The organism is Streptomyces sp. 7R007 (assembly GCF_054850255.1).
Genome location: NZ_JBTWMV010000013.1, coordinates 57,672 through 173,014, shown reverse-complemented (window position 1 = coordinate 173,014; position 115,343 = coordinate 57,672). Strand labels below are relative to the sequence as shown.

The window sequence follows — 115,343 nt, the reverse complement described above, 5'->3', positions numbered from 1 at the left end:
CCCGGGCGCCAGCTCCCGCCGAGGTCGGCGGTGAGCCGTACGGCGTGTCCGGGGCGGCCCCCGCCGCCCGGCACCGGCCGGTTTGTGCGGCCGAGCGCGGTCACCGACAGGGCGGCCGGGACGCCGAGCTGGGTGTGCCCGCCGAGCACCGGGACGTCGTACGCCTGTGCCGCCCGGGCCAGTCCGGCCAGGATCCGGGCGGCGTGCGCGGCGTCGCGGGCGCCCACCGCGTCCAGCAGCCCGAGCGGTGCGGCGCCCATCGCCGCGAGGTCGTTGACGTTCACCAGGACCGCGCACCAGCCCGCCCACTCGGGGTCCCGTTCGACCATGGACGGCACGATCGCGTCGCACGCCGCGATCACGTCGGTGCCGGGGACGGGCGCGCCGTCGTCACCGACGAAGCCGGTTCCTCCGAGCGCGGTCCGCGCCGCCGTGCGCAGGGCCCCGCCGACCGGGTCCTGGGCGGCGGCGCGAACCGCGGTCTCACGCAGCGGCGCCAGTAGCGGCCCCAAGGCGGCCTTGGCGTCCGCCGTCCGTATCGCGATGCGGCCGATCGGCCAGCGCATCAGGACGTGCGGTGCGCCCGCGACCGTCGTGTCCCGCACCCGCTGCCAGCCGAGCCGCCGGAACAGCACCTCGTTGCGGGCCTGGACGGTCGCGTCGAACCGCAGCGCGCCCTCCGCCTCCGCCCGGGCGCAGGCGGCCCGCACGAGCGCCGCACCGATGCCGTGCGGGCCACGGGCCCGGCGGGCGACGACCAGGCGGCCGCCCTGCCACCAGCCGAGGTCGGGGCCGTGGTCGACCGGGCAGAGGCGCACCCCGCCGACCACGGTGCCCTGCGGGTCCTTCGCGACCAGGACGACGGTCCGGGGGTCGGTGTCGCGGTCGTCCAGGTCGTGACGGGCGAAGAGCCCCTGCTCCTGGACGAAGGCGGCGCGGCGCAGCTCCCGGTAGGCGGCCGCGTCCGCCGTGCCGTCCGCCTCCTCGATGCGGAAGGCGGGCCGGCGCGCGAGCGTGCTGCGGTCGCCCAGCAGGGCCAGGATGTCCTGCGGAGGGTCCACGGCCGGCACGATGACGGAACCGTCGAGGTACACGGCGCTCACCCGCCCGCTGCCTGGAGCACACTGCATGCGCCGCAGGCCGCACAGCCGGCCTTCTGGTCCGCGCCGCTCATACCGGCGGCGCGCAGCTTCGCGGCGACGCCTTCGGTGACGTACCTGAGGAGTTCCGCGGTGGGTGACCCGACGCCGTCGCGGGCGGCGAGGGTGCCGCTCATCGGGCGGAAGGGGACGACGAACGGGTACACCCCCCGGTCGATCAGCCTGCCCGCCCCGGCGACGAGTTCGTCGGGATCCTCGCCCAGCCCGACGAGGAGGTAGGTGGAGACGCGGTTCGGTCCGAAGACGCGCACCGCCTCGTCCCACGCCGCCTCGTACTCGGCCAGCGGGACCGTCGACTTGCCGGGCATCCAGCGTCGGCGCACCTCGTCGTCGAGGGACTCGACGTGGATGCCGATGGCGGTGGCACCGGCGTCGTGCAGGGCGCGGATCCAGGCCAGGTCGCCGGGCGGTTCGCACTGCACCTGGATCGGCAGACCGGGCACGGCCGCCAGCACAGCCCGCACCGACCGCACGAGGTTGCGGGCGCCGCGGTCCGGCCCGGTGGTGGTGCCGGTGGTCATCACCATCTGCTTCACGCCGTCGAGCCGTACGGCGGCCTCGGCGACCTCGGCGAGCTGCGCCGGGGTCTTGGCGGCCACGGTGGCGCCCGAGCGCAGGGACTCCTCGATGGTGCAGAAGCGGCAGCGGTCGGATTCGGCGTAGCGGATGCAGGTCTGCACGACGGTGGTGGCCAGGACATCGGAGCCGTGCAGGCGGGCGATCTGCTCGTAGCGGATGCCGTCGGCGGTGGTCAGGTCGTAGAACTGCGGTCGCCGGACGGGTGTGAAGGTGATTCCGGTGTCCTCGTCACCGAGCCACACCTTGCCGTCGCGCACGGAGTAGGGACTGTGGGGGTTGCGGGGAAGGGCGGCGTTGGCACCGTCGACGAGGACGTGTCCGTCGTCGCTGGGGCCCGCGCCGTCCGGCCGCCGCACGGGCGCGTCCGCCGCGACGCCGCGCAGGGCGAGTTCGGCACGGGTCATGATCCGCACATCCACCGCCGTACCGCTGTCACCGGTGCCAACGCTCACGTCGTCCTCCCTACAGCTGGTAGGTGGAGTTGATGATGGCGCCCTTGCGCGCGTAGTGGATCAGCGCGTCCTGGACGTCCAGGGGGTGGGTGGGGATGACGCCCTCGATGAGGTCCTCCTCGCGGGCGCCGTGCAGGGAGAGGCCGAAGCGGCAGCAGTAGACCTTGCCGCCCTCGGCGATGAACGTCTTGAGCTGGTTGTTGATGTTGTGCTCGCCGGGGAAGGCGGAGTTGCCGGTGGTCGGGAAGCCGCGGGTGGCGAGGCAGTTGAGGGAGCCGGGCCCGTAGAAGTAGATCGCGGTCTCGAAGCCCTTGCGCAGGGCGCGGGTGGCCTGGAGGACGGCGACGAAGGAGACCGAGGACTCGTGGGCGATGCCGTGGACGAGGGTGAAGTACGTCTCTCCGTTCTCGGCCTGATAGTCGGGGAAGACCTTGGTGGAGCCGTAGATGCTGGTGCCCTCGGGCAGCGAGGGGTGCGGGATCTCGTCGAGGGACTTCTGCTCGACGTCGGAGAGTTCGGCGGTGACGACGGATTCGGACATGGCTGTCTCCTTGTGCGGACGGGAAGGGAGTGAGGGGGCGGTCAGTCGTAAAGCGCGGCGAACGTGTCCCGGAAGACCAGGTCGCCCAGTTCGCCGCCGCCGGTGGCTTCGGTGAGGCGGGCGTACTCGCCGGTGAAGTCGCCCCACGGCTGGTCGCTGGCGAAGAGCACCCGGTCGTGGCCGATGCCGCGGCGTTCGATCTCCTGGGCCAGCCAGCGGGGAGTGAAGCCGATGGCCCAGGAGAGATCGGTGTAGACGCGCTTGCCGGCGCTGATCCAGTCGAAGAACCGGGAGCCGACGAGCTTGATGTGGCCGCTCATCCCGCCGCCGAAGTGCACCAGATGGACGGGCACTTGACCGGCGTACCAGTCGACGAGATGGCCGACCTCGTCGATGTCGGAGGCGGCGCCGGGAGAGGTGTGCACATGGACGACGAGGCCGTGCCGGGCGGCCTCGGCGAAGATGCGGTCCAGCTGGGGGCGGCAGGCGGGATCCGTGGGGCGGCCGCCCAGCAGGAAGCTCAGCTTGAGGGCCTTGACCCCGGGCTCGCCCGCCAACTTCAGCGCCGCTGTGGTGCGTTGGGCGTCCTCCGGGCGCGGGGACACCCACAGCCCGGCACGGATCCGGTCGTCGCTCTGCGCGGCCTCCAGTGCCAGTTCGTTGAAGGAGAAGGCGATCGCGGGGTCCGGGACGCCGTAGTTGGGGATGACCAGAGCCCGTTCGGTGCCCTCCGCGTCCAGGTCGGCGATGAGCTGCTTGACGGTGGCGCGGGCGGTGGTGTCCGGGTTGACCGGTGGGCCGCCGTAGAAGGGATAGGCCGGCAGGACACCGATGTGGCGGTGTGCGTCGTGGACCATGGTGTGGTTCCTCAGCCGATCGGGAGGGCGGAGGCGAGTTCGCTGGGGGCTCCGGTGAGCGTGCCGCACACGTCGGCCAGGCGGCGCGAGGCGTCGATGTGGTCCGCGAGGAACTCGGCGTCCCGGCCCACCGCCTCGAAGCGGCCCGAGCCCCACGAGTACTGCCAGGGCAGACCGAGGAAGTGCAGGCCGGGCGTGCTGGTGGCGCCGCGCCAGTGCATCGGGTAGCCGCGGCCGTCGAAGACGGGTGCCTCGATCCACCGGTGGTCGCGCCTGAAGCCCGTCGACCAGATCACCGAGGTGATGCCGGCGGCCTCCAGGTCCAGTTCGCGCGGCTGCTCGTTCGGCTCCCACACCGGGACGTACCGGGGCTCGGTCGGGGCGTCGATGCCGTGCGCGGCGATGTGGGCGTCGATGGCGTCCTTGATGCCCTCGGCGACGGCGTCGGCGTGGTCGAGGTTCACCTTCAGGTCGTCGGCGAACTCCAGACCGGTACCCGTGATTGCGGTCAGCCGCCCGTACAGCCGCATGCCGTCGCGGGCGAAGGCGCGCAGGTCGATGTCGCGGCCGCCGTCGCGTCCGGTGACATAGTGGTTGACCCGCATACGCACGGCGTCGGCGTCGTCGAACGCGTCGATGGACTTGGTGTAGTGGCCCATGTCGTCGAGCCAGGCCACGCAGTCGCGGCCGCGGTAGAAGCGGGCCACACGAGGGGCGCTGCCGACGGCCAGGTGCACCTGGCGCCCGGCGAGATGGAGGTCCTCGGCGATCTGGCAGCCGGACTGGCCGGTGCCGACCACGAGGACGGCGCCCTCGGGGAGCTGCTCGGGCCTGCGGTAGCGGGAGGAGTGCACCTGGGTGACGCGGTCGGGCAGTCGCTGGGCCATCGGCGGGACGGACGGCGTGTGGTAGGGGCCGGTGGCGACCACCACCTGCTCTGCGGTCAAATCCCCAGCACTGGTGGAGAGTTCGAACACCCCGCTCGGCGAGCGCCGCAGCCGGGTGACCGTCACCCCCTCCACCAGCGGCGACCGGAAGAAGGCCACATAGTCCTCCAGGTACCGGACGATCTCGTCACGGACCATGAACCCGTCCGGATCGTCGCCCTGATACGGATAACCAGGCAGCCTGCACTGCCAGTTGGGGGTCACCAGGCAGAAGGAGTCCCAGCGGCGCTCGCGCCACTCGTGCCCGACCTGGTTCGCCTCGATGACAAGGTGCTCGACACCACGCCGGCCGAGGCAGTAACTCATCGACAGACCCGCCTGACCGCCGCCGACCACGACTACCGGGACGGGGGCACCTCCCCTGCTCTTCAGGCTGGAGGGCAGGGCGCCGGCCGGCCGTATCGCTGGAGCCGCGCTCACCGCGTGCTCCGGTCGGCGCCGGTGAGGGATTCGACCGTGACCCTGGCATCGCTGACGGCGGCGTACGCTGCGGCGGTCCGCTCGATCTGCGCGAGCTGCTCGGCGGCGCCGGTGCAGAAGAACCCGAACTTCTCCTTCACGCGCTCCCCGGCGATACCGAGTGCCGTACGGCTGCGCTGGACGAAATCCGCAAGTGCGTACTGGCCGCCGGGAACGAAATAGTCCTCGACTACCGTGGAGGGGGAATAGCAGCGCTGCGTCACGCCGTCGGGCCAGCGCACATGGAAATACATTTCGGGCATGACATCCTCCATGCCGGGCGCCGAGGTGTTGACACCTCGCCGCTGTCTGTGGAGACCAACTCCACCCCGCGGGGATTTCCGAACGAAGTCATCCGGAATAAAGGGGAGTTGCCAACACCTCACCCGGTTCGGAGCACGATCTGACGCATTCTTGTGCCGGGTAATTGCAGGTGTGGCCTGGCCGTGCCGGCGAGATCCACCGCAGCTTGCCCGTGGGATCGGCCAGGACCTTTCCCGTTCACGCCGTGGCGGCCGTCCTTCTTGGAGAAGTCGGTCCGGCTGTCGCCGACCCCGGTCACCGGGCGCCCGGTGGGACGGGTCCGGCCCCGGGGCTGCGTGCAAGGCGGCCGGCTAATGGCCGTCTCGGCGGGCGTACGCCGCCGCGAGGAGCAGGTAGCTGCTGGCGGTCCAGGTGTAGGCACGGTCGCGCAGGCCCGTGCCGGTGAGCGCGTCGAAGTTCTCGGCGAAGCCGTGGGCCTCGCACAGGGCGCGGAAGCGGGCGCTGATGTCGTCCGCGAGCCGCTGGTGGCCGGCGCGGCGCAGGCCGTCCTCGACGAGGACGGTGGCGGGGGCCCAGACCGGGCCGCGCCAGTAGCCGTCGGCGAGGTAGTGGGGTGAGGTGGTCAGCTCGGTGGCCAGGCCGTACGGGGTCAGGTGTGCCTTGATGCGATCGGCCAGCGCGCTGCCGATCTCGCCGGGCAGGTGCTCACCCAGCACGATGGGCATCAGGTCCAGGAGGCTGGCGCTGCTCCAGGTGTCCTCGGTGGCGGCCGACCGCGTGACGAACCGGTCACCGGCCCAGAGCTGGTCGAACAGCGCGGTCTGTGTCACCTCGGCTGCGGCGGCCCAACGGCGTGCGTCGTCGGGCCTGCCCAGTTCCCCGGCCAGTCCGGCGAGTTCCCTCATCTGGAGCACGAGGAAGGCGGACAGGTCGGCAGTGACGACCACCCGCTCGGGATCGAAGGCGGTGGCGTTGTCCCATCCGCTGTCGTTGCCGTGCTGATAGTGGGCCAGTTCGGCGCCGGGGGCCCGTCGCGCGGTGAGCCAGAAGAGGGTCCAGCGCTCCAACCTGGCGTACACCTCGGCCAGTTGGTCATGATCGGGGGGCGTGGGCAGCCGGCGGCGCAGGTGAGCGAAGGCCCAGCCGTGGATGGGCGGCTTGACGAAGTTGTACAGCACCTCGGAGTGCGTGACCGAGTCGGGCAGGGCGCCGCCGGCGTCCTGGTGGTCGAAGGGCAGGGCGAACTGGTCCAGCGCCAGCTCGGGGCAACCGGGCGCCAGGGCCAGGGCGTTGAAGCAGTGGTCCCAGCTCCAGACCTTGTCCATCCAGTGCTTGGACATCAGCACGGCGGGCCGGGTGACCAGGCCGGCCGGCCGCACGGTCGCCGACCAGACCACGTAGGCGGCCAGTTCGGCGGCCGGAGTGGCGGTCGAACGCCAGGGGGCCACAGCGTCGACGAAGGCGGCGAACGAACGCCGCGCGGACTGCACGATCTCGCCGAAGGCCGCCGAGGAGGCGTAGGGCGGGCGGGAGGTGTCAAGTTCCTCGATCGCGATCTCCCAGGTTCCGTCGGCCTCCCCGGTCACGGTGAGTCCGCGGTCGCCGTCGCCCAGGGCCTGGGATCCGGTGGTGTCCGCGAGAGTGCCGGACACCACGGTGACGCGGTATCGGCGTCCGGTCTCGTACGAGGTGAACACGTGCGCGTCGGCCGCCGGGTCGTGGAAGAAGTACGTTCCGCTGAACGGGGTCAGGGTCGGCGCGGCGGCGAAGACACCGAAACCCAGGCCGCTCCCCCGCAGGCGCACGGTGTCCGGCGACTCGAAGGCGAGCTCGACGCGGCCACTGTCGCCGGTCCAGCTGAGCAGGCCCGGTGTCGCCTCGACGCGGGTCTCCGCGCGGTTGCCCTTCGCCGTGCTCAAGGGGATCAGGCGCAGGACGGCGTGCATGCCGTTCTGGTGCGAGACGAGGTGGAGGTCCTCGGCGTACGTCATCTCCGCCACCACGGGCGAGATGTCGAACCAAGATCCGTACGTGCTGAACGGGATGTCGTGGACGGAGAAGGCCGGGCCGGACGGGGCGGCGGTCATGGTGGCGTGACTCGTTTCTGGAGCAGGGGGGCAGCAGCCGACTGGCCAACCGGCCAGTCGCGGAGAGGAGTTGGGGGCTCAGTCCTTGACGGCGCCGGCGGTCACACCGGCGGCGACGTAGCGCTGGGCCAGGACGAGGATCACTGCGGCGGGCAGCGAGGCGACGACGGCGGTGGCCATGATGGCGTTCCACTGCTGGTTGTTGTTGCCGATGTAGTGGTAGATGCCGAGGGTGATCGGCTCGTGGGCGCCGCCGTTGACGAGGGTGCTGGCGAGGACGAAGTCGGACCAGGACCACAGGAAGGCGAACAGGGACACGGTGACGACGGCGTTGCGGCTCATGGGCAGCACGACCGACCAGAAGGTGCGCAGTGCCTGCGCTCCGTCCACCTGTGCGGCCTGGAGCAGTTCGCCCGGGATCCCCGACATGAAGGCGGTGAAGATCAGCACCGCGAAGGGGACGGCCAGGGTGGAGTCGGCGACGATCAGGCCGGGAACGGACTGCAGCAGGCCGAGCTGGAGGTAGATGGCGTAGAAGCCCATCGCCATGATGATGCCGGGGATCATCTGGGCGGCCAGCAGGACGAAGCTCAGGATGCCGCCGCCGCGCGGGCGCAGTTTGGCCAGCGCGTAGCCGGCGGGGGCGGAGAGGGCGACGGTCAGTACGACGGTGCCCAGGCCGATGACGAGGCTGGTGCCGAGGTAGGGCAGTTGCTCGTCGAGGACGGAGCGGTAGCCGGCCAGCGTGCCGTGCAGGGGCAGCAGGTCCGGCGGGCTCTTGCGCATGTCCTGGTCGCGGGTGAAGGAGACGTTGACCATCCAGTAGACCGGGAACAGCATGATCGCGGTCAGCACGAGGCCGATCGTGGTCTTCGCCCATGCGCGCCTGCGTCCGCGGCTCATGACAGGGCCTGCTTCCGCTGCACCCGGACGTAGACCAGGCCGAAGACCAGCGCGGCGACCACGAGCAGGTTGCCGACGGCCGCGCCCGGCCCGAAGGCGGGCAACAGGTTGCCGAAGCCGAGCTGGTAGGACCAGGTGGCGAAGGTCGTGGAGGAGTCCGCAGGGCCGCCCTTGGTCATGATCCAGATGATGTCGAAGACCTTGAGCGTGTAGACGAGGCCGAGGAGCAGGGTGATGGCGGACACCGGCCGCAGCAGGGGGAAGGTGATGCTCCAGAAGCGCCGCCAGGCTCCGGCCCCGTCCAGGGCGGCGGCCTCGTACAGGCCCGCCGGGATGGACTGCAGTCCGCTGTAGAGCACGACCAGGTTGAACGGGACCCCGATCCAGATGTTCGCGATGATCACCGAGGTGAGCGACCAGGACGGCGAGGTCAGCCAGTTCACCGGGCCGATACCGAGCGGGTGCAGGGCGGCGTTGACGATGCCGGAGTCGCTGTTGAGCATCCACGACCAGGTGGAGGCCGACACGATCAGCGGCAGCAGCCAGGGAACGAGGAACAGGGCGCGCAGGGTGGCCGAGAGCCGGAAGTGCTGGTTGAAGAAGACGGCGAGGGCGAGCCCGATGGCGTACTGGAAGAGCAGACACACGGCGGTGAAGACGGCGGTGTGCAGCAGGGCGGGGGCGAAGGTCGGGTTGTCGAAGACGGTGCGGTAGTTGCGCAGGCCGGTGAACGGGGCGTCGCCCTGGACGAAGGAGCGGACGGTGTAGTTGCGCAGGCTGAGGTCGAGGTTGCGGTAGAGCGGATAGGCGTAGAAGAGGGCGAGATAGGCGGTCACCGGGGCGAGGAATCCCCAGGCGGCCCACTGGGTGGGGGCGGGCCGGCGGCGCTTCCTGCTGCCGGTCCGCAGCGGGGCGGCGGCATCCACCACCCCGCCCCGCACGCGCGCGGACCGGTGGTCCGGCAGCTGTGTCGTGTGATTCATCAACGGCTCTTGTGGTCCGGTTACTTGGCGGCGGACTGCGCCTCGGACAGCGCGTCCTTGGGTGACGTGGAGCCGCTGAGGGCGGACTGGACGGCCTTCCACATCTGCTCGGAGATCTTGGGGTACCTGGTGCCCAGGTCGTCGCTGGTGCGCCCCTTTGCCGACTTCACCGCCTCGACCCACGGCTTGAGTTCGGGGTTCGCGGCGACCTGCTTGTCCTGGATCGCGCCGACCGGGGCCACATAGGACAGGGTGGTGTCGGTGGTGTAGAGGTTGTCGCCGCTGGTCAGGCAGGCCACCAGCTTCTGCGAGGTGGCGTAGCGGCCGGTGTCCTGCTGGACCGGGATGGTGACGAACTCGCCGCCGGTGGGGGCCGCGGCGTTGCCGCCGGTCTTGCCGGGGATGGGCAGCACGCCGTAGTCGAGGCCGGCCTTCTTGGCGTTGGCGAGCTGCCAGGTGCCGTTCTCGCTGAACGCGTAGTCGCCGCTGGCGAACTCCTGCCAGCTGGTGGTCTGGGTGTTGTTGAGCACCGAGTTGGGGGCGTAGCCGTTCTTCAGCCAGTCCTTCCACAGGGAGAGGGCGGACACGGCCTGGGTGGAGTCGAGTTCGGTCAGCTTGGCGCCCGATCCCCAGAACCAGGGCAGGAACTGGAAGCTGCCTTCTTCCGTGCCGATCGCGGAGAAGGTGATGCCCTTCTTGCCGGCCTTCTCGACCTTCGCCAGGGCCGCCGTCAGGGAAGCCCAGTCCTTGACCGAGGCGATGTCCACGCCGGCTGCCTTGAGAACCTTCTTGTTGTAGTAGAGGGCGAGGGTGTTGGCGCCGATGGGTGTGCCGTAGGTCTTGCCGCCCGACTGCCCGGCCGCCAGCAGGTTGGGGTCGGCCTTTGAGGTGTCCAGCTTGTTGTCGGCGGTGGTGGTGAGCACGCCCGCCTCTGCGAGGGTGGACACCACGGGATTGTCGACGATAAGGACGTCGGGCGAGTTGCCCTGCTGGGCGGCGAGGAGCGTCTTGTTGCCCAGGTCGCTGGTGTCGAAGCCGGTGCGCTTGACCTTGACGCCGGCCTTGGTGCCGCACTGGTCGAGCAGCTTGGCCCAGGCCGAGGCCTTGTCGAACTGCGGGTACGGGTCCCAGATGGTGTACGTGCCGCTGCCGGCGCCCTTGGTGTCGGTGCTGCCGGAACCGGAGGAGCAGGCGGTGGCAGAGACGGCCACCGCGAGCGCGGTGACGGCCACGGCGGTCAGACGGCGCTGTCTGGAGGAGCTGTTCATCGCGAGGTTCCTTTGGTCTGGGCATGAGGGTGCCGAGGCACGGGGTGACGGGCGAGACGGGCGCGGCGAACGGCGCTGTCGAGCGGGTCGTGCGTCCGGTGACGTGAAGTGAGATGAGGAGAACGACGCCGATGCGGTCAGGGCGCGGAGACGGGCCCGGTGCTGGCGCGCAGGGAGATCGGGGGTACGAGGAGGTGGTGGCGGGGCGGCGCGTCGGGGTGGTCGATCCGTTCCACGAGCAGGTCGACGGCGCGTCGGCCCATCTCCTCGGCCGGTACGTCGGCGGCGGTGAGCTGCGGAGTCACCGTCTCCGCCCAGCGGCCGGCCACGACCCCGGTGACGGAGAAGTCGCGCGGCACGTGGCGGCCGGCCTGGGCCAGGCCCCGGTAAAGACCGCCCAGGGCGGCCTCGTTGAGGGTGACCAGGCCGGTGGTGGCGGGATCGTCGTGCAGGATCTGCTCCAGGCAGGCCTGCCCGGATGCCGCGTCGTCCCCGCAGCAGTACGTCCGCACGGTCAGCCCGCGCTCGGCCGCGGCCTTGGTGAAGCCGTCGAGACCGCGGTGGGCCGACTCGTACCCGGCCCGCACCAGTTGCCTGGGACGGTTGACGAAGGCGATCCGGCGGTGGCCGAGATCCGCCAGATGATGCACGCAGGCCGCGGCGAGCGCGGTGTGGTCCAGGCCCACCCACCAGCCGCCCTCCGGATGGGCGGTCCGTCCGATGGCGACGGAGGGAAAGCCCAGGTCGGCCAGGTGGTCGACCCGGTCGTCCTCCAGCCTGATCTCCATCAGGATCGCACCGTCGACCCGCCGCTCCCCCAGCAGCCGCTGGAAGGAGCGGTCGCTGTCCACGCCGCTCGGGGAGAGCAGGACGTCGTAGTCATGGGCCGCGGCGGCCTCCACCACACTGCCGATGAAGTCCAGCTGCATCCCGGTGTAGTGGTTGCCGGCCGGCGGGAAGACCAGGCCGATGGTGCTGGTGCGGCCGTTGGCGAGGGCGCGGGCGCTGGCGTTGGGGCGGTAGCCCAGCTCGTCGATGACCTCCTGGATCTTGCGGCGGGTGTCGTCCGAGACCGGGCGCTTGCCGCTCAGCGCGTAGGACACGGTGCTCCGCGAGACACCGGCCCGCCGGGCGATCTCACCGATGTTCACGGGTGACTCCTTGCTCGAACCGGTCCGCAGTTCAGTGAAGAGAGTACTCAGCGGCGCGTGAGGCGCAGGGACGGAACTGCGACCCGGATCCGACCGTCGAACCGGTTCGCGTGAAGTGAAGGTAGAAACAGACACGACGGCTGTCAACACCCCGCGCGAACAACGCGCACCCGGAGCAGAAGGTCCTGATTTCTTATAGTCCAGGGGATTGCTGGCCGACACTGACGGTGCTAACTTCCCCGAACCGGTTCGATGAAGTGATCCACCCGACGACCGCGGGCCCCCGTGGGAGTCGCGATCCGGCTCTCGACGACTCCCACGACGTGGTGGATACCGCAACGAATCCTGATTCCGCGCCCGCGGTTACGGGTCAAGGTTCAGGCGAACACCGACAGCAGCAGTGCCATGGCCAGTCCGAGAACGCTGACGAGTGTCTGCACTGCGGTCTGGGTCTTTGCGGCCTGGGCGAGGTCCATGCCGAACGACTCCTTCACCAGCCAGAACCCGGCGTGGTTGACGTAGTTGAGGCCGAGGGACCCGGCGCCGATCGCGATGACGAGAAGGGAGGCTTCCAGGCCGCCTTGGTTGCCGATCAGCGGGGCGACGATGCCGGTGGCGGAGACGATGCCCACCGTGGCTGAACCCGTGGTCAGGGACAGCAGCAGGGCGATCAGCCAGCCCAGCACGATCACGTTGATGTGTGCGCCTTTGGCGGCCGAGGCGATGGCGTCGCCGATGCCCGAGTCTTGGAGGACCTGTTTGAAGGCGCCTGCTCAGCGTAGTCGTCCGCGGCCAGGCCGACGTCGACCGCGTGCTGGCCGGCGCCGGCTTCCCCGCCCCGGGCGGCACCCTGCCCAAGGGCCTGAGCGTGGAGACTGCCGAGCTGATCGAGCACGCCCTGCGCGCCACGGACGGCACCTTGTCCGCGGCCGAGTGCGCGGCGGCCACCGGCATCTCCCGCGTCAGCGCCCGCCGCTATCTGGAGCACTTCCACGCCACTGGCCATGCCGACGTCAGCCTGCGCTACGGCACCGCCGGCCGCCCGGAACGCCGCTACAGCTGGCGCGGCTAGGAACTGTCCGGTCCGGCGGATGATGTGGCCGTGATGACACCAAGTTAGTTCTCGCGAGCCGGACTGCGCCGGGTTGCGGAGCGTTTCCGTTTCCGTCCCTCGGGCCTGGGCAGGACCGCCAGTGCGGTGTCCGCGATGTTCCGCACCGTCTCCGGGTCCAGGCCGGCCTTGCCTACCGCCTCGATACCGCGGACCACCGTCAGCAGCAGTGCCGCCAGCCGCTCCGGATCCGCAGCGCTGTCGATGTCGCCGTGGCGCTGGGCGGCGCTGATCTCCGTCCGCAGCAGGGTCAGCAGTGCCGTCATGGTCTCGGCCGACCGTGCGGCGACCGTCGGATCATGCTGTGCCAGTTCCGCCACGCCCTTGGCCAGCAGGCACCCGCGGCGCTCGGTGTCGGAGGCGGTGTTCTCCGCCATGAGGCGCACGTATTCCGACAGCCGGTCCATGGCCTCTGCGTCCGGGCCGCCTGCCAGCTGCTCTGCGGCCACCTCGAGGACTGCGGTGCACCAGTCGCCGAATACACGGTGGAACAGCTTGCCCTTGTCGCCGAATGCGCCGTACAGGCTGCCCTTGCCCAGGCCGGTCGCCTGGGCGATGTCGTCCATCCGGGTTCCCGCATAGCCGGTCGCCCAGAACTGTTCCCGGGCCCGCTCAAGGACTTGGCGTTCGTCGAAGGCGCGTGGTCTCGGCATGGTCGCACTCTATCCATTCTTGACTCGATCGTCCATTACTGCCTAGCTTATGGACGATCCATTCCAGAACCGAAGGGGTTCGTCATGCCAGGCGTACTGCAGGAGAAGGTGGCCGTGGTCACCGGAGGCACCAGCGGGATCGGGCTGGCCATCGGCCACCGCTTCGTCCGGGAGGGCGCTCGGGTCTTCGTGACCGGCCGGGACACCGACCGTCTTGAAGCGGCAGTCAAGGAGATGGGCCCCGCGGCCACCGGCGTACGATCCGACGTCTCGGACCTGGCCGACCTGGACGCGCTCTACGCGCGAGTCCGCGAGGAGGCCGGACGCATCGACGTGCTGGTGGCCAACGCGGGAATCGTCGCGGACGCCGCGCTCGGAGCGCACACCGAGGCGAACGTCGACCTGACGCTCGCCGTCAACGTCAAGGGCACGCTCTTCACCGTTCAGAAGGCGCTCCCGCTGCTGGCGGAGAACGCCTCCATCGTGGTCGTCGGCTCGAGCAACAGCGTGCGGCCCAATGAGCAGCTCGAGATCTACAGCGCCTCGAAGGCGGCGGTGAGCAACCTCGTGCACAACTGGGCCCGGCAGTCACGGGAGCGCCGATTCCGGGTCAACGTGCTCAGCCCGGGTCCCACGCGGACCCCTGGCCTGCTGGGCGTCGCGGGGCCGGCCGCCGATCGGTTCGCCGAGGCCACCGTGCCACTGGGGCGGCTGGCCGACGCCGAGGAAATCGCCGAGGCCGCCCTCTTCCTGGCTTCGGACGCCTCGTCGTTCGTCACCGGCGCCGAACTCTTCGCCGACGGCGGCTACACCCGGGCCTGAACGACCGCCGCTAGCGCGCGTCCGGCCCCTCGAACCGAGGGGACGCGCTCCCGGCCGTCCGTGTGCGCCGTACGAGATCACAGTGCGTCCGAGGGACGAGCTCGTGGCCGCGGCCTCTTCGACGGCAACCGGGGCACGGAGGTCTCTCCGGTGGGTCGCGACGGGAGCCAGAGTCGGATCGAGGCAACGGTGACGGTGCCGTAGAAGACGTAGGCACAGTCGAATCTCCTCTGGTTCTTCGGTTCGGCGATCGTGTGATTCCTGACGGGGATGAGCTGCGAAGCGCGCTACCGATCCACGGGGCGGCGGTGAGGGACGCTCATGATGCCCGGCGTCGGGGCGTGGTGCCGGGTGGCAGTACGGCCCGCCGAAGGAATGTGCGCGGGGATGTCGATCCCGGCGGGCTCTGTACGACGCAAGGGTGAGACAACGGCATCAGCACGAGAGGCGAAGGCCATGCCCAAGGTCCGCGTACACAACGTGACGATCTCCCTCGACGGCTTCGCGGCCGGCCCGAACCAGCGACTGGACGCCCCGTTCGGCGACGGTGTCGGCTGGGGCGATGACCTGCACAGCTGGTTCGTCTCCGCGGCGGAGGACTACGCCGCGGGAAAGACCGGAATCGATGCCGACTACTTCGCCCGCGGCGAGCAGAACATCGGCGCCACGATCATGGGGCGGAACATGTTCGGCCCGCAGCGCGGGCCCTGGGAGGACGAGTCCTGGAAGGGCTGGTGGGGCGACAACCCGCCCTACCACCACGACGTTTTCGTGCACACCCACCATCTGCGCCCGACGCTGGAGATGGCCGGCGGAACGACCTTCCACTTCACCGACGAGCCGCCAGAGACGGTGCTCCAGCGCGCGTTCGACGCCGCGGGCGGCAAGGACGTCCGGATCGGCGGCGGCGCGACGGTCATCCAGCAGTATCTGCGCGCCGGGCTGATCGACGAGCTCCACCTCGCGATCGCGCCGCTGCTCATCGGGCGCGGGGAGCGGCTGCTCGACAATCTGGGTGACGGGATCGACGGCTACCGGGTGTCCGAGCTGGTCGGCTCGCCGACCGTCACGCACGCGGTGCTGGTCCGCCGCTGACGCGCGGGGCCAGGGTTCACCGGGGTGGGTACGCTGCCGCCCCGCCTCGGTGGTTCGTCGTCGTGGTGTGCTGACCATGCTCGCCCGATGCGGCGCGCAGGCGACTCGCGGCGCCCGAGACACCACGCCCCCCGCCGCACTGCGCTCGGTCACGTCTCCGTGGCAGGACGCGCACGCGTTCGCGCGCTTCCCTCTCCCGCCGCAGACGCGCCTCCTTCTCCCATCGGGCGCGGGCCTCCTGGCCCGGTGACCTGAGCCGCCGGTCAGCCGAACAGGCGCCGCTGGATCTCCCGCCGGTAGTCCTCCAGCGTGCGGTCGAGGTGTACGGCGGTGGCCTCGGCGGCCTCTTCGGGTCGGCCGTCTCGAATGGCGCGGTAGATCGCCTCGTGTTCCTCGACCGCGGCCGCGGTGCCGTCACCGAAGGAGTCGTGGATGCCGATCGCGCTGGACTGGCGCTGGAGCCGGCGGGCGTCACGCACCGCGCTACCCAGGAAGGTGTTGTGCGATGCGGCGGCCACCGCCGCATGGAAGTCGTCGTCGGCCTGGTTGAAGACGTCGACCTCGCCATGGGTGTACCCGTGCCGGCACTGCTGCATGGCCACCTCGATCGTGCGCAGTTCGGCGGGCGTGGCACGGGTGGCCGCGAGCCGGACGGCGGCCATCTCCTGGACCCTGCGGAACTCGAACAGCATCAGCACGTGGTCGAGGTCCACGGGCCGGAAGAAGCCGCCCCAGCGGCTGGTGACCAGCATGCCCTCGTCGTCCGCGACGAACAGCCCGCGCCCCTTGTGCGCCCGGACCCGGCCGAGTGCCGAGAGGATCTTCACGGCTTCCCGGACCACCGCCCGGCTGGTGTCCAACTGCTGGGCCAGGTCGTTCTCCGTGGGCATCCGGTCCCCGGGGACCAGGCGCGACTCGGCGATGAACTCGAGGATCCGCTCCGCCACGACCTCGTATCCCGGGCGGTAGTCCCGCCGCTCATCCGATCCGTTCATCACTGCGGCCACGGCGGGCGTGTCCTTCATGCGTGCTGCCTCCGGGTGACTGCGACGACGGTGACTGATCGACATTGGAGCCGAGCTCATCGTACCCCGGACGTAAATAAGTAGTACTCATTTCCCCTCACGCCTGATGACATCGCGACCGAGAATTGACTCTTAAGCGCCCATTTATGCCATTTAAGAGCCCATAGGTGCCGACATCATGCGCACTTCGCCTCCCGAAAAGCCATACATACCTCTTGACTCAGTCTTCGATAGGGCGGCTAATTTCTTCCGCAGCGCTACCGACAGAGCCGTCAGCAGCCTCACGCACACCGACTGGAGTCGCTCATGTCCGTCTACAAGCCTTCGGCCGACCGGGAGACAGGGACCAGCCGGAGAGGTGCCGCGTTGCTGGCCGGCTGTGCCGCCACCGTGCTGTTCACGGTGACCGCCTGTGGCAGCGGCGGCAGCGCCGGCACGACGAACAAGAACGGTTTCGCGCAGGCGCCACAGAAGGACGGCACGCTAACCGTCTGGGTGGACGCGACCCGCCTGGACGCGGCGAAGCAGTACCAGGCGCTGCACCCGGACGTGAAGATGGACATCGTCAGCTACGACGGTGACGCCAACGGGTCCAACTACCTCCAGACGAAGGTCCAGCTCTTCAACCGCACCCACAAGGGCTGGCCGGACGTCGTCTTCAGCTCCCAGAACAACGAGGCGAGCTGGGCCGTCGACGCGGGCTTCGCGGCGCCGCTGAACAAGGGTCTGATCCCGGACGCCACCCTCGGCGGGTTCGCCAAGGGCGCCAACGACGTCTGCACGGTCGACGGAACCCTCTACTGCCTGCGCAACGACCTCTCCCAAGCGGTGCTCTGGTACAACGCGCCGCTGCTGAAGAAGTTCGGCTACACGGTCCCGACGACCTGGGAGGAGTACCAGGCGCTCGGTGAGAAGGTCGCCAAGGAGCACCCCGGCTACCTCGTGGGCGACGCGGGCGACACCTTCACCCCCGAGATCTACCTGTGGGCGAGCAAGTGCGGCGCCAACCACATCACCGGCCCCAAGGCCGTCTCGGTCAACACCACCAGCGAGGCCTGCACCAAGATGGCCAGGCTGCTGGACGCACTGATCAAGAACAGGTCCATGTCGATCAGCGGCGTCTTCAGCACCGACTTCGCCAAGAACGAGGCCGACAAGGTCCTGCTCATGCCCGGCCCCGCGTGGTACGGCGGCGCGGTGTTCAAGGACGGTCTCAAGACCCCGGCCAAGCAGATAGCGGTGGCGCCCATGCCGCAGTGGCAGGGGGACGCCTCCCCCTCCACCGGCAACGTCGGTGGCGGCACCTGGCTGCTGTCGAAGCACTCCACCCACATCAAGGCGGCCACCGACTTCCTGACATGGGTCACCACCGACAACGCCTACCAGGGCGAGAAGGCCCCCGGCTTCCCGGCGTACGCCCCCGCCGCCGAGAACTGGCTGAAGGCGCAGGCCGCCTCGGGGTACTTCGCCGGTGACCTCACCGCCCTCAAGGACGCCTCCTCGCAGGTGTGGTCCGACTGGGGCTCGGGCCAATTCAGTCAGGAGGCGATCTGGGCCGCCACCGTCAAGCCCGGCCTGACCCAGGGCAAGACCATCGAATCGATGCTGCCCGCCTGGCAGGACGCGATCGTCAAGTACGCCAAGGCCGACGGCTACAAGGTCTCCCAGTGACGATCACACACTCATCGGCCGGCTCCGTCCGGGGACGCCCTCGCGGCACCTCCCGGCAGAGCCGGGCCGGCGTGGCATTCGCCGCCGGCTACGTACTGCTGCTGGCCGCCTTCGGCGTCCTCCCGACCTGTTACGCCATCTACTTCGCGTTCACGGACGCCGGAGGCGCGTTCACCGGCTTCTCCAACTTCGTCACCACGGCAGGGGACTTCCGCTTCGTGGACTCCCTGGGCCACGTGGCCCTGTACCTGGTCTTCTGGCTGATGTCGCTCGTGGTGTTCGTGGTAGTCCTGGCGCTGCTCCTTCACCGGCTGGCCTCGGGGCCGGTCAGCCAGGCGCTGCGCTTCCTCTACTACATCCCCGGGGCCCTCGCCGGCGCCGCGAGCGTCCTGGTGTGGCTGTTCATGCTGGACCCGACGGTCAGCCCCGTCAGCTCGCTCCTGGAGGCCCTGGGCTTCCACACCTTCGGCGAGGTCATCGCGCCGGGGAACCTGGCGCTGCTGTTCACGGTCATCGCGTTCTGGACCGGCGCGGGCGGCTGGATCGTCGTCATGTACGGCGCCCTCAACAACATCCCCAAGGACCTCATGGAGGCCGCGCGCATCGACGGCGCGAACGGCTGGCAGACCGCCTGGCGGGTGCAGATCCCCCTGCTCCGCAAATGGATCGTCTACATGGTGATCCTCGCCTTCGCGGGCGGTGCGCAGCTCTTCGTCGAGCCTGAGCTGCTCTCCCTCGCCAGCACCGGCGTGGCCGGGCGCGACTACTCGCTCAACCAGCTGACGTACGACTTCGCCTTCCAGATGAACAACATCAACGGCGCCGCCGCGGTCTCGGTGGAGCTCCTGGTCGTCAGCGTGTCGGTCGCCGGTGCCTTCGTCGCACGATCGGGGTTCTTCGATGCCGACTGACACACAGTCCACCGCTCCTGCCGCCGCTCTTCGCGCGAAACGGGACCGGAGCGTCAAGAGCCGGCACGGGGAACCACGGCCGCGCCACCGTCCACCGCAGCACATGGCGTCACGGCTGCTGGCAGGCTCGGTGCTCACCGTGTTCGTGGTGTTCTTCGTGTTGCCCGTGCTGTGGCTGCTGCTCGCGGCGACCAAGACGGACCAGCAGCTGGTCCACGACAACCCGCTGTCCTTCGGGTCCTGGCACGCGCTGTCGGCCAACTGGCACGCGCTCACCGCCTTCCAGGACGACGCCATCCTGATGTGGCTGCGAAACTCCGCGCTCTACGCCGCGATCTCGCTGGTCATCACGCTCTGCCTGGCCATACCGGCGGGGTACGCGCTGGCGATGACCGAGTTCCGCGGCCGGCACGCGCTGCTGATCGCGACCCTGGTCGTGATGCTGATGCCGAACGCCACGCTGGTGGTGCCGCTGTTCCTGGAGATCAACGCAGTGCACCTGATCGGCACGATGTGGTCGATCATCCTGCCGTACTCGTTCTACCCGTTCGGGGTGTACCTGACGTACATCTACTTCACCACCGCCGTGCCCAGGGACCTCCTGGCCGCCGCGCGGATGGACGGCTGCTCCGAGTTCGGCGTCTTCCGTCATGTCGCCCTGCCGCTGGCCACCCCCGTCATCGCGCTGGTCGGGTTCTTCAGCTTCGTCGCCAACTGGACGAACTACTTCCTGCCGTACGTGATGCTCCCCGAGAGCGACCAGATGCCGATCCAGGTGGGCGTCGGCAGCCTCCTCAGCAATGTGCCGTCGTTCAACCCCACCGTCGGCGACCTCGCGATCCAACGCCCGCAATTGGCACTGGCGACGCTGGTGGCCATCACACCGGTCCTCGTCGTGTTCCTGTTCGCCCAGCGCTTCCTGGTCAGCGGGATGCTCGCCGGCGCCACCAAGGAGTGACAGCTTGATGCCCTTCCCTCGCCCCCACGTCCGCGGGGACGACACCCCGGCCGCCGACCAGTCCTGCCCCGCACCCGACGTCCAGGCCTCGGTCCCGCTGCTCGAACCCCCCGGCTGGGCCGTCGCCCAGCGTGCGCTGTTCGACCTGCTCGACCACGCCTGGCGCCGCTTCGAAGACGCCTTCACCGGTCCTGACGGACGCCTGAACTACAACGGCCTGCTGACCACCCGCGACGGCGTGGACGACTTCTACGAAGTGTTCTTCAACTGGCCCCAGCTCTACCTCCTCGGCGGCGCCGACGACATCCTGCCCGCCAGCGAGAAGCACTGGGAGGGCGTGACCCGGCAGCTGACCGAACTGAACATGCTGCACGACGAGTTCGAGCGCGGCTACGACTGGTTCCACCAGGGCGAGAGCCTTCTCCTGCTCTACTTCCTGTGCATGGCCGCACCCGACCGCTGGGCCGAACGCGCAATCCGCTTCGCCGAGTTGTACGTCGACCCCGCCCAGGGCAACTACGACCCCGAGCAGCGCATCATCACCCGCCCGCACAACGGCAGCGACCCCGAACGCACCGGCCTGTTCGACGGCGACGTGTACCCCTGGCTGCCGAAGGAGGCGGAGACCTACGGCTTCCCACTCGACTGGCTGCCCGAGGCCGCGAACGGCCCCTTCCCGCTCTCGGCGGACCCGCGGCTGGGCGACCAGATGCGCGACCGGATGGGCGTCGGTGACACCGCGGTCAACCTTGCCGCGGCGGGCCTGGTCCTCAACGCCTGGATTCTGTCCGGCGAGGAGCGCTACCGCGACTGGATCGTCGAGTACGTGGGGGCCTGGCGCGAGCGCACCCGGGAACAGGGCGGCCTGATCCCGGACAACGTCGGCACGGACGGGGTCGTCGGCAGCCGGCTGGAAGGGCGCTGGTACGGCGGCCACTACGGCTGGTCCTGGCCGCACGGCTGGCACAGCGTCGGTCACGCGGCCTGCGTGGCGGCGCTGGCGGCGGCGACGGTCACCGGGGACGACGACCACCTCTCCATGGTCGCCACCTCGCTCGACGCCCTCATCGACCGCGGCAAGGTCATGCCCCACACCGAGGCCGACTCCAGCCTGCCCTCCAAGTGGGCGGTGGAACTCGGTCCGGACCGTCACACGCCCACACTGCACCTGCCGTTCCGCCACAACGACGCCGGCTGGTTCGACTACAACCCGGCCACACTCCCCGTGCCGGTGGCCCTGTGGCACCACACCTCCTCGAAGGCCGACCGGGCCCGGCTGGACCGGCTGCGCGAGGCGGACGGAATCGACTGGCGCACCGTGCGGCCGTTCCGGTCCAAGGAGGACTCCGGGCACGAGAAGGCGTGGTTCGCCTTCCTCGCCGGCGACGACCCGAGCTATCCCGAGCGCATCCTCGCCACCGCCCAGGCCCAGGTCCGCCACCGGCTGCGCCGCATCGACCGCTACGGCGACCTGGACGTGCCCGAGGCCGACATCCACGTCTGGCAGCTGTGCAACCCCGTGGTCACCGAGGCCCTGGTACAGCTGACCTGGGGCGGCCCGCAGGTGCTCTACCAGGGCGGTCTGCAGCAGGCGAGGCTGCGCTACCACGACGCCGACGCCCGCCGGGCGGGGCTGCCGGCGGACGTCGCCGCCCTGGTCACCTCCATCGCCCCCGAGGCGACCACCGTCGAACTCGTCAACCTCTCCCCCGGCACCGACCGCACGGTGATCGTCCAGGCGGGCGCCTTCGCCGAGCACACCATCACCGCCGTCCGCTACACCACCTGCGAGGACGACGGCTGGATCGGGGACATGTACGACTACGGCCACACCGAGCCGGTCGTCACCGAGTCGGGGCAGGCCTGCGACAGCACCTACCTGACGGTCCGGCTGCCCGCATCCACCCGCATCCGGCTCACCCTGCGCCTCCGGCTGCGCGCCCGTACTCCCACTTACCGCACGCCCTTCGACACCACGGCCGACGACTCCGACTCCACCGACACGACAGGGGAACCGGCGTGAAACGCATCGCCCGGACCATCCGGCTCCGCCCCGAACACCGCGAGGAGTACCTGCGGCTCCACTCCGCCGTGTGGCCCGGCGTCGAAGCCGCCCTGCACCGGGCGAACGTCCGCACCTACGGCATCTTCCTCCACGGTGACGTGCTGTTCGCCTACATGGAGTACCACGGCGAGAACTTCGAGGCCGACCCCGAGACCCAGCGCTGGTGGCGGCTCACCGACCCGTGCCAGGAACCCTGGCCCGACCGGGGCGAGGGACGTCAGTGGACCGAACTCCCCGAGATCTGGCACCTGCCGCCGTCTCCCGGGGCCCCGTCATGACCGCCACCCCCGTCCCCGGCATCGTCGACGCCCACCACCATCTGTGGGACCTCTCGCAACGTCCGCAACCCTGGCTCGACGACCCCCACCTGGCATCGATCCGCCGCACCTTCACCCCCGAGGACCTGCGCGCCACCGCCACGCACCCCATCGCGGGCCGACGGCTGCACAGCACAGTGGTCGTCCAGTGCATCGCGGAGGCAGCCGAGACCGAGGACCTGCTCGCGCTCGCCGGACAAGAGCCGCTGATCCAGGCCGTGGTCGGCTGGGCCGACCTGACCTCCCCGGCCATCGGAGACGTGCTCGACCAGCTGATCGCCGGTCCGGGCGGCCGGTACCTGCGCTCCCTGCGGCACCTCGTCCAGAGCGAGGCGGACCCCGACTGGCTGCAACGCCCCGACGTCGAACGCGGGCTGGCGGCCGCCCGGGACCGCGGGCTGCGCTACGACATCCTCGTCCGCAGCCACCAGCTCGACCAGGCGATCCGGCTGGCGGAACGCTTCCCCGACCTGCCCCAGGTGCTCGACCACGCCGGCAAGCCGTCGATCGCCGACGGCGACCTGGCCGACTGGACACGACGGATGGCTCTGCTGGCCGCACACCCGCAGGTGGTGTGCAAGGTCTCGGGGCTGGTCACCGAGGCCGACCACGCCCACTGGACCACCGCCGACATCCGTCCCGTCTGGGACGTGCTGCTCTCCTCCTTCGGCCCCGACCGGCTGATGTTCGGCTCCGACTGGCCGGTCGCCAATCTGGCGGGCGGCTGGAACCGGTGGGCCGCCACCGTGGACGAACTGCTCACCGGCTGGAGCGACAGCGATGTCCACGCCCTCCTGGCCGGCACCGCCGGAGCGTTCTACGGCCTCGCCCCCGTCGTCGGCGCGGGTCACACCTCCGCCCCGACGCCCTGACCTGCTCCCCTCCCGCGGCGAGAGCCACAGCCGCAGGCCACACCCGCCGCACGAACCAGCGCCGGGCTCACCACCACGCACGCCGAGCCAGTCACCATCTGAGGCACCGGCTCGCACCGAAGGGACCCCGCCTGCCATACGCCGCCGATACCCAGCGAGGTGGAACCAGCTCCCGCCTACGCCGGCATCTGCGGCACCGACCTGCCCGTCTTCCACGACGACACGGACGCCCAGGTCACCGCACCGGCCGTCCGGGGGCATGAGATGGCCGCCCGGGTCGTGCGCCGCGGGCCGGACGTGAAGGACTGGCGGCCCGACGACGCGGTCACCGCGATGCCGCTGCGCTGGGACGACACCCGCCCGGCGTGCCGCAACGGCCACCAGCGCATGTGCCGGCACCTGGAGTTCCCCGCCGTCACGGTGCACGACGTCGGCCGGTCCAGAGTGCGCGACCCAGTAGTGCCTGCCAGGGCTGGTTTCCAGCGGCTGTTTTCCGGCCTAGGGGCACTCTTGCCCCATGGCGTTGCGACCGGCCCGTCCGGGCTGCGCAAGCCGGTCTCGGGCCTCGGCCGGACAACGCTCGCCAGGGGCTTTCGCCGTATGACCGTCAGGCCCCTGGGCGGCCATGCCGAGGAAACCCAAGTCGACCTTGGTGTGGGCGATCCCTCGACCTTCCGCGCCGGTTCCGTTCGAACGATTGATGTGGTGAACGCCTTGACCGCGGCCGCACCCGTCTCCACTATTGGGAGCGCTCCCACTGGTTCGAGCCTTGACCTCCATCGAGTCGCACCCCGCAAGGAGGAACCAGAACCATGGCACGCACTGCGATCCCTCCCCTGGGGCGGGCGCGCACCGCACGGCTTCAGCGGTGGTATGTCGACGCGCCTGGAGCCGGCCGGACGCGACGCCCCAGGGTCATTGCTCGCCGAAGGTGATGTCAACGCGGGCCAGCGGACGGCGGACCAGGACGGGACTCCTCGATCGGCACCCGGAGATCGACGGTGTCCTCGCCGCGTCGGACACCGCGGTGGCCGAGGCGCCGCAGGCCCTGCGGGCCGCCGGACGGCGAGTGCCCGAGGACGTCGCCGTGGTCGGCTTCGACGACTTCCCGCCGGCCGAGCGCACGCCGCCGCGCCTCACGACCGCGCGTCAACCGGTGCAGGAGATCGGCCGGGCCACGATCCGACCGTTGCTGGAGGGGATGGAGGAGCCGTTCGCGGCGCGGCGGCACGTCATCCTCCCTACGGAACTGGTCGTCCGCGACTCGGCCTGACGCCGCTTCGGGTCCTGGAGGTCCGTGGCACCGTCCCTCCCGGTGGCTGCTCGGTTCCGGGGAAGGGGCCGCCAGCAGTCGCGAGTCCTGGTCTGATCGTGTACGGCAGGATGTCGGCGAATCGGTTCGACGCAAGCGCTTCGACGGCAGCCGGGCCGCAGTTCGGGCGGGCCAGTGGCGTGCAGCGCGGTGCGCGCGGCGCCGACGCGCGGACCCGGCGCCGGACCGCTTCGCCCCCGGTCGCCCGAACCGGTGTCACGGGATCCGACCTGTCGGGCTTCCTCCCTGCTCAACGGCATGATCACGATCACCCGGTGGGCCTGCTCCTCCTGCCCGGCGCACCCCTCCTCGCCTCATCGCCAACGAGACGAACGGCAGGGCGGAAGGTGAGGCGCCGTCGACACCGCAACTTTTCGAGGCTTCCAAGAGCTTGCGAACCGCCGGAATCAGCAGTCGAATCGATTCGCTACACGGTTCGCGGCAGGCACTCCCCACCCTTGACCGGCCCGCGCGACCGGGTGCACCGCTCCTCCTGGAAAACCTCTCTGCAATCCCACTGCAACACAAGCACGCCAAGCGCTTCTGCATTCGTCTGTGCCACCCCTCACAACCCGACCGGGTTGCGCCGGCACGGTAGGGAGATCAGATGAGATCCACTCGTACGAGACTCCACCGGCTGTTCACGCACCGCCGTCTTCAGCGGTTGTTCACGTCGGTGCGCCGCCGTTCCGGTTCGGACGGCCCGCCGCATCGGGCGCGCGCCTCCGCGCCCGTACCCACGGCGCGGACTCGGTGGAACACCGTCGCCCGGGCTGGTGCCGCGACCGTGCTCGTCGCGGGCGTTCTGGCCGGAGCCACGGCCACGACCGGCACGGCCCGGGCCGCCACGTCCGGACCGTGCGACATCTACGCCTCGGGCGGTACGCCCTGCGTGGCCGCGCACAGCACGACACGAGCGCTGTACGCCTCGTACAGCGGGCCGCTGTACCAGGTGCGGCGCGCCTCGGACAACGCCACCCGCGACATCGGTGTGCTGAGCGCGGGCGGATACGCCGACGCCTCGGCACAGGACTCGTTCTGCTCGGGGACGACCTGCCTGATCACGATCATCTACGACCAGTCGGGCCGCGGGAACAACCTCACCCAGGCACCCGGCGGGGGTGCCGCCGGCGGTCCGGACAACCTCGCCAACGCCACCGCCGCGCCCACCACGGTGGGCGGCCACAAGGCTTACGGCGTCTTCGTGGCGCCCGGAACGGGCTATCGGAACAACCACACCAACGGCATCGCCACCGGAGACAACCCCGAGGGCATGTACGCGATCTTCGACGGCACGCACTACAACGGAGGCTGCTGCTTCGACTACGGCAACGCCGAGACGGACAGCAACGACGACGGCAACGGCACCATGGAGGCCATCTACTTCGGCAACATCAAGGTGTGGGGCTACGGCAGCGGCAACGGTCCCTGGATCATGGCCGACCTGGAGAACGGCCTGTTCTCCGGCGTCAACCAGCACTACAACGCGAACGACCCGACCATCAACTACCGGTACACGACCGCCATCATCAAGGGCGGCCCGAACCACTGGGCGATCCGGGGCGGCAACGCGCAGTCCGGCGGTCTGTCCACCTTCTATGACGGAGTGCGCCCCAACGTCGCGGGCTACAACCCGATGCGCAAGCAGGGGGCCATCATCCTGGGGATCGGCGGCGACAACAGCAAGGGCGCCCAAGGCACCTTCTACGAAGGCGTGATGACCTCGGGCTACCCCTCGGACGCCACGGAGAACGCCGTGCAGGCCAACATCACCGCGGTCGGGTACGGCAATTCCTCCGGAGGCGGTTCGAGCACCGGCGCGCTGCACGCGGTGGGCGCGGGCAAGTGCCTGGACGTGCCGAACTCCTCCACCACGGCCGGCACACAGTTGCAGATCTGGGACTGCAGCGGCGGCGCCAACCAGACCTGGACCCGCACGTCCTCGGGTCAGCTGACCGTCTACAGCGGCAGCAGCCAGATGTGCCTCGACGCCTACAACAACCAGACGTCCGCCGGCACCAAGGTGGTCACCTGGCCGTGCAACGGCGGCGCCAACCAGCAATGGCAGATGAACGCCGACGGCACCATCACCGGCACCCAGTCCGGGCTCTGCCTCGATGTCACCGGCGCCTCCACGGCCAACGGCGCCCTGGCGGAACTCTGGCCGTGCAACGGCGGGTCCAATCAGCGATGGAGCCTCAGCTGACCTGACCGGCTCCGGCCCGTGGCCAGGCACTCCGCCGGCCACGGGCCACCGCCACCAACCCGCCGCCACCGGAGGATGACCATGCTCAGAGCCGGAGCGCTCCGCGGCCTGTGGGCCGCCCCCACAGCTCTGCTCGCCCTACTGGCCGGCAGTCCGGCCACCGCCGGGGTCGCGTTCGCCGAACCTGCGGAACGCCTGGCTGCGGCCGCCGACCTGTACGTGGCGCCGGATGCGGCTCCCGGCGGAAACGGCACGGCCGAGCAGCCGTTCGCCACCATCGATCAGGCAAGGCAGCCCGCGCACCGGCTCTCGGCCGACTCGGACGTCGTCGTCCACCTGGCCGGTGGCACCTACCGGCTGACCAAGCCGCTTGCCTTCGGCTCCGACGACGGCGGCCAGAACGGACACACCATCACCTACCAGGCCGTGTCCGGGCAGCAGCCGGTCGTGACCGGCGCCCAGCAGATCACCGGTTGGCAGGTACATGATCAGTCGAAGAACATCTGGTCGGTCCACGTCGGCACCGGCGTGAAGACGCGCCAGCTGTATGTGAACGGCAGGGAAGCACCACGAGCGGCGATCCAGGTACCCCGCTCCGCCTTCACCTTCACCCCGACCGGCCTGAACGTCACCGACTCCTCCCTCGACTACCTGGCCGGCCTCTCGGACCAGAACCACATGGAGATCGAGAGCCTCAACTCCTTCACCGACCGCTATGCGCCGGTCCAGTCGATCAGCGGCAGGACCATCACCATGCAGCAGCCCGCGTGGAACAACAACTCCTGGGGATACGACACCGTCAACGCGCCGTTCGCCGGCGGGACGATGTACCTGGAGAACACCTACGCGTTCCTGCAGCAGGCCGGACAGTGGTACCTCGACTCGTCCACCGGCGATCTGTACTACCGGGCCCAGCCGGGGCAGAACCCCGGCAGCCTCGACGTCGAACTGCCCCGGTTGCAGAGCCTGCTCGGCATCAGCGGCAGCTACGGCTCACCGGCCACCGGTCTGGGCTTCAGCGGCATCCACTTCACGGGAACCTCCTGGCTCGGACCCAGCGGACCCGACGGCTACGCGGACCAGCAGAGCGGCGCGCACATCACCGGCGCCTACGCGATGCCCGCCAACTGGCTGAGCACCTGCACGTCGGGATGCAGGCAGTTCGAGGCCACCCGCAACCACTGGGCGCAGATGCCCGCCGCCGTCCAGGTCTCGGCCGCCGGCGGCATCACCTTCTCCGGCAACACGTTCTCCGAGCTCGGACAGGCCGGGCTCGGCGTGGGCAACGACGGCGTCGCCAACGCCTCCGGCACCGGACTCGGCGCGAACGGCGTCACCGTCACCGGCAACACGTTCACCGACACCGCCGGCAGCGGCATCCAGGTCGGCGGGATCCAGCCGGACGCGCACCACCCCGGCAACCCGCAGATGACCAATCAGAACATCACCATCAGCAACAACAAGGTGAGCGGGATCGGCACCGACTACAAGGAAACCGCCGCGATCCTGTCCACCTACGTCACCCATGCCACCATCACCCACAACCAGTGCGACCACCTGCCCTACGACGGCATCGACATCGGCTGGGGCTGGGGCGCCAACGACCCCGGCGGCAGCCAGGACTACGCCAACCGGGGCACGTACGACTACCAGCCCGTCTACAGCACCCCCACGACGCTGAAGAACAACACCGTCTCCCACAACCTGATCTTCGACACCAAGAACGCGATGTTCGACGGCGGCAGCATCTACAACCTGTCCGCGAACCCCGGCTCGGTGATCTCCGACAACTACATGTACGACAACCACCGCACCACCGCGCTGTACCTCGACGAGGGCTCCCGCTACCTGACGGTGTCGAACAACGTGGTGCAGGACGCCGGCAACTGGGCGCTGACCAACGCCAACGCCGACAACCACACCGACGACAGCACGTTCTCCGGCAACTGGTACAACGGCGGCAACACATACGTGGCCACAGGTCCTCCGCACAACAACGTCCTCACCGGCAACGTCCAGGTCAGCGGCACCAACTGGCCGCAGGGCGCGCGGCAGGTCATCCAGCAGGCGGGCGTCCAGTCCCCGGGCGGCGGTGACGGCTTTCCCACCGGCTACCACCAGTTGGTGATCGGCAGCGGCAGTCTGTGTCTGGACGTGTACGGCAACTCCGGCAGCGCGGGCGCCGTGATCGACCAGTGGACCTGCAACGGACAGGCCAACCAGCAGTTCCAGTTCGTGCCCGGCGCCGGCGGCTACGGACAGTTGCAGGCGCAGAACTCCGGGCTGGTCGTGGCGGTGTCGGGCGGTTCCACGACCGCCGGTACGCCCGACATCGTGCAGCAGGCCCCGAGCGGAGCGGCCGGCGCTCAGTGGCTGCCGGTGCAGCAGTCCGACGGCTCGTACGCCTTCCAGAACCAGAACAGCGGCCTGTGCCTGGACGTCTACGGCGGCGGCAGCAACCCCGGCCAGCAGCTCGGCCAATGGCCCTGCAAGAACACGGCCGGCAGCAACCAGGACTTCACCCCCCGCTGACCGACTCACCCGCTCGTCCCCTCTCACCCACTGTCCCGCACCCAGTGAGGAACACACATGAAGAAGTACGGGTTACTCCTGGCCGTCGCGCTGACGGCAGCGATCGGCACCGGCACCGCGCTGCCCGCGGCGGCCGCCACCGGCACCGGCTCGCCGGCCTCCGCCGCACGGGCCGCCGCCGCGCCCACCGCCCTGCGGCTGATGCCGCTGGGCGACTCCATCACCTGGGGTGTCGGCAGCCCGTCCGGGAACGGCTACCGGGGCTTCCTGTGGAACCGGTTGGCGAACGAGGGGCATGCCCGGGACTTCGTGGGCTCGGGCCGCAACGGCACGATGTCCGACCCGGACAACGAGGGCCACTCCGGCTGGCGCATCAGCGACTTGGCCGGTATCGCGGACTCCGTGCTGGCAAGGTACCGGCCCAACGTGATCACTCTGGAGATCGGCACCAATGATCTGAACGGCGGCTCTCAGGCCGAGCCCGCCGCCGAACGGCTCCATGCGCTCATCGACCAGATCACGGCCGACGCCCCTGACGCGACGGTCCTCGTCGGCACCGTGATCGTCTCCACCAGCGGCACCGAGGAGGCCACCCGCCCCGCGTTCAACGCCAAACTGCCGGGCATCGTCCAAGCCGAGCAGGCTGCCGGCAAGCATGTGCGCCTGGTGGACATGAGCGCTGTGACCACCGCGGACCTGTCCGACTCCTTGCACCCCAACGACAACGGCTACAGCAAGATGGCTGACGCCTTCAACGCCGGGGTCCAGGCCGCGGACGCGGCAGGCTGGATCAAGCCGCCCGTCGCCGTGGGCGGGCCGGTGCGCTCCGGGGTCGCGGGGAAGTGCCTGGACGTCCGCGGCGGCAACAGCGCCAACGGGACCGCCGCACAGATCTGGTCCTGCAACGGCGCCGACGCGCAGTGGTGGACCGCGCGCTCGGACGGCACCCTGCGGGCGCTCGGGAAGTGCCTCGACGCCACGAGCGGCGGCACCGCCAACGGCACCAAGATCGAGATCTGGGACTGCAACGGCGGCACCAACCAACAGTGGCAGGCGTACAACGGCGGTTACCGCAACCCGGTTTCCGGCCGCTGTCTCGACGATCCCGGTGCGTCTGTCACCGACGGTACGCAACTGGTCCTGTGGGACTGCAACGGCGGATCCAACCAGCAGTGGACCGCACTGCCGGTCAGCTCGGCTTTGTGACCGGCCCGGCTCGCCCCCGGCACCGGCTTGTGGCCGGTGTCCCGCCCCCCACACACACAAGGAGAACGATCCCTCATGCCCTGGCTCCACGCAGCGCCCCGTCCGCGCAAGGCCCTGGCCCTGGCCGCCGTACTGGCGGCCGGCACGGCTGTGGCCCTGGCCGGCCCGGCGAGTACCGCCGCCCACGCGGCCTCCGGCACCCTGGGTGCGGCAGCGGCCGACAGCGGCCGCTACTTCGGCACGGCCGTGCCCGCCGGCAAGCTCGGCGACTCGACGTACACCACCCTTCTCGACCGGGAGTTCAACATGATCACCCCGGAGAACGAGATGAAGTGGGACACCACCGAACCGTCCCGCGGCACCTTCAACTTCGGGCCCGCCGACCAGATCGTCAACCATGCCGCCGCGCACGGACAGAGGATGCGCGGGCACACGCTCGTCTGGCACTCCCAACTCCCGTCCTGGGTCGGCTCGATCAGGGACGCGAACACCCTGCGCGGTGTGATGGACAACCACATCACCACCGAGATGAACCACTTCAAGGGCAAGATCTACGCGTGGGACGTGGTCAACGAGGCGTTCGCCGACAACGGCAGCGGCCAGCACCGCAGTTCGGTGTTCCAGGACGTGCTGGGCAACGGTTTCATCGAGGAGGCGTTCCGCACCGCGCGGACGGCCGATCCGGCGGCCAAGCTCTGCTACAACGACTACAACATCGAGAACTGGAGCGACGCCAAGACGCAGGGCGTCTACAGCATGGTGCGCGACTTCAAGGCGCGTGGGGTGCCCATCGACTGCGTCGGCTTCCAGTCCCACTTCGGCACCGGCGGCCCGCCGTCGAGCTTCCAGACGACGCTGTCGAACTTCGCCGCCCTCGGCGTGGACGTGCAGATCACCGAACTGGACATCGCCCAGGCATCACCGACGGCGTACGCCAACACCGTCAAGGCGTGCATGAACGTCTCGCGTTGCACCGGCATCACCGTATGGGGCATCAGGGACAGCGACTCCTGGCGCAGCGGGGAGAACCCACTGCTGTTCGACAGCAACGGCAACAAGAAGGCCGCCTACGACGCGACCCTGACCGCGCTGGGCGGCGGCACCGGGAACCCCGGCGGCGGCATCGTCTCGGGCCAGGTGTACCAGGTGAGCGTGGCCTCCGCAGGGCGGGTGCTGGACGTGCCGAGCGGGCAGACCGGGAACGGCACGCCGGTGCAGGTCTGGGACGCCAACGGGAGCGCCGCGAACCAGCAGTGGCGGGCGAACCAGAACAGCGACGGTTCCTACACCCTGACCAACATCGCCAGTGGGCGGGTGCTGGACGAACCCGGTGGCCAGACCGGCAACGGCACCCGTTTGACGATCTGGGACGACAACGGCGGTGCCAACCAGCACTGGCGGGCGAGCCGGAACAGCGACGGCTCCTACACCCTGACCAATGCCGCGTCCGGCCGGGCGCTGGAGGTCCCCGCGGGACAGAGCGCCAACGGGAGCCCCGTGCAGATCTGGGACTCCAACGGCGGTGCCAACCAGCACTGGAACTTCAGGTGAGGCGATCGGCACCCAGCGCTCACACCTGATCCCCCGACGAACACCTGCGTCCGGCATTCCGGTCGTCGCCGGACGCGGGTTTCGGCTGCCCTCAGACCGCCCTGACCAGGACAGACATGGGATGGATGACGCCCTGAAAGACTCGGAAACTTCTATTGACAGGGCCATGACCCTGTGGGATCACTATGCGACATGGGATGTCTGAGGGCTCCCTGTGTGTGCACGGCACTCTCCGTCCCCTCCCTTCCCCGCATATCCCGAGGACACAGCATGCAGCCTCCATCCGCTCCGCACCGCAGCCCCGCGGCTCGTGCATCGCGCTTACCGACTGCGGCCGCCGTATCCGTGATGGCGCTGCTGGCCATGTTGCTGGCGACCGCGCCGACCTGGTCGGCGCCGGCGTCCCCGGCAGCCCTGGTGAGTTCGGCGTCGGGGCGGTGCCTGGACGTCAAGGGCAACGTCGACACGCCGGGCACGGGGCTGGAGATCTGGGACTGCAACGACCAGGCCAACCAGGCGTTCGAGTTCACGGCAGCCGGTGAGCTGAGGACGATGAACGGCACCCGGTGCGTGGACGCCTACGACACCCGGACGGCTCCCGGAGCCCCGGTGGTCATCCGGGGGTGCGACGGACGGGCGACCCAGGTCTGGCGGCAGAACTCCGACGGGTCCGTCACCGGCGTCGCCTCCGGATTCTGCCTGGACGTGAGCGGGGCGGCAACGGCCGACGGCACGGCGGTCATCCTGTGGACCTGCAACGGCCAGAGCAACCAGAAGTGGACCACGTCGACACCTCCGACGCCGCCCCCGGCCAACGGGTCGGGCCCGTGCGACATCTACGCCTCGGGCGGTACGCCGTGCGTGGCCGCGCACAGCACCGTGCGCGCTCTCTACGGTTCGTACAACGGCTCCCTCTACCAGGTCAGGCGCGCCTCGGACAACGCCACCAGGGACATCGGCGTCCTGGCGGCGGGCGGCTTCGCCGACGCAGCGGCGCAGGACGCGTTCTGCGCGGGCACCTCGTGCGTGATCACGGTCGTCCGCGACCAGTCCGGACACGGCAACGACCTGTGGTACCAGGGATCGGCCCAGGTCCCGGGGTCGAGTCAGAGCAGCCCGGCCAAGGCGACGTCCGAGTCGCTGACGGCCGGCGGCACCAAGGCGTACTCCCTGTACATCAACCCCGGCAACAGCTACTGGCGGGACGGCCATCTGACGGGCGTGCCGACCGGTGCCGCACCCGAAGGGGCGTACATGGTGACCAGCGGCACCCACGTCAACAGCGGCTGCTGCTTCGACTACGGCAACAGCGAGACGACCAGGAAGGCCGACGCCGCCGGGGCGATGGACGCGATCAACTTCGGCACCGAGTGCTGGTTCGGCGGCTGTTCGGGCAGCGGCCCCTGGGTGCAGGCCGATCTCGAATGGGGCCTGTACCCCGGCGGCAGCCAGTCCTGGAACCCCAACCAGCGGGCGTTTCCGAGCAAGTTCGTCACCGCGATGCTGAAGAACAACGGCACGACGAGGTTCGCCCTCAAGGGCGGCAACGCCCAGTCCGGCGGCCTGACCACCCTGTGGGACGGCGGGCTGCCCGGCGGATACAGCCCCATGAAGAAACAAGGGGCCATCGTGCTGGGCAGCGGCGGCGACTGCTGCAAGCCCGGCGGCGGCGCCAACCTGAGCGCCGGCACCTTCTACGAGGGAGCCGTGGTCGCCGGCTACCCCTCCGACGCGACCGACAACGCGGTGCAGGCCAACATCATCGCCGCCGGCTACCGCTGACCCGCACCCCGCACCCCAACTCGCCCCAGGAGTCGATGACTTATGCCCACGACCACCGCGAGAGCCAGGCGTCCCCGGTCGCTGCCCCCGCTGCGTTCCCTGCGCAGAACCCTCGCGCTCGCCTTCTCGGCCGTGCTGCTCACCGCGACCGCCCCCCTCCTCTCCCTCGGCACGGCGCACCCCGCCGCAGCGCTCGGCAACGGGCTCGCGCCGACCCCGCAGATGGGCTTCAACGACTGGAACGCGTACGGCTGCAACGTCTCCGAATCGCTGATCAAGTCCACCGCCCAGGCGATGCACACCAACGGCATGCAGGCGGCCGGCTACTCGTACGTCAACATCGACGACTGCTGGATGACCCACAGCCGGGACTCCAGCGGCCGCCTGGTGCCGGACCCGGCGAAGTTCCCCGACGGCATCAAGGGCACCGCGGACTACGTGCACTCCCTGGGGCTGAAGCTGGGGATCTACGAGGACGCGGGCACCGCGACCTGTGCGGGCTACCCGGGCAGCCTCGGGCACGAGACCACGGACGCGCAGTCGTTCGCGTCGTGGGGCGTGGACTACCTGAAGTACGACAACTGCAACAACACCGGCGTGCCGGCGCGGACCCGGTACATCGCCATGCGGGACGCGCTGGCGGCCACCGGACGGCCGATCCTGTACAGCCTGTGCAACTGGGGCCAGGAGAACGTGTGGACCTGGGGCGCGGATGTGGGCAACAGCTGGCGCACCACCGGTGACATCAGCCCGACCTTCTCCAGCATGCTGTCGATCTTCCACAGCAACGTGGGACTGGCCTCCTACGCGGGTCCCGGTCACTGGAACGACCCGGACATGCTGGAGGTGGGCAACGGCTCGATGACGGCCACCGAGAACCGCAGCGAGTTCAGCCTGTGGGCGGAGATGGCCGCACCGCTCATCGCGGGCACCAACATCCCCTCGGCCAGCTCCTCCACCCTGTCCGTGCTGACCAACTCCCGGGTGATCGCGGTCGACCAGGACCCACTCGGCAAGCAGGGGACCATGGTGTCCTCCTCGGGCGGCCTGGACGTGCTGGCCAAGCCGCTGGCCAACGGGGACGTGTCGGTGGCGCTGTTCAACGAGACGGGCTCCACGGCGACCATCACCACCACCGCTTCAGCGATCGGGAAGACCGGGGCGTCCTCCTACACCCTCACCGACCTGTGGTCGGGCGCGTCCTCGACCACCTCCGGCACCATCAGCGCCTCGGTGCCCGCACACGGCACGGTCATGTACCGGGTGGCGGGCGGCACCAGCGGTGGCGGCACCGGCGTGACCGGTCCGCTGCACGCGGTCGGCGCCGGCAAGTGCCTGGATGTGCCGAACTCCACCACGACCGCGGGCACCCAGGTGGAGATCTGGAGCTGCAACGGCGGCGCCAACCAGACCTGGACGCACACCACCTCCCACCAGCTCACCGTCTACTCCGGTAGCAGTCAGATGTGCCTGGACGCCTACAACAACCAGACCACACCGGGGACGAAGGTGGAGATCTGGCCGTGCAACGGCCAGAGCAACCAGCAGTGGTCGCTGAACTCCGACGGCACGATCACCGGCGTCCAGTCCGGCCTGTGCCTCGACGTCACCGGCGGAGCCACGGCTGACGGAACCCTCGCCCAGCTGTGGACCTGCAACGGCGGCAGCAGCCAGCGGTGGGCGCTGGGATGACCCCGTTCTGCCCGCGGCCACCGGCAGCTTCGGTGCCGTCGTACGGCGGCACCACCACACAGGAGGTCTCCTTGCCCGGATCAGCAACCGATCGCAGACGAAGGCGTTTCCCGGCCGTGCTCCTGATCGCCCTGGCGATGGCCCTGGCCGCGCTCGGGACACCCTCGTTCGCCGCCTCCGCGCGGACCGGCACACCTGCCGCCGTCCACGCGCCCGTGTCCGCGGCGGACGCGTCGCACCCGTGCGACCTCTACGCGGCGGGCGGTACGCCGTGCGTGACGGCGCACGCCACCACCAGGGCACTCTTCGCGGCGTACAACGGGCCGCTGTACCAGATCCAGCGGTCCTCCGACCACAGCTACCGCGACATCGGGGTGCTCGCTCCGGGCGGGTACGCCGACGGCGCCTCCCAGGTGTCGTTCTGCGCGGGCACGTCCTGCACGATCACGAAGATCTACGACCAGACCGCCCAGCACAACGACATGCCGATCTCCTGGGGCGGTTACTGGAAGGGCCCGGGTCCGAACGGATCCGACGTCGGGGCGGACGCCATGGCCCTGCCGGTGACCGCGGCCGGTCACCAGGTGTTCGGCGTCAAGGTCACCCCGGGTGTCGGTTACCGGCTCGACCACGCGAGCGGCGTGCCCACCGGCGCCCAGCCCGAGGGCATCTACATGGTGACCTCGTCGAACTACACCAACCAGTGGTGCTGCTTCGACTACGGCAGCGGCGAGAACTCCCACACGGACACCGGCAACGCCACCATGAACGCCATCTACTGGGGCACGGCCTGCTGGTTCGGCGGCTGCACGGGCAGCGGCCCCTGGGTCGAGGCCGACCTGGAGAACGGCATGTTCCACACCAACACCGGCTCCAACAAGGACCCGAACAACCCCGGCGTGCACTATCCGTTCGTCAGCGCGTGGCTGAAGAACAATGGCACCAGCAACTTCACCCTCAAATACGGCAACGGTACGAGCGGCGGCCTGACCACCACTTTCTCCGGTCCCCTGCCGAACGGCTACTCGCCGATGAAGGTCGACAGTTCGGTCCTGCTCGGCACCGGGGGCGACAACAGTCCCAATGGCGTGGGCGAGTTCTTCGAAGGCGCGATCACGGCCGGCTATCCGTCCGACGCCACCGAGAACGCGGTCCAGGCCGCCATCACCTCCGCCGGCTACGGAACGGGAAGCGGCAGCGGCACGACCGGTGCCCTGCACGCGGTGGGCGCGGCCAAGTGTCTCGACGTGCCGGGCGCATCCACGACGGCGGGTACGCAGACGCAGATCTGGGACTGCAACGGTGCGGTGAACCAGACGTGGACCGCGACCGCGTCCCACCAGCTCACCGTGTACTCCGGCAGCAGCCAACTGTGCCTGGACGCCTACGACAAGGGCACCAGTCCGGGCACGAAGGTCATCACCTGGCCCTGCAACGGCCAGACCAACCAGCAGTGGAACCTCAACGCCGACGGCACGGTCACCAGTGCCCAGTCCGGCCTGTGTCTGGACGTGACCGGCGCCGCCACCGCCAACGGCAGCCTCGTACAGCTGTGGACCTGCAACGGCGGATCCAACCAGAAGTGGTCGCTGAGCTGACCCGATGTATCGCTGTCTCGCTGTATCGCTGGCCCATAGGAGGTCCGTATGAGGACGCGAGCGAGGGACCGCCGCGTGCTGCTCGCCGTCGGCGTCGTGTTGGCGTTCGTGCTGCAGCTGCTGTCGGCGGCCGGGAGCCGCGCCGCCGCGGGCGAGGCGCTGAACGTGAACCTGGCGTTGACGCGAGGCCCGTCGACCGGTGTGGGTGAGGGGTTTCTCTACGGCTTCACCCAGGACGGCAGCCAACCTGTGGACCAGTTCATCCAGCCGCTGGGGATCAACGCGTTCCGCGGCGGGGGCTGGTTCTCCGGCGGCTGGATCAAGGACAACTACCAGTACGGCGCGGCCAGTCGGGCCGACGTCGACTCGATCATCGCGCAGGCCAAACGGCTGACCCGGCCGCCGTACCACGCGCAGTACCAGGTGCTCGTCAGTGACATCTACGGCGCGAACGGCGGCCAGCCGTCGAATACGACGTACCCGTGCGACAACGGCAACTGCGCGAACTGGATCAGCTTCATCGACTCCACCGTGGGAGCGCTCCAGGCGTCAGGACTGACATTCTCCTACGACATCTGGAACGAGCCCGACATCTCCTACTTCTGGACCCGGGGCGTCAACAGCGCCCAGTACTTCCAGATGTGGGACACCGCCTACCGGGAGATCCGCCGCATCGCCCCCGACGCGCAGATCGTCGGGCCGTCCCTCGCGTTCACCCCGCAGCGCAACCCGGGTGAATGGCAGACCTGGCTCGCACACGTGAAGGCGGCCGGAACGGTGCCGGACATGATCAGCAACCACGACGAGGGCGATGTCGACGACCCCGTCACCGTGGCGCAGGCACTCAACGGTTCTCTCAGCGCGGCGGGTATCGGTCCGCGGCCGCTGTCCGCCAACGAGTACCAGCCGGCCGACCGGCAGACCGCCGGGGTGACGGCCTGGTACCTGGCGCGGTTCGCGCAGTCCGGGTACGCCAACGCGATGCGCGGCAACTGGGTGTGCTGCGTCACCCCCAACCTGACGGGAGTCCTCACCCAGAGCGGGGGCAGCTGGCAGCCGACCGGCAACTGGTGGGCGCTTCGGGACTACGCCGACATGACCGGCACCCTCGTCGACACCTCCGGTCAGGTCGGCTCGACCGCCATCGCCGCCTCCGAGGACTCCGCCGCCGGGCGCGCGGTGGCCGTCATCGGCGACTCCAACGGCTACACCGGCGCCGCGTCCGTGGCCTTCAACGGGCTGTCATCCCTCCCGTGGCTGACGAACGCCGGCAGCGTCCACGTCACCGTGCACCGCATTCCGGACCAGGCGCCGCTGGGTGCGCCGCAGACCGTGTACGACCAGAACGTGAGCGCCTCGGGCGGCTCGGTCACCGTGCCGCTCACGTTCCAGAGCGCGCACGATGCGTTCGCCGTCTATCTGACCCCGGCGTCGTCCGGCGGGGGCTTCCCGGACGGCTACCACCAACTCGTGGTCGCAAGCGATCAGTTGTGCCTTGACGTGTACGGCAACTCCGGCACCGCGGGCGCCGCGATCGACCAGTGGACCTGCAACGGGCAGAGCAACCAGCAGTTCCGGTTCGTGCCGGCCTCGGACGGCTACGGCGAACTGCGCGTCCAGAGCTCCGGCCAGGACGTGGCGGTCGCCGGCGGCTCCACGGCGGCAGGCACCCCGGACATCGTGCAGCAGGCCCCCGGCACGGCGGCGAACGCCCTCTGGCTGCCTATGCGCCAGTCCGACGGGACCTACGCCTTCCAGAACCGCAACAGCGGCCTGTGCCTGGACGTCTACGGCGCCGGCGGCAACGCGGGACAGCAGCTGGACCAGTGGCCGTGCAAGAACGCGCCCGGCACCAACCAGGACTTCGCCGTCCGCTGACACCGCACCCGACGCGGACCGCGAACCCCACCGACCTGCGAAAGGAACCCCCCACCGTGTCAGCATTCAGACGGCTGTTACGGAGCCTGCGCGCCTCGGCGGCCGTACTCACGGGCCTCGTCCTGGCCGCCGGCGGCCTCGTCGGCACGGCCGCCCTTCCGGCCCACGCCGCCACCTCCATCACCATCAACGGCGCCTCCGGCGGACGGACCTTCGACGGCGTCGGCGCGATCAGCGGCGGAGGCGGCAACAGCAGACTCCTGATCGACTACCCCGAGCCCGAACGCGGCCAGATCCTCGACTACCTCTTCAAGCCCGGCTACGGCGCCTCCCTGCAGATCCTCAAGGCCGAGATCGGCGGCGACACCAACTCCACCTCGGGAGCCGAGCCCAGTCACCAGCACACCCGCTCCGACCTGAACTGCGACCGGGGCTACGAATGGTGGCTCATGGAGCAGGCCAAGGCCCGCAACCCGGACATCAAGCTCTACGGCCTGGCCTGGGGCGCCCCGGGCTGGATCGGCGGTGGCAACTTCTGGTCCACCGACATGGTCAACTACCTGATTTCGTGGCTGGGTTGCGCCAAACAGCACGGCCTCACCATCGACTACCTCGGCGGCTGGAACGAGCGCGGCTACAACGTCTCCTGGTACGAGCAACTGCGCAGCGCGCTCAACTCCAGCGGCTACGCCGGCGTCAAGATCGTGGCGGCCGACTCGGACTGGAACGTGGCCAACGACGTCAACTCCAACCCCGCCTTCGCCGCAGCGGTGAGCGTCATCGGCACGCACTACCCGTGCGGCTACCGCTCCTCCCAGTCCGACTGCTCGGTGCCGTCGGCCGCCACCTCGTCCGGCAAGCAGCTGTGGGCCAGCGAGAACGGCTCGGACGACTACAACGCCGGTGCGCCGGCCATGGCCCGCGGCATCAACCGCGGATACATCGACGGCCGGATGACCGCGTACCTCAACTGGCCGGTCGTCGCCGCCATCACCCCGAACCTGCCCTACCCCACCATGGGCCTCGCCCTCGCCTCCCAGCCCTGGTCCGGTCACTACGCGATCGGCAAGAACACCTGGGTGATGGCACACACCACCCAGTTCACCGCCCCGGGCTGGAAGTACCTCGACTCCTCCAGCGGCTACCTCGGCGGCAGCCGGAACAACGGCAGCTACGTGTCAATGAAGTCCACGAACAACTCCGACTACTCCACGGTCATCGAGACGATGGACGCCGCCAGCGCCCAGACCTTGAACTTCAACCTCGCCGGAGGGCTGTCCACGGGAACCGTCCACGTCTGGTCGACCGACGTCAACTCCGCCAACCAGGCGGACTACTTCGCGCACACCACGGACATCACCCCGTCGGGCGGCGCCTTCAGCGTGACCGTGCAACCCCACCACGTCTACACCCTGACCACCACGACCGGCCAGGGCAAGGGCACCGCCACCGGGCCCGCGCAGAGCGCCATGAGCCTGCCGTACCACGACTCGTTCGACGGATACACCACCGGCACCGAGGCGAAGTACCTCATGGACTGGCAGGGCGCCTTCGAGGTGACGGCCTGCGGCGGCGGCCGCAGCGGCACGTGCGTGCGCCAGATGAGCCCCCAGAAACCGATCACCTGGGACGCACTGTCCGATCCGCACGCACTCCTCGGTGACGTGGGGTGGAGCAACTACACCGTGACGTCCGACGTGCTGCTCGAACAGCCCGGATACGCCGAACTGATCGGCCGCGCGAACGCACAGGACTACAGCAGCACCGGAGGCCTGAACGCCTACCACCTGCGAGTGAGCGACACCGGGGCCTGGTCGATCCTCAACTCCGGCACCAGCGGCAACGTCACCACCCTCGCCCACGGCACGACCACGGCGCTGGGCACCAACCGCTGGCACACCCTCGCCCTGGCCTTCTCCGGCACCACCCTCACCGCCGCCATCGACGGCTCGACCGTCGGCACTGTGAGCGACCGCACCTGGGCCGGCGGCCAGGCCGGCTACGCAACCAGCCAGGGCGAGACGGCACAGTTCGACAACCTGTCCCTCACGCCCGGCAGCGGCGGCACCGGCGGCGGTACGAGCGGCCCGATCGTCGGAGTCGGCTCCGGCCGGTGCGTGGACGTACCGAACCAGTCGCAGACCCCCGGAACCCAGGTGGAGCTGTGGGACTGCAACGGCGGCAGCAACCAGCAGTGGACCACCACCCCGGCCGGTGAACTGCGGGTCTACGGCAGCGCGTGCCTGGACGCCGCAGGCAGCGGCACCAGTCCCGGCACGAAGGTCGACATCGCCACCTGCACGGGGGGCGGCAACCAGAAGTGGACGCTGAACGCCGACGGCACCATCACCGGCGGCCAGTCCGGTCTGTGCCTGGACGCCACCGGCGCCGGCACCGCCAACGGCACCCTGCTCGAACTGTGGACCTGCACCGGCGGCAGCAACCAGAAGTGGACGCGCGACTGATCCGGCGACAGCCGGGATCACCCACCCGTCAATGACGCTGAAAGGCTCCGCATGACCAACTCCTCCCTGCCGATCAGCCGGCGGCGGCTGCTGGCCGCGACCGGCGCGGCCACGGCCCTCGGTCTGTTGCGGTTCGCCCCCGAGGCCGCGGCGACCGAGGGCCCCGCCGGCTACACCCCCAGCTGGTCCTCCGTGGACCAGCACCCCCCGGCGCCCGTCTGGTTCAAGGACGCCAAGTTCGGCATCTACTACCACTGGGGCGCCTTCAGCGTCCCCGCGTTCGGCAACGAGTGGTATCCGCGCAACATGTACATCGGCGGCTCGAACGAGAACAAGCACCACATCGCCACCTACGGCGACCCCTCGGTGTGGCCGTACAACAACTTCATCGACGGCGCCCGCGACAAGGCCGGCAACTTCGTGCAGTTCGCCCCCAGACCGGCCTCCCAAGGCGGCACCTGGGACCCGGACGCCTGGGCCAGGCTGTTCAAGTCCGCGGGCGCCCGGTTCGCCGGCCCGGTCGCCGAACACCACGACGGCTTCTCGATGTGGAACAGCCGCGCCAACCCGTGGAACTCCGTCCGGCACGGCCCCCGACTCGACCTGGTCGACCTGCACGCCCAGGCCATCCGCGCGCAGGGGCTGAAGTTCATGGTCTCGCTGCACCACGCCTACCACTTCAACGGCTACTACGACCACGTGCCCGCCCAGTCAGACCCGGCCCTGCGCATCCTCTACGGCCAGCAGGGCACGGCGGCCGAGAACAAGCTCTGGTACGACAAGCTGGTCGAGGTCATCGACGGCTACCAACCGGACCTGCTCTGGCAGGACTTCGACCTGAACCTGGTGCAGGAGTCCTACCGTCTGCAGTTCCTCGCGCACTACTACAACCAGGCCGTCGCCTGGAACAAGGACGTGGCCGCGACCTACAAGGACGGCCTCGACAACAAGGGCGAGGTCTTCGACTTCGAACGCGGCGGACCGGCAGGACTGCTCACGCCCTACTGGCTGACCGACGACAGCATCTCCTCCTCCAGTTGGTGCTACACGGAGGGCATCGGCTACTACACCACGCAGGCGCTGCTGCACTCGCTGATCGACCGGGTCAGCAAGGGCGGCACCATGCTGCTCAACATCGCCCCGACCGCCGACGGCACCATCCCCTCCGGACAGCAGTCGATCCTGCTCGGGATGGGCGACTGGCTCGGCCGCTTCGGAGAGGCGGTCTACGGCACCCGCTCCTGGTCCAGTTACGGCGAGGGCCCCACCAAGATGGGCGGCGGCTCCTTCAGCGGACCGGTCGCAGGCAAACCGCAGGACATCCGCTTCACCCGCAGCCAGGACAACAAGGTCCTCTACGCCACCGCGCTGGGCTGGCAGGGCACCACCATGACCATCACCACACTGAACTCCAACCAGATCAACCTCAGCAGCCTGACCGGCGCACAGTTGGTGAACAACGCCGCCGGCACCTACGTCAACCTGCCGGCACCCACCCAGGACGCCTCCGGCCTGCACCTGACCATGCCCTCGTCGAACCCGCCGTTCAACGCCCTCGCCTACACGGTCAAGCTCACCTTCTCCGGTGAGATCCCCGTCCTGGGCGCACCGGGCGGCTCCACCACCTGGGTGAAGATTGCCAACGCGACCAGCGGACTGGTGCTCGACAGCGGCGGCAACGTCGCCGCCGGCTCCAACCTCAAGCAGTGGAACTACGACGGCAGCGCCAACCTGCAGTGGCAGCTGATCGACCTCGGCAACGGCTACCACCGCATCATGAACCGCGCCAACGGCATGGCCGCCGACAGCTGGGGCAACTCCGCCAACGGCGCTCCCGCCCGACAGGAGGCGTGGAACGGCGGCAACAACCAGCAATGGTCGCTGAACAGCCTCGGCGACAACCGCTACCAGATCATCAACCGGGGCACCGGCACCGCCCTCGACGGCAACGGCAGCGCGGCGGTGGGATCGACCACGGTGCTGTGGACGCCGAACTCCAGCACCAACAACCAATGGACCATCACCGGGGTGTGAACCGCCCGCGCGACCGAAGTCCCTGCCCCCACCACGGAAGAAGGACCGCGCATGAAACGCACACCACTCCTCATGTCCATCGCGGCTGCGTTACTTCTCGTCCTGTCGGCTGCGGGCACCTCGCTCGGCTACGGCCTCGGTGCCCCCAGGTCGGCCACAGCCGCCTCGGCGACCGCCGGCTGCGGCAAGGCGCCGACACTGACAAGCGGCACGCACACGATCCAGAGCGGCGGACAGACCCGCAGCTACATCCTCCGGGTCCCCGCCGGCTACGACAACAACCACCCCTACCGGCTGATCTTCGGCTTCCACTGGCTCGGAGGCACCGCCAACGACGTCGACTCGGGCGGAACCGACGGATACAACTGGTCCTACTACGGACTGCGGCGCCTGGCGGACAACGCGAACAACGGCACGATCTTCGTGGCCCCGCAGGGCATCAACAACGGCTGGGCCAATGCCGGCGGTCAGGACGTGGCCTTCGTCGACGCGATGGTCAGCCAGATCGAGGCGGGCCTGTGCGTCGACACCACCCAGTTGTTCTCCGCAGGCTTCAGCTACGGCGGTGCGATGTCGTACGCGCTCGCCTGCGCACGGGCGACCGTCTTCCGCGCGGTCGCGGTCTACTCCGGCGCGAACCTGAGCGGATGCAACGGCGGCAACCAGCCCATCGCCTACATGGGCCTGCACGGCCTACGGGACAACGTGCTGCCCATCCAGTCGGGACGGGACCTGCGCGACACGTTCGTCCGGACGAACGGCTGCACACCGCAGAACCCGCCCGAGCCGGCCTACGGAAGCCTGACCCACATCATCACCACCTACTCAGGATGCCGGTCCGGCTACCCCGTCGTGTGGGCGGCCTTCGACGGAGCGGGCCACGACCCTGGCCCCATAGACGGTTCCACCGGTGACGGCTGGCGCACCTGGACGTCGGGCGCGGTGTGGCAGTTCTTCACCCAGTTCGGCTCCAGCACACCGCCGCCCTCGGGCAACCAGGAGATCGTCGGCCAGCAGTCGGGGCGCTGCCTCGACATCAACAACTCCACCACCGCCAATGGCACCCAGGCACAGCTGTGGGACTGCAACGGCGGCTCGAACCAGCGCTGGACCCACACCGCCGCCAAGCAACTGATGGTGTACGGCAGCAAGTGCCTGGGCGTGGGCCAGTCCGCGGGCAGCGGCACCCCGGCGGCGATCTGGGACTGCAACGGGCAGGCGGACCAGCAGTGGAACGTCAACGCCGACGGCACGATCACGGCAGTGCAGTCGGGGCTCTGCCTGGACGCCAACGGCCAGGGAACCGCGAACGGGACGAAGGTGCAGCTGTGGAGTTGCACAGGCGGCACGAACCAGATCTGGCACCTGCAGAACTGACCGACGAGGCCAGGCGCGGCCCGAGCCGCCCTGGCCCGTCGCGGCGCGCAGTCGGTGACGCTTCCGTAGACGACGTCCCGGGTGTGAGGGACGAGGACAAGGAGTGGACCTGCACGGTCAACTTCATGTCCGCCGTCCGCGCCACCCGGGCCGCGCTGCCGCACCTGCTCGCCACCGGCGCGGGACGTGGCCCTGTCGCGGTCCTCGCCCTGGCCGTCGGGCCTTGGCATGCCCACGCTCGCAGCCGCGGCAGCGAACACACGACCCACATCGCCGGAACCGGCATCACCTACGTCATCGGGGCCACGGCCCGACTCTGATGCTGATCCACGGCTGCCCCCAGACCTGGTACCTCGGCAGCTTGCCGAAGGCGAAGCCCGCTGGCCCCTGTCAGGCATCGTCAGCCGTGGGCGCCCGCGCCGTCTCGGGGTGATGACTCAGGTTCGCAGCGACGCTCGTCCGCCGCGATCTCGACGCAAGAGACATCCCCTCACAGACAGACAACATTGATGGGATGGATTCGGTGTCGACATCCTATGTCACCTCACCCCGGCATCGTCATCTCGCGCAAATCCCCTCCCGTTTTCGCACCACCTCTAGACAGCCCCGCCGACGCCACCCTATAAACATCCCATCTCTCCAACTGCGACACCCAACCGTCGCACGGGTGTGACAACCCCGCCTCCGGGACCAGCGCGAGGAAGTACCCATGAGACTCAGAACCGCACTCAGCTCCACCGCGTCCGTCGTCTGCGCACTGACGCTGCTCAGCGCGTGCAGCGGCGGCTCCGGTACCTCCGCCTCCTCGAGCGACAAGCCGCTCGTGGGCGTCGACTACCCGCGGTCCGACACCGACTTCTGGAACTCGTACATCAAGTACACGCCCGACTTCGCCAAGCAGCTCGGCCTGTCCCTCAAGACCACGAACTCCCAGAACGACGTCGCCAAGCTCACCGCCAACGCGCAGACGTTCATCAGCCAGGGCGTCAAGGGCATCGCGATGGCCCCGCAGGACACCGCGGCGATCGCGCCGACCCTGGCCCAACTGCAGGCGAAGAAGATCCCCGTCGTCACCGTCGACACCCGCCCCGACAGCGGCAAGGTGTTCATGGTGGTACGGGCCGACAACCGCGCCTACGGCGAGAAGGCCTGCCAGTTCCTCGGCACGAAACTCGGCGGCAAGGGCAAGGTCGTCATGCTGGAGGGCGGCCTCGACTCCATCAACGGCCGTGACCGCACCGAGGCGTTCAACGACTGCATGAAGAAGAACTACCCCGGCGTCAAGGTCTTCGGGGAGGCCACGAACTGGGACGGCGCGGTCGCCGCGCAGAAACTGCAGACGGACCTCACCGCCAACCCGGACATCAAGGGCGTCTACATGGAGTCCAGCTTCGGCCTGTCCGGCACGCTCCAGGTGCTCAAACAGAGGAACCTGCTGGTGGACCCGAAGGACAAGAAGCACGTCTTCATCGTGTCCAACGACGGCATCCCCGAGGAACTCAAGGACATCGCCGCGGGCAAGATCGACGCCACCGTCTCCCAGCCCGCCGACCTGTACGCCAAGTACGCCCTGTACTACGTGAAGGCCGCGATCGACGGCAAGACCTTCAAGCCGGGCAGGACCGACCACCACAGCACGATCATCAAGGTCCGTGACGGCCTGCTGGAGGACCAGCTCTCCGCTCCCCTGGTCACCGCCGACGGCGGCACCTACGGCGGCGTCCCCAGCGTCAAGAGCGACGACACGTCGCTGTGGGGCAACAACCTCGGCTGACCTGCCTTCCCAGGAACCCAACGGCTATCCAGTACAAGGCGGTTGAGATGAGCGACGGGGAGCGTACCGTCACCCCCGCGCCCGCCCCGGCGGACGACGGGCGGGCCTCCGCGGCCCCGCCCGTCGTCGAGGCGGCGGGCATAGTCAAACGATTCGGTCCCACGGTCGCCCTCGACGGCGCCCGGATCACCATCAGGCCCGGCGAGACCCACGCGCTCGTCGGCCGCAACGGGGCCGGCAAGTCGACCCTCGTGTCCGTCCTGACGGGTCTGCAGGCCCCCGACGAGGGCACGGTCACCTTCGGCGGTGACCCGGCGCCACGGCTCAGCGACCGCGACGCCTGGCGCCGGCGCGTGGCCTGCGTCTACCAGAAGTCGACGATCATCCCCACGCTGACCGTCGCCGAGAACCTCTTCCTCAACCGCCACCACCACGGCCGCAACCGGCTGATCAGCTGGACCGGCGTCCGCCGCCGGGCCAAGGAGCTGCTGTCGGCCTGGTCGGTGGACGTCGACCCGCAGTCCCCGGCCGGCGAACTGAGCGTAGAGCAGCGGCAGTTCGTCGAGATCGCCCGGGCGCTGTCCTTCGGGGCCCGGTTCATCGTCCTCGACGAGCCCACCGCGCAGCTCGACGCGGCGGCGATCAACCGGCTCTTCGACCGCATCCGCGACCTGCAACGCCAGGGCGTGACCTTCCTGTTCATCAGCCACCACCTCCAGGAGGTCTACGAGATCTGCGACATGGTGACGGTGTTCCGCGATGCGCGGCACATAGTGACCGCGCCGGTCGCCGAACTGCCCCGCGCCGAGCTGGTCGCCGCCATGACCGGTGAGGCCGCGGCCGACCGGCGGCAAGAACGCGCCGCCAGCCTGGACGCGAGCGCCCCACCCGCGCTGTCCGTACACGCCCTGAGCAGCGACGACACCTACACCGACGTCACCTTCCAGGTGGGGGCCGGCGAGATCGTCGGCCTCGCGGGCGCCGCCGCCAGCGGACGGACGGAGGTCGCCGAGACCGTCGTAGGACTACGGGCCGCGACGACCGGGGAACTGGAGATCGCCGGGCGCCGGCCCCGACCGGGCAGCGTGCCCGCCGCTCTCGCGGCCGGCGCCGGGTTCGTCCCGCAGGACCGCCACCACCAGGGTTTCGTGCCGGACATGTCGATCGCCGACAACGCGACCCTGTCCGTGCCCAAACGGCTCGGGAAGAACGGCTTCCTCAGCCGCGGCCGCCGCGACCGGCTCGCCGAGGGCATGATCGAGAACCTGGCCATCAAGACCCCCGGACCGGAGCTGCCCGTCTCCGCCCTGTCCGGCGGCAACCAGCAGAAGGTCGTCATGGCGCGCGCCCTGGCCGACGACCCGAAGCTGCTGGTCCTGATCAACCCGACCGCCGGCGTGGACGTGCGCTCCAAGGAGTTCCTCCTCGGCAAGGTCGAGGAGACCGCCGAGTCCGGCACCGGAGTGCTCATCGCCTCCGACGAACTCGACGACCTGCGCATGTGCGACCGGATCCTGGTGATGTTCCAGGGCCGGGTCACGACCGAGATACCCCGCGGCTGGCACGACCACGACCTCGTGGCCGCGATGGAAGGAGTGGACCTCGATGCCTGAAACCGTCCTCGCGGACGCCGCCGCCCAGTCCGTCGGCCCCGGGCACAAGCGCACCGCGCTGCTCGGCGGCCGCATTCCCCTGGCCCGCCTGCGCGACCTCGCCCTCGTCCCGGCGATCGTCGTCATCGCGATCGTCGGCCAGATCGTCAACCCCGTCTTCCTCCAGGCCGACAACCTCATCAACGTCCTGCAGACCATGTCCGAGATGGCCCTGCTGGTCCTCGCCCAGACGATGATCCTGATCGTCAAGAAGATGGACCTCTCCCTGGAGTCCACGATGGGCCTGGCGCCCGGCGTCGCGGCCTGGCTGGTCGTCCCGGCCGGCGCCGGACACGGACTCGGCCTGCTCCCCGGCGCCTGGGCGGTCCCCATCACCCTCGCCGTGGGCGCGCTCGTGGGCGTGATCAACTCGCTGCTGATCATCCGCTTCGGCCTCAACGGCTTCATCGTCACGCTCGGCATGCTGATCGTGCTGCGTGGCATCCTCACCGGCATCTCCGGCGGCCAGACCTTCTTCCAGCTGCCGCAGTCGATGCTCTACACCGGCACCGCCGAATGGTTCGGCATGCCCGCCTCCATCTGGATCTGCCTGACCTTGTTCGCGATCGCGATCGTGGTGCTCGGCTGGACGAGCTTCGGCCGCTCCCTGTACGCCATCGGCGGCAACGTCGACGCCGCGAAGGCGGCCGGCATCCGCACCGACCGGGTGCTGTGGATCGTCATCGTCACCGGCAGCGTGCTCGCCGCCCTCGCCGGGCTGATGCTCTCCGGACGCCTGGCCTCCGTCGCCTCCGCACAGGGAAACGGCTACATCTTCACCGTCTTCGCCGCCGCCGTCATCGGAGGCATCAGCCTCAACGGCGGCAAGGGCACCATGTTCGGCGCGTTCTGCGGCATCCTGCTGCTCTTCATGATCCAGAACGTGCTCACCCTCGCGGGCGTGCCCGCTCAGTGGATCGGCGCCCTCAACGGCCTGATCATCCTCGTCGCCCTCGCCATCTCCCGCATCACCGGCGGCAAGGTCCAGGAGTGACCCGGGCGGCCGCCGCCGGCCGCCCGGCCTCCGCGTTCACGTCTCATCGCAAGGGGATGCATCTCCCTTGCTCCTCACAGGAGTTGCCGCCATGTCCTCCCCCGTGCCCTCATCCGCCCGCATCACCGCCCTGGACGTCCTGGACGTGCGGTTCCCGACCTCCGAACACCTCGACGGCTCGGACGCCATGAACCCCGAGCCCGACTACTCCGCCGCCTACGTGATCCTGCGTACCGACGCCGGCGACGGGCTGGAGGGCCACGCCCTCGCCTTCACCACCGGACGCGGCAACGACGCCCAGGCCGCCGCCATCGCCACCCTCGCCCCGCACGTGGTCGGCCTGTCCGTGGAGCAGGTCTGCTCCGACCTCGGAGCCTTCGCCCGCTCCCTGATCCACGATCCCCAACTGCGCTGGCTGGGCCCGGAGAAGGGCGCCATCCACATGGCCACCGGCGCGGTCGTCAACGCCGCCTGGGATCTGGCCGCCAAGCACGCGGGCAAGCCGGTGTGGCGCTTCCTCGGCGAGATGTCACCGGAGGACCTGGTCGCCCAGGTCGACTTCCGCTGGCTGTCCGACGCCCTCACGCCCGAAGAAGCGCTCGACATCCTGCGCCGGGCCGAACCGGGCCGCGAGCAGCGCATCGCCCGCCTCCTCGACCAGGGCTACCCCGCCTACACCACCACCCCCGGCTGGCTCGGCTACTCCGACGAGAAGCTGGCCCGCCTCGCCCGCGAGGCCGTCGCGGACGGCTTCACCCAGATCAAGCTGAAGGTCGGCGCCGACCTCCAGGACGACGTACGGCGCCTGCGCGTCGCCCGCGAGACCGTCGGCCCGGACATCCGCATCGCCGTCGACGCCAACCAGAGATGGGACGTCCAGCCCGCCATCGACTGGATGCGGGCCCTGGCACCCTACGACCCGTACTGGATCGAGGAGCCCACCTCCCCCGACGACATCCTCGGCCACGCCGCCGTCCGCAGGGCGCTCACCCCCATCAAGGTCGCCACCGGCGAACACATCGCCAACCGCGTCGTGTTCAAGCAGCTGCTGCAGGCCGGCGCGGTCGACATCGTGCAGATCGACTCCGCCCGCGTCGGCGGTGTCAACGAGAACATCGCGATCCTGCTGCTGGCCGCGAAGTTCGGCGTGCCGGTCTGTCCCCACGCCGGCGGCGTCGGCCTGTGCGAGATGGTGCAGCACCTGTCGATGTTCGACTACGTCGCCGTCTCCGGCACCACCGAGGACCGCGTCATCGAGTACGTCGACCACCTGCACGAGCACTTCGTCGACCCCGTCCGTATCGCCGACGGCCACTACCGCGCGCCGACGCGGCCCGGACTGAGCGCACAGATGCACCCCGCCTCCCTCAAGGAGTACAGCTACCCCGACGGCCCCGTCTGGTCCGCCCGTGCCTGACGACCACGGTGGTCGTGCAGTGCGCGCCCTCCGCGCCGGAGCCGGTGGAACTGCGGACCGTAAGGACCGGAACCTCGGCTACGACGTGCTCATCCGCTGCCACCAGTCCGTCCAGACCATCCGCCCTGTCCGGGACGTCTGCCGGACGACTGCTCCCCGTACGGGAGGCAGGCGGTGCTCTGCGACGCGGCGACCGCCTTCTACCGGTCGACCGACCACGACAACGACGAGTAAGGAGAGGATCGCGTGCTGCTGACCGAACTACTGCACCCCGGCATCCTCGAAGCACTGGCCGGAGCCGGGCACGGCGCCCGTGTCCTGCTCGCCGACGGCCACTATCCCGCCAGCACCGCCGTCGGCGAACGAGCCAGAACCGTCCACCTCAACCTGGCACCCGGCACCCTGGACGTCACCACCGTCCTGGACGTGCTGTTGCGCGCCCTGCCCGTGGAGTCGGCCCAGGTGATGGTGCCGCCCGAGGGCGAGCCGGAACCGGCGGCCATCGCCGAGTACCGCTCCCGAGTGGCACCGGTTGCCCTCGACACGCTCGGACGCTTCGCGTTCTACGACGCCGCCCGCTCCCCCGACCTGGCCCTCGCCGTCGTCACCGGCGACACCCGTACCTACGCCAACCTGCTGCTGACCATCGGCGTCCGCGCGGAAGGGACCCTGACCCCACGATGACTCTCTCCGTCCGATACACCTCCGCCCGGACCCTGGACACCGCGCCCGCCGCCGGATCCGAACCCGGCCTGGGCGAGGTGGAACTCGCCCCCGCCTACGTCGGCATCTGCGGAACCGACCTGCACATCTTCCACGGCGACATGGACGCCCGGGTCACCACGCCCACCGTCCTGGGACACGAGATGGCGGGCCGGGTGGTCCGCGTCGGACCCGGCGTGGAGGACTGGCGGCCCGGGGACGCGGTCACCGTGATGCCGCTGCGCTGGGACGACACCTGCCCGGCCTGCCGCGCCGGCCACCAACACATCTGCCAGCACCTGGACTTCATCGGTATCGACTCCCCCGGCGCCATGCAGCAGCGCTGGACCGTCCCCGCCTCCACCCTCATACGGCTGCCCGCCTCCCTCCCCCTGGACCAGGCCGCGCTCGTCGAACCGACCGCCGTCGCGGTGCACGACGTGGGCCGGGCGGCGGTCGAGGACGGCGAGAAGGTCGTCGTGGTCGGCGGCGGACCCGTCGGCATCCTCATCGCCCTGGTCGCCCGCGCCGCCGGCGGCGAGGTACGCGTGGCCGAACTCAACGCCCACCGCCGGCAACTGGCCGAGGAGTTGGGCCTGAGCACCTGGGACCCGGCCGCCGCCGACATCACCGAACTCGTCCGGCGATGGACGGGCGACGCCGGAGCGGACGTCGCCTTCGAGGTCTCCGGCGCGGCGGGCGGCGTGGACACCGCCGTCGACGTCCTCGGCGTGCGGGGCCGGTTGTGCCTGGTCGCCATCCACCCAAGGCCCCGCGAGATCAACCTGCATCGCTTCTTCTGGCGCGAACTCACCCTCGTGGGCGCGCGGTTGTACGACCGCGGTGACTTCGAGCGCGCCGTCGCCCTGGTCGCCGACGGAACCGTCCCCGCCCAGCGTCTGATCACCAAGATCGTGCCGATGACCGAGGCACCGGCCGCCTTCGCGGCGCTGGAGAGCGGCGGAGACGTGATGAAGATCCTCGTGGACTGCACCGACGACACCCAGGGAGCAGCCGCATGAGCAGCTTCGACCTCACCGGGAAGCTCGCCGTCGTCACCGGCGCCCGACGCGGCATCGGCCGGGCGATGGCCCGCGCGCTCGCCCAGGCCGGAGCGGACGTGATCGGAGTCAGCGCCCACCTGGAACAGTCCGGGAGCCAGGTGGAGAAGGACGTCCTCGCCGCGGGCCGTACGTTCGAGGCGATCCGCACCGACTTCGCCGACCCCGCCGCCGTACGCGCCCTGGGCGAGAACCTTGCCGGACGGGAACGCCCGGTGGACATCCTCATCAACAACGCGGGCACCATCCGCCGCACCCCCGCAGCCCAACACAGCGACGCCGACTGGGAGTTGGTGCTCCAGGTCAACCTCACCGCGCAGTTCGCGCTGACCCGGGCCGTAGGTGCCACGATGGTGGAGCGTGGACACGGCAAGGTCGTCTTCACCGCCTCCCTGCTCAGCTACCAGGGCGGCATCACCGTCCCCGGCTACACCGCCGCCAAGCACGGCATCGCCGGCCTGACCAAGGCGCTGGCCAACGAGTGGGCGCCGCACGGCGTCAACGTCAACGCCATCGCCCCCGGCTACATCTCCACCGACAACACCCAGGCCCTCCAGGACGACCCCGTCCGCAGCAAGGCCATCCTGGAGCGCATCCCCGCCGGACGCTGGGGCAGCGCCGACGACCTCGCCGGCGCCACCGTCTTCCTCGCCTCCCCCGCCGCCGACTACATCCACGGCACGATCCTGCCCGTCGACGGCGGATGGCTCGGTCGATGACCACCGACCTGGCCGCCGTACTGGCGGGGGCACGTCTGCTGCCCGTGCTCACCGTGCCGTCCGTCGCGAGTGCCGGCCCCCTGGCCGACGCGCTCGCGGCGGGCGGCGCCCGCTGTGCGGAGGTCACCTTCCGCACACCCGGCGCCGAACAGGTCGTCAAGGCGATGGCGGCACACGGTGCTCTGACCGTCGGCGCCGGGACCGTGCTCACCGCCGAGCAGGCGGAACGGGCCGTGGCGGCCGGCGCCCGCTTCCTCGTCTCGCCCGGCCTCGACGACGACGTCCTCGTCAAGGCTGGTGAGTTGGGGGTACCGGTCACGCCGGGCGTGGCGACGGCGACCGAGTTGATGCGCGCGTTGCGGGCGGGTCTCGACACGGTCAAGCTGTTCCCCGCCCAACCGCTCGGCGGCACCGCAACGCTCCGCGCTCTGGCCGCCCCCTTCCCCCAGGCGCGCTTCGTCCCGACCGGCGGCATCGGCCCCGACCAGCTGCCCGCCTACCTCGGCCACCCCTCCGTCCTCGCCGTGGGCGGCAGCTGGATCGCCACCCCCGGCCACCTCGAACGCGGCGCGTACGACGAGATCCGCCGGCTGACCGCCGAGGCAGTGCAGAGGGCCGAGGCAGTGGAGAGGACAGCACCGTGACCGATGTGATCGCCCTGGGCGAGGTGATGCTGCGGTTCGACCCCGGTGAGGGCCGGATCCGTACCGCCCGCAGCTTCCAGGTCTGGGAGGGCGGCGGCGAGTACAACGTCGTACGCGGACTGCGCCGCTGCTTCGGACTGCGCACCGCCGTGGTCACCGCCCTCGCCGACAACGCGGTCGGCCGACTCGTGGAGGACCTGATCCTCCAGGGCGGCGTCGACACCTCGCACCTTCGCTGGGTCGCGGCGGACGGCACGGGGCGCACGGCGCGCAACGGCCTGAACTTCGTCGAGCGCGGCTTCGGCGTCCGCGGTGCTCTGGGCGTCAGCGACCGCGCGAACACCGCCGTCTCCCAACTGCGCAAGGGGGACATCGACTGGGACGCGGTGTTCTCGGCCGGGGTGCGCTGGTTCCACACGGGCGGGATCTTCGCCGGGCTGTCCGACACCACCGCCGACGTCGCCGACGAGGCCATGGCGGCCGCCCGACGGCACGGCGTCACCGTCTCCTACGACCCCAACTTCCGGCCCAGCCTGTGGGACGGCCGGGGTGGCGCCGAACGGGCCCGCGAGACCGACCTGCGTCTGGCCCGGCACGCCGACGTCGTCGTGGGCGCCCTCGGACTCGCCGGCCCGCATCCGGGCGCCGTGCGGTTGACCCACGACGAGGTACCCGACGCGCTCGCCTCGGTCGCAGCCCGGGTGCCGCAGGCGAGAGTGCTGGCGACGACTCTGCGCGAAGTGCCCTCGGCCGGGGTCAACGACTGGTCCGCGCTCGCCTGGTCGCCCGAGACCGGCCTGGTCAGCGGCCCCCGCATGCCCGGTCTGCACGTCCTGGACCGGATCGGCTCCGGTGACGGCTTCGCCGCGGGCCTCATCTACGGACTGCTCACCGGTACCGGGCTGGAACGCGCCCTCGCCTACGGCACCGCCCACGGCGCCCTCACCATGACCACGCCCGGTGACGTCTCCATGGCCACCCTGTCCGAGGTGGAGGCGCTCCTCGCGGGCTCCGAGGCCCACGTCCGACGCTGAACGACCCTTCCAGGAGCACCACTTGCGCCGCCGTGAGATCCCCAGCACCGCCGTCGAGGTCACCGAACTCGGCTTCGGCGCCTCCGTCATCGGCAACCTCTACCGCACCACCACCGCCGAGGACGCCTCAGCCGCCGTCGACACCGCCTGGGACGCGGGCATCCGCTACTACGACACCGCTCCCCACTACGGCCTGGGCCTGTCCGAGCACCGCCTGGGCGCCGCCCTGCGCGGTCGTCCCCGCGATCAGTACGTCATCTCCTCCAAGGCCGGCCGTCTCCTCGTCCCCAACGAACACCCCAAAGGGGTCGACACCGAAGGGTTCGTCGTCCGCGACGACCTGCGCCGCCAATGGGACTTCAGTCGCGACGGCATCCTGCGCTCCATCGAGGAAACACTGGAGCGCACCGGCCTGGACCGCCTCGACATCGTCTACCTCCACGACCCCGACGACCACTGGCAACAAGCCGCCGACCACGCCATGCCCACCCTCGCCGAACTACGCGGCCAGGGTGTGATCGGGGCGATCGGCGCCGGCATGAACCAGTCCGGCATGCTCGCCCGCTTCCTGCGCGAGACCGCAGCCGACGTGGTGATGCTCGCCGGGCGCTACACCCTCCTCGACCAGTCCGCCCTCGACGACGTCCTGCCCGCCGCCCAGGAACACGGCAAGAGCGTCATCGCCGCCGGCGTCTTCAACTCCGGCCTGCTCGCCCAGGACCGGCCCGCCGAAGGCATGACGTACGACTACCAGGCCGCCCAGCCCGCACTCGTCGACCTGCGCGCGCCATCGCCGACGTCTGCGCGGCCCACGGCACCACCCTGCCCGCCGCCGCCATCGCCTTCCCCCTCACTCATCCCAGCGTCATCAACGTCACGCTCGGCATGCGCGACCCCGGACAGGTCCGGCGCAACGCGCGACTGCACCGACAGCGGATTCCCCCAGCGCTCTGGCACGACCTGCGCGACCAAGGGCTCCTCCGCCTTGAGACCCCCGTCGCGCCGGGCGAGAGGAGTTGACGGTGTCCCTGACCGACAAGGCGATCACCCAGATCCGCCGGCTCGGGCGCGAAACTGCCCCCGGAGCCCGAGCCGGCCGCCCGGCTCGCGCTCACCCGCCACCTCGCACGCGAAGCGGTGAAGGCACTGTCCGTGGCGCGCGTGCTGGCGATCAGACGGGGCGACGGCACGTACGTCACCAGCCTGCAGCCGCGTCTGCACATCGAGGCCCTCGGCGGAGCGGTGGAACTGCTCCAGGGCGACCCCGCTGCGGTACTGGACTCATTGTCGGCGCGACGGTCGGCGCCCGTCGCGTCGGCTGTTACGGAAGAAGGTCCGCCATGTGTCCTCGCCATGTCAACCAGCGTGCAGGGATGAAAACAGTCCTTCACCAGCAGTTTTATTCCGGTAAACAGCTTTTGATCAGCTTTCTCCACCGGGAGACATACAATGTTTCGGGAGTCTGGATCTATGACGGCGATCCCCTCATGAACTCCCCGGTATCATCAGCGCCACACTTGACGCGCCGCCCCGGTCGCCCGCGTACCGGTCCGCACGACGCGCCCACGGAGGGAGCTCACGTTGTCCCTGACAGACAGGGCCATCGGGCAGATCCGTGAGCTCATCCGCTCCGGCGCGCTGCCGCCGGGCGCGAAGCTGCCGCCCGAGCCTGAGCTCGCCGCGCAGCTGGGTCTCTCCCGCAATCTCGCCCGCGAGGCGGTCAAGGCACTGGCCGTGGCCCGGGTGCTCGAGGTACGGCGCGGCGACGGCACCTATGTGACCAGCCTTCAGCCCAGCCTGCTGTTGGAGGGGCTCGGCGGCGCGGTGGAGCTCCTGCAGAGCGACACGGGCGCCCTGCTGGATCTCATGGAGGTCCGCCGCCTGCTCGAACCCCTCGCCACCGGGTTGGCCGCCGTCAGGATCACCGATGCCCAACTGGCGGAGGTCAAGGGCCATTTGGACGCGATGCGGGAAGCGAGCGACGACGTCGAGCGGCTCAACGCCCACGACGCGGCATTCCACCGCTCCGTCGTGGCCGCCACCGGCAACGAGAGCCTGGTGACCCTGCTCGAAGGCATCTCGGGCCGCACCCTGCGCGCCCGCATCTGGCGAGGCCAGCTGGACGACCAGTCCTCCGGGCGGACCCTCGCCGAACACGAGGCGATCTACAAAGCCCTCCTCACCCGCGATGCCGCAGTGAGCCAGGCCGCGGCCCTGATCCACGTCAGCAACACCGAGCACTGGCTGCGGGAGCACCTGCGTTCCAGTGCCCCACAGGCGTAGCGAACGCACCGATCTCCCCTCAACCTCCCTGTCTGCTCGGGCCGTTGGCACCCGCTCTCCGACGCCACAGCCACCAACCTGTCCTGGTGTGTCGACACCCTGGACGTGCACCGTCCGTCGTTGCCCTCCGTGCCCCACCCGACAGCCGCAGACGCCCGCAGCGAGTGGATCACGGATGCCGGTTCCTGATCAGCGATCGTCGTCGGCTGCCGCACGTGTTCCGGCACCGGGCGCGGGCACTCGGTGGCCATGGAGATGCCGACCTCACCCCTGCTCGACCGTTCCCTGCCCGCTCTCGCCAAGGGCTACAGCTGGCTGCCCGGCCTGCTGCGCGACCGCCCCGACGGCGTGGCCCGCACCCGGGTCATGGGCAAGCCCGCGCTCGTCGTGCGCGGCCCGGAAGCAGTACGGTTCTTCTACGACGAGGACAATGTGCACCGCGCCGGCGCCCTGCCGGAGCCTGTGCTGAGCACCTTGTTCGGCCACGACGCGGTCCACACCCTCGACGGCGTCGCCCACCGGGCCCGCAAGGAACTCTTCCTGCCGCTGCTCCACCCCGACCGGATCGCCGGCCTCGTCGAACAGGTGACAGCCGTGTGGGACGAGGCGGTACGGGAGTGGAGCGGGGCCGAACAGACAGTGCTGTTCGACGCCGCGAGCGTGGTGCTCACGCGCGGCGTGTGCCGCTGGGCGGGCGTTCCGCTCGACGAGAGCACCAGGCAAGAACAGGATCGTCTCACGCACGACCTGGTCGCCATGGTCGACGGCTTCGCCACCGCCGGGCCCCGGCACTGGCGGGCGCGACGGGCACGCGGCCGCCAGGAACAGCGCTTCGCCCGACTGGTCGAGGACGTGCGTTCCGGCCAGGCCGCCGCCCCTGCCGGAACGGTGCTCGCCGCCGTGTGCGAGCACCGTGACGCCGACGGCGAGCTCCTCCACCCGCACACGGCCGCCGTCGAGCTGCTGAACGTCATCCGCCCCACCGTCGCCGTCTGCTGGTTCGTCGCCTACACGGCGCACGCGCTGCATCTGCAGCCCAACCAGCGCGAACGGCTCCGCGGCGGCGACAGCGCCTACACCGCCGCGTTCGTGCACGAGGTGCGCCGCTTCTACCCGTTCGCACCCTTCCTCGGCGGCCTCGCCGTACGCGACCTGTCCTGGCGGGGCGTCTCGGTGCCGGCCGGCGCGATGGTGCTGCTCGATGTCTTCGGACAGAACCACGACGAGAAGCTGTGGGGCGACCCGTACACCTTCCGCCCTGAGCGGTTCCTCGAGCACGCGGTCGAGCGAGACGAACTGATCCCACAGGGCGGGGGCGAGCCGCGTACCGGTCACCGCTGCCCCGGGGAGGGCCTCGCCATCGGGCTGCTCGAAGCCCTCGCTCTGCGCCTGGCCGACCTCGAGTACGCCGTCCCCGACCAGGACCTGAGGATCTCCCTACGACGCATCCCGGCGCGGGTGCGCAGCGGCTTCGCCGTACGGGAGGTGCGGGTTCCGAGCGCGCACACGCTGACGACCGTGTGACACCGCCTGCAGCGGGCGGGCGGCCCCCAGGGCCGAGCGCTTCTTTGCGCGCTGCCGCCCGCCCGCTTGCCCGTCATTCCCCCGGCTGCTCCGGGTCCCTGCCGGTTCCCGGTTCCGCCATCCGCCGGTGCGCCGCGGCCTTGACCCCGTCGGGCAGCACCTTCCCCGCAAGTTCCTGCGCCTTCGTCTTCAGCGACCCGGCCACGGCCTTCTTCTCCCCCTTCACGATCGCCTCGAACGCCTGCTCGGCCACCGTGGCGGGATCGTCCTTCTTCATCGTGCCGATCCGGGTGTCGTCCGCCATGCCCGCCCTGCGGAAGAAGTCCGTGTCCGTCGGGCCCGGCATGAACGAGGTGACCGTGACACCGGTGTCCTTCACCTCCTCCGCCAGCGCCTGGGCGAAGGACTGCACGAACGACTTGGACGCGTTGTACACCGGCTGGAAGGCACCGGGCATCGTCGACGCGACGGACGAGGTGAACGCGATCCGGCCCGCACCGCGCTGCACCATGGCCCGCAGCAGCGGTTTTGCCAGCCGCACGGTGGCGGTGACGTTGAGGTCGATGACCTCCTGGTCGTCGGTGAGGTCGGTGTCCACGAACGCCCCGCCTCGGCCCACCCCCGCGTTGAGGACGACGACGTCGACGGTCAGCCCGTCGAGTGCGTCCAGCAGCCGGTACCGCCCTTCGGCGGCCCGCAGATCGGCACGTACCTCGCGGACCTCCGCGCCCGTCTCCCGAAGAGTCCGGGCGGCGGACTCCAACCGTTCGTCCTCGGCGTTGATCACGAGGTCGTAGCCGTGCAGGGCGAACTGTCGTGCCAGCTCGTAGCCGATTCCACTGGACGCGCCGGTCACCAGGGCGAGGGGTCGTGTGTCAGTCATACCGGCCGGGTAACCCTCTCACCGCGCGGCAAGCACCACTGCGCACGTTGACCTGCGGGGACGAACACGTCGGCCTGGAGCAGACCGTCCTCGACGCGCCATGTGCGCCGCTGCCCGGGCCGGCGCGTCCGGGCAGCGGCGTGGTCGTCCGTGCCGTCAGGGCGTCACGGCGTCAACTGCCAGCGCGCTATGTAACCGACGTCGATGGACGCCCGGTCCTGCACGCGCAGCTTCCACGTGCCGTTGAGCGGTTGCGCGGAGGCGTCGACGGTGAAGGTCTGGTCGACGTTGTCGGCGGAGCCGCCGCTGCGGTTGAGCAGGGAGTACACGGTGCCGTTGGGGCCGACCAGGTCGACGGTCAGGTCACCGCGGTAGGTGTGGACGATGCTGACGTAGACGGAGGTGGCGGCGGAGGCGTTGCCGTCGCGGCCGGTGATGGTCACCGGTGACTCCACGGCGGGCCCGTTGTCCGGGATGTCCACGCGGGTGGCGTTGGCGTAGACGTAGGCGATCCGCCAGCTGAAGGTCTTCGAGACGGACGCTCCCGTGCTGTCGGTGACCTTGACGGTGACGTCGCCGGTGCCGAGGGTCGTCGGCGTGCCGGTGATGAGACCGCTCGGGCTGAGGCTCAGGCCGTCGGGCAGCCCGGTCGCCTCGTAGGTCAGAGCGGCTCCGGTGTTGGTGGTGTAGGCGTCGAGTTGGAGGCTGACCGCCTGGCCGATGCCGCTGGTCTGGTCGGCGATCGGGGCGAGGTTGACTCCGAGGGCGATGCGGTTGCCGACGTTGATCGCCGCCCAGGCGTCGGCGACGGCGAGGTAGGTCGGGCTGTAGGCGCCGTAGAGGTCGGCGGCGGCGGACAGGGTGGCGGTGCGGGCGCCGGCGTAGTCGGTGGTCGAGGTCATGTACGTCGTCAGGGCGCGGTACCAGATGGCGGCGGCGTTCTGGATGCCGATGCCCGTGACGGGCTGACCGTCGTAGGTCGGACTGTCGTAGGAGACGCCGTTGACTGTCTTGGCGCCGCTGCCTTCGGAGAGCAGGTAGAAGAAGTGGTTGGCGGGGCCCGAGGAGTAGTGCACGTCGAGGCCGCCGAGGGAGGGGCTCCAACTGTCGGCGGAGGCACCGTCCTTGGAGGGCTTGTCCATGTACCGCAGCGGAGTGCCGTCGCCGTTGATGTCGATTTTCTCGCCGACCAGGTAGTCGCCGGGGTCGGCCGGGAGGTTCTCGTGGAACTCCACGGCGGCGGCGAAGATGTCGGAGGTCGCCTCGTTGAGGCCGCCGGACTCGCCCGAGTAGTTCAGGCCCGCGGTGGCGGCGGTGACCCCGTGGCTCATCTCGTGGGCCGCGACGTCCAGAGCGGTCAGCGGGTGGGTGTTGCCCGAGCCGTCGCCGTAGGTCATGCAGAAGCAGGAGTCCTGCCAGAAGGCGTTGACGTAGTTGTTTCCGTAGTGGGCACGGCTGTAGGCGGCGACGCCGTCGTTGCGGATCCCGTTGCGGCCGTACGTCTCCTTGTAGTAGTCCCAGGTGGCCGCGGCGCCGTACGCCACGTCGACGCCCGCGGTCTGCCGGTTCGTCGGCAGGCCGTCGCCCCAGACATCGTTGTCGTCGGTGAAGAGGGTGCCGGTGCCCGAGGTGCCCTGGTTGAGGTCGTACGTCTTGTGCCCTGCGCGATCGGGGTCGGTGAGCTGGTACGTCGATCCCGACTGGGTCGTGCCCAGCGGGACCGTGCCGACGTACTGGCCGGTGCCGGAGCCGGATTCCACCGTCTCCGCAGCCAGGAGCTGTTTGCCGGTGGAGGCGTCGGTGACGACGTGCAACTCGCTGGGCGTGCCGTCCCGTTGCACGCCCTTGACGACGCTCTCCCACGCCAGGACGGGCTTTCCGGAGCCGGCCCAGATCACCAGGCGGGGCTTGCGCTCCACCTCGGAGCCCTTGACCCGGGCGCGCTTGGAGGTCGCCTCGGCCTCGTCTGCGGCGGCTGAGCGGATCCTGGGGCTGAGCGAGGGAACGGCGAGGGCCGCCCGGCTCGCCTTGCTGACGGTGATACGACCGCTGCTGTCGTGGACGACGAGGTCGCCGGCGAGGACGGGCAGGCCGGCGTAGGTGCGCTCGTAACGGGCGTGCGTGGTGCCGTCGGCGTCCGTGACGACGTCCTTGACCACGAGTTTCTCCTTGACGCCGAGGCCGATACGGCGTGCCGTGTCGGCGGCCGAGCTCTGGGCGTTCTTCAGCAGAGCGGCGCGGCGGACGGGCGTCAGGGACGTCGGCAGGGCACCGGCCCGGGGCTTGGCGACGATTTCCCTGGGGTTCGGATCGGCGGGGGCGGCGGTGGCGTGGCCGGGGACGGTCAGGGCGAGCAGCGACCCCAGGGAGGTGATCGCGAGGGCGGCAGCGCGTCTGCGCCGGGCAGGGATGCGGTCTCGCAGCGGCAACGGTTTCTCCTTCGATATGACGGCCCGTGGGGGGCCGCGGGCGGCACAGAACGGCAGAGGGCACCGGTCTGGAGGCTGCACGGCATGCGGGTGGAAGGAGGTGGGGGGTGGGAGCGGGACTGGGGTGGGCTGCGGGTGCACCGCGTGGTGAACCCGTCAAGGAACGGTGAACTTCCTGCAGAAGCGTGACATCACCCAGCGGCACTGTCATGAGCGGGTCAATGGAACGGCTGGAAATGGTCATGGAGATCAGGCAAATCGGAACGGACGACGCCGTTTTTCGGCCTCACCCGGACTCGCCGGGCACTCCGCCGCCCGCACCGCGGGCCGGGAACTGAGGCGGAACGCTGACAGACACGATCAATACGTCGGATGTTCTGCGATGAGGGCTACACCCTCGACGTTCGGCTGCGGGCGGGGACGGCTGAGGCCAGCACTGCCTGACCACCCGACTCCCCGCGCACGCGCAGGCCCTTGACCCCGTTGAGCACACACTCAACGACCGTGGCCAAGGAGTACGGTCGCACGTTTCGATCCCCTTCGAAACGTTGGAGGTCGCCCGTCCGTCGGACCTACGGTGATGCGCGTCAGCACGCGCAAACCACCGCGGCACACCTTGTCGTAGCGGGACGATCCAGGGAAACCCAGGGGGACCATCCATGCCCACCCGTACTCTGCGCAACGGACTCCTCGCCGCGCTGGCCGCGGTCGGACTGCTCACCGGCGCCACCCACGCCGCCTCGGCACAGTCCGCTTCCGGGACGACGGCCACGGCGCCGCAGTCCGCGTCGCTGGTCTACATGACCACGCTCGTCAGCCAGTGGTCGCACTGGACACCCGACTGGCACGACTCCTCCCACGCGGGCACGCTGTACGCGGGCAGCAGCTACTTCTTCTGCTACACGTACGGCCTCACCTACTCGGACTTCGGCCGCCAGAGCTCGGTCTGGCTCAAGACGGACGACGACTTCGGGAACCACAACGTGTATGTGAGCGACGTCTACCTCGACGACGAAGGATTCCGCAACGACATCCTTTGGCTGCCCAAGTGCTAGAGATCTGCAACGGCGGAGGTCACGTCGGGGGCGTGACCGTTGGTGTGGGCCACGTCATGCCGGAGGGGCCAGGTGTCCCGATGGCGGTGATCTGACGGCCAAGGAGCCGGCTCGGCGCGAACAAGGCCGGCTCCTGGTCTCCAAGGGCCCCGGTGGCGCCCGCTCCAGGCTTGATGCGAGTCAGCCACGCGCCCCTCTCCGGCTGGAGCGACCAGTGCTGGACGCCGGCGCGGTTCGCCGAGATCGTGCGCCGCCGGTGCGGTATGTCGACGACACCCTGGCGCCGGCCCCGGACGGGACGCGATCACGGCTGTGTTGAGCGCCGACGGCCATGGCTCCCGCGCTCGCTGGACGACCTGCTCGGCGAGGGCTCCGCGGTACTGGCCGCCGCCCCGCTCAGCCCGACCCTGCACACGCTGGTACGAGCGCTGGACGCCCGCGTCATCCGCCTTCACGCCTCCCGCGGCGCCGAGCACCGCGCCGAAGCCGATCCGGGCCCAAGCACCCTGGTCCACTGGATGGGCCGCCCCGGCAGGACGTGCGGAGACGACCTCGCTGCCACTTCGGCGGCCTGGCCATCACCGCTGTGCGGCAGTGGCGACGGATGGTGTCCCGCCAAGTGGTGTAGGAATCCGGACCGCCTCGCTCCGGCGACCGCCTCCGCCGCGATCGCCGTCGAGGCACCTCGGTCGGTGTCGATCCTGTTCCAGCCCACCGGAGCGGCTTCTGCCCGGGCGTTGGCCCTGCAGGAATGTGTGACCTGCGGAGTTTTGACCTCCACATCGCTACACCACTTCGCGGGACGCGACCTGGCGGCGCAGCCGAAGGCACTCCAACCATGGCCACGGAATCACCGTGACGCGGCCGACTCCGCGGCGAGGAGGAGCCGCGTCTGCCATCCCATGTTCGCCAAGGCGTCCAGGACGTCAGTGCCTTAGAGGTTCCCTGGTCGCCGCCTTCGGCACGCACGTCCCCGGGCATCTTCGTGCCCTGCACTTCCTCACGGGCGCGCTGTCCGTCCTGCTGGGGCTGATCTGCCTCCGGGGCACCATGCTGCACCCGTCCCAGTTGATCTCGTAGAAGAACTCGAACCGGGCTTCCTCGGCCGCCCGCATCGACCCGTGTCCCGTCGTCCGTCACTTCTGTATGCGCGCAGCAATCCGGCGCTCGGCGTGGACGGCCCGCGCGTTATGAACGCAGTTCCACAGAGATGTGTGCGGACAGCGCGCGGAGGAAGTCGGGCGCGTCGAACATCTCGCCTGCCGAGGCGACGCCGACCGTCCTGGTGCGTCCCGTGAGGATGCGGTCCACCGCTTCTGCCGCGAGCGGCCCGGTGACCGCGTAGATGTCCCGGCCCCGCGCCACGGCGCGCCGCTCGGCACCGCCGGAGCGGACGACGACGTCGACGAGGAAGGTCTGTGCCGACCGGCCGCCCTCGTCGACCGCGGTCGGCGCCGGTGTGTCCGGGGCCGCCAGATCACTGGCCGCCTCGGTGGTCATGTAGGTGCGGACCTCGGGGACGGTCAGGTGGCTGGGGACGGTGACGACGTCGGCCATCGTGAACTCCCCGATGACGGTCCGACGGCCCATCGGATCGGGGAACGACCACTTCAGGGTGGGCAGGGGGTCGTCGTGGTACTCCAGCCGTCCGTTCGTGTAGCGGACGCGCCGCCCGTTCCGCCGTTCCCCGGAGACCTTGCCCGCGGCGCGGGTCCCCTCGGTGGGGTGCCAGCTGTCCAGCCCGTACGCGACGTGCACCTCGTCGGCCGCGATCCAGTCACCCATCGCCGCGGTGGCCAGCAGGTCGCCGAGGCCGCCGTAGAAGGCCATCGCGGGGACGACCGCCACTCCCGCGGCGCGGGCACGGTCCGTGAAGTGCGCGAACGTGTCGGTGTTGGCCTCGATCTCCGCCGCCACGTCCACGTACGGGATCTTGGCGCGCAGTGCCGCCTCGATCACGGGGGCGGCGGTCGTGGCGAAGGGTCCCGCGCAGTTGACCACGGCTGCGGCACCGGCCAGTGCGCGGTCGAGTGAGGCCGTGTCGTCGACCGTTGCCGTACGTGCCTCAAGTCCAGGACAGGACGCCGCCAGTTCCCGCAGCTTGCCGGCGTCGCGGCCGGCGAGGACCGGCACGAACCCCCGCCCCCGCAAGTGCGCCACGACGAACCGCCCGGTGTGCCCGTACGCGCCGAACACCGTCACCATCTGCCCTGACCCCATGGCTCCTGCCCTCACACTCGAACGGTCAACTCCGGCCATCCTGACGGGGTCGGGCATCCCGCCACCAGTGTCCGGAACGACAACACGCGTACAATTACGGACATGGGTTCTGTCTCGCTGGCCGTCACCGACGGGATGCTGCACTTCGAACTGTCCTTGGCGTACGAGGTCTTCGGCACCGCCCCGGCCGGAGTGGCAGGCACCTGGTACGACCTCGACATCTGCGGACCGGACACCGTGCGGTTCGGCCGGTTCCGGCTGGAGCCCGACCACGGACTCGACCGGCTCCGCAGCGCCGACACCGTGATCGTCCCCGGCTGGACCGACGTCGACGAGGACCCGCCCGCCGACCTTGTGGACGCGGTACGCGCAGCCCACGAGTCGGGGGCGCGAGTGGCCTCCCTGTGCACGGGCGCCTTCGTGCTGGCCGCGGCAGGCCTGCTGGACGGCAAGCGGGCGACCACGCACTGGGCGCACACCGACGCACTGGCCGCCCGCTATCCCGCGGTGGAGGTCGATCCCGACGTGCTCTACGTGGACAACGGCAGCGTCCTCACGTCCGCGGGCAAGGCCGCCGCGCTGGACCTGTGTCTGCACCTCGTACGCCTCGATCACGGCTCGTCCGTCGCCAACGCCGCCGCCCGCCGGCTGGTCGTGGCGCCGCACCGCGCCGGTGGACAGGCCCAGTTCGTCACCACACCGGTGCCCGCCCGGGACGACCACCCGCTCACCGCCCTCTTGCCGTGGGTCATGGAGCGCCTCGACCAGCCGCTGACGGTGGAGGACCTTGCACGCCGGGCACGGATGAGCTCACGCAACCTGAGCCGCCATTTCCGCGCGGCGACCGGCACCACTCCGCTGCAGTGGCTGCTCACTCAACGGATCCGCCGCGCCCAGGAACTGCTGGAGAAAACCGACGACAGCGTCGACACCATCGCGCAGGCCACCGGCATGGGCACCGCCACGACACTGCGCCGTCACTTCAGCCGCACGGTCGGCGTGCCTCCGGACACCTACCGACGCACCTTCCGTTCAAGGACGCCCTTCTCCGCTGGGCCGGTCACCACTCAAGCAGCGTATGGCCGTGGACAGGGACGACGTGCAGACACCAGCACAGCGGACCCCCCAGGCTGACATCCCGCGCGCGGCATCGGAGTCGGACATCAAATGCCGTCGAGTGATGGCGAGTTCGACCGATCATCGCATCGCTCACCGGACGGCGGGTCGTGAGGTCTGCGCTCCCCGCGTGTGGCTGATGTCGCCGTAGGAACGTACGTCTCCACAGCCGTGCCGCGGGCTCACCCGTCGTCGACAGCTCCCTCCGTGGCCGTGGCGGCCACCTCTTCCACCACGACACGCGCGTGCTGCTCGGGCACTCCGGCCGCGACGAGCGTGCTGACGACCACCCGGGTACCGTCGTCTTCCAGTGCCCCGGTGTTGACCTCTTCCAGCAAGGCGACCGTCATCGCCTCCAGACCGGCGCTCAGCACCGCAGGCGGCAGATGGGAGTGGAAGACGCCCTCTCGCTGCCCGCGCTCCAGGATGGCCGTGACCTTCACGCGGGCGGGCTTGAGGACCTCGGCGACACGTTCCTTGCCCAGGTCTCGCTGGGCGAGCGCCAGCAGCATGCGGTAGCGGTCGCCGACGGGCCACATCGACAGCAGGAAGTGCGCGAACGCCCGCTCCGCCGGCTCGGTCGCCGTCGCTCCGACCGCCACGGCGGCCCGGAGCGCCTCGGCGGCTTCCTCGGCCAGTGCCTCCAGGAGCGCCGCCCGCCCGGGAAAGTGCCCGAACAGCGTGCGCCGTACGACACCGGAGGCGCGGGCCAGCTCTTCCAGGGTGATGTCCGGATTCCGCCCCAGTTCCTGACGTGCGGTGGCCAGGATGCGCGCCCGGTTGGACCGTGCGTTGCGTCGCTGCGGGACGCGGCCGACGGGCTGGGACACCGGTAGGACCTCGATGCAGGATGGACGAACAGGGGGTGCCCTCATTCTGACACGTAGCCCCGTGCCGGTTCCCGGCCGCAGCCCCGGATCGGCCCGCCGTGATCAGGCGGGAAGCTCCCTGACGCCGGCCGGCTCCTGCGGCTGGATGCCGTTGTAGTGACGGCGCACACCACTGCAGAACCCGCCGCCGGAGCACCGCCCACCCCACAGGCAGGCACGGGCGAATGGCGAGGGCTACGCGGCCGTGCGCAGCATACGGGACAGCCCCAGCGCCGCCGTCCGCACCGCGGGGGCCCGCCGGGCCGGGCTGAACCGCGGTCGCGGTACGGCTACCGAGAGGGCGGCCACCGCGGTGCCGCCGGCGAAGACCGGTGCGGCGATGCAGCTCATTCCCGGGGCGGCCTCCTGCTCCTCGTAGACGAGGCCCGAAACCTGGATCTTCTCCAGGGCCAGGCGCAGGCGCCCGTGCAGGTCAGCGGCAGTTTCCCGCCGAGGCGGGAGGGCGGCTGCAGCGCCTCGTGGCGGTGGATGCGTTCGAGGTGGACCATGTCCATGCCCTCGCGGACGCCCAGGTGAACCGTCTCGCGGGTGGCCTCGAACAGGTCCTGCAGGAAGGGCAGCGCCGTCCGCCGAGCCGGTGCTGCGCCCCGAGCGCTCCAGCCAGCCCAGCCGCACCAGGTCACCAGCACGCTCCGCACCGCCGCGGCACGGGTGTTGGGCATGGACGTCGCCGGGTTCGTGATGATGTCCCACATGGCCGAGCCCGCCGAGCTCGCCCGCCAGGCCGCGCTGATGGAGTCCTACGTCGCCAGTCGCGTCCACGTCACCGATGCCGGCGGCCGCCTCCGCGCCTACCGCGACGTCTTCGACCCCGCCACCGAGCTCGGCATCCACGCCCACCACAACCTCGCCCTGGGCGCGTGGCCAACACCGTCGTCGCCGTCGAGAACGGTGCCGTACGCGTCGACGCGGTCGCCGACCTGCTGGGCTGGACGCACCACTGCGACCTGTTCGCCCCTCATGGACGCCGCCGACGACCTCGTACGACCGCTGCAGGACCGCGAAGTGCGCGTCGGCTGCGAAAACCCCTCAGCCTCGGCTACGCCACCGGCATCCTCGTCGAGGCCCGGACCGGTACCGGCCGTCAGGCGGCGACGAGCTCCTGCTCATGGGCCGGCGTCGTGACCGCGGGCTTCCTGTTCGGCAGCGAGAGCCGGAAGACCTTGCGCCACGCGGAGAAGACCTGCTTGGGCAGCGGCCCGGTGACGTACTCCAGCTCGTACTTCTCGAACAGCGCACGCACCTTCACCGCGACCTCGGCGTACCGGTTGCTCGGCAGGTCCGGGAACAGGTGGTGCTCGATCTGGTGCGACAGGTTGCCGGTCATGAAGTGCATGGCCTTGCTGCCGCTGATGTTGGCCGAGCCCATCATCTGGCGCAGGTACCACTGGCCGCGCGTCTCGCCGTCGATCGACCGGCGCTCGAAGACCTGTACGCCCTCGGGGAAGTGCCCGCACATGATCACCGAGTGGGACCACAGGTTGCGGACCAGGTTCGCGGTGAACGTCGCGGCGAGCGTGCTGAGGAACGACGGGCCCGACAGCAGCGGGTGGATCACGTAGTCCTTGAGCACCTGCTTGCGGATCTTGCGGCCCACGGCCCTGGCCCGCTCCCGGAACTCGGGGTTGTTGCGGCGGCGCTTGTGCATGTTCTTGCCGAGTTCCAGGTCGTAGGCGGCGATGCCGTACTCGAAGAAGCAGGCGTTGAAGAAGTTCCACAGCGGCTGGCCGAGGTGGAACGGCTGCCACTTCTGGTCCTCGTCGACGCGCATGATGCCGTAGCCGAGGTCGTTGTCCTTGCCGATCACGTTGGTGTACGTGTGGTGCAGCTCGTTGTGGGAGTGCTTCCACTGGTCGGCCGGCGAGACGTGGTCCCATTCCCAGGTGGTGGAGTGGATCTTCGGGTCGCGCATCCAGTCCCACTGGCCGTGCAGGATGTTGTGGCCGATCTCCATGTTGTCCATGATCTTCGCCACGGACAGACCGGCGGTGCCGACCAGCCAGGCGGGCGGGAACATCGAGAACAGCAGTACGCCCCTGCTGACCAGCTCCAGCGTGCGCTGCGCGGAGATGACCTTGCGGATGTAGGCGGCGTCCTGCTCGCCGCGGCCGGCGATCACCTCGTCGCGAATGGCGTCGAGTTCGCGGCCGAGTTCCTCGATCTGCTCCGCGGTCAGGTGGGCGGTGGGGTCGATGGCGGTCACGGTGCTCCTACCGTTCGATGTCGCAGGGGCCCGCCGCGGCGGACACGCAGGTCTGGATGATGACGCCCGGCTCGGCCTCGGTGATCTCGCCGGTGCGCAGGTCGCGGACGGCGCCCGCCTTGAGCGGCGTGACGCAGCCGAAGCAGATGCCCATCCGGCACCCGGAGGGCATGAGGACGCCGGCCTCCTCGCCGACGTCCAGCAACGGCGTGGCGCCGTCGGCGTCGACGGTCTTGCCGGTGGCGCTGAAGGTGACCTCGCCGCCGTCCCCGGCGACGACGACGCTGGGGCGGAAGCGTTCGGTGTGCAGGCGCTCTGGGACGCCGTGCTCGCTCCAGTGCTTCTCGGCGGCGTCGAGCAGGCCCGCGGGTCCGCAGGCCCAGGTCTCGCGCTCGGCCCAGTCGGGCACGAGTTCGTCGAGACGGGCGATGTCGAGCACGCCGTCTGTGTCGGTGTGCACCTCGGTGAGGCGCAGCTTCTCGTCCGCGACCAGGTCGTGCAGTTCGCTGCGGAAGATCACGTCGTGCGGTCGTGGCGCGCAGTGGACCATGACGACGTCGTCGAAGTCGGTGTCGCGCAGCATGCCCATCACGGGCGTGATGCCGCTGCCGGCCGTCAGGTAGAGCACCTTGGCGGGCTTGGCCTGCGGCAGCACGAAGTCACCGGTCGCCTGGTCCAGCTGGATCAGCGTGCCCGGTTTCACTCTGCGGACGAGGTGGTTGCTGACCTTGCCGTCCGGGATCGCCTTCACGGTGATCGTGATGCGGCCGTCCGGGCGGTTGGTCGGCGAGGTGAGGGAGTAGGCACGCCACAGGCGCACCCCGTCGACGTCGATCCCGATCCGCACGTACTGACCGGCTGTGTGGCCGCGCCACCCGCGTCCGGGCCTGATCACGATGGTCGCGGCGTCACCCGTCTCAGGGTGCACGGCCTCGATGCGCCCCCGAAGGTCGGCGCCCGCACGCAGCGGGCTGACCAGGTCGAGGTAGTCCGACGGCAGCAGCGGCGTCGTGACCATTTCCAGCAGTTTCCACGCCCTGCTGCGCAGGGCTGTACTCGTCATGACTCCAGCTTGCTGCGTCTCAAGGCGTAAAGTCCTGACCGCAGGACGTGAATCTGGTCCGCGGGATTGTTCGCAGGGAACAAAAACATGAGTCATGCCACCGAGAGGGCCAGCGAACTGGCCCTGGACGAGACGACGGTCACCGCACTGCGGGCCGCGCTGAGGACCACCGCCGACGAGGTCGTGCAGGCGATCATCGACGAGGTCCCTTCCTACACCAACGCCCTGTCGGGCCACATGGGCGCCACCATCCGCCGAGCCGTCCGCACCGCCCTGGGACACTACCTGGACCTCGCGAGCGGGAACACCACGAGCGGTGACGCCAGTGACGCGGCCTACGAGCTGGGCCGCGGCGAAGTCCGGGACGGCCGTTCCATGGACGCCCTGCTCAGCGCCTATCGCGTCGGCGCCCGTGTGGCCTGGCGATGCCTGGCAGCGGGTGCGGTAGCCGCAGGTCTGCCCGCTGCCGAGGTCGCCAAGTTCGCCGAGCTGACCTTCGCCTACATCGACGAGCTCTCCGCCGCGAGCGCCGCGGGCCACGCCGACGAACTGGCCGCTCGGGGCAGGGCCCACGAGCGCCACCTGGAACAACTGGCCCGCGACCTCCTCGCCGGCGCGAGCCCGGACGTGCTGCTGGCCTCCGCTCAACGGGCCGGGTGGCAGCCTCCCCTGTCGCTGACCGCCGTCCTGCTGCCCGCCGCCCAGGCCCGGCCCGCCCACCGCACGCTCGACCCGAGCACCCTCGTCCTCGACGATCTGCCGGACGCCACCGGTGTGCTGCTCGTCCCCGATGCCGACCGATCCCATCTCCTTCGGCAGCTCACCGACCGCACCGCCACGGTCGGCCCGGCCCGGCCATGGACTCGCGCGTCCGCCTCGTACGCCCGGGCGGCACGCGCACGCTCCCTCTCCTGCGATATCCGCGACACCGAGGACCACCTGCCCGAGCTGGTGCTCAGCGCCGACGCGGACGCGTTCGCCGACCTGCGTGCCCGGGCCCTCGCACCGTTGCGGACCTTGCCTGCCGCGACCGCACGGCGGCTGGAGGAGACGTTGCGGGAGTGGCTGCTGCACCAGGGCAGGCGGGACGAGGTGGCGGCGGCGTTGTTCGTCCACCCCCAGACAGTCCGGTACCGGATGGCGCAGCTGCGGGAGCTGTTTCCGGACCTCCCATCGCCCCACCGGGTCCTCGAACTGACGCTGGCGGTCGGTCTCCGGGCCACCTGACGCGTACGTCGACCGGCCACGACCGCGCCGACGTACGGTCCGGGAACGGTGCCACGCTCTCAGAGCCGTCAGCCGACTCATGCGCCGCCCCGGACACAAGCGGCCAAGACCCCGACACGCACTGTGCCGCAGCATCTCGTCAGAGTTTCGGGCAGGCCCGGCTGTCCACCACGGTCGCGTCCGCGCACACGCTCTGCAGGCGCTGGAGGCCAGGGCCCACGGTGGTGGAGGAGTTCTTGGTCCGCTCACGCAGCGATCAGGTGCGTTCCGTCCGCTCCTTGGACGTTGCTGTGCTCCAGAGCCGGGACCCGGACCGTGACGTCCGGGTCATCCAGCCGTGTGGGTTGAGCTCCTGAGCCAGGGCTCGAGTCGTCGCAGGGTGAGTGAGACCTGGGCGGCGGCGACGAGGGGGACGCGGTAGCGCGAGCCGCGGCAGGTACGGCCCTCGAAGTGGTCCAGGCCCACGACGTTGCCCGATCACAGCCGGGTGGCCAGCCAGACGGCTGCGGCCGCGGTGACGATGAGCCCTGCGTTGAGTGCGATCCGGCGGTCGTCGCCGGTCAGGTGGACGACGATCGCGCCGCTCTGCAGGAGTACGAAGCCGATGGCCGCGGCCGTTGCCAGCGAGGGGGCGATGCCGGCCAGCGGCGGCAGGATCAGGCCGGCCGCGCCGAGTATTTCGACCGCCCCCAGTGCCCTGAGGGCGGGCAGGGGCATGCGGTCGACCCACGCCATCATCGGCCGGAGTTGATCGCGGCTGCGGATCACCTTCAGCGTGCCGGCGTAGACGTAGAACACGGCGAGCAGTCCCGCGACGATCCAATAGGCGATGTTCATGATTCCCGTTCATGGGCCGCCGGTTCCCGGAGACCCGTTGATTGCGTCGATACCGAGGGGTGGGCTGCCGTGTTGTGCCGTCGGCTTCAGGCGAGGTCCGTGGCGGGCTCGGTCGCGTAGCGGCTCATCACGTCGGTGTTGGCCTGTGGCGTCAGCGGCCGGCCGCCGGCGAGTGCTTCCTGGAGGTCCCGGAAGTACTGCACGTACAGGTCGGGGGTGAACGTGCTGAGCATGACGGCGGGTTGGTCGGTGAGGTTGGCGAAGGTGTGCGGGGTACCGGGCGGGACCATCACGAGCGTGCCCGGGGCGGCGTCGTAGTCCTCGTCCCCCACGGTGAACCGCACGGTGCCGGACAGAATGTAGAAGCCCTCGTCGTGTCGGGCATGGCGGTGCTGCGGTGGGCCCTGGGTATGCGGGGCGAGGACGGACTCGGCGATCGCGAGGCGGTGCCCGGTGTGGCTGCCGTCCTCCAGAACCCGCATGCGCGTGGTACCCAGAACGATCATCTCGCCATCGCCGGGACCCACCACCGACACGGCGGGGTGAGTCTGCGGCTCGCTGGTCTTCGCTTCTTCGGTCATGCGCACGAGTTCACCGCCGGGTCCCCGAGGCTGTCCAAGACCTGTCCCGCACCGCCGATACCTCCTGGGTATCGTTGCAGCGTGGAGCTACGTACCCTGCGCTACTTCGTGGCGGTCGCCGAGGAACTCCACTTCGGCCGGGCCGCCACCCGGCTGCACATGAGCCAGCCGCCGCTGAGCCGGGCGATCAGGCAGTTGGAGGCCGATGTCGGGGCCCTGCTCTTCGCGCGCTCGCCCGCCGGCGTCACGCTCACTGCGGCGGGCACGGTGCTGCTCGATGAGGCACGGGCCCTACTCGACCATGCCGACCGCGTCCGGGTACGTGTGAGCGCGGCGGCCGGCGTCGCGACCCTCACCGTCGGCATCCTGGGCGACGGCACCGACCCGGGAGTGGCCAGGCTGGCCGCCTCCTACCGCCGACACCACCCCGGCATCGACATCCGCATCCGCGAGACCGACTTGACGGACCCCACCTGCGGGCTGCGCGCCAGACTGGTCGACGTCGCGCTGACGCGGGCACCGTTCGACGTGACAGCCCTGACGGTGCGTGCGCTGCGGACCGATCCGGTCGGCGCGGTGCTGCGTGCCGACGATCCGCTGGCCCGCCACGACGAGTTGCGGCTGGCAGACCTGAGCGACCGCCGCTGGTTCCAGTTCCCGCCGGGCACCGACCCCATCTGGCAGTCGTACTGGAACGGCGGCAGACCACGCCAGGGACCGGTGGTACGCGCCGTCCAGGAATGCCTCCAGGCCGTGCTGTGGAACGGCACGGTCGGCCTGGCCCCGCTCGGACACGACCTGCCCGCGGAGCTGACCGTGGTGCCGCTGACCGACATGCCGCCGAGCCGAGTGGTGGCGGCGTGGAACGAGGGCGACACCAACCCGTTGATCCCCACCTTCATCGAGACCGCGACAACCGCCTACCGCCACTGAGCACCGGCAACCGGTGCCGCCGCACCCCGTGGACAACTCGAACGCAGAGCCAGGCTCGCCGGCGCGGTGGCCCGAACCGCCGCGGACAGCCGGCTGCTGCAGTACGGACGGGCATACCTCGCCGTCCCTCCCCTCCCGCTCCGGACCCACCTACTGACATCGGCCGATGCGCCGGCCACGCCCTGCGTCCCAGGGGCGGTACGAGCGCCGCCGAGAGGGGATCTGCTGCCGATTGCGTCCGCGACCCCTGCGCGGCGATTCCGGGCGCCACCGGTAAGGCCGCCCTGACCCACTGACCGCACCTGAACGCGAAGAGCAGCCGCGCACACGCGATCGGTACCGGCGCCGTGTGACGACGTGTGCCCGTCAAGTGTCCTGGGTCAGCGGCTCACGCGGTGGACCGTTGTACGCCTGCCGACCTCGTCGAGGCCGCCGTCGCCCCGCATCCGCGCACCGTCCGACGAGCGGGGCGGGGCCTGACCGTCGACGTGCCCGACAAGTACATCGAGGGCGATGCGCGCCGGCTGCGGCCCGCGATCGGCAATCTGCTCGACAACGCCCTGCGCCACGGCCACGGCATCGTCCGCCTCCCGGCCACCGTCGACGAGGGCAGAATGCGGCTGTCCGTCACGGAGGAGGGGCCCGGCTTCCCGCCCGAGTTCCCGCCCCCGGCGTTCGACCGGTTCGCCCGCGCCGAGGCCAGCCGCACCAGCGAAGGCTCCGCGACGCGTCGGTTCCAGGGTGCGGCGTACGGTGCAGGTATGGCGCAGAGACGTCCCTCGTCGAAGACGTCCGCGTCCCCGCCCGGGGATAACCACCTCGCCCGCTTCCAGCCCTGCCCCCTCAGCGAGCATGCTGATACCCCGTCAACTCGCCGCCTCATCGCGATCTGGGAGAGGAGTCGCTCACGGAGCGCTGGGGATGCACGACCGAAGCGGTCGGCGACTTCCGGTAGTTGGACGCGTGGGACAACCGCGGCCAGTCGGATGGCCCGTCGTCCCACGCGTACTCGCGGTCAGTGTCGAGTCCTCTGGCTACCCGTCCGCGCTCGATGGCCACCTGGGCCTGTCGCGGGGGGTGCCGAAGGTGTTGTGGAAGACGCGGACGTTGGGCTTCATCCCGGCCGGGGTGTAGTAGCGGCTGGTGTAGTAGGAGGTGGTGGCGAAGTCAAGGCGTCCGTCGCCGGTGAAGTCCGCGACGGCGATGTGCGCGGCCGACTCGGTGTCCAGGCGCTTGCGCTGAAGGACGCGGCCGTCGGCGTCCAGCTTGTAGTAGTAGACGCCCTCACCCTCACCCTGGCGGTCGGTCGGACCGCGCAAGGCGACGAGGAACTCGTCGTCGCCGTCGCCGTCGAAGTCGGCGGCGACGATGTGGTGGACGACCGCGTCGTAGGCGTGGCCGTCGACGACGGTCGGCTGGGGAAAGACACGCAAAACCCGGCGTTGCCAGGGCTGGTCGAAGGGCCCGCTTCCCCACGGGCGTGTGTAGACGGCGACGGTGTTGCCGTGGAAGGGTTCGGCGGCCAGGATGCAGGCGTTGGCCCGTCCGCCGACGCGGCCGACGGCCAGGTTGCCGGTACCGCTGAACTCCTTTCCCCCCAGCTCCGCCGAGGGGCGTGCGGGCACGCCGTGGCCAATCCGCCGATGGATCCAGCTGCGCTTGTCCGGGTCCCAGCCGAGCCAGGAGATGCCCTCCGCCGAGGCGAGCAGAAACGATTCCAGCTGCCCGGCGGGCGTGCCCGGGAAGGTGCGGGTGACCACCGCGTGCAGGATGCGGAAGTGCGCTTCGTCGATCACCAGTCCGGGGCCCCAAGGGTCGCCGGGGCGGTCGGGGGTGTCCCACAGCGTCAGTCTGGCCGGCTGTGACAGGCCGGCGCTGCCACCCTGCGGCCCCACGACGGGGAAGGCCGCCAGTTGTAATCGGTCGGTGCAGGTGAAGTGCCCCAGACGCAGACGGTGGGTGGCCACCAACGTGGCGATGGGGGTGCGGTGCCACGTCCACCGGGCGGGGTCCCGCTCGTCGCCGGTGCGGCGTAAGAGGGAGATCCTGCCGTCCTCGGAACCGCAGTCGAACATGCACTTGCCGTAGTCGTGACAGAGCACGAGAGACGGGTGAGGGTCGCCCTGGAGGTGGGCGATGTCCATCGCGACGGGCTTGGGCGGTTGCTGCGGCCGGGTGATGCGGTGCTTCGTCCACGCGCGGTCGGGTGTGCCGGGATTGCGGTACCAGGAGACCTCTTCGCGGGTCAGGCCGCTGACGGCGAGATCGACACGGCCGTCGCCGTCGAGGTCGGCGGCGTGGATCCAGTAGCCGTCCCCTGTGTCGTCGTCGATCTTCCTGCGGGTGAAGGAGGGTTCCGGCGCGCTCATGCCGCCGCTCCCAGACCGAGTCCGGCGAGGAAGCCGAGTGCCTTCTGGGCGCGGGCGTTGCCCTCCTCGACGTTCTTCACCTTCTGTTCGGCCTCGACGACCAGCCACTTCCCGTCGTACCCCACCCGACGCAGTTCCTTGACGACGGCCCCGAACTCCACTCCTCCGTGATCACCGGGGACGGTGAACACACCTGCGAGGACCGCCTTTTTGAAGCTGAGGTCCTTCTCGGCCGCCGCTTGCACGACCGTGGGGCGCACGTTCTTGAGGTGGACGTGCTTGATGCGCCGGCCGTGCCGTCGGACGGCGGCGATCGGGTCCCCGCCCGCCCAGGTGAGGTGACCGGTGTCCAGCAGCAGCTTGACGCTCTCGGTGTCGGTGGCGGCCATGAGCCGGTCCATGTCCTGCTGGGACTGCACCCCGGTGCCCATGTGGGGGTGGTAGCACAGGTCGATGTCGTGCTGCCGGCACTGCTTTCCCAGCTCGTTGAGGCCGGTGACCAGGCTCTCCCACTGCCGCTGGCTGAAGCGGGGACGTTCGCTCAGTGGTGTGTCCGGTTGCAGGTGGACGGCGTTGCCGAACTCGGCCACGCCGAGCCGTTGCAGGGGGATGTCGTTGTCGTGGAAGAAGGCGAGCAGTTCCTCGAAGGCGTCGAACGTCTTCTTCACTCCCCCGTACTCCGTGAAGAAGGTGCTCACCCACGGCTCGGTGATCTTCAGGGGGTTCGGTTCGCTCCTGAGCAGTTTCAGGGCCGAGTCCGAGTTCTGGAAGTAGGGGGCGAGGCTGGTGCCGCGGTAGCGCACGGCGGTGCCGGATCCGTCGGTGGCGGAGCACTGCTTGATGCCGCGGATGATGTCGGCTGCCTGGATGTCGTGACCGATGTCGGGGAAGTCGGCGTTGCGCCAGCAAGTCGGGGTGATGCCGAGTTTGGCCCGGAAGATGGGTGCGGTAGGCATGGTTGGGTCGTTCCTCCTGTGGTGAGCCGGTGGCGGGGTCGCGAAGTGGCCCTAGCTGTCCTTGGCCAGGGTGCAGAGGATGTTCTCGGCCGCGCGGATCGCCATGGCGACGCTGGTCAGGGTCGGGTTGCCGGCGTTGCCGAAGGGGTGCAGGCCGTTACCGCCGAGCCACAGGTTGTCGAATCCCCAGACCTGGGAGTGGGGGTCGACGACGCTGGTGTGTACGGCCTCCTTCTCCTCTCCGCTGCCCATCCGGGTGGTGCCGGCGATGTGCAGCGGCAGGCCGGGGGTGAGGAACTGCGGTTCGGAGCCGGGCATGTAGCCGCCGAGCTGGCTGGCGACCTTCTGCATGTCGGACATCATCCGGCCGGCTTCGGCGCGTTCGGCGTCCGTCAGCTTGAAGTGGAACGTCGCCTGCGGCATGTCGAAGGTGTCCTTCAACGTGTCGTCGAACTCCACCCAGTTGCTGCGCCGGGGGCGTGAGATGCCGAACCAGCGCAGGTCCACGATCAGCCGGGTGTCGATGCTGGGCGGTACCGCGCCGTAGCTGAAGGCGTCGCGGTGGATCTGGCAGTGCCAGGGCCGGGCGGTGCTGGCGGCGATGTACAGGTTGGGGTCGGGGTCGTCCTTGCGGAAGGGCAGGGGGTCGGCCGCCTGCTGCACGTAGCGGCTCTGGTTGCGCCGGACGATCTTCTGTTGTTCGGCGCGGTAGTCGGACACCCGCTGGGCCGCCCGCCGCGCGTGCTCCCGGTCCTCCGGGTCCTGCACGGCCCTGAGCAGTTCGGCGGCGCCGTCGACCAGCGGCTGGCGCAGGACCACCTGGCAGAAGGCCATCGGCTGCTCGGTGAGGTAGCGCCCCAGCGCGGGCAGCCGTTCGTGCAGGCCCGAGGCGTACAGCAGCTGGGGGGTGGGAACGGCGCCGCAGGCCACCACGTACGCCTTCGCCCGGTAGACGCTCTCCTCCATCGTCTTCAGGTCGCGTACCACCGCCCCGGTGATCCTGCGGCCGTCGTGCTCCAGCTTCAGACACTGGTGCTCCGGCATGAGCGTGAACAGACCCGACGTTCCGGGCACGGCGAGGTCGGGGTCGCCGCGCAGGACCGTGTCGGCGGCGCTCCAGGTGACGAACTCGCCGGCCTTGCCGGTGCGCCGTTCCACCGCCAGCGGCAGGTCCTTGACGTCGAAACCCGCGTCCCGCAGGACCTTCTTGACCAGTTGGTGACGGGCCGAGTCCTTGAACGCGGTGGTGGTGCGCTTGAGCCGGTGCTCGGCCTGCGTGTAGGCCTTGTCCATGTCGGTGGTGTTGATCGGGTAGGACTCGGGCTTGGCCGCGCCTGCCGGCTTCCACGTGCGTTCCAGCTCCAGGTCGAACCGGGGCACCGCGCACGTCCAGTGGGTGGCCATGCCGCCCACCACGTAGGTGGCGGCGCAGGCTCCCAGGTTCTCGTTCTCCCGCTGGAGCGGGTTCTGGTTGTTGAGCTGGAAGCCCGGGTACTCCGAGGTGTCGTACCGGTAGGCCGACGGGTCCAGGGTCACCGTGGGGTCGTTGCGCGTGGCCACCGACATCGGGGTCAGGTTGCCGCGGATGACGGACACGAACTGGTCGATGTTCCTCTGGTACAGGAAGGCGTTCTTCAGGTGTTCGCCGTACCGGGCCGAGTGCTGCGGCCCCGCGTCGAACATGAGGACCGACTTGCCGGCGTTCACCAGGTCGCGCGCGAACGAACAGCCGACCGGACCCGAACCGATGATGATGACCTCAGGCGTTTTTTCGGGCATGCCTGTTCTTCCTCCGATGCGAGTGAGGGGAATGACCAGCGCGCACACGGCACACCGGCATGGGTGAATCCCATACGAAAACGAAAACAGCCGAAATAGAGCAGAGCAATGGCGCGTGATCTCCTGTACCCGAACGCCATCGAACCGACTGCTGCCGTGCCCCAGGAATCCCCGCTTCATCCATGGCATTCCCGGTTGCTGTCTTTTCACCTCACCCACACGGATGACCCGATTGACAAGCGGAGGCATATGCATGCGACGGCCGCGCCGTCGTACGCCAGGCGTACCAGGCGGTCACAGGCTCGAACCCTGCGCCTGTCCGTCACCGGCACGCCTGGCGGTATGACTATCCGGAACGCCCTTGACGCACCTACGTGAAGCCAGCACATGATGACCGTCAACGGAGCAGAATTATGGGGCTGAAATTCGCCACCGCAGAACCGTTCCGCCAAAAATCACCCCTCGAAGACGAGCAGGAGTTCCGCATGGACACCGCCGCCGCGTTATCACACAAAAGCCATGATCCGGATCCGCCGCATTCCCGGCAGCAGCCGACGGAGCACCGGCTCCCGCACGCCGGTGAAACCCACGAAATCGTCCCGCTTCCGGGCGGCGAGGGTGTTCTCGTCTCCCAGCGCGAGCCCAGCCAACTCGTGAAGGTTCCCCTGGACCCCCTCACGGGCGCCCTCGGCGAACCCACCGGCCACCGTCTCGGCAGCGCCGCGTCCGGCGCCCACGGCCTGGCCCTGGGGCACTCCGCCACCACAAGCGGCCGGGTTTGGCTCACCCAGGAGTACATCGACACCGTCCTGCTCATCGACCCCGCCGGCGACGACCCGGCCCGCGAACCCGTCGTCGTCAGGCAACTCCCGCTGCCCCCGAACGCCCGGGGACCGCACTACGTCGGGGAGTACGGCGACGACCTCTGGTTCTCTCTCAAGGGCAACAGCAGAGTGCTGCGCCTGAACCACACCGATCCCGCCGACTTCACGCTCTACCCGGCCCTGGACGTGCCGATCTTCGTCGCCCGCCACCCGGCCACCGGGCACTTCTACGCCACCCAGGACCGGGAGAACCACCTCATGTGGATCAACCCCGACGAGGGCACCGTTCGGCAGATCCCGGTGCCGGCGGGGCTCGGCTCCACACCCGTCGGCATGATCACGGGTCACGGAGCGGTCTGGGTTGCCCTGCTGGGCGACGCCCGCACCGGCACCGGCGTCTTCGGCCGCATCGACGGTGAGGACCGTGTCACCTGGTTCCGGCTCTCCGGCGAGGGACTGCAGGCCAGTCTGCTCCACATCGCTTTCGACACGCCTCACCAGCCGCAGTGCACCTGCGGCAGCGAGAACACGGAACAGATCCGCCTGTGGCTGCTGAGCTCCTCCCTTCTCAGCCCGAAGGCAGACGACGCGATCTTCGAAGTCGTCGTCCACAACGACCGCGTCGTCAGCCAGAAGCGGCATCTTCTGCCCACTCAACGCTGCATGGCGCATCGCCTCCTGCGACTGCCCGGCAGCGTGCTGGCCACCCAGATGCACACCTCATCCATCGCCCAGCTGATCGTCGACTGAGCCGACGACCCAACGCAGGCTTCACCGGAGGTCGTTGCCGGCCGGCTGGTCGAACAACGCGCATCTCACCTCTGCGGGCCAGGAGCGGTGTCGGCATCCACGGAGGGCCTCGCCCTTGAGGGCCAGTCCGGTCAAGCCGTCCGCGCTGGAGGCCCACCACGGCCATCAGCAGACAGGCGCACGGCCCAGGTCGTCGTCGCGCGCGAGACGGCTCCGTGAGGCGGCGGCCCAGGGCGGGCACGGCGGCCAACAGGCCAACAAAGGAGACGCCGTGCACGCCCAGCGCCTCGGCCTCGCGGAAGCCGATCGCGGGCCGCGCCTCGACGGGCAACCGAGCCGGCCAGTCGGCCACCGGGAAGACCGAGCGGGCGTCTGGATGGCCGGCGCCGTCCGCCAGGTCATCGACTCCGTATCCCCGGCGCGGGCGGGCAGGCCGGATCGCGGGCTGTCACCACGTTCATGACGTCTTCTGGGATTCGAACGGACACGCCGGGCCCCGCGAGGGGAGCCCGGCCACGGCCCCCAGCCCCCGGGCCCGCGCGACAACCGAACCAGTCGGCGAACCCGAAGCCCGCGTCCCGCGAACGATGACGCAGGTTCCCGGTCCGCGTCCCTGCGGCCGGTTTCGAGCTGGGGCGAACTCCCGCCCGCCCCAGGGCCCGTGAGGACGATCCCGCGCGAGGCTCTTGCGTCAGGGGACGACGCAAGCGAGCGCGCACGGCGGATGGGCAGGTGGGTCAGCCGATGCTGAGGATGCGCTGCCCGGTGATGTCGCGTGAACTGCGGGCGGTGGCGAAGGTGTAGGGGCCTGGTACCAGACTCCACTTCCCCGACTGCCAGACCATGAGGTTGGCTGCGGGGACGGTGAGGGTCACACGCTGTGACTGCGCCGGCTTCAGTGTGACTTTGGCGAAGGCGACCAGGCGGCGGGGCTCTGCCGCGGCGGCGGTGGGCAGCGTCGCGTAGACCTGGACGACTTCTGTGCCCTTTCGCCGGCCGGTGTTGGTGACGGTGACGTCAAGGGTGACCTTCCCGGTCGACGGGTTGAAAGCGGCTTCGAGGGCTCCATGGGCGAAGGAGGTATACGACAGGCCGTGCCCGAAGGGGAACCGGGGCTGCTGCCCCTTGGTGTCGTAGAAGCGGTATCCGACGGCGACGCCTTCGTCGTAGGAGACGGTGCCCTGCGTGCCGGGGTAGGTGCCGGGAGTGGTGCCCGGGCCTTGCCATGGCTCTGCGGGGAAGGTGACGGGCAGACGGCCACAGGGATCACTGTCGCCGAACAGGATGGCGGCCAGGGCCGTGCCCATGCCGCGGCCCGCGTACCACGCCTGTATGACGGCTTCGACGTCGTCGGCCCACGGGGTGGCCACGGGTCCGTCGGTGTTGAGGACGACGATCGTGCGGGGGTTTGCTGCCGCCACGGCGGCGATGAGCTGGTTCTGGTCGCCCGGCAGGTCGAATTGCTGGTGGTCCATGTCTTCGCCGGCGACTCGGTTGACGAACACGACGGCGGCATCGGCTGCCCTGGCCGCGGTCACCGCAGCCGGTATGAGGGAGTCGGGCTGCCAGCCGAGCGTCAGGCCGCAGGTGCCCGTGTCGGCGGTGGCGTTGGTGTAGGTCAGTTCGACCGTGACGGCGGTTCCGGCGCTCAGCTGGACGGTGCCCTGCAAGGGGTAGTCGAACGGACCGAGGATGAAGCGGCGGCTGTGTCGCGTGCCCGTGACGACGGTGGAGCCGTTGATCTTGAGGGTGGCGGTGCCGGCCGGGAGGAGGGAGAAGCGGTGCAGGCCCGACGTGGTCGGTGTGAGGGTGCCGGTCCACTGCGCCGACCAGACGGCGGGGAGGCCGGGTACGGGTGCGGCCGTGAAGTCGATGGTGGTCTCGGTCCTGGTCACGAGCGGGGTGGTGGTGTCGGTGCCCGCGTAGTAGCGCCCGGTCAGGCCAGGCTTGCCCGAGGCGTCCAGGAGTACGGAGGAGGGCACCGTGGTCAGGGGGACATCACCCCTGGTGCCTTGCGCGTGGGTGACCTTGGTGGTGCTGCCGGCCCGGGAGCGGATCGCCTGAAGCGGAGTGGTCCAGGTGCCGGGGTCGACGTAGGTGGAGCCGGCCACACCGGTGAAGGCGTCCGTGTCGGCCGGGCCGATGACGGCCAGCGTCTTGAGCGAGGCGGGCAGGGGAAGGGCCTTGGAGGGGTTGGCGAGCAGGACCGTGCCGGCCACGGCCGCCTCGTGGGCGAGGTTCTGGTGCTTCTGCGTGCTGACGTTGCCGGCGGGGGCGGGCACCGGGTTGTCGAAGAGGCCGCCGGCGAACATCGTGATGAGGATGCGGCGGGCTGCGTCGGTCAGCCGTGCGTCGGGGATGGCGCCGCCGGTGAGGACTCCTGCGGGGATCTTCACGCCGGCGGGCCCGAGTCCGGCGAGATCCATTCCGGCTCGGGCGGCGGCGACTTGGTCATCACCGGCCCAGAAGTCGGGGACGGTGTAACCCTGCAGGCCGATGCCCTTCTTCAAGTCGTCGAAGAGCGCGGGGCTCTGGGTCGCGAAGGTCCCGTTGATCTTCGGGTAGGCCATCATGACCGACGCGGTGGGGGCGGCGGCGACCACGCGGCGGAAGGGCGCCTGGTAGATCTCGTGCAGGGCGCGGTCGGCGATCCTGGTGTCGGTGAAGAAGCGGTTGGTTTCCTGGGTGTAGGCGGCGAAGTGCTTGACGGTGGCGGCGACGTTCTGGCTCTGCATGCCGACGGTGACGGCTGCGCCCATCACTCCGGCCAGGAGGGGGTCTTCTCCCATGCCCTCGGACTGACGGCCGAAGTGCCAGGTTCTGGACACGTCCACGGTCGGGCCGAGGAGATTGTTGTATCCCTTGGCTCGGCCCTCGGCGCCGATGGCGCGGCCGAGGCGGAGGGCCAAGTCCTCATCGAAGGACGCCGCTTGGGCGACGGGTACCGGGAAGGCGGTCACACCCTGTTCCCCTCGGAGCCCGGCGGACGCGTCGGCCATGGTCAGAGCGGGTATCCCCAGGTGCGCGACAGCCGCGAAGTCGCAGCGTACGAGCGCCTCTTTCTCGGTAGCGGTCATGCGGGCGAGCAGCGCATCCGCCCTGTTCTGCGCGGTCGGGTTGTCCGCGGCGGTTGCCTGGTCGCTGACGGTGGGGGCCATGCTCATGGCCAGCGCGGTGAAGGTGGCGGCTGAGAGAAACGATCGTCTGTTCACTACGGCTCTCCGATACGGGGTGGCGGCCGAGCGACGGGCCGCTTGGGGAGGGGGCCGGCCGAATGGTCAGGTCTTCGGCCGGCCCCGCCTGAGGGGTGCTGCCAGGTGGTGCCGGAGGGTTACGTGGCGGCAATTCTTCTGCTCTACATCGGGCCACTAATGGCGTGTCCCGACACCGGTAAAAAGTGAAAATTTCATTGAACCGATGCGAGCATAATCGCCGCCTATTCATCGGACGGATGGCCGCTGTCCATCAATTGCACCGAGCCTGGGAAACATTGTGCTTACTGCTGGTCAGGCTGCTTTCTGTGTGGGCATTGACGCGGAGAGAAAATGCTCTCCTGCTTCGAGGGTGACCGGCGCGCTTCCGGGCAGCTCTGCCGTGCCCTGGCAGCCCTCGGGTACGACGATGCGCGCTGTCAGTTCGGCGTCGGCGAGCTCCCAGTCCAGGGAGGCGGTGCCGTACGGGGTGTCATGGCGGGTGCGGGCCCACGTGATGCCGCCGCCGGGGCGCGGGCGGAACATGATGCGGCGATAGCCCGGTGCCATGGCGGTGATTCCTCCGACGACGCGGTGCAGCCAGTCCGCGACGGCACCCAGGGCGTAGTGGTTGAAGGAGGTCATGCCGCCGGGGTTCAACGTGCCGTCCGGGCGAAGGCTGTCCCAGCGTTCCCAGATCGTGGTGGCCCCCATCGTGACGGTGTAAAGCCAGGACGGGCACTCGGTCTGCTGCAGTAGCCGGTAGGCGACGTCGAGGTGTCCCGTGTCGGTGAGGGCGTCGCAGATCAGCGGCGTGCCGACGAATCCGGTGGCGATGCGGGCATCGTCGGCCAGGACGAGCTCTGCCAGGCGATCGCCGGCCGCCTGCCGATGCCGGTCGGAGAGCAGGCGGAAGGCGATGGCCAGGGCGTAGGCGGTGGGACTGTCGCTGGTCATCCGGCCCGAGGGCAGGACGTGTCGACGGCGGAAGGCGTCGGTGATCTCTTCGGCCAGGGTGGTGTACCGCGCGGCGTCGGCGGTGTTGCCCAGTTCGGCCGCCGACAGCGCGAGATGGCGCGCGGAGTGGGCGAAGTAGGCGGTGGCGACGAGGTAGCGGTCGGTGCGGCCGGCTGCCGGGTCGTCCGGGGGCGCGACGGGGTCGAGCCAGTCTCCGAGCTGAAAGCCGGTGTCCCACAGCCGGCTGGGGCCGGCGAGGCGTTCGACGAGGTCCACCCACGCTTTGGCCATCGGGTAGGGGCGGCGCAGGAGTTCGAGGTCGCCGAAGCGCTGGTACAGCGTCCACGGGGTGAGAGTGGCGACGTCTCCCCAGGCGGCTCCCGGGTGGATCGGCGTCCACATCGGTTCGCCGGGGATGACCGGCACGTACCACGGGATGGTGCCGTCGGGCAGTTGCTCGAGGGCGACGTCCTGGAGCCAGGAGTGGAGCATGCCGGCGCAGTCGTACAGGAAGCTGGCGGTGGGGGCGAAGACCTGGATGTCGCCGGTCCAGCCCAGCCGTTCGTCTCGTTGTGGGCAGTCGGTGGGGATGTCGACGAAGTTGCCGCGCATGCTCCACACCACGTTCTCGTGCAGCCGGTTGACCAGCGGGTTGCTGCATTCGAACCAGCCGGTGCGCCGCATGTCGGTGTGGTAGACGCGGGCGGTGACCGCGTCGGCGGACGGCTGCCCGGGCCAGCCGGTCACTTCGGCGTAGCGGAAGCCGTGCAGGGTGAAGCGTGGTTCCCAGGTCATCGGGCCGTGGCCGGAGAGGATCAGGGTGTCGGTGGCGTGTGCCTCGCGCAGCGGGCGGGTGGCCAGTTCACCGTCCTGCAGGACTTCGGCGTGCCGGAGGGTGATGACCGTGCCGGCGGCGCCGTCGACGGTGAGGCGGAGCCGGCCGACGAGGTTCTGGCCGAAGTCGAGGATGTGCCGGCCGTCGCCGGTGGGGGTGATGGAGACGGGGGCCACCTCCTGGGTGCAGCGCACGGGCGGTCCGTCGGGGGCGACGAGGGTGGCGGGGTCGCGCCGACCGGTCCGTACGGGCGTCCAGTCGTGGGCGGCGGACGGCGTGGGGGTGGACCAGTGCGGGTCGTGGAGGCGGGCGTCGAAGGTCTCGCCTTCGTACAGGCCGCTGGTCAGGATGGGGCCCGGTGCCGCGCTCCAGGTGCTGTCGGTGGCGATGACGAGGGCGGTGCCGTCGTCGTAGGTCACCTCCAGTTGTGCGATGAGGCTCTGGTCGGTGCCGTAGATGTTGCGGGTGCCTCCGTCGAAGCCGTATCTGCCGCGGTACCAGCCGTCGCCGAGCCAGGCTCCGACGGTGTTGGCGCCTTGGGTGAGGTACTCGGTGACGTCGTGCGTGCGGTAGCGCAGGCGCTTGGGATAGACGGTCCATCCCGGGGCGAGGGCTTCGTCTCCTACGCGGCGGCCGTTGATCTCGACCTCGTACAGGCCGTGCGCCGACACATACAGACGGGCACGCGTGGGCGTGCGATCCAGGCGGAAATCCGTGCGGACCCGTGCGGGGCGGCGTTCGGCTCCGGGGTCCTCCTCCCAGCCGGCGCCCACGGGCACAGCGCGCCAGTCGGCCGGGGTGAGCAGTCCGGCTTCGACGGCGCGCGGCTCACTCCACGCGGAGGCGCCGGCGCTGTCTGCCGTCCAGACGCGTACGCGCACGGTCGCGCGTTCGCGAGAGGCCAGCGGCTCGTCGGGCCAGGCCACCAGGAGGTGGTCGGTGCCGTCCAGTCGGCCGGTGCGCCGGGTGGTGCCGTTGCGGCTGGTTTCCAGCTCATAGGCGACCTGGCGGCCGGTGCCGGAGGGCAGCGTCCAGGACAGGCGGGGGGAGGCAATGCCGATGCCGAGGCCGTCCGGAAGGTGCTCGAACGACACCGGAGAGGGCTGAGGGGGGAGCAAAGGGGGACCTTTCGTGCACGAGCGGGAGCGAACGCGGTGAGGGGGAGATTCAGCCCTTGACCGCTCCCGAAGTGAGGCCCTTCATGACCTTCTGGTTGAGGAAGAGGTAGATCAGGAGGGTGCCGAAGACGTTGATGCAAATGGCTGCGAAGAGCGGACCGTACTGGGTGGCACCGAAATCTCCGGTGAAGTTGAGCAGACCTACCTGAATGGTGCGCAAGTCCTGACTGTTGGTAAAGGTCAGCGCGATGAGCAGGTCATTCCAGATGAAGAAGAACTGCACCAGGCCGACGGTGAGAATGGCATTGCGCACCATGGGCACGCTGATGGTCCAGAAGGACCGCAGAATTCCCGCGCCGTCGATGGTGGCGGCCTCGAAAAGCTCGCGGGGGACGCTCTTGTAGTAGGTGGCCATCATGAACACCGTGAGCGGCAGGCCGGTGCCGGTGTACGTCAGGATCAGCGGCCACAGGGTGCCGGACAGGCCCGTCTGGAAATAGACGGTGAACAGCGGCAGCAGGATCATCTGGGCCGGAACCATCATGCCGGCGAGGAAGATCAGCAGGGCGAGGCTGCGTCCCTTCCACACCATGATCTGCAGGGCGAAACCGGCCGCCGTTCCCAGCAGCAGGATCAGTGCCAGGGCGGGAAGCACGGCCAGGAGGCTGTTCTGGATGTAGAGACCGATGTTCCCCGTGGTCCACGCCTCGGTGTAGTTGCCCCACTCCCATGTGGTGGGCAGGCTCCAGGTGGAGTGGTTGAGGTAGTCGTCGTTGGACTTCACCGACGTCAGGAACATCCACACGAGCGGATAGATCTCGACGACCAGCAGAAGGGTGACGACGGCCTTCACCCACAGTCGGCTGCCGCGGCGACCCGCGAGGGGGCGGGTGCGTGCGCCGGTGGGCTTGTGGGCCGGGCCGGTGGGGGCGGTCTTCGCGGTGGTGTCGATGGCCATGGCGTTCAGCCCTCCGTGAGGTCGCGCCGCGAGATGCGGAAGACGACCAGGCTCACCAGCAGGCACACCACGGTCAGCAGCAGCGCGATGGTGCTGCCGTAGCCGTAGTCGCTGTAGGTGAACGACGTCTGGAACATGTACAGGGTCAGGGGGGTCGTGGCGTTGCCCGGGCCGCCGTTGGTGAGCGCCACGATGGAGTCGAACACCTTCAAGGTGCCGTTGATGCTGAAGATCAGGGAGGACATCAGCACCGGGAACGACATGGGCAGCACAATGTGACGGACCAGCCGCGGGCCGGTGGCGCCGTCCAGGCGTGCGGATTCCAGGACCTCCTCGGGGATGTCGACGAGTCCGGCGAACAGCAGGACGGCGTAGAAGCCCATGGACCGCCAGATGTCCATGATGATCAGTACCCAGAAGGCGTGTCCGGCGCTGCCGAACCAGTCGACGGAGTCGATCCCGACCGCGTTGAGCAGGGAGTTGACCGGGCCGGTCTGGGGGGCGACCTGGAAGAACTTCTGGAACAGCAGTCCCACGGCGACGGTGGGCAGTACCACCGGGAAGAACACCAGGGTGCGGATCAGCGCCGAGGCGCGCTTGAGGAAGAAGACGTAGAGCAGGGCCAGCAGGTAGCCGGCGATCACCTGGCCGGCGGTCACGACGAGCGCGTACTTGAGGGTGAACCACAGGGCTTCGCGCACCGCCGGATCGTGCACGAGGCGGGTGAAGTTGGCGACGCCGTTGCCGGTGAAGCCGTCGATGGTGTTGCCCTTGGTGAAGGAGTACCCGAGTGACCACACCATCGGGACGAGCATGATCAGTGAATAGACGAGGAGGGCGGGACCGAGCAGGAGGGCGATGGACCTGCGGTCACCGAGTACGCGGTGCATGAGTGGTGTCCACTTCGTTTTCGTTGAAGAGACCTGGGTGGAGACCCGGGGCGGCTCACGCGGGGTGCGGGGCGGTGCGAGGAGGCTGGTGAGCCGCCCCGGCCGGTCACTGGGCGGCCAGCGCGTCCTGGACGGTCTGCATGAACTGCTTGGCGCTCATGCTCCCGCTGACCAGCGAGGCGGCGTTGGTCTGGCTGACGGTGGTGGCCTTGGTGCCGAACAGGGCCTCGAACCACAGGACGTTCTGCCGCGAGGAACTGATCGTGTCGCGGACCTGGGTGGTGACCGCGTTGGCGTCCTTGACCTCCGTGTTGACCTTGAAGCCGGAGATGGAGCCCTGGTCCTTCAGGGCGGTGGCACCGTAGTTCTTGGCGATGCAGGAGACCCAGTCACCGGTCTTGCTGTCGAAGGACTTGGAGCTGAGGGTGATGCCCAGGCCGACGTTGGAGGGGTACTGGTCGATGGACCCCTTGCCGCCCGAGACCGCGGGGAAGGGCATGAAGCCGACGTTGTCGGCGCCGACCTTGTCCTGCTTGGCGTCGGCGATGTTCGCCAGGGCCCAGCTGCCCATGTAGAGCATGCCTGCCTTGCCGGAGAGGAACTCGTTCATCGCGGTGTCGTAGTCGATGGAGCCGACGCCCTTGCCGAAGTAGCCCTTCTTGCCCAGGGCGGCGACCTCCTCGGCGGCCTTGACGTACTCGGGGTCGGTCAGCTTCGCCTTGCCGTCCGCCACCTTCTGCAGGGCGTCCGGCCCGAGGCTGCGGTAGAGGTACCCGCTGATCATGCGGGTCAGGGGCCAGCCCTGCTGGCCGGAGGCGGCGAACGGCTGCACGCCCTTGGCCTTCAGCCTGGCGGCCGCGGCCACCAGTTCGTCCCAGGTGCCGGGCACCTTCAGGCCGTTGGCCTCGAAGAGCTTCTTGTTGTAGAAGATCCCCTCGATGTTGTACTCGTAGGGCAGCACCTCCAGCTTGCCGCCGTACAGCGCCTTGATGGTGGAGACGGCCGCCGGCTCCAGCTGGTCGAGGACTCCGAGACTCCTGAGCTCCTTCTCCAGGTCGGCGACCCGCCCGGACTTCGCGAGCTGCTGGGTCAGTGCAGGGGCGTTGCCCGCCGCGAACTGCACCGGCAGGGCGTTCTGCCCGGCGAGCAGTTGCAGCTTCTGGTCCAGGCTCGCCTGCGGGACGGTCTCCACCTTCAGCGGCAGCGCGTCGTTGGCCGCCTTGCACGCGCCCTTGGACAGGGTGCCGAGGGTCGTCTTGACGGTGGTGTTCTCGGTGACGCTCAGGTAGCTGAAGTTCTTGGGCGCGGCCGTGGAGGCTCCGCCGCCACCGCCGCAGGCGGTCGCGAGGAGGACGAGGGAGGCGGAGCCGGCCGTGAACAGGCTCAGTCGCGCACGGCGGGCACGGGGCGGGCGTACAGACACAGGGGACTCCCATGGAACTTGAAGAAGAGGAAGCGAGGAGTGAGCTCGGGGCTGGGCGGCTCTTGTCCCGGCCGGGCGGACGGCGCAAGGAGAGGTGTGTTAAACGTTCTCCACGACGAGTGGGCAACACCCTGCACTCCGGCCGGGAATCCGTCAAGACACGACCCTGTAACGTGGAAGGAACAAGGGGGATGACTTGACGGCACCCCTGGGTCATCATGTAAATCGTTTACCTCGACCAGGGGAGCGGAGTACCGACGATGGACCGCGATGCTGCATCCAGCCGGAAACGGCGCGTGACCATAACCGATGTCGCCCAGTACGTCGGCGTGTCCACCGCCACCGTGTCCAAGGCACTGCGCAACGCCTACGGCGTCAGCCCGGCCATGCGGGAGAAGGTCGCCGCCGCCGTTTCCGAGCTCGGCTATCGCCCGCATGCCGCGGCCCGCGGCATGCGCGGCCGCACGTACACCGTCGGAGTCCTGCTGGACAACGTCCGCAACGCCTTCTTCGCCGACATCCTGGACGGAATCCAGGACGAACTGCGCGACAGCGAGTACACCGTGCTGATCGGAGCGGCCGGCTTCGACCCCGAGGAGCAGGCGAAGACCATTCGCTCGCTGGTGGACCGGCAGATGGACGGCCTGATCCTCATCGCGCCCGGGACGGCCAGGGACGAGGTGCTCACCACGGCCGCCGCCACACCGACCGTCGTCATCGGCCACCACGACACCACCGACATCCACGACTCGGTCGTCGACGCCGACGACCTTGGTGCCGCCCTCGTCGTCGACCACCTGGTCTCCCTCGGCCACCGCGACATCGCCCTCGTCGCGGCCCCCGGCACCAAGGCCAACGACTGGCAGCGCACCCCGGAGATCGTCCTTCGGGAGGGCTATCTGCGCGCCATGCAGCGCCACGGCCTCGCCGAGCGCGCGCAGGTGCACCACGCCGCTTACTCCGACGAGGGCGGCTTCAAAGCGGGCATGACCCTGCTGACCGCCGAGCGCCGGCCCACCGCCGTGATGACCGGCGCGGACGTGGCAGCCCTGGGCATCTACCGGGCGGCCCATGAACTGGGCCTGCGCATCCCGGACGACGTCTCCCTGGTCGGGTACAACAACACCGCGCTGGCCGCCCTGGCCCCCGTACAGCTCACCAGCGTCGACCAGGCGGGCCACACCATGGGCTCCACCGCCGCCCGGATGCTCATCGAACGAGTGGAAGGCCGACGCGGCAGAGCCATGCAGACCGCGATGACCCCCCGTCTGGTGGTGCGGAACACCACCACCAGGCCGGGCCGCTGACCCATGGGCCGGCATCCACCGGCCGTTCCCCCGCCGCCGAACGACGTCACCGCCCCGGACAAGCACACCCGCACCACCGCACGCCGGACCACCGGCCGCCGCGTCGGCATCAAGGACGTGGCACACGCCGCCGGCGTGTCGCTCGGAACCGTCTCCGACGTCCTCAACCGGCCGGAAATCGTCGCCGAGACCACCCGTACCCGTGTCCTGAGAGTCATCGACTCGCTCGGCTACGTCCGCGCGGAGGGCGCCCGCCGGCTCCGCGGCTGGGCCGCACGTGTCGTCGCGGTCCTGGTCCCGGATCTGGCGGACCCGTTCTTCACCGCGTTGGCCGCCGGGGTGGCACAAGCGGCACGGGCGGCAGACCTCGGCATCCTGGTGTGTGCAGGCCCCGTGATCCCGCCGAGGCGGCGCGCCACCCTCGCCCTGCTCACGTCGCACCAGGTGCGCGGGGCCGTGCTGACGTCGGGGGAAGGGCTGGGAAGCACCGCGGTGGCCTTCCGCCGCAACGCGGTCCCCTTCGTCATCGCAGATGGGAGTGGCGCCCAGCCCGGCACCTGCTCGCGGGCATCGACGACATCGCCGGCGGCCACGCAGCCGTTCGGCATCCGATCGAGCGCGGGCACCGCTCGATCGCCCTCGTCGGCGGGCCCGACCGTCTGCCACAGGGGCGAGAGCACCTCCGCGGCGCCCACCGGGCCGTCGCGGAAGCCGGGCTGTCGGCGAACTGCGTGCGCGAGATCGCGTGCCGGGCCCCGACCGTGGGTGCGGGGCGGGATGCCGGGCATCGCCTGCTCGGCATGTCGGTGCAGCCCACCGCTGTCTTCTGTGCGAACGACCTGCTGGCGCTGGGCCTGACGCAGGCCCTGTACGAGGCCGGACCGCGCGTGCCGGACGACTTTGCCGTCATCGGGTACGGCGACATCGAATGCGCCGCGTCCGCCATCGTGCCGTTGACCTCGGTGCGTCGACTGGCCGTCGCCATGGGGCGGCACGCCGGCCGCCTGCTCATCGAGGACACGTCTCGGCCCGACACCGGCCACGAGCACACGCACGTGGTGCTCCCACCGGAACTGGTCGTCCGCCGGTCCACCATGGCGGCCCCGGCGCGGCGTGCCTGACGTCCCTGCCGATGGGGTGGGCACCGGCAGCGACCGAGAGCGAGCACCGTGGGCCTCAGTGACCTCGCGCGATCCATGCCGCGAGCTGCGGCGCCTCGGCGCCGATGGCCGTCTCCGCCCCGTGCCCGGTGCGGACGGTGTCTTCTGCCGGGCGTTGTGGGTGTCGAAGCAGTAGTGCGGGCGCCCGCGCCGACCGGACCGGCAACGGCCGCACACCGCCCATCGGTTGAGGCGGCCGGTGGTCAGTTCGCTGGACGGATGCGCACCGGCAGCGAGGCCCAGGAGCGCAGGGTGTTGTTCAGGTGCCGCCTCGGCTCGCCGGCGAGTTGAAGGTGTTCGACGCGGCGGGCGAGCGCGGTCAGCAGGGCCTCGGCCTCCAAGCGGGCGACATGCTGACCGACGCACTGGTGGATGCCCATGCCGAAGCCGACATGGCCGGAGGGGTCCCGGGTGAGGTCGAAGCGGTCGGGATCCGCCCAGCGCTCCGGGTCCCGGTTGGCGGCGCCGAGGAACATCAGGATCTTGCCGCCCTCGGGGATGCGGGTACCGGCGATGTCGACGTCCGTGGTGGCGGTGCGGAAGAACGTCTGCACCGGGGACTGCCAGCGCACCGCCTCGTCGAACGCCGCCCGCGCCAGCTCCGGGCGCTCACGCAGCCGCTGCCACTCCCCCGGGTGCGTGGCGAAGGCGTACAGGGCGGCGGCCAGTCCGTGCACGGTCGTGTCGACGCCGGCGGTGAGCAGCGAACGCACCACCAGGGGTGCCTGCGCGGGGGTGAGGTCGCCGCGGTCGGCGGCGGCCCAGATCCGGGCGCCGAAGCCGTCGTCGCTCAACGCCTCGCGGGCGCACTGGGCGTTCACCCACGCCGACAGCTCCCCCACCCGGTGCGCGTCCGCCTCGACAAGGGCGTTGCGCGGCCCGAAGGCGTTGAAGGCCATGTTGCCGTACGGCAGCAAGTTCTCCCGCCCGTGCGGGCCGAGACCCACCGCGTCGGGGAACACGCGCAGGGGGAACGCCTTCGCCAAGGCGTCGAAGGCGTCGAACTGGCCACGGTGCTCGGCCAGTACGGTCTCGACGAGGTCCTCGGCGACCTGCTGCCACGCCTCGCGCAGCCGGCGCAGGGCGAGCGGGGCGAGGATCTCGCGCAGCACACGGCGCGGCGCGTCATGGTGGGGCGGGTCGGCCTCCAGCAGCAGGCTCGGCGGACGCCACGGCCTCTCGTGACGGAAGTTGGCCAGTCCGACTCCGGCGCCGGACTGGAAGGTCTGCCAGTCGACGAGCGCGGCGTGCACTTCCTCGTAGCGGGCCAGTGCGTGGACGTCGTACCGGGACAGGCGGACAACGGGACCGGCTGCGCGCAACTGCCGGTGCAGGGGCTCGGGGTGTGCCAGGTGCTCGGCGGCGAACGGGTCGGCGTCACTGGCCGGCGGCGAGGTGGGAAGGGCTGCTGTCTCGGTCATGGCGGCTCCATGAAAAGCGGCGGGTGACGGGGAGTTGGAGGGAACCGGTGCTCGCAGGCCGCGGCTCACCCGGCGGCCCGCATCGCTCACAGGTCCAGGACCAAGCGGTCGGAGTGCGAGCGGGACACGCACGGCAGCATGCAGTCGTCCGCCGGGCGTTCGTGGTCGGCCAGGACCGCATCCCGGTGGTCGGGCCTGCCCTCCAGCACCGGGACGAGACAGGTGCCGCAGGTGCCCTGTTCGCAGGAGGACAGCACCTCGGCACCGGCCCGGCGCACGGCGTGCAGCACGGAGACGTCCGGGGTGACGGTCACCGTACGGCCGGTGCGCCGCAGTTCCACCTCGAAGGGCGTCCGGCGCACGGGCTCGGAACGGTCGGCGGCGGTGAACCGTTCGGTGCGCAGGCTGTGATCAGGCCAGTGGGCGCACGCCTCCTGGACGGCCGCCAGCAGAGGCGCCGGTCCGCAGCAGTACACCTTGGTCCCGGGCAGCGGCTCGCCCAGCCACGCGGCCAGATCGAGCAGGCCGCACTCGTCCTGGGGGCTGATGTGCACCCGCTCGCCGTAGGCGTGCGTGAGATCCGCGCGGAACGCCATCGAGGCGCGGGTGCGTCCGCCGTAGAGCAACTGCCATGCGGCGCCGGCCAGTTCGGCTTGCCGGATCATCGGCAGCAGCGGGGTGATGCCGATGCCGCCCGCGATGAACAGGTAGCGGTCGGCCGGCACCAGGGGGAAGTGGTTGTGCGCCCCGCCGACGCCCACCCGGTCGCCCGGCATCAGCCGGTCGTGCACGTAGGCGGAACCTCCGCGCCCGGCGGACTCGCGCAGGACGGCGATGCGGTAGGTGTACGGGTCCCATCGGTCGCCGCACAGGGAGTACTGACGCGTCGTGCTGTTCGGCAGCACCAGGTCGATGTGCGCACCCGGTGTCCAGTCCGGCAGCCGTACGCCGTCCGGATGGTCGAGGACGAGGGACACGACGCCGTCCGCGACGACGTCCTTGGCACGGACTCGCAGGGAGAGGGTCGGGGTGGGGCGGGGAGCTGCGGGCAGCAGGTTGTGTACGACCACGTTGTCGCCTCCCGTCTGTGGATTGCAGGAAGGATGCGCGTGGCCGCCGTCACGGCGCGACGGCATTCTCACTGAGTGAGAGACGAAGTTCAGGCCGCTGTCACACCGCCGTCTCACATACCCGCATCCTCTCGCCCGGTGGGCGCGCCGAGCGCACGGGAAACACCCCGGGCGGCGGTGCGTACGACGGGGACGACCGCTTGGGCGCCCGCGTCGTTGGGGACGATGACCGACAGCGCCGCGACCACCCGGCCGTCCGCGCCGCGCACCGGGGCGGCCACACCGAGGGCTTCCTCGTGCACGTAGCCGGGACAGTAGGCGTAGCCCTGCCGGCGTACCTCGGCCAGGGCGGCACGCAGCCGGGCGCTCGTCGCCGGGGTCGCGGGGGTATAGGCGGTGAGCGGGCCGGCCAGCAGTCGTTCCTTGAGGTCTGCCGGGCCGTGCGCCAGGAGCACCAGTCCGCTGGAGGAGGCGTACGGCGGCAGCCGTCCGGCGATGCGGGTGTAGTTGATCACCGCGTTCGGCGCCGAGAGGCGTTCGAGGAACAGCACCTCGTCGCCGTCGAGGACACCCAGTTGCACGTGGTGGCCCACGACGTCGTGCACGCCCTCCATGAACGGCATCGCGGTGTCGCGCAAGGACAGCGTGGGTGAGGCCCGGACGGCCAGTTCCCACAGCCGGACGCCGATCCGCACCCGGCGATCGTCGTCCCGGCCCAGGAAGCCGTGGCCGGTCAGTTCCCCCACGAGCCGGGAGGCCGTGGCCACGTGCAGTCCGGTGCGGCGCGCGATCTCGGAGACCGTCAACGCCGGCTCCTCCTGAGTGAACGCCTCCAGGATGCGAACGGCGCGTGAGAGGACCGACTCCTGGTGAGGTGCCTTCATCGCGTCACTCCTCCTGTGCGAGGAGCTGAACGCCATCAGGTACGCCTGGGCCTGGCTCCCGGCCATGGGCAGCTACTGGACAGCCGCTGGTTCCCATGGTGCGAGAGTTCGGCTCGGTTGACCATCGACGTAACTGTAACTACTCTGATTGCAGTTAATCGGTGGCGGCGGCGACAGGAACCGACTTGGCGGGGCTCAGCAGCAGGAGTGCGGTTGCGATTCACGCGCTGACGATGCTGGCACACCGACGCGGGGGCTCGTTGACCTCCGCGGAGATCGCGGACAGCCTCGACAGCAATCCCGTCCTCGTGCGACGCATCCTGGGGCTCTTGCGCGACGCGCACCTGGTGCGGTCCGTCGAGGGCCGAGGAGGCGGCTGGTCCCTTGCTCGCGGCCCGCGGGACATCACACTCTACGACGCGTACGCCGCCGTCGAGGAAGGCCGGATCTTCTCACGGCACACCCACCCGCCGAGCGGAGCGTGCGAGGTCGGACGCCACATCGGCGACCTGCTCGACGTCGAGTTCCAGAACGCCGAACAAGCCCTGGAGCGACAACTCGCCAGGACGACGATCGCCGGCCTGCTGCAGCAGATACTGACCTCCGAGAACGAAGCGACGGCTCACTGATCCGACGGTGGCCGAGGACACCTTGCGCCACGACACATGCCCTAACTGTAACTAAATGAGTTGCAGTTTCGTTCGGGAGTCGCCGCCCACCACGGCCCGAACTCCCCACGCGCCAGGAGAAGAGCGATGCCTCAGGAATCCGGGACAAGCATCAGCACCGAAGCTCACGGCCCCGCGATCTACGACCTCGTGGTACGCCGCGCACATGTCTTCGACGGCCGCCAAGCGCTCGCCGGTCTGTACGACATCGCCGTCAACGGCGCACAGATCGCGTCCGTCTCGACCGAGCCGCTCAGGGGCAGGCAAGAGGTGGACGCGGCCGAGGGATGGGTCATGCCGGGCCTGATCGACACCCACGTCCACTTCTACGACGTACGCAAAATCTCCGATCAGCACTCCATGCACGCCTTCGAGGAGCACGAACTTCCCGAAAAGCTCGGGCAGTTCCTCGACCACGGGATCACCACCATCAAGTCGGTCGGTGATCCGACGGATGGAATCCTCAACACGCGGGCCGCAATCGCCGCGGGCACGCTGAGAGGCCCGCGGCTGCTGGCGACCGGTTGCGGCATCACCGGACGCGACGGGCACCCCGCAGCCACCGTCTTCAGCGACAACCCCTGGGCACGCGAACGCTTCACCGCAGAGGTCGGCAGCGTGCAGCAGATCCGCGACCTGGTGCACCACCTCGCCGACCGCAAGGTGGATGCGATCAAACTCCTGTCGGAGGGTGCGTGCGCCCACGCCGGCGCGGCGACTTACCTCTGGCAGAATCCCGCCTTCCCGGATGGCGTCGAGCTGGAACGGCTTCCCCTGGATCTCCTTCGGGCCGGTATCGAGACCGGGCACGAACGCGGCCTTCGCGTGACCGTCCACACCACCCAGCAAGCCGCCGCACGCGAGGCGGTCGAGGCCGGGGCGGACGGCCTGGAACACGGTGTCACCATCGAGCCCCTCACCGACCACTCGCTCATCGAGCTGATGCTCGAACACGACATCACCTACACGCCGACACTCTGGATCGACGATGCCCACCCCGACGCCCGAGGCAATCTCAAGAAGGTCGCTGATGCCGGCGTGCACATCGCGCTGGGCAGCGACACCTTCAGCGGCCCCGGCCTGTTCGGAGCCAACACTTTGGAAGAGGCCGAACTCATGGTGGCAGCCGGCATGACACCCACCCAGGTGCTGGCCGCAGCCACCAGCGGCGCGTCCCGGCAGTGCGCGCGCCCCGACCTCGGCACAGTGGCCCCCGGCAAGCGCGCCGACCTGCTCGTGCTCGACTCCGATCCCACCGCCGACATCGGCAATCTGCGCGACCTCGCCGTGGTGATCCTGAACGGCGAACTCACCGTCGACAAACGCTGAGGGCGCATGGGGGCACGTCTCCCGCCACGTTTTCCGCAGTCCTGTAAGAGGACCAACGGCGTTGTGTGACCTGCGGCGATCACCCGATCAAGGCTCCCGTTCGATGCGCACAATTCAAGATCACGCCGTGCGTTGGTCCACTGTTCGGGCCGGAGTGCGGTCGAGGGGCCGGACGCCACGCTCGCTGTGGTCAGTGCGGGCGTTCACGGGCGGCCGAGGGCTTGATAGGCGGCTTCCGCGATGCGGTGGAACCGCTCGTCTCCGCCCGTGTTGATACTGCCCTCGCTACCGCCCATCTGCATGTGGTTCATCGTGAACGCCACGGTCAGGCGGTTGTCACAGTCCGCGATGACCATGCCGCCCCCAGCGCCGCCCCAGTAGCAGGTACGGGGCCCGGCCATGGGCAGATCGTCGTTGCCCAGCCCCCAGCCCATACCGAACTTCACGTGCTTTCCCAGCAACAGGTCGGCGCCGTCGGACTGCTGATCGAAAAGCGCTTGGACGCCCTTCTCGGACAGCACCCGCACGCCGCGTGCCTGGCCGCCGCAGGCGATCACCGACTGCACGGCGGCTACCGAGCGCGCGTTGCCCTGGCCGTTGGCGGCAGGAATCTCCGCGGCCCGCCAAGCGCGCGTGGCCGCAAACGGCTCCGGGTCGGCCAGCACGTTCGGTCGCCCGAACACCTTGGCGGCCTGTTGCTCCATCTCTGCCGGCACGGGAAGGCCGTCGACATTGAAGACGTTCGAGACACGATCGTCGGCCTCGGCGGGCAGGCCGATGTGGAAGTCGGCGCCCAGCGGGGTGGCCACCTGCTCGTCGAAGAACCGACCCACGCTCTGCCCGGTGATCCGGCGAACCACCTCACCGACGAGGTAGCCCTGGGTCACGGCGTGGTAGCCGGAGGCGGTGCCCGGTTGCCACCAAGGCTTCTGCGCGGCGAGCAGGCTGGTGCACTTTTCCCAGTCGTACAGGTCGTCGGGAACCGCCGGCGGCAGGTCCCAGCCCGGCAGCCCGGAGGTGTGGGACAGCAGGTGCCTGACCTCGACCGCGTCCTTCCCCTCGGCGGCGAACTCCGGCCAGTACCGGGCCACGGGGGCGTACAGGTCCAGCTCCCCGCGGTCGGCAAGTACGAGTGCGCAGAGGTTGGTCATGGTCTTGGTGACCGACCAGACGTTGACCAGGGTGTCGCGGGTCCAGGGTCGGGTCTGCGCACGGTCGGCGTGGCCGCCCCACAAGTCGACCACCGGCTCGCCGTCCAGGAACACCGCCGTCGCTGCCCCGCCCTTGCTCTGGTCCAGCGTCCGTGCGAAGGCTTTCCTTACTGTGGCGAACCGGTCATCACACTCACCCGCGATCTCTGCCATCCTCACCTTTCCCTTCGTGTCTTGCATGTCTCAGCAGCGCTGAGCCTAGAACAATGAAACGACCAATGCGGGCAAAAGGGGCCAATCGCACTCCGCTTGGCTTGACGCTGAAGCTCCTACAGATCGTCAAGTCGCCGGGGACGTCGATGGTGCGCTGCTGAATGCGCTCGTGAGGTGGTGGTAGACCTCTCGCGCGACGAAGCGCTAAGCGCTAAGCGCTTGAGGCATCTGAAGATGTCAGGTGTGTGTGGGTCGTGACGCGTGCGGGCCAGCACGTCGTGTGCAGCGCTCGGTTGGCCTGGCGGTCACCGCCGCGGTTGAGTCGATGGCGGTCGGCGCGCCCGGAAGGGGCCGGCACAGGTGCGGCAGCACACAGGTGAGCGAAGGATGCTTCCGAGACGAGTCTGTCGGGGCTGCCCCCGGCGGTGACCAGCAACTGCCCGGCGGTCTCGGTCCCAACGTGGCCGCACCAGTTCGTCGCGCTCCCTGACGACCGCCACCACTCCCCCGGCCCGGTCCCTCGCAACCGATGGCTCGCGCCAATGTGTCCACGGATGTATGCGCTACAGGTCAGGGCTCCGTACGGTGTACGGATGGACAGTGCCGTCGTCCTCACGACTGCGTTCCCAGCCCTCCCGGGCCGCCCTACGACGTACGGAGAAGCGTGACCGACACCCACCAGACCCGGACTGCCGACGGTGAGGCGCAAGCCGCACGGCCGAGCCGACTGCACCGCCTGATGCGCTACATACCCGTCATCGCCCCCGTCCTCCTGTGGGCCGTGCCCTGCTGGGTTCTGCTGTACACCGGCCAGCACTGGCCGTTTCCCGTCGCACTGGGCGGCACCCTTGTCTTCGCCGCCGGTGTGATCGGCATGCCACTGGCGATGGGGCGCGGACACGGCCGGCGCCAGCAGGACCGGGCGGCGATCGTCGGTGACGTCCTGCTCGGCGGCATCTGGGTGGTGTTCACGTGGTCCGTCCTGCTCGGCATCCTGCTGCGGCTCGCCCTGGCCGTGGCCGGCGTGGGTGACGGCCAGGACCGGGCCCGCATCGTCACCTGGGCGGTCCTGTGCGTCGCCGCCGTGCTCCTTGTCTGGGGATACGTCGAGGCCCGCCGTGTCCCGCGCGTGCGCCAACTCGACGTCCTGCTTCCCCGGTTGGGCGCCGGATTGGACGGTACCCGCGTCGCTCTGATCACCGACACCCATTACGGTCCGCTCGACCGCGCCCGCTGGTCGGCACGGGTCTGCGAGACGGTGAACGCCCTGCACGCCGACGTGGTCTGCCACACCGGTGACATCGCGGACGGCACGGCAGATCGCCGCCGCGCCCAGGCCACTCCGCTCGGCACCGTGCAGGCGACCAGGGCCAGGGTCTACGTCACCGGAAACCACGAGTACTACAGCGAGGCCCAGGGCTGGGTCGACCTGATGGCCGAGCTGGGCTGGGAACCGCTGCGCAACCGACACCTGCTGCTCGAACGCGGCGGCGACACCCTCGTGGTGGCCGGCGTCGACGACGTCACCGCCGAATCCTCCGGCCTCGCCGGTCACCGCGCCCACCTCGCCGGAGCGCTGGACGGCGCCGACCCCGACCTGCCCGTTCTGCTCCTGGCCCACCAGCCGGCCTTCGTCGCCCAGGCCGCAGCGGCCGGTATCGACCTGCAGCTCTCCGGCCACACCCACGGCGGCCAGATCTGGCCCTTCCACCACCTGGTCCGCCTCGACCAGCCCGCCCTCGCCGGCCTCAGCCAGCACGGCGCCCGCACCCTGCTCTACACCAGCCGCGGCACCGGTTTCTGGGGCCCGCCCTTCCGCATCTTCGCCCCCTCCGAGATCACCCTGCTGGTGCTGCGCTCCCCGCAGCAGCACACCGCCGCATAGCAACCGGCAGGCCGGCACGTCCGCTTGAAGCTCCACGAGCCGTGCCGGCCACAGCCGTACGCGAAGCACTCCTGCCCGCGGCCACCACCACACGACCCGGCGCCCCGGCAACCTCCGTTCCTTGGCGGCCCAGGCACTGGCGGCAGAGGCCGCCGTGCTGAAGTCTGGCCGCACAAGCCCGACAACGGTCCTCTCCCGCGGGGACCGCCCTGAGCCGGAGGCGGCAGTAGATGGACCGAGGCGATGGCGACGTACGGAAGATCCGCAGGGATCACCCCGGCTCCCGCTGCCCGATCGACCACGGGGAAGACGGCACGTGGCAGGTGCGCGGCTACCAGGCGGCACGCGCCGTCTTACGCAGCACCGACACGGTGCAGGCAGGTCTGGGCATCGAGACCGTGGAGAAGTTGCCGGCCCGCATCCGGCGTCCCGTGCTCTACCGCGACGGCCTCGAACACCGAGAACACCGCCGTCAGACCGCCCGCTACTTCACACCGCGCCGCGTGCACGAGCACTACCGGGAACTGGCCGAACGGGTCACCCGCCGGCACCTCACCACCCTGCGCTGCGAGGGCGAGGCATGGCTGGAGGACCTCAGCTTCGGCGTCGCGATCGACGTGGCGTGCGGCGTGATCGGTCTGACGCACAGCAGACGCGGCATCAAGCGCCGGCTGGAGCGCTTCTTCCCCGAGAAGTTCGGCCGGCCCGGACTGAGCAGCTGGCACGGGATCTACTGGCTGTTGCGCCAGAACACCAACTGGCTGCGGATCTACCTGGCCGACGTCCGTCCAGCCGTCCGGGCCCATCGCGAGCGGCCCGCCGACGACCTGATCTCACACTTGATCGCCGAGGGGTGCTCGAACGCCGAGATACTCGGCGAGTGCCTCACCTACGCGGCTGCCGGAATGGTCACCACCCGGGAGTTCATGTGCGTGGCCGCATGGCATCTGTTCACCGACGCCGCTCTACGCGAGCGCTACCAGACCGGCGACGAGGCCGAACGCCTTGCGCTGATCCACGAAATCCTGCGCCTGGAACCCGCCGTCGCTCATCTGAGGCGTAGGACGACCGGCCCTGTGGACGTACCGGGCGCCGACGGGCCGGTCACCGTTCCCGCCGGCGCGCTCATCGACATCCTGGTGGACGAGGCCAACACCGACGGGGAGGCCGTGGGAGCCGACCCCACGGCGATCCGGCCCGGGCGGCCGGCGACGACCGGCCGGTACGCGGCCGCTCTGTCCTTCGGCGACGGGCCGCACCGCTGTCCCGGCGCCGACATCGCGTTGATGGAGACCAACGTCTTCCTCGACCAGCTCTTCGCCCTTGAGGACATCCGCATGCTCACGCCGCCCCGCGTCACCTTCCAGGACGAGATAGGCGGCTACGTGATCCGTGGACTGCGCGTGGCGGTCGCCGAGAGTGACGCCGCGCGCTCATCGCTCCCCCCGCTATGACCGAAGATGGGACAGCGCCGATGTCGTTCAGTCCCTCGACATCAGGACGTCGCGACTGCCTGGCCCCACGTCACCGGGCCGTTGTCCACGAACGCGCCCAGTCGCGTCCACTGGTAGAGGGTCGGGTTTCGAGTCGGAGTCCTGAAGTCCGCGTAGTTCCACAGGCCGCACACGTACATGCCGTAGTCGTCATAGTGGTTACCGTTCTTGTGCAACCAGTCGGCAGCGGCGTGCGCGCACTTGCCGTCCGAAGAGATGTCGGTGACCTCGACCGCCCAGTACCAGCCGCCGTTGGTGTGGTCCCAGCACAGGTCGCCGGCCACGTACGAGGCGCCGTTGCCGACCTCTTCGTACGCGAGGGCGGAATCGCCGGAACCGCACATGCCCTGGTCGGCCGGGGCCGCCGTCGCCGCGACGGCAGGCATCGCTCCCGCCAGAGCCAGCGCTCCAGCCGCCACAGTGACGGCGATCGTCTTCCATTTCAGAGGAGACATCGGATCACTGCCCTTCCTTCAAGTCACCCGATCCTGTTGTCGTGCCGGACGAGCCCAGGATCCGAGCTCGACCTCTGCTCCGACCAGGTTTTTCAGCGTCGGCTGAAAAGCCCTGGTCAACACACGCGGGTGGTGAGCTCGACGCACGGGCCGGCATCACGAAGTCCATCGTCAGCCAGGTCGACGTCGACATGCTCGGCCAGCCGACGCCGTGGGCAGTGGACACTGGGGCAGTTGCTGGCACACATGACCGGACAGAACTACGGCTTCGCGGCGGCAGCACGCGGCGAAACCCGTGATCGTGGTGTCTGGGCCGATCGCCCGGTCGGCGACGATCCGGCGGGGGTCTTCGCAGCGTCGGCCACAGAGGTTGCGGCCGCTTTCGCCGATGACGACGTATTGACGCGCTCGTCCTGGCTTCCGGAGATCCGCGACCGCCAGATGTTGCCGGCACCGCAGGCCATCGGCTTTCACTTCCTGGACTATATGGTCAACGGCAGGGACGTCGCTGCCCGCCACTGAGGCCCCTCTTCCCCGCCGCGGTCACCCGGATCACCCGTCGCGAGGTGCGCTCACCGGCCCACACGGGCCTCGCCGCCGACGCGGGCGTCCTCGGAGCCGGCGGCCGCGACTGGCACGCGCGCCGACCTGACAGTCCCGCGTGGGCGGCTACCCCCGTCCACCCAGCGCGGCGATCCCCAGGCGAGGGACGTGAGTGCCGGGGGATGATGGTGAGCCTGCCGTCCGCGCCCAGCATGGCGAGCCGGTCGGTGCCGGAGTCGGCCGCCGTCGGATCCGCGACGGCAGGTCCCACCGACAGAAGGTTCGCTGCCGACACGATGCCGGCGAGCACGAGCGTGCACGAAGGTCGGCGACGAGGGTGGCTGCGGTCCGCTTCCGCTTCATGGCAGGTATGGGCATGAGGGTGACACGCCGCTCGCCGTCCCGAACAGGTCGACGGGCTCCGCTGTGCAAGGTACGTGAACGCTTCGCCCCGCCGATACCGCGCCAGGGCTTACCGGGTCACGCTGCCGCTCAACACTGCTGTTCGTACTGGAGGCTGTCGTACCGCCGGGCGGCGATGTCCTCTCGGGTGCCCACGATGAGAGTCAGGGTGTAGACGTCGTCGTCGATCGCCTGCCCGTGCAGTTGCGCGAGAAGTACCGGGCCGCCCTCATCGGGCGCCAGGTCCCAGGGGTCGGAGAAGCCGCCGATCTGCACGCAGACACCGTGCCGGATGCCGCCGGAGGCCTGAGCGAGAACGGCGTTCTCGAAACGCTCCAGCGTCTCCAGGTGTTCGCCGCCGTCCAGGAATGCCTGGGTGTGCGGTGCCGTACGCCAGTCTTCCGCGACGGTCACCCCTGTGACCGCGTACAGCAAGTGCGGTTCGTAGACGGTGACCTCCCAAGCCTCGCCGTCCACTTCGTAGCCGGCGGCGCGTTCCGTGGTCGGCGTTCCGCCCGGGACATGGAGCACGGCGGACGACTCCGGTGGGTACTCGATGTGGGTGAAGAACAACAGGTGGCCGTCGGCGGGCAGTTCGATGTCGAGCGCATCGGCCGGCAGCATCGCGCAGTCGATGGTCAGCACGAGCTGCGCCCGGCCCACGGGCCACTCCACTCCGTCCGGCAAGGCGGGAAGGCCGCCGGTGCGTGCGGCCGGCTGTGCGCCTTCCCGCTGGGGCGGGGGCAACTCCTCGTGTCGCACCAAGTAAACGCACGGCCTGCACTGGTCGAGCATCTCCCGGGCGACAGGACCCGGCACGCCGCACTCGACCGCCCTCGCGTGAACGGACCGCTCATCGATCATCGTCATGCCCGTGATCGTGCCATGGACCACTGACAGCGACCGCAACGGGCACTGGTGGGCCAACTCGTGAGCAGTAGAGCGGACTTGACGGCGTCGGTCGCGTCCGGGAGGAGACCTCTCGTGTCTCCGGCAAGGACGACGACCAGGTCGGTGAGGCTTCGGCGGAGGGGGACGGCGTCCGTTCCCGCCAGAGCGGGCCCCTGTCGAGCGTGGTGAAGACCCTCCGCCGCGGACCCGCTCTGTGCACGGTGACCGCGCCAGGCAATGACTTGCACACGCCTGCACCTCGTGGGACACGAGGAGAAACCGGGAGCCACTGAGCATGCTCTTGGATCAGCCCCATCAGCCCCATCAGCCCACGAGCGGCATCGTGGCGGTGGGGAATGGGACGCCGCACCTGCCACCGTACGCAGCAGGCTTTGTATCGGTTCTCGCAGTGCACGAGCCTTGCCCACGCAGGAGCCGCCGACCAAGGCCACCTAGGGCGGGCGCCGTTGTGGGCGCACGGTCCGGGGCCGGGAGGGCCTGGCCGTTTCGCCCGCACCCCAGGCAGCCCGCCGCTCACTTACGTGAAGAGAGCGCCGGAGGAGGCAACGCCCATGCCGCTCCTCCGGCCCGTCGAGGTCTTCCAAAGGGTCTCAGCGCCAGCCGAGTTCCGGGGCGACGTGGGTGAGGATGCTCTCAAGGACGTGCGCGTTGTAGTCGACGCCGAGCTGGTTGGGCACCGTGAGCAGCAGGGTGTCGGCGGCGGCGATGGCCTCGTCCTCGGCGAGCCGTTTGACGAGTACGTCCGGTTCGGCGGCGTAGGTGCGACCGAAGACCGCGCGGGTGTCGGCGTCGATGTACCCCACGTGGTCCTGGGAGTCGCGTTCACGGCCGAAGTAGGCGCGGTCCCGGTCGTCTACGAGCGCGAAGATGCTGCGGCTGACGGACACTCGGGGCTCACGTTCGTGGCCCGCGGCGCGCCATGCCTCGCGGTAGGCCTCGATCTGCTTGCGCTGCTGGATGTGCAGCGGTTCGCCGCTCTCGTCGTCCTTGAGGGTCGAGCTCTGCAGGTTCATGCCGAGCTCCGCGGCCCATTTCGCGGTCGCGTTGGAAGAGGACCCCCACCAGATCCGCTCCCGCAGCCCCGGGGAGTGCGGCTCGATCCTCAGCAGCCCCGGCGGGTTGGCGAACATCGGGTTCGGATTGGGTTCCGCGAACCCCTCGCCCTTGAGCACCTCCAAGAACACCTCGGTGTGCCCACGGGCCATGTCGGCGTCGGTCCCACCCTCCGCCGGCCGGTACCCGAAGTGCCGCCAGCCGTCGATCACCTGCTCCGGTGAGCCCCGGCTGATGCCGAGCTGGAGCCGCCCGCCGGAGATGAGGTCGGCGGCGCCGGCGTCCTCGGCCATGTACATGGGGTTCTCGTAGCGCATGTCGATGACACCGGTGCCGATCTCGATCCGGCTGGTGCGGGCACCGATGGCCGCGAGCAGCGGGAAGGGCGAGGCCAGCTGCCGGGCGAAGTGGTGGACACGGAAATATGCACCGTCGACGCCCAGCTCCTCGGCGGCCACCGCCAGGTCGATCGCCTGCACCAGGGAGTCGGCGGCGGAGCGCGTCTGCGAGTGCGGCGACGGTGTCCAGTGTCCGAAGGACAGAAAACCGATCTTCTTCATGGCTGGTTCAACGTTCTACGAGTGAGTTCATTCCGGGGCGCCCCACACGTCAAACGGCCAGTGCCGGAATCACCTCGGCGGCGATCCGCTCCGCCAGCGGCGCAGTCTCGCCGAGCAGGGTGAACAGGACGAGGCCCGCACCGGCGTCGATCACCTCGCGGACGCCCGCCACGCAGTCGTCCAGGGTCCCGGCGACCGCGGCGGCCTCGATACGGGCGATCCGGCGGCCGTAGACACGGGCCAGGCCGGCGTTGATCCGCTCGCGCGCCCGCTCGGCGTTGTCGTCGATGTCGATGTACACGCGCTTGGCGATCGGGAAGTCCGTCCTGCCCGCCTTGGCCGCCTCCTCGGTGACGAACGCGACCTGCTCCCGGAACGCGGCCGTGGTGGACGATCCCGCGCCGAAGAACCCGTCCGCCAGCCGCACCGCGCGCCGCAGTGCCGGCTCGCTCGATCCGCCGAACCACAGCGGGGGATGCGGCTTCTGCAGCGGCTTGGGTTCCATCGACGCGTCCTCAAGGTGCCAGAACTCGCCGTCGAAGGTGACGCTCGGCCGCGTCCACAGTGCCTTGACGAGGTCGATGCCCTCGGTGAACCGCGCCAGATACCGGGTCTTGTCCATGCCGAACGCGGCGAACGGCCGGTCCGGGCCACCGGAGCCGACCCCCACCTCCAGCCGGCCTCCGCTCATCTGGTCGATGGTCGCCAGCGCCTTGGCGAAATGGACGGGCTGGTGCAGCGTGCTCACGAAGACGGTCGTCCCCAGCCGGAGCCGGGTCGTGCACGCGGCGGCGTACGTCATGACTTCCATCGGCGACAGCACGGCCCCGGTGCCGAGCAGCGACTCCTGTGCCCAGACGCTGTGGAATCCGAGGTCTTCGGCCCGCGCGAGGTAGTCACGGAAGGCTCCCGGATCGAACTCGCCGTCTCGGTGGAACTGCGGGATGGAGAGAGCAAAGCGCATGATGACAACGTATCGGTGAACCGGGCCCGAGGGGTTGGACCGGGCGGCTTTCCACAAGCCGTGGCCGCGGCTCTACCCGATCCGCGTCGTGGGCGACGGCCGGCGGCGGCCCTTCCCTTGCGGCAGGTTCTCGATGGGCGGTGCACGGGAGACGACCTGTCCGACAAGCACGACGCACCCGTTGTTCCGTCCGCGTGCTCCCCGTGCCGGAAAACGCTCGACGAGCGCTGGTCAGGCGCCCAGGCGGGGCGCGCTCCGGGCGGTGCCGCGTTGACACGGGTCGTCCCCGGACGTTGACTGACCGGACGGCACAGGGCCGTGAAGGGCAGGGCCGGCCGGGTTTCCGGCAGCCGGAAGCAGGCCGCCGAGAGGGCCAAGGGCGTCTTCGGGCGGCGACCCCATCGCAACGGGAACGGTGCATACGACGATGTACGACCAGACACGCGCCCAGCAACCCGCCGACCGGCCCCCGGGCCTCGCCGGGCGCCGCGCCCCGGGCCCGGAATCGCTGCTCCCGTCCGACGAACGGGACAGGATCGTCCGGCGCCTCGGACACGCCGTGAACACCTTCGCGGACGCTCCCGGCGAGGCCCTGGAGGAGGCAGAGAGCGCCTTCGACGAAGCCACCGAGGCGCTGGTGAACGCCCTCCAGGAACGTCGGCGCGTCCTGCGCGCGGGCTGGCAGGACCGGGACCCCGAGACGCAGTCCGCCGAGCTCCGGCTCGCGCTGCGGGAGTACCGGGAGATCACCGGGCGGCTGCTGCGCACCTGATCCTGGAAGCGGCTGCGCGCACCAACGGCCACCGGTCCTTTGACGCAGGCGCCTTCCGACGGCCGCCGCCGGTCGTTCGATCCCCAGGGGCGGCCGTCTGAGACTCCCCGCGCGGCCGAATCCCCATCACGGGCGCGCGATCGGAGCCTCGTGTCCCGCATCGGGCCCCGCCGGTCTCACCACGACGGGAAGCAGGACGGGGGCGATCACCGGAGCGGGCCACACCGGGCATCGAAGGCCGGCTGCTCCGCAGAGGCCGAGAATCGGTTCTTGCCCGTCGGCTCGCGACGCAGGCAGCGCACAGGCTGCCGAGCGGCGTGCGTTCCGACGGAACCTGTGGACGGCGAAGTCCCGCAAGCCCAGGCGACTTTGCCCCGGGTGAGAACCCTTGCGGGCCTTGGAGGACCCTTCGGACGGGCCCACCCGTCCACGCCGCCAGGGCAGAGTAGCGTGGAACGAACCGGGAGTTGCCCATTCGCCGACGCCCCGTCGGCGTCGATCTCGGCGCGTCACGACGCCGGTCCTGGCCCTTCTTCACTTCAGCCCGCCCGTAGTCTCCCCCTGCGTCCCCCGACCTTTCCGCCCGGCCCCTTGAACGGCGCCTGGTGGCACACCGCAGCGCCTGACCTCAGGGCACGGTGCGACCTGCCCGTTGCCCGGCACACGGTGCGGGCGGCGTGGTTGACATCCGGGTTCGACCCGCACGCGATCCGGCTGTTCGCCTATGGCGTCGGCCCCCGGGACCTGCGGATCGTTCCGCCCGGTGCCGAAACGGCCACGGCCGAGCGGCTGACGACGGCCGCAGCCGAGCCCGCACTCCGCCTCACCGCGAGCGCGCTCCTTCGGGACGCGGGAGTGAGCCATCGTCCGGCAGGGGGCACGTGACCTCTGCGACACTCCCCTCCTGCCCGGCCAGCGATGTCCGGCTCCCCTGTTTCCGGTTGGCGATCACCTGCACCGGGCATCAGCACCGGGCAGGCCCGGCCGGGCAGGAGATGCCACCGACCGGCGAGCGGCCACGGCCAAGGTGGTCGGGTGGCCCAGGAGGGGAAGTGATCCGCCATGCGTACGCATCGGCGTACCCATCGGCGTTCCGCACGAGTCGAGTACCTCCTGCCCGACGAGGCCGAATCGGCGGGCAGGGCACGTAAGTTGACCTCGCAGTTCCTCGCACGGCCTGGCCGCCAGACGGCGGGGCTCGACGCCGAGCACATCGGCGACGCGGCCCTCATCGTCTCCGAGCTGGTCACCAACGCCACGCGGCACGGCGGCAGCTGCCGACTGCGCCTGCACGTGTCGGACGCCCACGTGACCGTCGAGGTCTACGACGGCAGCCCCGGCCGACCCGGCGTTCGGCCGCTGACGACGTGGGGTGAGAGCGGGCGCGGCCTCGCCATGGTGCGGTGCCTGGCGCAGCGCTTCGAAATCAATCGGGTCGAGGGGGGCGGCAACAGAGTGCGCGCGGTGCTGGCCCTGCGCCCGGCCTGACCGGCCCCGGCGTTGTCCCTCGATCGCCTCTCCCCGACCGGGCGTGGCCTGAACGCACCGAGGGCTCTTCGCACCGCGCGACCGGCGGTGCCGCACGACACCGTCGGACGCTGGGTCCTCCTGGTCGTCCCACCCCGCAAACCGGCCGCCGAAGCTGCCCGGCCGATGACAGCCGCGGCCGACCCCGCGTCCCACCTGGGCGCGAGTGCGCTCCTGGCTGGCTGACGGGCGCATATCTGTCGGTTGCAAGGAAAAATCAGGCACGGGAAGCGGGAATATTTTCTGCACAGCCGGAATATTCCCTCCGCGACAGGCGGAGCGAATTTATTCACGGCAAGCAGCCGAGCATGCCGTGCTACTGTTGTGACAGGTTGCAGTTGTGGTTGCCAAAAGGTTCATTTTTCCGACGGGCTGATCATCACGGCGACAGGAGACCGCACAAGGCGGATTCCGAGCACCGTTTCCGAAGGAGAAATAACATGGCTACCGGCACTGTGAAGTGGTTCAACGCCGAAAAGGGCTTCGGCTTCATCGCGCAGGACGGCGGCGGCGCCGACGTCTTCGCCCACTACTCGAACATCGCCACCCAGGGCTTCCGCGAGCTGCAGGAAGGCCAGAAGGTGTCGTTCGACGTCGCGCAGGGCCAGAAGGGCCCGACCGCCGAGAACATCGTTCCGGCCTGATCACAGCACCGACTCATACTTCGCAGCTGGGGCCCGCACCTTGGGGTGCGGGCCCCAGCTCGCTGCATTTTCAGGGGCATCTCCCCTGTCGTCTTCGGCCCGTTCTCGCGATTCTCTGCGCCGTTTCAGCGTGCTGCGGAAATTCCCTGATACGCGCCCGCATCGAGGAAGGTTCCGCATGAACCGAGCACGCCCGTCACGCACTACCCGCACTACCCGCACCCACGACCGCTCCGGCACCCGGCGCCGTCCCCAGGGCCACGACAGTCGGCAGGCCGCGCCCCGCGGCGAATTCACTCTGCCGAAGACGGTCGTGCCCGCACTGCCCGCCGTCGACTCGTTCACCGATCTCGCCCTGCCCGCGCCGCTGCTGGCCGCGCTGGGCCACGAAGGCGTGACCGTGCCGTTCCCGATCCAGGCGGCGACCCTGCCGAACTCCCTGGCCGGACGTGACGTGCTCGGCCGTGGCCGCACCGGTTCGGGCAAGACCCTCGCCTTCGGTCTCCCGTTGCTGGCCCGTACCGCGGGACGGCGTGCCGAACCACGGCAGCCGCTGGCCCTCGTCCTGGTCCCCACCCGGGAACTCGCCCAGCAGGTCACCGACGCGCTCACCCCGTACGCCCGCGCCGTAGGACTGCGACTGGCCACCCTGGTCGGCGGGATGTCCACCGGCAGGCAGGCGAACGCGCTGCGGGCCGGGGCGGAGGTCGTCGTCGCGACACCGGGGCGGCTGAAGGACCTCATCGACCGGGGTGACTGCCGGCTGGGCGAGGTCGCCGTGACCGTCCTGGACGAGGCGGACCAGATGACCGACATGGGATTCATGCCCCAGGTCACGGCACTGCTCGACCAGGTGCGTTCGGAGGGCCAGCGGATGCTCTTCTCGGCCACCCTGGACCGCAACGTCGACAAGCTGGTCCGCCGCTATCTCACCGACCCGGTGGTCCACTCCGTCGACCCGTCGGCGGGTGCCGTCACCACGATGGAGCACCACGTACTCCACGTGCACGAGGCGGACAAGCACCGCACCACCACCGAGATCGCGGCCCGGGACGGCCGGGTGATCATGTTCCTGGACACCAAGCACGCCGTGGACCGGCTGACCAAGCATCTCCTGGGCAGCGGTGTCCGCGCCGCCGCCCTGCACGGCGGCAGGTCCCAGCCGCAGCGCACCCGCACCCTCGCGCAGTTCAAGAGCGGGCAGGTGACGGCACTGGTGGCGACCAATGTCGCAGCGCGCGGCATCCACGTCGAGGGACTCGATCTGGTGGTCAACGTGGATCCGCCCGGCGACCACAAGGACTACCTGCACCGCGGCGGCCGTACGGCCCGCGCCGGCGCGTCCGGCAGCGTCGTCACCCTGGTGACGCCCGGCCAGCGTCGTGACATGGGCCGGCTGCTGGCCTCGGCCGGCATCACCCCGACGATCACCGCGGTGGGTTCGGGCGAGGCGGAACTGAGCCGCATCACCGGGGCACGGGCCCCCTCCGGTGTCCCGGTCGTCGTGACCGCGCCGCCCGCGGAGTCGGCCCAGCGGAGCGCATCTCCCGCTTCCGCCCCGGCCCGAGGCCGTCGGGGACGTACCGTCCGGGGACGGTCCGCCGGGAAGCGCCGCGCAGCTTGACATGCCGCCAGTCCGTCACCGGCCGGCGACGGACTGCCTGCGCAAAGCCGTCGTGCTCGGAACATCCGCCCGTACCGCAGGAGGCAGCCGTGACACCGCTTCAGACGCATCGAAAGCCGACCATCACCGACGTCAAGGCCCAGGTCGACCCCATGCACGCCATCGAGCTACGGGTGTTCGACGACATGACCGTCGAGGTGGCCTTGTCCATCATGGCCGGTGCCGGTGTGGACCACCTGCACCTGTGCGACGGGGACGACGAGCGCACCGGCTCGGTCACCCGGGCCCAACTCAGCGTGCACCGCGACAGCTCCGCCTACACGGACCGCGTCCGGCTCCGGGACGTCCTCGTCGCACCGTGCCCGGCCGTCATCCCCTCCCCTTTCTCCCTGTGAGGCATCATGCGCTGTGTCATCGCCCGCTACCCGTTCGAGCTGACCAAGGTCGGAGTGCTGGCCTCGATGGCGGGCGTCAAGCCCGAGCTCGTCACCGGTGATTCCGTGACCATCGGCCGCCGCCGCTATCCCGTGATGCAGGTCGGTGCGGTCATCACCCGGCAAGACCGCCGCGACTTCAGCGGCGGCGAGGTCACCCGGGCCATGGCCCGGCTCGGCTTCACCTGCCACACCCGTCCCCAGGCCGCACCACTCCTGGACGCGGGTGCCCGCAACCCCCTCCAGACCGCCTCGGACGCCCTCGGGAGTGCCGGCTCCGAAGACAAGTGACGGCGTGCGGCTGCCCGCTCGGCGCCCGGGTGCTCGCCGTGATCGGAGATGACCGGTCCCGCTTCGCCGACGCCCGCGACCTGAAGCCATACGCCGGCGCCTCGCCCGGCGCCGGGATTCACCACCGGCGTCGCCCCGACGACCACGCAGGGTCGCGTCCCGCGAAGTGGTGTAGCGATGTGGAGGTCAAAACTCCGCAGGTCACACATTCCTGCAGGGCCAACGCCCGGGCAGAAGCCGCTCCGGTGGGCTGGAACAGGATCGACACCGACCGAGGCGCCTCGACGGCGATCGCGGCGGAGGCGGTCGCCGGAGCGAGGCGGTCCGGATTCCTACACCACTTGGCGGGACACCTGCCGCTATCTGCACCTGGCGTCCGGCGAGCGCGAAACAAGCACCGAGTCGCCCGCGACCATCGCCCGCCGTCACCGGAGATCGACGCCGGGCGCGACCGCCGGCGAGAGGCAAGAAAGCTCGTTGGCATGGTGGCCGCAGCGCTGTCGGCGTCGCCACGCCCCCGAGGGGCCCGGAGTGTCAAGGATCCGAGAGCTCAAACCACCCCTCCGAAGCAGTTTCCGTCCGTCGACGTCATCGACTGCAGCGTGATGGGTTTTCTCCTTCTTCTCCACAGCGCGGCCGATGAGTTTCCGGCCCCCGGCCGGTCCAAGCTCGTGACACCCGAGGAAAGGACACCGTCATGTCGGAGCTTCTCGTCGACTTCATCACCTCCCTCGACGGTTACGCGTCGGGAGAGGGATGGCCCGGGTTCTGGGGCCTCGAAGGCCCGGAGTATCTCGAATGGCTCGGCAAGCAGCCCGAGGCCACCTACCTGATGGGAGCGAACACCTACCGCCTGATGTCGGGCTTCGCCGCGGGGAAGGTCCCGAGTGGCCAGGACGAGTTCAGGCCCGAGGAAGAAGAGTCCGTCGACCAGCTCACGCAAGCGTCCAAGGTGGTGTTCTCCTCCTCGCTCGAGGAGCCACTGACGTGGGCCAACTCCAGGCTCGTCCGCGACGACGCCGTCGAGGCGGTCCGCGCCATGAAGGCGAGCGGCTCAGGGCTCCTCAGCACGATCGGCAGCCTCAGCCTGTGCCGGTCCCTGCTGCGAGCCGGACTCGTCGACCGCTTCAGGGTCGTGATGTTCCCGGTGATCACCGGGGCCACGGGCGAGGAACGCATCTACGACGGCTATCCGGACGTTGCCCTGGAGATGATCGATCACCGCACGTTCGACGGACGCATCCAGTTGGTCGAGTACAAACCCCGCGTGCTCGAGCACCCGCCGCTCGGCGCCCCTGCGTGACGTCGCCCGGCGCGCCGGCCTGGACGGCTGCCAGGCCGGCGTCGGCGGGCGCGCAGCAAGACCGGAGACGGGGCGAACGACCGAGGTGCGGGCGCTGGCCGAGTGGAGCCGCTGGACCAACGTCACGGCCAGGCTGGAGCTGTGTCCGGGGCGAAGGAGCGGTGGAAGGTGAAGGCGTGCGGCGCGGCGCCGTGGTCGTGGAGGTGTTCCAGCCGGGAGACCCCGTCCTGCCACGTGGGTATGGCGCCGTCGGCGACCCACCAGCACACGTGACTCGGATGCCCCGTCCTTTCGAACCAGTCGTAACGCCTGTTCAGCGCCTGACGGTGCACATCGGTGTAGACGGCGTCGAAGGCGGGGCGCAGATCGGTCCAGAGGGAGAGGGTCGCGGCCAGGGCGGTGGTCTGCGCCGTACGGCCCTTGCCGTACCAGGCCGGCACGGCGAACTCTCCCCAGGCACCCCAGTCCGCCTCGAAGAGCACACCCCGGTCGCCGTCCGCCGCCTCGGCATGGGCGAGGTATCCGGGGTGTCGACTGATCTTCCGGTAGACGGCCTCGCCAACCTCGTAGAACTCCTGCGTGAGACGTGCGGGATCGGCGAGAGGTGACTTCAGAACGCCGAATGTGTACAGAGCAAGCTGGGGCATGCGACTCTCCCTGGGCAGGGCTGCGGGGCGAGGGCTGGTGAGGGGCGACCGCCGAAGACCAGATGAACGTAGCTGCCTCTGCCGAGCCTTGTCGAAGTTGCAGATTCCCTATCTACATGGCTCCCCCGCTGTCGGTACGAACAGCAGGTGCCCGGCCGTCGCAGGCCAGCGCTCCGGCCCGGCGCGCAGTTGGCGCAGGTGAGCATGCCACTTCGACTCGTCCTGGGTTTCGAAGATCACCTGCCAGTGGCCCGTGCCGGGGCTGGTGCGCAGTGCCGCCTGCTGCCTGGCGTCCTGCTGCCGACGTTTCCTTTTTCCGCTGTCCTGGCACCGGCCCAGGAGCAAAGGCATTGATCTGGGGCGCGGGGCTTGAGCGCCCCTCGGATGGGGGTGCAGCTGACGCCGAACGTCTCCGACAGGGGCCGGTTGACCGTCGCCGGAGCCGGCAACTCCAACCTCAAGGCGCGCTACCGCACGCTCATGCACCAGTCGGCGTACGTCCACCGCAGCCACCAGGTCGAGCGAGGCGTAGGCAGCCGGCCACAGCATGAGTTCC

General features: G+C 69.9%; 88 protein-coding genes and 13 pseudogenes (1 of these 101 only partly in view). 59 read left to right on the top strand and 42 right to left on the bottom strand.

Annotation, left to right across the window (positions count from 1 at the left end; all coding sequences use genetic code 11):
* From ACYF6T_RS19425 to ACYF6T_RS19370, 12 genes are all read right to left on the bottom strand, one after another.
* A protein-coding gene (locus ACYF6T_RS19425) for an MSMEG_0567/sll0787 family protein (RefSeq protein WP_461698030.1) crosses the window boundary here: on the bottom strand, positions 1 to 1,103 show its 5' portion. It extends 409 nt beyond the left edge of the window; the window shows 1,103 of its 1,512 coding nt (coding positions 1-1,103); the start codon lies at positions 1,101 to 1,103; its stop codon lies beyond the left edge, outside the window.
* The gene (locus tag ACYF6T_RS19420) at positions 1,100 to 2,191 is read right to left on the bottom strand and encodes an MSMEG_0568 family radical SAM protein (RefSeq protein WP_461698029.1); all 1,092 of its coding nucleotides are present in this window, start codon (positions 2,189 to 2,191) and stop codon (positions 1,100 to 1,102) included. The genes ACYF6T_RS19425 and ACYF6T_RS19420 overlap by 4 nt, the downstream gene beginning before the upstream one ends.
* Positions 2,192 to 2,201: 10 nt before the next feature.
* Positions 2,202 to 2,732, bottom strand: coding sequence for an MSMEG_0572/Sll0783 family nitrogen starvation response protein (locus ACYF6T_RS19415; RefSeq protein ID WP_059193510.1), 531 nt, complete (start codon positions 2,730 to 2,732; stop codon positions 2,202 to 2,204).
* Between the two features lie 41 nt (positions 2,733 to 2,773).
* Positions 2,774 to 3,589, bottom strand: a complete 816-nt coding sequence (locus ACYF6T_RS19410; RefSeq protein ID WP_461698028.1) for an amidohydrolase family protein — start codon at positions 3,587 to 3,589, stop codon at positions 2,774 to 2,776.
* A gap of 11 nt (positions 3,590 to 3,600) precedes the next feature.
* On the bottom strand, positions 3,601 to 4,956 hold the full coding sequence (locus ACYF6T_RS19405; protein WP_461698027.1) for an MSMEG_0569 family flavin-dependent oxidoreductase: 1,356 nt from the start codon (positions 4,954 to 4,956) through the stop codon (positions 3,601 to 3,603).
* Complete coding sequence (locus ACYF6T_RS19400; RefSeq protein WP_461698026.1) at positions 4,953 to 5,258, bottom strand: MSMEG_0570 family nitrogen starvation response protein; 306 nt, start codon at positions 5,256 to 5,258, stop codon at positions 4,953 to 4,955. Before ACYF6T_RS19400 ends, ACYF6T_RS19405 begins: the two co-directional genes overlap by 4 nt.
* Before the next feature lie 351 nt (positions 5,259 to 5,609).
* Positions 5,610 to 7,346: an amylo-alpha-1,6-glucosidase gene (locus ACYF6T_RS19395; protein WP_461698025.1), complete on the bottom strand. Its 1,737-nt coding sequence runs from the start codon at positions 7,344 to 7,346 to the stop codon at positions 5,610 to 5,612.
* A 78-nt stretch (positions 7,347 to 7,424) separates the two neighbouring features.
* Positions 7,425 to 8,249, bottom strand: a complete 825-nt coding sequence (locus ACYF6T_RS19390; RefSeq protein WP_461698024.1) for a carbohydrate ABC transporter permease — start codon at positions 8,247 to 8,249, stop codon at positions 7,425 to 7,427.
* Positions 8,246 to 9,232, bottom strand: coding sequence for a carbohydrate ABC transporter permease (locus ACYF6T_RS19385; protein WP_461698023.1), 987 nt, complete (start codon positions 9,230 to 9,232; stop codon positions 8,246 to 8,248). The genes ACYF6T_RS19390 and ACYF6T_RS19385 overlap by 4 nt, the downstream gene beginning before the upstream one ends.
* 20 nt (positions 9,233 to 9,252) lie before the next feature.
* On the bottom strand, positions 9,253 to 10,500 hold the full coding sequence (locus ACYF6T_RS19380; protein WP_461698022.1) for a sugar ABC transporter substrate-binding protein: 1,248 nt from the start codon (positions 10,498 to 10,500) through the stop codon (positions 9,253 to 9,255).
* A 137-nt stretch (positions 10,501 to 10,637) separates the two neighbouring features.
* Positions 10,638 to 11,651 (bottom strand): LacI family DNA-binding transcriptional regulator, encoded by a 1,014-nt coding sequence (locus ACYF6T_RS19375; protein WP_461698021.1) that lies wholly within the window; start codon positions 11,649 to 11,651, stop codon positions 10,638 to 10,640.
* A gap of 377 nt (positions 11,652 to 12,028) precedes the next feature.
* Complete coding sequence (locus ACYF6T_RS19370; protein ID WP_461698079.1) at positions 12,029 to 12,376, bottom strand: GntT/GntP/DsdX family permease; 348 nt, start codon at positions 12,374 to 12,376, stop codon at positions 12,029 to 12,031.
* Between the two features lie 41 nt (positions 12,377 to 12,417).
* On the opposite strand from ACYF6T_RS19370, the pseudogene ACYF6T_RS19365 reads away from it, so the two are divergent.
* A pseudogene (locus ACYF6T_RS19365) lies at positions 12,418 to 12,723 on the top strand (response regulator); the annotation flags it as partial.
* A 44-nt stretch (positions 12,724 to 12,767) separates the two neighbouring features.
* Here ACYF6T_RS19365 and ACYF6T_RS19360 read toward each other — a convergent pair.
* Positions 12,768 to 13,415, bottom strand: coding sequence for a TetR/AcrR family transcriptional regulator (locus ACYF6T_RS19360; RefSeq protein WP_461698020.1), 648 nt, complete (start codon positions 13,413 to 13,415; stop codon positions 12,768 to 12,770).
* A gap of 84 nt (positions 13,416 to 13,499) precedes the next feature.
* Here ACYF6T_RS19360 and ACYF6T_RS19355 point away from each other — a divergent pair, with 84 nt between their 5' ends.
* Entirely contained in the window at positions 13,500 to 14,237 is a 738-nt protein-coding gene (locus tag ACYF6T_RS19355) for an SDR family NAD(P)-dependent oxidoreductase (protein WP_461698019.1), read from the top strand.
* 456 nt (positions 14,238 to 14,693) lie between these two features.
* Positions 14,694 to 15,332, top strand: a complete 639-nt coding sequence (locus tag ACYF6T_RS19350; RefSeq protein ID WP_461698018.1) for a dihydrofolate reductase family protein — start codon at positions 14,694 to 14,696, stop codon at positions 15,330 to 15,332.
* 263 nt (positions 15,333 to 15,595) lie between these two features.
* On the opposite strand, the gene ACYF6T_RS19345 is transcribed toward ACYF6T_RS19350, so the two are convergent.
* Entirely contained in the window at positions 15,596 to 16,357 is a 762-nt protein-coding gene (locus ACYF6T_RS19345; protein WP_461698017.1) for a FadR/GntR family transcriptional regulator, read from the bottom strand.
* A 306-nt stretch (positions 16,358 to 16,663) separates the two neighbouring features.
* Between ACYF6T_RS19345 and ACYF6T_RS19340 the strand changes: the two genes are divergently transcribed.
* The 33 genes and pseudogenes from ACYF6T_RS19340 (at position 16,664) to ACYF6T_RS19180 (ending at position 58,588) form a co-directional block, all read left to right on the top strand.
* The gene (locus tag ACYF6T_RS19340; protein WP_461698016.1) at positions 16,664 to 18,028 is read left to right on the top strand and encodes an ABC transporter substrate-binding protein; all 1,365 of its coding nucleotides are present in this window, start codon (positions 16,664 to 16,666) and stop codon (positions 18,026 to 18,028) included.
* The gene (locus tag ACYF6T_RS19335; protein WP_461698015.1) at positions 18,025 to 18,939 is read left to right on the top strand and encodes a carbohydrate ABC transporter permease; all 915 of its coding nucleotides are present in this window, start codon (positions 18,025 to 18,027) and stop codon (positions 18,937 to 18,939) included. The genes ACYF6T_RS19340 and ACYF6T_RS19335 overlap by 4 nt, the downstream gene beginning before the upstream one ends.
* Before the next feature lie 103 nt (positions 18,940 to 19,042).
* Entirely contained in the window at positions 19,043 to 19,897 is an 855-nt protein-coding gene (locus tag ACYF6T_RS19330; protein ID WP_461698014.1) for a carbohydrate ABC transporter permease, read from the top strand.
* Between the two features lie 7 nt (positions 19,898 to 19,904).
* Positions 19,905 to 21,920: a hypothetical protein gene (locus ACYF6T_RS19325; RefSeq protein ID WP_461698013.1), complete on the top strand. Its 2,016-nt coding sequence runs from the start codon at positions 19,905 to 19,907 to the stop codon at positions 21,918 to 21,920.
* Complete coding sequence (locus ACYF6T_RS19320) at positions 21,917 to 22,240, top strand: L-rhamnose mutarotase (protein ID WP_461698012.1); 324 nt, start codon at positions 21,917 to 21,919, stop codon at positions 22,238 to 22,240. Before ACYF6T_RS19325 ends, ACYF6T_RS19320 begins: the two co-directional genes overlap by 4 nt.
* Complete coding sequence (locus ACYF6T_RS19315; protein ID WP_461698011.1) at positions 22,237 to 23,151, top strand: amidohydrolase family protein; 915 nt, start codon at positions 22,237 to 22,239, stop codon at positions 23,149 to 23,151. The genes ACYF6T_RS19320 and ACYF6T_RS19315 overlap by 4 nt, the downstream gene beginning before the upstream one ends.
* A 159-nt stretch (positions 23,152 to 23,310) precedes the next feature.
* Positions 23,311 to 23,496: pseudogene (locus ACYF6T_RS19310) on the top strand (alcohol dehydrogenase catalytic domain-containing protein); the annotation flags it as partial.
* A gap of 570 nt (positions 23,497 to 24,066) precedes the next feature.
* Positions 24,067 to 24,424 (top strand): annotated as a pseudogene (locus ACYF6T_RS19305) (substrate-binding domain-containing protein); the annotation flags it as partial.
* A 646-nt stretch (positions 24,425 to 25,070) separates the two neighbouring features.
* Positions 25,071 to 26,669, top strand: coding sequence for an arabinofuranosidase catalytic domain-containing protein (locus tag ACYF6T_RS19300; RefSeq protein WP_461698010.1), 1,599 nt, complete (start codon positions 25,071 to 25,073; stop codon positions 26,667 to 26,669).
* An 81-nt stretch (positions 26,670 to 26,750) separates the two neighbouring features.
* Positions 26,751 to 29,201 carry an RICIN domain-containing protein gene (locus ACYF6T_RS19295; protein ID WP_461698009.1) on the top strand — a complete coding sequence of 817 codons (2,451 nt, stop codon included), beginning with the start codon at positions 26,751 to 26,753 and terminating at the stop codon, positions 29,199 to 29,201.
* Positions 29,202 to 29,258: 57 nt separating this feature from the next.
* Positions 29,259 to 30,407 (top strand): ricin-type beta-trefoil lectin domain protein, encoded by a 1,149-nt coding sequence (locus ACYF6T_RS19290; RefSeq protein ID WP_461698008.1) that lies wholly within the window; start codon positions 29,259 to 29,261, stop codon positions 30,405 to 30,407.
* A gap of 75 nt (positions 30,408 to 30,482) precedes the next feature.
* A pseudogene (locus tag ACYF6T_RS19285) lies at positions 30,483 to 31,955 on the top strand (endo-1,4-beta-xylanase); the annotation flags it as partial.
* Between the two features lie 351 nt (positions 31,956 to 32,306).
* A complete protein-coding gene (locus tag ACYF6T_RS19280) occupies positions 32,307 to 33,740 on the top strand; it encodes an arabinofuranosidase catalytic domain-containing protein (protein WP_461698007.1) in 1,434 nt (477 codons plus the stop codon).
* A gap of 42 nt (positions 33,741 to 33,782) precedes the next feature.
* The gene (locus ACYF6T_RS19275) at positions 33,783 to 35,432 is read left to right on the top strand and encodes a glycoside hydrolase family 27 protein (RefSeq protein WP_461698006.1); all 1,650 of its coding nucleotides are present in this window, start codon (positions 33,783 to 33,785) and stop codon (positions 35,430 to 35,432) included.
* A 137-nt stretch (positions 35,433 to 35,569) separates the two neighbouring features.
* A complete protein-coding gene (locus tag ACYF6T_RS19270) occupies positions 35,570 to 37,030 on the top strand; it encodes an arabinofuranosidase catalytic domain-containing protein (RefSeq protein WP_461698078.1) in 1,461 nt (486 codons plus the stop codon).
* A 48-nt stretch (positions 37,031 to 37,078) separates the two neighbouring features.
* Positions 37,079 to 38,908, top strand: a complete 1,830-nt coding sequence (locus tag ACYF6T_RS19265) for an RICIN domain-containing protein (protein ID WP_461698005.1) — start codon at positions 37,079 to 37,081, stop codon at positions 38,906 to 38,908.
* 56 nt (positions 38,909 to 38,964) lie between these two features.
* Positions 38,965 to 41,373, top strand: a complete 2,409-nt coding sequence (locus ACYF6T_RS19260; RefSeq protein ID WP_461698004.1) for a ricin-type beta-trefoil lectin domain protein — start codon at positions 38,965 to 38,967, stop codon at positions 41,371 to 41,373.
* 51 nt (positions 41,374 to 41,424) lie between these two features.
* The gene (locus ACYF6T_RS19255) at positions 41,425 to 43,407 is read left to right on the top strand and encodes an alpha-L-fucosidase (protein WP_461698003.1); all 1,983 of its coding nucleotides are present in this window, start codon (positions 41,425 to 41,427) and stop codon (positions 43,405 to 43,407) included.
* 72 nt (positions 43,408 to 43,479) lie between these two features.
* Positions 43,480 to 44,784, top strand: a complete 1,305-nt coding sequence (locus ACYF6T_RS19250; RefSeq protein WP_461698077.1) for a ricin-type beta-trefoil lectin domain protein — start codon at positions 43,480 to 43,482, stop codon at positions 44,782 to 44,784.
* Between the two features lie 83 nt (positions 44,785 to 44,867).
* The gene (locus tag ACYF6T_RS19245) at positions 44,868 to 45,104 is read left to right on the top strand and encodes a hypothetical protein (protein WP_461698002.1); all 237 of its coding nucleotides are present in this window, start codon (positions 44,868 to 44,870) and stop codon (positions 45,102 to 45,104) included.
* A gap of 389 nt (positions 45,105 to 45,493) precedes the next feature.
* Positions 45,494 to 46,558 carry a sugar ABC transporter substrate-binding protein gene (locus ACYF6T_RS19240; RefSeq protein ID WP_461698001.1) on the top strand — a complete coding sequence of 355 codons (1,065 nt, stop codon included), beginning with the start codon at positions 45,494 to 45,496 and terminating at the stop codon, positions 46,556 to 46,558.
* 47 nt (positions 46,559 to 46,605) lie between these two features.
* On the top strand, positions 46,606 to 48,171 hold the full coding sequence (locus ACYF6T_RS19235; protein ID WP_461698000.1) for a sugar ABC transporter ATP-binding protein: 1,566 nt from the start codon (positions 46,606 to 46,608) through the stop codon (positions 48,169 to 48,171).
* On the top strand, positions 48,164 to 49,204 hold the full coding sequence (locus ACYF6T_RS19230) for an ABC transporter permease (RefSeq protein WP_461697999.1): 1,041 nt from the start codon (positions 48,164 to 48,166) through the stop codon (positions 49,202 to 49,204). The genes ACYF6T_RS19235 and ACYF6T_RS19230 overlap by 8 nt, the downstream gene beginning before the upstream one ends.
* Before the next feature lie 91 nt (positions 49,205 to 49,295).
* Positions 49,296 to 50,621, top strand: a complete 1,326-nt coding sequence (locus ACYF6T_RS19225; protein ID WP_461697998.1) for an L-fuconate dehydratase — start codon at positions 49,296 to 49,298, stop codon at positions 50,619 to 50,621.
* Positions 50,622 to 50,867: 246 nt separating this feature from the next.
* Positions 50,868 to 51,305, top strand: a complete 438-nt coding sequence (locus tag ACYF6T_RS19220; RefSeq protein WP_461697997.1) for an RbsD/FucU family protein — start codon at positions 50,868 to 50,870, stop codon at positions 51,303 to 51,305.
* Positions 51,302 to 52,345 (top strand): zinc-dependent alcohol dehydrogenase, encoded by a 1,044-nt coding sequence (locus ACYF6T_RS19215; RefSeq protein WP_461697996.1) that lies wholly within the window; start codon positions 51,302 to 51,304, stop codon positions 52,343 to 52,345. The genes ACYF6T_RS19220 and ACYF6T_RS19215 overlap by 4 nt, the downstream gene beginning before the upstream one ends.
* Positions 52,342 to 53,103 (top strand): SDR family oxidoreductase, encoded by a 762-nt coding sequence (locus tag ACYF6T_RS19210; RefSeq protein WP_461697995.1) that lies wholly within the window; start codon positions 52,342 to 52,344, stop codon positions 53,101 to 53,103. Before ACYF6T_RS19215 ends, ACYF6T_RS19210 begins: the two co-directional genes overlap by 4 nt.
* Positions 53,100 to 53,747, top strand: a complete 648-nt coding sequence (locus tag ACYF6T_RS19205) for a bifunctional 4-hydroxy-2-oxoglutarate aldolase/2-dehydro-3-deoxy-phosphogluconate aldolase (RefSeq protein ID WP_461697994.1) — start codon at positions 53,100 to 53,102, stop codon at positions 53,745 to 53,747. The genes ACYF6T_RS19210 and ACYF6T_RS19205 overlap by 4 nt, the downstream gene beginning before the upstream one ends.
* Positions 53,744 to 54,781, top strand: a complete 1,038-nt coding sequence (locus ACYF6T_RS19200) for a sugar kinase (RefSeq protein ID WP_461697993.1) — start codon at positions 53,744 to 53,746, stop codon at positions 54,779 to 54,781. Before ACYF6T_RS19205 ends, ACYF6T_RS19200 begins: the two co-directional genes overlap by 4 nt.
* 22 nt (positions 54,782 to 54,803) lie before the next feature.
* Positions 54,804 to 55,801: pseudogene (locus tag ACYF6T_RS19195) on the top strand (aldo/keto reductase).
* A gap of 2 nt (positions 55,802 to 55,803) precedes the next feature.
* Positions 55,804 to 56,104: pseudogene (locus ACYF6T_RS19190) on the top strand (GntR family transcriptional regulator); the annotation flags it as partial.
* Positions 56,105 to 56,362: 258 nt separating this feature from the next.
* Positions 56,363 to 57,064, top strand: a complete 702-nt coding sequence (locus tag ACYF6T_RS19185; RefSeq protein ID WP_461697992.1) for a FadR/GntR family transcriptional regulator — start codon at positions 56,363 to 56,365, stop codon at positions 57,062 to 57,064.
* Positions 57,065 to 57,313: 249 nt separating this feature from the next.
* Entirely contained in the window at positions 57,314 to 58,588 is a 1,275-nt protein-coding gene (locus tag ACYF6T_RS19180) for a cytochrome P450 (protein WP_461697991.1), read from the top strand.
* A 73-nt stretch (positions 58,589 to 58,661) separates the two neighbouring features.
* Here ACYF6T_RS19180 and ACYF6T_RS19175 read toward each other — a convergent pair whose 3' ends face one another.
* Positions 58,662 to 59,471 (bottom strand): SDR family NAD(P)-dependent oxidoreductase, encoded by an 810-nt coding sequence (locus tag ACYF6T_RS19175; protein WP_461697990.1) that lies wholly within the window; start codon positions 59,469 to 59,471, stop codon positions 58,662 to 58,664.
* Positions 59,472 to 59,635: 164 nt separating this feature from the next.
* Positions 59,636 to 61,900, bottom strand: a complete 2,265-nt coding sequence (locus ACYF6T_RS19170; RefSeq protein WP_461697988.1) for a M4 family metallopeptidase — start codon at positions 61,898 to 61,900, stop codon at positions 59,636 to 59,638.
* Between the two features lie 659 nt (positions 61,901 to 62,559).
* Between ACYF6T_RS19170 and ACYF6T_RS19165 the strand changes: the two genes are divergently transcribed.
* The 3 genes and pseudogenes from ACYF6T_RS19165 to ACYF6T_RS19155 form a co-directional block, all read left to right on the top strand.
* A complete protein-coding gene (locus tag ACYF6T_RS19165; protein WP_461697986.1) occupies positions 62,560 to 62,955 on the top strand; it encodes a hypothetical protein in 396 nt (131 codons plus the stop codon).
* Between the two features lie 91 nt (positions 62,956 to 63,046).
* Positions 63,047 to 63,230, top strand: a pseudogene (locus ACYF6T_RS19160) (hypothetical protein); the annotation flags it as partial.
* Positions 63,231 to 63,900: 670 nt separating this feature from the next.
* Positions 63,901 to 64,008 (top strand): annotated as a pseudogene (locus ACYF6T_RS19155) (HdeD family acid-resistance protein); the annotation flags it as partial.
* A 135-nt stretch (positions 64,009 to 64,143) separates the two neighbouring features.
* On the opposite strand, the gene ACYF6T_RS19150 reads toward ACYF6T_RS19155, so the two are convergent.
* Positions 64,144 to 65,175, bottom strand: coding sequence for a saccharopine dehydrogenase family protein (locus ACYF6T_RS19150; RefSeq protein ID WP_461697984.1), 1,032 nt, complete (start codon positions 65,173 to 65,175; stop codon positions 64,144 to 64,146).
* A gap of 102 nt (positions 65,176 to 65,277) precedes the next feature.
* Between ACYF6T_RS19150 and ACYF6T_RS19145 the strand changes: the two genes are divergently transcribed.
* Complete coding sequence (locus tag ACYF6T_RS19145) at positions 65,278 to 66,309, top strand: helix-turn-helix domain-containing protein (protein ID WP_461697982.1); 1,032 nt, start codon at positions 65,278 to 65,280, stop codon at positions 66,307 to 66,309.
* Between the two features lie 164 nt (positions 66,310 to 66,473).
* Here ACYF6T_RS19145 and ACYF6T_RS19140 read toward each other — a convergent pair whose 3' ends face one another.
* Together ACYF6T_RS19140 and ACYF6T_RS19135 are read right to left on the bottom strand one after the other, a co-directional pair.
* Entirely contained in the window at positions 66,474 to 67,121 is a 648-nt protein-coding gene (locus tag ACYF6T_RS19140; RefSeq protein WP_461697980.1) for a TetR family transcriptional regulator, read from the bottom strand.
* A 234-nt stretch (positions 67,122 to 67,355) separates the two neighbouring features.
* A pseudogene (locus tag ACYF6T_RS19135) lies at positions 67,356 to 67,753 on the bottom strand (IclR family transcriptional regulator domain-containing protein); the annotation flags it as partial.
* Positions 67,754 to 67,805: 52 nt separating this feature from the next.
* On the opposite strand from ACYF6T_RS19135, the pseudogene ACYF6T_RS19130 reads away from it, so the two are divergent.
* Positions 67,806 to 68,227 (top strand): annotated as a pseudogene (locus tag ACYF6T_RS19130) (4-hydroxy-2-oxovalerate aldolase); the annotation flags it as partial.
* A 38-nt stretch (positions 68,228 to 68,265) separates the two neighbouring features.
* On the opposite strand, the gene ACYF6T_RS19125 reads toward ACYF6T_RS19130, so the two are convergent.
* Together ACYF6T_RS19125 and ACYF6T_RS19120 are read right to left on the bottom strand one after the other, a co-directional pair.
* Entirely contained in the window at positions 68,266 to 69,384 is a 1,119-nt protein-coding gene (locus tag ACYF6T_RS19125) for a fatty acid desaturase family protein (protein ID WP_461697978.1), read from the bottom strand.
* Between the two features lie 7 nt (positions 69,385 to 69,391).
* Positions 69,392 to 70,447 carry a ferredoxin reductase gene (locus ACYF6T_RS19120; RefSeq protein WP_461697976.1) on the bottom strand — a complete coding sequence of 352 codons (1,056 nt, stop codon included), beginning with the start codon at positions 70,445 to 70,447 and terminating at the stop codon, positions 69,392 to 69,394.
* An 87-nt stretch (positions 70,448 to 70,534) separates the two neighbouring features.
* Here ACYF6T_RS19120 and ACYF6T_RS19115 point away from each other — a divergent pair, with 87 nt between their 5' ends.
* Positions 70,535 to 71,674 carry a helix-turn-helix domain-containing protein gene (locus ACYF6T_RS19115; protein ID WP_461697974.1) on the top strand — a complete coding sequence of 380 codons (1,140 nt, stop codon included), beginning with the start codon at positions 70,535 to 70,537 and terminating at the stop codon, positions 71,672 to 71,674.
* Positions 71,675 to 72,151: 477 nt separating this feature from the next.
* On the opposite strand, the gene ACYF6T_RS19110 is transcribed toward ACYF6T_RS19115, so the two are convergent.
* Both ACYF6T_RS19110 and ACYF6T_RS19105 read right to left on the bottom strand, forming a co-directional pair.
* A complete protein-coding gene (locus tag ACYF6T_RS19110) occupies positions 72,152 to 72,511 on the bottom strand; it encodes a DoxX family protein (RefSeq protein WP_461697972.1) in 360 nt (119 codons plus the stop codon).
* 86 nt (positions 72,512 to 72,597) lie between these two features.
* On the bottom strand, positions 72,598 to 73,092 hold the full coding sequence (locus ACYF6T_RS19105; RefSeq protein ID WP_461697970.1) for a cupin domain-containing protein: 495 nt from the start codon (positions 73,090 to 73,092) through the stop codon (positions 72,598 to 72,600).
* An 81-nt stretch (positions 73,093 to 73,173) separates the two neighbouring features.
* Here ACYF6T_RS19105 and ACYF6T_RS19100 point away from each other — a divergent pair, with 81 nt between their 5' ends.
* Entirely contained in the window at positions 73,174 to 74,025 is an 852-nt protein-coding gene (locus ACYF6T_RS19100; protein ID WP_461697968.1) for a LysR family transcriptional regulator, read from the top strand.
* Between the two features lie 380 nt (positions 74,026 to 74,405).
* On the opposite strand, the gene ACYF6T_RS19095 is transcribed toward ACYF6T_RS19100, so the two are convergent.
* Positions 74,406 to 74,600, bottom strand: a complete 195-nt coding sequence (locus ACYF6T_RS19095; RefSeq protein WP_461697966.1) for a hypothetical protein — start codon at positions 74,598 to 74,600, stop codon at positions 74,406 to 74,408.
* Between ACYF6T_RS19095 and ACYF6T_RS19090 the strand changes: the two are divergent.
* A pseudogene (locus ACYF6T_RS19090) lies at positions 74,514 to 74,687 on the top strand (sensor histidine kinase); the annotation flags it as partial. The gene ACYF6T_RS19095 and the pseudogene ACYF6T_RS19090 overlap by 87 nt on opposite strands.
* Positions 74,688 to 75,059: 372 nt before the next feature.
* Here the strand turns inward: ACYF6T_RS19090 and ACYF6T_RS19085 are convergent.
* From ACYF6T_RS19085 to ACYF6T_RS19075, 3 genes are read right to left on the bottom strand one after another with little or no spacing between them, the layout of a single operon-like run.
* Complete coding sequence (locus ACYF6T_RS19085) at positions 75,060 to 76,394, bottom strand: FG-GAP-like repeat-containing protein (RefSeq protein WP_461697964.1); 1,335 nt, start codon at positions 76,392 to 76,394, stop codon at positions 75,060 to 75,062.
* Positions 76,391 to 77,350 carry a TIM barrel protein gene (locus tag ACYF6T_RS19080; RefSeq protein ID WP_461697962.1) on the bottom strand — a complete coding sequence of 320 codons (960 nt, stop codon included), beginning with the start codon at positions 77,348 to 77,350 and terminating at the stop codon, positions 76,391 to 76,393. The genes ACYF6T_RS19085 and ACYF6T_RS19080 overlap by 4 nt, the downstream gene beginning before the upstream one ends.
* A 51-nt stretch (positions 77,351 to 77,401) precedes the next feature.
* A complete protein-coding gene (locus ACYF6T_RS19075; RefSeq protein ID WP_461697960.1) occupies positions 77,402 to 79,129 on the bottom strand; it encodes a GMC oxidoreductase in 1,728 nt (575 codons plus the stop codon).
* A 653-nt stretch (positions 79,130 to 79,782) separates the two neighbouring features.
* On the opposite strand from ACYF6T_RS19075, the gene ACYF6T_RS19070 reads away from it, so the two are divergent.
* The gene (locus ACYF6T_RS19070; RefSeq protein WP_461697958.1) at positions 79,783 to 80,703 is read left to right on the top strand and encodes an NHL repeat-containing protein; all 921 of its coding nucleotides are present in this window, start codon (positions 79,783 to 79,785) and stop codon (positions 80,701 to 80,703) included.
* 737 nt (positions 80,704 to 81,440) lie between these two features.
* Here the strand turns inward: ACYF6T_RS19070 and ACYF6T_RS19065 are convergent.
* The 5 genes from ACYF6T_RS19065 to ACYF6T_RS19045 all read right to left on the bottom strand — a co-directional run bounded on the left by ACYF6T_RS19065 (position 81,441) and on the right by ACYF6T_RS19045 (position 90,075).
* Positions 81,441 to 83,867, bottom strand: a complete 2,427-nt coding sequence (locus ACYF6T_RS19065; protein ID WP_461697956.1) for a glycoside hydrolase family 3 protein — start codon at positions 83,865 to 83,867, stop codon at positions 81,441 to 81,443.
* A 342-nt stretch (positions 83,868 to 84,209) separates the two neighbouring features.
* On the bottom strand, positions 84,210 to 86,780 hold the full coding sequence (locus tag ACYF6T_RS19060; protein ID WP_461697954.1) for a family 78 glycoside hydrolase catalytic domain: 2,571 nt from the start codon (positions 86,778 to 86,780) through the stop codon (positions 84,210 to 84,212).
* 73 nt (positions 86,781 to 86,853) lie between these two features.
* A complete protein-coding gene (locus tag ACYF6T_RS19055) occupies positions 86,854 to 87,762 on the bottom strand; it encodes a carbohydrate ABC transporter permease (RefSeq protein ID WP_461697952.1) in 909 nt (302 codons plus the stop codon).
* Between the two features lie 5 nt (positions 87,763 to 87,767).
* The gene (locus ACYF6T_RS19050) at positions 87,768 to 88,652 is read right to left on the bottom strand and encodes a carbohydrate ABC transporter permease (protein ID WP_461697950.1); all 885 of its coding nucleotides are present in this window, start codon (positions 88,650 to 88,652) and stop codon (positions 87,768 to 87,770) included.
* A 106-nt stretch (positions 88,653 to 88,758) separates the two neighbouring features.
* Positions 88,759 to 90,075 carry an ABC transporter substrate-binding protein gene (locus ACYF6T_RS19045; protein ID WP_461697948.1) on the bottom strand — a complete coding sequence of 439 codons (1,317 nt, stop codon included), beginning with the start codon at positions 90,073 to 90,075 and terminating at the stop codon, positions 88,759 to 88,761.
* A gap of 296 nt (positions 90,076 to 90,371) precedes the next feature.
* On the opposite strand from ACYF6T_RS19045, the gene ACYF6T_RS19040 reads away from it, so the two are divergent.
* Together ACYF6T_RS19040 and ACYF6T_RS19035 are read left to right on the top strand one after the other, a co-directional pair.
* Entirely contained in the window at positions 90,372 to 91,382 is a 1,011-nt protein-coding gene (locus tag ACYF6T_RS19040) for a LacI family DNA-binding transcriptional regulator (RefSeq protein WP_461697946.1), read from the top strand.
* A 108-nt stretch (positions 91,383 to 91,490) separates the two neighbouring features.
* Positions 91,491 to 92,503: pseudogene (locus ACYF6T_RS19035) on the top strand (LacI family DNA-binding transcriptional regulator).
* 242 nt (positions 92,504 to 92,745) lie between these two features.
* Here the strand turns inward: ACYF6T_RS19035 and ACYF6T_RS19030 are convergent.
* The 3 genes from ACYF6T_RS19030 to ACYF6T_RS19020 form a co-directional block, all read right to left on the bottom strand.
* On the bottom strand, positions 92,746 to 93,963 hold the full coding sequence (locus tag ACYF6T_RS19030) for a cytochrome P450 (RefSeq protein ID WP_461697944.1): 1,218 nt from the start codon (positions 93,961 to 93,963) through the stop codon (positions 92,746 to 92,748).
* Positions 93,964 to 94,049: 86 nt separating this feature from the next.
* The gene (locus ACYF6T_RS19025; RefSeq protein WP_461697942.1) at positions 94,050 to 95,033 is read right to left on the bottom strand and encodes a PDR/VanB family oxidoreductase; all 984 of its coding nucleotides are present in this window, start codon (positions 95,031 to 95,033) and stop codon (positions 94,050 to 94,052) included.
* A gap of 113 nt (positions 95,034 to 95,146) precedes the next feature.
* On the bottom strand, positions 95,147 to 95,917 hold the full coding sequence (locus tag ACYF6T_RS19020; RefSeq protein ID WP_461697940.1) for an IclR family transcriptional regulator: 771 nt from the start codon (positions 95,915 to 95,917) through the stop codon (positions 95,147 to 95,149).
* A 161-nt stretch (positions 95,918 to 96,078) separates the two neighbouring features.
* Here ACYF6T_RS19020 and ACYF6T_RS19015 point away from each other — a divergent pair, with 161 nt between their 5' ends.
* Positions 96,079 to 96,546, top strand: a complete 468-nt coding sequence (locus ACYF6T_RS19015; protein ID WP_461697938.1) for an Rrf2 family transcriptional regulator — start codon at positions 96,079 to 96,081, stop codon at positions 96,544 to 96,546.
* Positions 96,547 to 96,672: 126 nt separating this feature from the next.
* Entirely contained in the window at positions 96,673 to 97,914 is a 1,242-nt protein-coding gene (locus ACYF6T_RS19010) for an amidohydrolase family protein (protein ID WP_461697936.1), read from the top strand.
* 203 nt (positions 97,915 to 98,117) lie between these two features.
* Here the strand turns inward: ACYF6T_RS19010 and ACYF6T_RS19005 are convergent, their stop codons facing one another.
* Together ACYF6T_RS19005 and ACYF6T_RS19000 are read right to left on the bottom strand one after the other, a co-directional pair.
* Positions 98,118 to 99,278 (bottom strand): serine hydrolase domain-containing protein, encoded by a 1,161-nt coding sequence (locus ACYF6T_RS19005; protein WP_461697934.1) that lies wholly within the window; start codon positions 99,276 to 99,278, stop codon positions 98,118 to 98,120.
* A 126-nt stretch (positions 99,279 to 99,404) separates the two neighbouring features.
* A pseudogene (locus ACYF6T_RS19000) lies at positions 99,405 to 99,738 on the bottom strand (transposase); the annotation flags it as partial.
* A 204-nt stretch (positions 99,739 to 99,942) separates the two neighbouring features.
* Here ACYF6T_RS19000 and ACYF6T_RS18995 point away from each other — a divergent pair.
* Positions 99,943 to 101,163, top strand: a complete 1,221-nt coding sequence (locus tag ACYF6T_RS18995; protein WP_461697932.1) for a metallophosphoesterase — start codon at positions 99,943 to 99,945, stop codon at positions 101,161 to 101,163.
* A gap of 230 nt (positions 101,164 to 101,393) precedes the next feature.
* Positions 101,394 to 102,617: a cytochrome P450 gene (locus ACYF6T_RS18990; RefSeq protein ID WP_461697930.1), complete on the top strand. Its 1,224-nt coding sequence runs from the start codon at positions 101,394 to 101,396 to the stop codon at positions 102,615 to 102,617.
* A gap of 41 nt (positions 102,618 to 102,658) precedes the next feature.
* Here ACYF6T_RS18990 and ACYF6T_RS18985 read toward each other — a convergent pair whose 3' ends face one another.
* A complete protein-coding gene (locus tag ACYF6T_RS18985; protein WP_461697928.1) occupies positions 102,659 to 103,111 on the bottom strand; it encodes a hypothetical protein in 453 nt (150 codons plus the stop codon).
* Positions 103,112 to 103,357: 246 nt separating this feature from the next.
* Between ACYF6T_RS18985 and ACYF6T_RS18980 the strand changes: the two genes are divergently transcribed.
* Entirely contained in the window at positions 103,358 to 103,633 is a 276-nt protein-coding gene (locus ACYF6T_RS18980) for a hypothetical protein (protein WP_461697926.1), read from the top strand.
* A 513-nt stretch (positions 103,634 to 104,146) separates the two neighbouring features.
* Here the strand turns inward: ACYF6T_RS18980 and ACYF6T_RS18975 are convergent.
* From ACYF6T_RS18975 to ACYF6T_RS18965, 3 genes are all read right to left on the bottom strand, one after another.
* Positions 104,147 to 104,851 (bottom strand): DUF1963 domain-containing protein, encoded by a 705-nt coding sequence (locus ACYF6T_RS18975; protein ID WP_461698076.1) that lies wholly within the window; start codon positions 104,849 to 104,851, stop codon positions 104,147 to 104,149.
* Positions 104,852 to 105,558: 707 nt separating this feature from the next.
* The gene (locus ACYF6T_RS18970; RefSeq protein ID WP_461697924.1) at positions 105,559 to 106,581 is read right to left on the bottom strand and encodes an LLM class flavin-dependent oxidoreductase; all 1,023 of its coding nucleotides are present in this window, start codon (positions 106,579 to 106,581) and stop codon (positions 105,559 to 105,561) included.
* A gap of 49 nt (positions 106,582 to 106,630) precedes the next feature.
* Positions 106,631 to 107,545, bottom strand: coding sequence for an LLM class flavin-dependent oxidoreductase (locus ACYF6T_RS18965; protein WP_461697922.1), 915 nt, complete (start codon positions 107,543 to 107,545; stop codon positions 106,631 to 106,633).
* 427 nt (positions 107,546 to 107,972) lie between these two features.
* Here ACYF6T_RS18965 and ACYF6T_RS18960 point away from each other — a divergent pair, with 427 nt between their 5' ends.
* The 7 genes from ACYF6T_RS18960 (at position 107,973) to ACYF6T_RS18930 (ending at position 114,140) form a co-directional block, all read left to right on the top strand.
* Positions 107,973 to 108,317: a hypothetical protein gene (locus ACYF6T_RS18960; protein ID WP_461697920.1), complete on the top strand. Its 345-nt coding sequence runs from the start codon at positions 107,973 to 107,975 to the stop codon at positions 108,315 to 108,317.
* A 1,062-nt stretch (positions 108,318 to 109,379) separates the two neighbouring features.
* Positions 109,380 to 109,805, top strand: a complete 426-nt coding sequence (locus ACYF6T_RS18955; protein WP_461697918.1) for an ATP-binding protein — start codon at positions 109,380 to 109,382, stop codon at positions 109,803 to 109,805.
* Between the two features lie 479 nt (positions 109,806 to 110,284).
* On the top strand, positions 110,285 to 110,488 hold the full coding sequence (locus ACYF6T_RS18950) for a cold-shock protein (protein WP_161148376.1): 204 nt from the start codon (positions 110,285 to 110,287) through the stop codon (positions 110,486 to 110,488).
* A 178-nt stretch (positions 110,489 to 110,666) separates the two neighbouring features.
* Positions 110,667 to 112,112, top strand: coding sequence for a DEAD/DEAH box helicase (locus tag ACYF6T_RS18945; protein WP_461697915.1), 1,446 nt, complete (start codon positions 110,667 to 110,669; stop codon positions 112,110 to 112,112).
* An 89-nt stretch (positions 112,113 to 112,201) separates the two neighbouring features.
* Positions 112,202 to 112,507 (top strand): CBS domain-containing protein, encoded by a 306-nt coding sequence (locus tag ACYF6T_RS18940; RefSeq protein WP_461697913.1) that lies wholly within the window; start codon positions 112,202 to 112,204, stop codon positions 112,505 to 112,507.
* A 6-nt stretch (positions 112,508 to 112,513) separates the two neighbouring features.
* Positions 112,514 to 112,837 (top strand): SCO5918 family protein, encoded by a 324-nt coding sequence (locus ACYF6T_RS18935; protein ID WP_461697911.1) that lies wholly within the window; start codon positions 112,514 to 112,516, stop codon positions 112,835 to 112,837.
* Between the two features lie 697 nt (positions 112,838 to 113,534).
* Positions 113,535 to 114,140 carry a dihydrofolate reductase family protein gene (locus ACYF6T_RS18930; RefSeq protein WP_461697909.1) on the top strand — a complete coding sequence of 202 codons (606 nt, stop codon included), beginning with the start codon at positions 113,535 to 113,537 and terminating at the stop codon, positions 114,138 to 114,140.
* Between the two features lie 122 nt (positions 114,141 to 114,262).
* Here ACYF6T_RS18930 and ACYF6T_RS18925 read toward each other — a convergent pair whose 3' ends face one another.
* Positions 114,263 to 114,787, bottom strand: a complete 525-nt coding sequence (locus ACYF6T_RS18925; RefSeq protein WP_461697907.1) for a DUF3291 domain-containing protein — start codon at positions 114,785 to 114,787, stop codon at positions 114,263 to 114,265.
* Positions 114,788 to 115,343: the final 556 nt, after the last annotated feature.

Excerpts from the sequence above, each read along its gene's own strand:
- ACYF6T_RS18955 (WP_461697918.1), top strand. The coding sequence starts at position 109,380 with ATGCGTACGCATCGGCGTACCCATCGGCGTTCCGCACGAGTCGAGTAC.
- ACYF6T_RS19240 (WP_461698001.1), top strand. The coding sequence starts at position 45,494 with ATGAGACTCAGAACCGCACTCAGCTCCACCGCGTCCGTCGTCTGCGCA.
- ACYF6T_RS19415 (WP_059193510.1), bottom strand. The coding sequence starts at position 2,732 with ATGTCCGAATCCGTCGTCACCGCCGAACTCTCCGACGTCGAGCAGAAG.
- ACYF6T_RS18960 (WP_461697920.1), top strand. The coding sequence starts at position 107,973 with ATGTACGACCAGACACGCGCCCAGCAACCCGCCGACCGGCCCCCGGGC.
- ACYF6T_RS19180 (WP_461697991.1), top strand. The coding sequence starts at position 57,314 with ATGGAGATGCCGACCTCACCCCTGCTCGACCGTTCCCTGCCCGCTCTC.
- ACYF6T_RS19325 (WP_461698013.1), top strand. The coding sequence starts at position 19,905 with ATGCCCTTCCCTCGCCCCCACGTCCGCGGGGACGACACCCCGGCCGCC.
- ACYF6T_RS19385 (WP_461698023.1), bottom strand. The coding sequence starts at position 9,232 with ATGAATCACACGACACAGCTGCCGGACCACCGGTCCGCGCGCGTGCGG.
- ACYF6T_RS18990 (WP_461697930.1), top strand. The coding sequence starts at position 101,394 with ATGGACCGAGGCGATGGCGACGTACGGAAGATCCGCAGGGATCACCCC.
- ACYF6T_RS19300 (WP_461698010.1), top strand. The coding sequence starts at position 25,071 with ATGAGATCCACTCGTACGAGACTCCACCGGCTGTTCACGCACCGCCGT.
- ACYF6T_RS18980 (WP_461697926.1), top strand. The coding sequence starts at position 103,358 with ATGACCGGACAGAACTACGGCTTCGCGGCGGCAGCACGCGGCGAAACC.
- ACYF6T_RS19050 (WP_461697950.1), bottom strand. The coding sequence starts at position 88,652 with ATGCACCGCGTACTCGGTGACCGCAGGTCCATCGCCCTCCTGCTCGGT.
- ACYF6T_RS19340 (WP_461698016.1), top strand. The coding sequence starts at position 16,664 with ATGTCCGTCTACAAGCCTTCGGCCGACCGGGAGACAGGGACCAGCCGG.
- ACYF6T_RS19105 (WP_461697970.1), bottom strand. The coding sequence starts at position 73,092 with ATGACCGAAGAAGCGAAGACCAGCGAGCCGCAGACTCACCCCGCCGTG.
- ACYF6T_RS19265 (WP_461698005.1), top strand. The coding sequence starts at position 37,079 with ATGAGGACGCGAGCGAGGGACCGCCGCGTGCTGCTCGCCGTCGGCGTC.
- ACYF6T_RS19215 (WP_461697996.1), top strand. The coding sequence starts at position 51,302 with ATGACTCTCTCCGTCCGATACACCTCCGCCCGGACCCTGGACACCGCG.
- ACYF6T_RS19355 (WP_461698019.1), top strand. The coding sequence starts at position 13,500 with ATGCCAGGCGTACTGCAGGAGAAGGTGGCCGTGGTCACCGGAGGCACC.
- ACYF6T_RS19005 (WP_461697934.1), bottom strand. The coding sequence starts at position 99,278 with ATGGCAGAGATCGCGGGTGAGTGTGATGACCGGTTCGCCACAGTAAGG.
- ACYF6T_RS19020 (WP_461697940.1), bottom strand. The coding sequence starts at position 95,917 with ATGAAGGCACCTCACCAGGAGTCGGTCCTCTCACGCGCCGTTCGCATC.
- ACYF6T_RS19080 (WP_461697962.1), bottom strand. The coding sequence starts at position 77,350 with ATGCCTACCGCACCCATCTTCCGGGCCAAACTCGGCATCACCCCGACT.
- ACYF6T_RS19225 (WP_461697998.1), top strand. The coding sequence starts at position 49,296 with ATGTCCTCCCCCGTGCCCTCATCCGCCCGCATCACCGCCCTGGACGTC.
- ACYF6T_RS19395 (WP_461698025.1), bottom strand. The coding sequence starts at position 7,346 with ATGACCGCCGCCCCGTCCGGCCCGGCCTTCTCCGTCCACGACATCCCG.
- ACYF6T_RS19315 (WP_461698011.1), top strand. The coding sequence starts at position 22,237 with ATGACCGCCACCCCCGTCCCCGGCATCGTCGACGCCCACCACCATCTG.
- ACYF6T_RS19250 (WP_461698077.1), top strand. The coding sequence starts at position 43,480 with ATGTCCATCGCGGCTGCGTTACTTCTCGTCCTGTCGGCTGCGGGCACC.
- ACYF6T_RS19360 (WP_461698020.1), bottom strand. The coding sequence starts at position 13,415 with ATGCCGAGACCACGCGCCTTCGACGAACGCCAAGTCCTTGAGCGGGCC.
- ACYF6T_RS19110 (WP_461697972.1), bottom strand. The coding sequence starts at position 72,511 with ATGAACATCGCCTATTGGATCGTCGCGGGACTGCTCGCCGTGTTCTAC.
- ACYF6T_RS18970 (WP_461697924.1), bottom strand. The coding sequence starts at position 106,581 with ATGAAGAAGATCGGTTTTCTGTCCTTCGGACACTGGACACCGTCGCCG.
- ACYF6T_RS19120 (WP_461697976.1), bottom strand. The coding sequence starts at position 70,447 with ATGACGAGTACAGCCCTGCGCAGCAGGGCGTGGAAACTGCTGGAAATG.
- ACYF6T_RS19055 (WP_461697952.1), bottom strand. The coding sequence starts at position 87,762 with ATGGCCATCGACACCACCGCGAAGACCGCCCCCACCGGCCCGGCCCAC.
- ACYF6T_RS19345 (WP_461698017.1), bottom strand. The coding sequence starts at position 16,357 with ATGAAGGACACGCCCGCCGTGGCCGCAGTGATGAACGGATCGGATGAG.
- ACYF6T_RS19165 (WP_461697986.1), top strand. The coding sequence starts at position 62,560 with ATGCCCACCCGTACTCTGCGCAACGGACTCCTCGCCGCGCTGGCCGCG.
- ACYF6T_RS19145 (WP_461697982.1), top strand. The coding sequence starts at position 65,278 with ATGGGTTCTGTCTCGCTGGCCGTCACCGACGGGATGCTGCACTTCGAA.
- ACYF6T_RS19280 (WP_461698007.1), top strand. The coding sequence starts at position 32,307 with ATGGCGCTGCTGGCCATGTTGCTGGCGACCGCGCCGACCTGGTCGGCG.
- ACYF6T_RS18965 (WP_461697922.1), bottom strand. The coding sequence starts at position 107,545 with ATGCGCTTTGCTCTCTCCATCCCGCAGTTCCACCGAGACGGCGAGTTC.
- ACYF6T_RS18935 (WP_461697911.1), top strand. The coding sequence starts at position 112,514 with ATGCGCTGTGTCATCGCCCGCTACCCGTTCGAGCTGACCAAGGTCGGA.
- ACYF6T_RS18975 (WP_461698076.1), bottom strand. The coding sequence starts at position 104,851 with ATGCTCGACCAGTGCAGGCCGTGCGTTTACTTGGTGCGACACGAGGAG.
- ACYF6T_RS19030 (WP_461697944.1), bottom strand. The coding sequence starts at position 93,963 with ATGACCGAGACAGCAGCCCTTCCCACCTCGCCGCCGGCCAGTGACGCC.
- ACYF6T_RS19175 (WP_461697990.1), bottom strand. The coding sequence starts at position 59,471 with ATGACTGACACACGACCCCTCGCCCTGGTGACCGGCGCGTCCAGTGGA.
- ACYF6T_RS19010 (WP_461697936.1), top strand. The coding sequence starts at position 96,673 with ATGCCTCAGGAATCCGGGACAAGCATCAGCACCGAAGCTCACGGCCCC.
- ACYF6T_RS19270 (WP_461698078.1), top strand. The coding sequence starts at position 35,570 with ATGGCCCTGGCCGCGCTCGGGACACCCTCGTTCGCCGCCTCCGCGCGG.
- ACYF6T_RS19065 (WP_461697956.1), bottom strand. The coding sequence starts at position 83,867 with ATGAGCATGGCCCCCACCGTCAGCGACCAGGCAACCGCCGCGGACAAC.
- ACYF6T_RS19230 (WP_461697999.1), top strand. The coding sequence starts at position 48,164 with ATGCCTGAAACCGTCCTCGCGGACGCCGCCGCCCAGTCCGTCGGCCCC.
- ACYF6T_RS18930 (WP_461697909.1), top strand. The coding sequence starts at position 113,535 with ATGTCGGAGCTTCTCGTCGACTTCATCACCTCCCTCGACGGTTACGCG.
- ACYF6T_RS19275 (WP_461698006.1), top strand. The coding sequence starts at position 33,783 with ATGCCCACGACCACCGCGAGAGCCAGGCGTCCCCGGTCGCTGCCCCCG.
- ACYF6T_RS19400 (WP_461698026.1), bottom strand. The coding sequence starts at position 5,258 with ATGCCCGAAATGTATTTCCATGTGCGCTGGCCCGACGGCGTGACGCAG.
- ACYF6T_RS19075 (WP_461697960.1), bottom strand. The coding sequence starts at position 79,129 with ATGCCCGAAAAAACGCCTGAGGTCATCATCATCGGTTCGGGTCCGGTC.
- ACYF6T_RS19295 (WP_461698009.1), top strand. The coding sequence starts at position 26,751 with ATGCTCAGAGCCGGAGCGCTCCGCGGCCTGTGGGCCGCCCCCACAGCT.
- ACYF6T_RS19115 (WP_461697974.1), top strand. The coding sequence starts at position 70,535 with ATGAGTCATGCCACCGAGAGGGCCAGCGAACTGGCCCTGGACGAGACG.
- ACYF6T_RS19085 (WP_461697964.1), bottom strand. The coding sequence starts at position 76,394 with ATGAGCGCGCCGGAACCCTCCTTCACCCGCAGGAAGATCGACGACGAC.
- ACYF6T_RS19205 (WP_461697994.1), top strand. The coding sequence starts at position 53,100 with ATGACCACCGACCTGGCCGCCGTACTGGCGGGGGCACGTCTGCTGCCC.
- ACYF6T_RS18925 (WP_461697907.1), bottom strand. The coding sequence starts at position 114,787 with ATGCCCCAGCTTGCTCTGTACACATTCGGCGTTCTGAAGTCACCTCTC.
- ACYF6T_RS19390 (WP_461698024.1), bottom strand. The coding sequence starts at position 8,249 with ATGAGCCGCGGACGCAGGCGCGCATGGGCGAAGACCACGATCGGCCTC.
- ACYF6T_RS18950 (WP_161148376.1), top strand. The coding sequence starts at position 110,285 with ATGGCTACCGGCACTGTGAAGTGGTTCAACGCCGAAAAGGGCTTCGGC.
- ACYF6T_RS19290 (WP_461698008.1), top strand. The coding sequence starts at position 29,259 with ATGAAGAAGTACGGGTTACTCCTGGCCGTCGCGCTGACGGCAGCGATC.
- ACYF6T_RS18945 (WP_461697915.1), top strand. The coding sequence starts at position 110,667 with ATGAACCGAGCACGCCCGTCACGCACTACCCGCACTACCCGCACCCAC.
- ACYF6T_RS19350 (WP_461698018.1), top strand. The coding sequence starts at position 14,694 with ATGCCCAAGGTCCGCGTACACAACGTGACGATCTCCCTCGACGGCTTC.
- ACYF6T_RS19330 (WP_461698014.1), top strand. The coding sequence starts at position 19,043 with ATGGCGTCACGGCTGCTGGCAGGCTCGGTGCTCACCGTGTTCGTGGTG.
- ACYF6T_RS19210 (WP_461697995.1), top strand. The coding sequence starts at position 52,342 with ATGAGCAGCTTCGACCTCACCGGGAAGCTCGCCGTCGTCACCGGCGCC.
- ACYF6T_RS19380 (WP_461698022.1), bottom strand. The coding sequence starts at position 10,500 with ATGAACAGCTCCTCCAGACAGCGCCGTCTGACCGCCGTGGCCGTCACC.
- ACYF6T_RS19235 (WP_461698000.1), top strand. The coding sequence starts at position 46,606 with ATGAGCGACGGGGAGCGTACCGTCACCCCCGCGCCCGCCCCGGCGGAC.
- ACYF6T_RS19255 (WP_461698003.1), top strand. The coding sequence starts at position 41,425 with ATGACCAACTCCTCCCTGCCGATCAGCCGGCGGCGGCTGCTGGCCGCG.
- ACYF6T_RS18985 (WP_461697928.1), bottom strand. The coding sequence starts at position 103,111 with ATGTCTCCTCTGAAATGGAAGACGATCGCCGTCACTGTGGCGGCTGGA.
- ACYF6T_RS19150 (WP_461697984.1), bottom strand. The coding sequence starts at position 65,175 with ATGGGGTCAGGGCAGATGGTGACGGTGTTCGGCGCGTACGGGCACACC.
- ACYF6T_RS19410 (WP_461698028.1), bottom strand. The coding sequence starts at position 3,589 with ATGGTCCACGACGCACACCGCCACATCGGTGTCCTGCCGGCCTATCCC.